Here is a 115343-nt window from a genome sequence, read left to right as displayed (position 1 = left end):
AGCAAAACGAGAATATATGATACCATCTTCAATTGTCCAAGCTGGTAATCTGGCTAGATTTAGGGTTTGTGTGCCAAAAGAGCGAACTGCTTGCAGCAGCACTTTGCGATCGCACAATCATAATCTAATAATATGCTCTTAGTTTTATCCTAGATGCTATTTATTAGATATGTTGTGATAAGCTTAAATTATAGAAAATCAATAATACTTTTGATATTTATAACTTTTAGCAATTTGCCTTTAGATTTTCTTAATAATTAATTGAGAATCTTTTCTATTTATCAACGAGGTTGCTATACTTTCAGCGATTTGCTATAATTTCAGAGAATTTCATAATTGGCTTACTATTGTCAATTTTAGATCTTTCAGAAGATGTTAGTCTCAAACCCTTTATTGACAGTAGTTTCAGAAATTAATTTCCCAGGCTAATACAAAACTTTACAAAAATTTTAGCCATAAATTTGCTCAGAAATGATCTAATTTGAGCGATAGTAAAAATTTACTATTGACAAATTGACAAATAAGTGATTAGTAACCTTTCAACGTTATTAATTTTAGTGATATGAAGTCAATATGAATCACTTTAACTTCGATATATGGTAGGGGTTTAGCACTACTCATTGGTGTCAACTTAGGTTACAGATGGCTTATTTGTTTGGCTTCCACACCCGCCAGGGAATAAATTCCCTGTCTCATAGCTCAAGTCCGTTAAAACGGACTAATGAATTTTCCTAGTATTTAGTCATCTTTTAGATGACTTTCGCTATTAGCAAGGAACTTGAGTTCCTTGCGGGATGAAGATTTTGCGTTAAGTTGACACCATTAAGCTTTTGCTTTACTCCTACCCACAGAATCAAATTATTAAGGCGTGTTGAGTATAGCATATTGCAATGACAATGACATTACGGTATTTGGTGAAAAAATCGCTATTTCTGGTAATAATTATAGCTAAACCCCGTCTAAGATGAAAACCATAGTTATTGAAAGTAGTGGGAGCATCTTGCTCCCTGCTGTTAAGTAGCGAGCAAGATGCTCGCATTACTTCAGGTTTCAAAATGGATGAGGTTTATAGCCATTAAGTAGAGATATTCCGCCGGAACGTCCTAACTACCCTGTCTGGTGCTATACAGCACTTCCTGATGTTATGAGGTACGGTTTTTTATCGCCAAACCCGTAGGGGCGCAGGGTCTGCGCCCTCCATTGCATTTCATTAGAGCGAGAATTGGGGGTTTTTGGCAAGGAAAGGTTAATATTTTTGATGATTTTGATCCGATTAGTAGGTCGCGGTTCGCTATCGCACTAACTTAATTGAGATTTTATATGTTCAGAAATTTGTCTTTTATGGATTTTTTGTAAAATATCTTTGCGTAGTTCGCATAAGCCGAACCATTCAAAAAAATCCATTTCATCTCCTAAATTTCCTGAGTTAAATTGTTCTAAAAATTGTTCAGAAGTGAGTTGATATTTTTTCTCAAATTTATCTATATCTAAGTTATAGATAGCGAGTTTTTGACGATAACGGGTTAAAATTAAATTTAAAAGTTGTCCAATAATTCTATCTAATTCTGTGTTGTCGCTACAGTTTTCACCCAACAGTTCTAATTTTTCTAATGTATTCATAATTATATATATGTTTTTAGTGAAGTTTTTCTTGATTATACAGTATTCGAGGCAATAAATACCATATATAGGTGCGGCTCTTTTAGGAAGACAAAATACTACATCCGCTTAATATTGAATTTTAAATGTTTATTGATGATTTCTGAATTTTGCTAAGTAGGTTGGCGTTAAAAATTGTCGTTATGACAAGGGAACAGGGAAGAGGTTTGGGGAGATTTTACTTTTCTTTACACAGTTTGGTTTTATAATTTTGACCTACTTATATTATTCATAATGGCTGTATGATAAGTTTAAATTATAGAAAATCAACAATACTTTTGATATTTATAACTTTTAGCAATTTGCCTTTAGATTTTCTTAATAATTAATTGAGAATCTTTTCTATTTATCAACGAGGTTGCTATACTTTCAGCGATTTGCTATAATTTCAGAGAATTTCATAATTGGCTTACTATTGTCAATTTTGGATCTTTCAGAAGATGTTAGTCTCAAACCCTTTATTGACAGTAGTTTCAGAAATTAATTTCCCAGGCTAATACAAAACTTTACAAAAATTTTAGCCATAAATTTGCTCAGAAATGATCTAATTTGAGCGATCGCAAAAATTTCCTATTGACAAATTGACAAAGAAGTGATACATAACTTGTCACCCGTTAAGGGGTAAAGCAAGAGCTTCATTGGTGTCAACTTAACGTAAAACATCTATCCCGCAAAGAACTCAAGTTATCTCATTCCCAGTCAGAGACTGGGAATGAATTCTAGAAGGCTCTGACTTCAATGATATTAGAGGCAGAGCCTCATTAACTGCATTCCTAGTCAGAGACTAGGAACGAGATGTGGTAGGGATTTGAGATTAAGTTGACACCATTAAGCTTTTGCTTTAAGTAGTGAGACAAAATTAATTACACAATGTCATTGCGTTAGCGCAGCGTGGCGTTAGCCATATGGAACGAAGTGAAATGAAGCAATCATAACCCTTGCGATTGCTTCCCTTCGCTCGCAATGACTGTAAATATTTTTGTCTAATTACTTAAAACATTTAATACAACAATCATGACTTTTCAAACACCCTCTAAGGTAGTATTCAGGAGGCATTCAATGTTGTTAAACTTAACTAATTCATAATTATTTAGTTTCCTTTCTTTCCTTACCAGATAATATATCGTGCATCTTAACGACTGCACCAATTACAGCTATTGCAGGTGCAAGAAATCCTTTTGTTTCCACTTGTTTGACAATTGTTCCTAACTCACCAATTAATTCTTCCTGTTCTGGCCGAGTTCCCCAGCGAATTAAGGCAATGGGTGTATCTAAACTCAATCCAGCTAGGGTAAATTGTTCAATAATGTAGGGTAAATTATGAATACCCATATAAATTACTATAGTTTCCGAACCGTGAGCTATCGCTTGCCAATTTACCTGGGGTTTATACTTACCAGCGGATTCATGTCCAGTTACAAAAGTGACAGAAGAACTATAAAGCCGATGGGTTAAAGGAATACCAGCATAGGCGGCAGCGGCGATTCCCGATGTAATTCCGGGGACAACTTCTACCTGGATACCTGCGGCTATTAATTCCGCCATTTCTTCCCCACCACGACCAAAGATAAAAGGATCACCACCTTTGAGGCGGACAACTATGGCATGATTTTCTGCTTTTTCAATGAGTAATTCGGTGGTGACTTCCTGTAACAGTGAATGTCTACCCATGCGTTTACCCGCGTTGATTTGTTCGGCTTGGGGGTTAATCATTTCCAGCACTTCTGGACTCACCAAAGCATCATAAATAACCACATCTGCACAAGCTAATAAACCTTTTCCTTTGAGAGTCATGAGTCCAGGATCTCCAGGACCTGCACCGACTAAATAGACTTTACCCAACAACTTTTTCCTCTTCTTTGATGAAATTCTCGATTAAATTCGCAAATTCTCGACTTGTTCCTAATGGTTGTGCGAGTTGAAAACTGACTGATGGAAATTGTAATTTTAGCGTTTCTACTGCCAGAGCGATCGCATCAGTTATCCCACCTGTAAATAAAAAATAGGGGAAAATCGCAATTCGTCCATAACCAGCAGCGATTAATTCTTGTACTCTGACTTCTAAACTGGGAGGGACAGACCAATAGGCTGTAACTGCGCCGACAGTAGCTGCTATACTTTCGACAGAGGTATGAGAACCAGCCCGTCGGCTACCATGAGCTAAAATAATGGATACATCTGCTTTAATCGTAGTCATTATCCCCGCGAAAAACTTTTCTAAACCAGGATAACTACCAATATAAGGACGCAATTCTATTATCATTCCTTCACTGATAGCCTGTTCTGCCAGGGCGATTTCTGCGGGAATATCAGTCATCACATGAAATCCCGGTAACAAAAATAGGGGAATAATTTGCAGCTTTTTACAGCCAAAAGCCTGAACAAGATGAGCAAAATCTTGAATTTGCAGATGTAAAGGTTGGATATTTGCCTCTAGGGTAGCAACTTCTACGAAATTTTCCCCTGGGGGTAATATCTCTCTTAACAGCCTAGCTAATTGCTGCATAGCCATATCTGGACGAGGATCACGACTCCCATGAGATACTAAAAGATAAGCGGTAATGTTGTTAAGTTGCATATTAGGTAAATCAAACAAAAGCCGCAGCGGGGACTGTAAAGATTAAATCACAATTCGCCCTATACTCTGACTTTGTTCAAAATTCATTCTTGTTATAGGAAGGATAAAAATCATGAATAAACTTCTTTTATATTTTGCATTAACAACAGGTACAGCGTTAACCCTCGGACTCACAGGAATCATTCCCTCTCAGGTGGCAAATTTAATGCCAATTGGCAGCAATCCTGCTTTAGCGCAAACAAATATTGATTTGAATGTTCTTAGAAGCAATGCTTTGTCTAAACATAACGTTTATCGAGCTATCCATCGTAGTCCCAATATGACAATTAGTAATTCTGCTAATAACACTGCTCAAACCTGGGCGCAATACTTAGCAGCCAATGGATTGCTTCAACACAGTGCAGCTAATCAGCGCAATAATGCTGGAGAAAACTTATATGTTTACTACACTACAGCCCCTTCGATAAGTTCAGACAGCCTGGCTAACACAGCAGTTCAGTCATGGTACGATGAAGTCAAAGCTTATAACTATAATAGTCCAGGTTTCTCTTCTGCTACCGGGCATTTTACCCAGGTTGTGCGGAAAAGTAGCACCCAGTTAGGTTGTGGTGCGGCAAGAGGCACTAAAACTATGAATGGGACTAAATTCAACGCTTTCTATGTGGTCTGTCATTATATACCCGCTGGTAACGTGCAAGGGCAGTTTCCCGCCAACGTTCTAAAACCGTAGGGAAAAAGTCATTTTTCTGTTTTCTATACTCAAAACGGTTGGGACATAAGTAGGTGAACACAATAAAACCAATCTATGTAAAGAAAAGTAAAATAGCCCAAACCCTCTTCACTCTTGCCTTTTGCATGAGTGCCTCTTGCCTTGCCATAACGACGATTTTCAATGCTAACCTACTTAGACTTTTGCAAAATTATGAAAAACTTAGTAGTTCGTCAAATTTATTTTGACGGGTAATGATCGGAAAAAACTTCTGTTCTTCCCTTCCCCCTGCCTCTCTTCTCCCCCTGCTTGTCTTCTATTGGCTTCCACACCCGCCAGGGAATGAATTCCCTGTCTGATAGCTCAAGTCCGTTAAAACGGACTAGTAAAGCAGTGCGAAAGTCAAAAGTCAAAACGAAGACAGTATAGGCTTTTGGACGATTGAGAATAGTTGGTTTATTTATGCCGTTGTGTACTAGTGTTTAGTCATCGAAAGACAACTTTTGCTATTAGCAGTTTTACGTTAAGTTGACACCTATGAAGCTCTTGCTTTACCCCTACGTTTAGAATCAAACAATCAAGCCGTTTTGAGTATAAATCTCTACTAATTCTTGATTCCTAACTTTTGATTATTTGCAATTTACCATTTTTAACTAGTTTAAATTTTGTCCCTCGCCATTCAATAGTATTACCAAAAAATCCACAACACCAAATTATAAATCTCACTATATCCGCAACAGGAATCAGCCAAAAGAATTTTTTAGTAACTGCGTCATTGAGAAGTTTTACTCCTATTACCCAAGCCATAATTAATCGCATTAGCAAAGTGATGGAGAAAACCAAGCAAGAAAAAATAGAACCACTGCTAGTTATTAATAATAGTAAACTAGAAACTGTGCCGAAAGTAAATATTAAGCCGATATAACCCCAGGGACGAGAAACACGAATACAACGCGCCCAACGAATTTGGCGATTGATAGAATCTAATAAACTACTATATCCTAATCCGTGTTCGACGATGTAGTTAGATAATACTACTTTGTCACCTGCTTGGGTTGGTAAATAGCCGAGTTGATAATCATCTGCTAAATAATCAGCTACGGCGGCAAAACCGCCAATTTTTGCTAATGTGGTTTTACGCATGACAATGGTTGAACCCAAAGCGAATTTTATTCCCTCTAATTGTTTGCTAACTAAAATACCCGGTTGAAAGTCTGTGGCTGTACAAATAGCTTCTAAAATCGTGGCTATTCCTTCGGCTGTAGAACGGTATAAACAGGTGACAACACCGACTTTTTGATCTTGTAGTGGTTGAATAACTGTTTGCAAATATTCTGAACTGACACGAATATCACTGTCAGAAATGAGGAAAATATCATGTTTGGCGGTGGTAACAGCATTAGCTAAGTTACTAATTTTCAAATTAGCACCGATAATATGATCTTTCACCACTAAACTAATATCTATTTCTGGAAATTGTTGAATTAGTTTCTCAACTACTTCTATACTAGGGTCTGTGGAACTGCGGACACTAAAAATAATTTGATATTGGGGATAATCTTGTTGACAAAATGAAGCTAGGTTGGCGTAAGTCCCCTTATCAACACCACACAGGGGTTTAAGGATAGTGACAGGGGGATGGAAATCGGGGTTTATGGGAGGAGAGTCCCGCAAAAAAGCGATTCCTACGGAGCGCTTCGCTATCGCTGTATAAACCCCATAGGTGTAAAATAAAACGGCTGATAAACAAAAAATTAACATCAGGAATAGGAAATCAGGGAGTAAAACAACTGACAACTGACAACTGACAATTGACATAATGAATCTAATTTACTTTCTTTTGCGTTCTTCTTGGACAATGGTAGCAATAGCCATTATTACAGGTTTTTTCAGTGGTGGTAGTAGCGCGGGATTAATTGCCCTCATTAGTAGTGCTGCGAGTAAAAGCAATGCTGCACCTCTGACAACTATAGCCTGGGGTTTCGTCGGTTTAGTCACCGTGGCCTTAATTACCGGCGTGATTTCCCAAATCATGTTAATTCGCTTATCTCAAAATGCCGTTTTGCAATTAAGAATGCAGTTAAGTCGGCAAATATTAGCATCGGAATTAAGTCATTTAGAACAATTAGGAAATCCTCGCTTATTAGCCACTTTAACAGAAGATGTCCAAGCCGTAGCAAATGCTGTCTATGTCATTCCATTTTTATGTATTGATATGTCCATGGCTTTAGGATGTTTACTATATATAACTTGGCTATCTTGGTTAGTATTTATCATGGTTGTGCTTTTAATGTTAGTAGCTATTGGTAGTTGTAAATGGTTATTAGATAGAGGAGAAAAATTATTAGCTTTAGCCCGTGAAGATCAAGATGCCTTATTTAATAACTTTAGCACTATTACAGCCGGAATCAAAGAACTTAAACTCCACTATCAACGCCGACAATTTTTCCTCAGCAATCGTCTAGAAGCCACAGCCAGCAGATTTAGAAATCACAATGTTCAAGGTTTAACTTTATTTGCGACAACTACCAGTTGGGGTAAATTAATATTTTTCTTTGCTATTGGTTTTGTCCTCTTTATTTTACCGCATTTATTCGCTATTGATGCCGAAACCTTATCCGGTTATATTCTCACATTTACTTATTTAATGTTGCCGATGGATAATATTTCCAATAATTTGCCCCTCATTAGTAAAGCCAGCGTTGCTTTACAAAAAATCGAATCTTTAGGTTTATCTTTAGCCAGTCGGGCAGAACTTGCCACTGCACCTCCTAATTCTCTCATAAATTGGCACAGTTTACAACTTCAAAATATTACGCATACTTATTACACAGACAAAGAAGATAATAGCTTTATTCTTGGTCCAATTAATCTTACCCTTTATCCTCAAGAACTAGTTTTTATTGTTGGTGGTAATGGTAGCGGTAAATCATCTTTAGCCAAATTAATTACAGGGTTATACATTCCTGAAAATGGCGAAATTATTTTAGATGAAAATTTGATTACAGAAAATAACCGTGAATGGTATCGTCAACATTTCTCTGTAGTATTTTCAGATTTTTATTTATTTGAAGAACTACTAGGATTAGAAAATAATAACTTAGATATTCAAGCCCAAAAATATTTAGAGAAATTGCAACTTGATCATAAAGTCAAAATCAAAAATGGACAACTTTCCACTACAGCCCTTTCTCAAGGACAAAGAAAACGCCTCGCATTACTAACAGCATATTTAGAAAATCGGCAAATTTATCTATTTGATGAATGGGCTGCTGATCAAGATCCCTTGTTCAAAGATATATTCTATACTCAATTACTGCCAGAATTGAAAGCCCAGGGAAAAACAATTTTAGTAATTAGTCATGATGATCATTATTTTCATTTAGCCGATAGAATTATTAAATTAAACTATGGTAAAATTGAATTTGATAAACTTCCATAAACTTAAAAAATCAAGACCTACGCAAAATATCTCTCAAACCCTCTTTCTCTGCGTCCTCTGTGCCTCTGCGGTTCGTTTTCCCTAATAAATTAAAATTGTGAGGAATTAATCATGACAGAAGCTAAAAACGTACTGGGTACAAAATTAGAAATTTGCTGCACTTCTCCCATGACTGGATTTTACCGTGACGGGTTTTGTACCACAGGTGGACAAGATACGGGAATGCACGTCGTTTGCGCTCAAGTCACAGAGGAATTTTTGCAATATACTAAATCCCAAGGCAATGATTTGAGTACACCTGCACCTTATTTTAGTTTTCCCGGTTTAAAACCCGGTGATTGTTGGTGTTTATGCGCTGCAAGGTGGCAAGAAGCCCTAGAAGATGGTGTAGCACCGACCGTGGTTTTAGAAGCCACTCATGCTAGGGCGTTAGAAGTTTGTAATTTAGCAGATTTGCAAAAACATCGGGTAATTCGTAATCAGGAAAATGGGTAATAATTATTAGCAAATATAGCAATAGTATATGAATTTTGAAAAAATCTGGGTAGCCAGTAGCCAGGGAATTTATTCCCTGTCTCAAAGCTGAAGTCGGTTAAAACCGACTGTTTTTAGAGTGCGTTTTAACGCACTTTAGCTATTAGCCCGGAAATTGATTTCCGGGCGGGTGTGGAAGCTGACAGATAAACCCAATAAACCGCCTGGGAATGAATTCCCAGTCTCATAGCTAAAGTCATCTAAAGATGACTAAAGAATAGAAAATTGTAAAATTGGGTAGGGGTTTAGCATTGCTAAACCCTTACAGCTATGATATCAAACTAATACCCTTATTTACCGCCCTTTACGATTTCACAGTTTTCTAAGAGTTTCTTTAATTCATTCTTGCTATTACTGGCAGATTTAAACCACACCACACTAGAAATTACACCAATACCGATGTTAAGACGGGTTTGTTCAATTTTGCCACTGTAAAATAAAATGATGCTTGCAAATGGTAAAATTGCTGATTTTATACTAAAAACTCAGATCAAGGTAGCTATGAATCAGAAAGTAGAAGAGAAAATTTCAGATTTAATCAAGTGGTCAAAACAGGCATTTTCTGATCCAATAGCTGAAGATGCAATGAATAATGCCAGGAAAGCAGGGGAGGCTTTGTGTAAAGCAATAATTCTTAATCATTATGGAGAAACTTTTGGTGAGGAAATTATCTTAGGAAAAAAGAAATATACAGGAACAGCAGAAACCAGAAAAAGTAAGGTAGATTTGAGTCAACTAATTACTATAGTTACTAAAGAAGAGGATTCACAATACATAACAATTGAACATCAAGGAAGCCGTCATAAAATTAAATCTAATCTTGAAGTAATCAGAACTCATAGTAATCTAGCTTCACATGATAGTAATGTTCCAGCAGATGAAATAAAAAGTTATGATTTAGCAGTTACAAAGCAAACTCTTAATAATTTAATTATTTGGTTTTTTAAAGATTATTTAAGTAGAGATATTCCTCCAGAATTAAAACCATTTATATCTTCATCCTTACCCATTATCCCCACAGAATTTAAAACTGTCATTGAGGATAAAACACAAATATTTTGCGGTCGTAAGTTTGTATTTGATGCTATTACTGCATTTATCCAAAATCACCAAAGCGGCTATTTTAGTATTCTTGGTGACGCGGGAATGGGTAAAAGTGCCATATCTGCAAAATATATAGTAGATAATCCCGGTACAATTTGCTTTTTTAATATTCGTACAGATGGTACAAACCGCCCTGATCAATTCCTTAAATCAATTTGTCAACAATTAGTAAATAGGTTTAACTTACAAAATGCAGAAAACGATAATTTATCTACTTTATTAACTAAAGTTAGTGAAAAATTAGCTGATTCTGTAAAATTAGTCATTGTTATTGATGCTTTAGATGAAGTTGATCAAGAAGATAATGGTAATTTGTTAAATTTACCGATGTATTTACCAGATAATATTTACCTGATACTTACCAGAAGACCTTACAATTCAGATGAGAAAAGATTAACACTTTCCCCAAATACTAAGTATGTAGAATTGGATTTAAGACAATATCAAGATAATAGTAAAGATGATATTAAAGCCTATATTTTAGAATTTATGGCTTTACCAAAATATCAAATAGGTTTAGACGACTGGATAGATAAACAAAATGGACTTAGTAAAGCGCAATTTGTTGATACTATTGCCGCTAAAAGTGAAAACAATTTCATGTATTTACGCCTTGTGTTAGAAGCTATTGCAGATGGATTTTATAAGGATGAAAAACTAGAAGAATTGCCTGAAGGTTTAGAGGGATATTATTATAGTCATTGGCGAATTATGGGAATGACTACTAGACCCTTACCCAAGGATAAAATTAAAATCATTTATGTGATGTGTGCTTTAAAAAGTCCTGTATCCCGTGAAATGATTGTCAAATATTCCCAGCAAGATAATCTCACAGTTCAGGAAGTTCTGAAAGATTGGACGCAATTTTTACAGGAACAAAAAACCTATCAACCGCCTCGTTATCGCTTTTATCATGAAAGTTTCCGCGATTTTTTACAACGTCAGGATATTGTGGAAGCTGCGGGGGTGAGTTTACCAGAAATTGGTGCGGAAGTTGCTAATAAGATGGATGAGGGATTAATACTATGAGTAACTTTCACAGTTTTTTTAATGAAAAGTCAGAGGAAGAAAAAGAACAGTTTTTACGTGAATATCTCCAATTACGATTCAATAATCAAGAATATGAGAAACTATGTAAATTATTGGCTAACTACTACTTTATTGAAGAGAAAATTAATCATCCTTTATTTGGAGTGCAATCACTAATTGAAGATTATGATTTATTAGATAATTCTGAAATCAGGAATAATTCAAATTATGCGGAAACTGTCAAAGCATTAAAATTAATTCAAAGGGCTTTATTTAGCTCAACACACATAATATTTAAATATCCAAAACAACTCAAGGGACAGTTATCAGCGCGACTAACATATTTTGATTTACCAGAAATTAAAAATTTATTAGCACAAATCGCCACAGATAAAAATACAGGTTTATATAGTTTAATAGGTAGCCTCACACCTCCTGGTGGTGGATTAATTCGCACTCTAGAAGGTCATAGTGAGTCGGTAAATGCGATCGCACTGACACCCGATGGTAAAACCGTCATTTCTGGTTCAGGTGACAACACTATCAAAATCTGGGATTTGGGAACAGGAAAAGAACAGTTCACCCTTACTGGTCATAGTGAGTCGGTAAATGCGATCGCACTGACACCCGATGGTAAAACCGTCATTTCTGGTTCAGGTGACAACACTATCAAAATCTGGGATTTGGGAACAGGAAAAGAACAGTTCACCCTTACTGGTCATAGTGAGTCGGTAAATGCGATCGCAGTCACACACGATGGTAAAACGGTGATTTCTGGTTCTGATGACAACACTATCAAAATCTGGGATTTGGGAACAGGAACAGAAAAGTTCACCCTTGAAGGTCATAGTGACTCGGTAGAAGCGATCGCAGTCACACCCGATGGACAAACGGTGATTTCTGGTTCTTGGGACAAGAGTATCAAAGTCTGGGATTTGGAAACAGGAACAGAAAAGTTCACTCTTGAAGTTCATAGTTGTTCCCCGGTAAGTGTGATCAGTACGATCACAGTCACCCCCGATGGCAAAACTTTTATTTCTGGTTCTTGGGACAGCACTATTAAAATCTGGGATTTGGGAACAGGAACAGAAAAATTCACCCTCAAAGGTCATAAGGTAGTAGAAGCGATCGCAGTCACACCCGATGGTAAAACGATGATTTCTGGTTCTTGGGACAACACTATTAAAATCTGGATTAAAATCTGGGATTTAGAAACAGGTACAGAAAAGTTGACCCTTGAAGGTTATGGTGATCGGGTAAAAGCAATCGCAGTCACACCCGATGGAAAAACTGTGATTTCTGGTTCAGGTTCTTGGGACAAGACTATTAAAATCTGGGATTTGGAAACAGGTACACAAAATTTTACCCTTCAAGGTCATAGTGATTGGGTAACAGCACTCGCACTCACACCCGATGGAAAAACTGTGATTTCTGCTTCGGGTGACAACACTATCAAAATTTGGGATTTGGTCACAGGAACAGAAAAGTTCACCCTCACAGGTCATAGTTCCTTAATAATTGGAATCGCACTCACACCCGATAGCAAAACCGTGATTTCTGGTTCATCTGACAACACTATCAAAATCTGGGATGTGGGAACAGGAACAGAAAAATTCACCCTTCAAGGTCATCGTTCCTATGTACGTGCGATCGCAGTCACACCCGATGGAAAAACCGTGATTTCTTGTTCATACATGACTATCCAAATCTGGGATTTGGGAACAGGAACAAAAAAGTTCATCCTCAAAGGTCATAGTGACTTGGTAAATGCGATCGTAGTAACACCCGATGGAAAAACTGTGATTTCTGGTTCTGATGACAACACTATCAAAATCTGGAATTTAGCAACCAGAAAGGAAATAGCAACTTTCACCGGAGAACGTTCTATAACTCACTGTGTAGTTGCTCACGATGGGGTGACAATAGTTGCGAGAGAAGAATCAGGAAGGTTACATTTTCTGCGTTTGCAAGGAAAGGTGACAGATGAATAGTTTATCTTTCTCTGCTTCAGCAAAGAGTGAAAATTTTGTTGGTCGTGATTTTGTCTTCACTGCTATTAATAATTTTCTCCACCGTTACCTCAAGGGTTATTTCACCATTGTGGGTGTTCCCGGTAGCGGTAAAAGTGCCATTCTTGCCCAATTTGTGCGCCAAAATCCCCATACTATTTATTACAATGTCCAAATTGCCGGTAAAAATCGAGTTGAGGCATTTTTTCCAGAGGTTTGTACACAGTTAAATTTATTGTTAGAGAATTTATCTAGCACCCCTCCCCAACCCTCCCCGCAAAGGATGACGGAGACAGGATTTATCAATGCACATGAGGGAAGTTGGTTATTTTCTACTTTATTGCAACAAGTCAGCGAGAATTTACCAGATCAGAAAATAATTATTGTCATTGATGGTTTGGATGGAATTGATATAAATAGTCAAGCTGTAGGAACAAATTTATTTTATCTACCGCGATATTTACCGGATCAAATTTATTTTATTTTCGCTCGTCGTCCTTATAAAAAGTCCCATAGTGGGTTGTTAATTGAAGCACCTTCACAGGTTTTAGATTTAGCAGATTATCCAGTGGAAAATCGGGAGGATATTCAAGCATATATTCGGAAGAAACGAACCGCAGAGACGCAGAGTTCGCAGAGAAATATAATTGAATTAATTAATGAAAATGAAGATAATTTTATGTATGTGCAGCAGGTTTTAAAAGCTATGGCTGATGGTTTTTATTCTGTCAATAATTTTGAGCAAATTCCCCTAGATTTAGAAACCTATTATCAACAACATTGGCAAAAGATGCAAGGTGATGGTTTATCTGATGTTGCGATGGATATTTTGCGGGTTTTAACTGCTGAAGAAACTCAACCAATGTCAACGGTAGCTATTAGTCAAATTATCAAGGCTGATGTTTTTGATGTGGCGGAAATTATGGAAACTTGGTTAGAATTTCTGCAAGAAATACACACAAATAAGGAAACTAAATATCAATTGTATCATCACAGTTTCCGGTTATATCTTCATGATTACAGCACTTTGCGTAACATTTAAATACAATAATTAAAGGAATAATTTGCAAAATCAAGATGAAACCTGTCTCAGTCGCGCAAAGTGTTGTATATCATTTTAGTTTTCCCGGTTTAAAACCCGGTGATTGTTGGTGTTTATGCGCTGCAAGATGGCAAGAAGCTTTAGAAGATGGTGTTGCACCGACCGTAGTTTTAGAAGCTACTCATGCTAGGGCTTTAGAGGCTTGTAATTTAGCAGATTTGCAAAAACATCGGGTAATTCGTAATGAGGAAAATGGTTAATAATTATTAGTAAATATAGCATTTGTAGGGTGTGTTAGGCAAAGCCGTAAGGCACACTAAACTTGATTAATGGTGTTGTACTCATTTGTAGATTTAAAAATTATTAACCTAGAAAGAATACCCACATCAAATAATGTTAAAATTGCTGATGCCAGGGCTATTTCACAGTCCGTTCGCTCATTTTTAACCCGCAAGATTTAATTAAGCCCTACAGGGCTTGTAATCCAGGCAATTCAATTGATTCAGGCATTTTCATCTCATATAGAGCTTTTGCCATTTTATGATTGATGCTATCCCTGTGCCTTAAATAATCACCTCTGGAAGCCTTCTGTGATGGTCATAAATTTTACCTATAATTAACGAATTACTTGAAAATCACCTGTTTCCTTTTGCATTAAGGCTTTAATTCCTCTTGTCTCTTCAAAATCAGCGAACGGACAGATTTCATTCTAGATTTAAGCAACGAATTTAGGTATTTCCAGCCATCGTGAGATAGAATCCCACCAAGCCCAAAATGGCGCATTCTCGTAAATACACAAAATGTCAGATTTTAGAATGAAATAGCCCTGATCGCTTAGGTTATCTAACTTTCTTGCTTATCTCCTCTATTTTTCGGTATTCCCCACCCGCTCTCTACGCCCACTCAAGTGCATACCGCTATAAGGTATTGTTAAGTAAGTTGTCAGTTGACAACCTACTTTTTACAGACTAAGATTATAGGTGTCTAGAATAATGGCAAATAAACAACATCCTAATAAAGAAATACAAGCTGCATTGGATTATGCGGTTACGAAAGGCTGGTCTGTAGAAGTAGGAGGTTCTCACGCTTGGGGTAAAATTTATTGCCCTTACAATGATTCTGAATGCAGATGTGGACAATTTTGTATCAATAGTATTTGGAGTACACCCAGAAATCCTACTAATCACGCAAAACTAATTCGGAAAGTAGTTGATAAGTGTATTCGTTTAGAGGAAAAACAACCGACTACTTCTAATGAAGGATAATGCAAAATGCAAGAATATGAATTCACTCTAAAATTCAAACTTCCCAACCCTGTTACTGATCCTGATATGTACATTGAAGTCCTTTATGAATCAGGCTGTGATGATGCAATTATTGGTATTGGTATGAAAGGTTTTATTGGACTTGATTTTATTCGTGAGGCATCATCTGCGTGTGAGGCGATATCCAGTGCAATAAAAGATGTAAGAAAAGCCATTCCACAAGCAGAACTTATAGAAGCTTCACCTGATTTTGTTGGTATAACGGATGTTGCAAAACTTATAGGATGTTCGAGACAAAATATCCAAAAATTACTATCAAAAAGTAATTCAAACCTTCCTTTAACTGTTTACGAAGGATCGCAATTGGTCTGGCATCTTTTTGAAATTCTTACTTGGTTGATTGAGTCTAAGGATTATAATATTGATCAATCTCTGTTAGAAATTGCTAAAACCACGAGGAATTTAAATTTTATCAAAGAGTCCAAAAAGTTAGATCATGAGATGCAAAAACAATTCCAAGAACTCGTTTTTTCTAACAATATGTAATATCTATGAAAATACTGACACCCGATGGAAAAACCGTGATTTCTGGTTCACTTGACAAGACTATCAAAATCTGGAATTTAGCAATAGGAAGAAAAAAGTTAACTCTACTATCAAAATCTGGGATTTGGGAACAGGAACAGAAAAGTTCACCCTTAAAGGTCATAGTAACTCGGTAAATGCGATCACCATTACCCTCGATGGCAAAAGATGCAAGGTGATGGTTTATCTGATGTTGCGATGGATATATTGCGGGTTTTAACTGCTGAAGAAACTCAACCGATGTCAACGGTAGCTATTAGTCAAATTATCAAAGCTGATGTTTTTGATGTGGCGGAAATTATGGAAACTTGGTTAGAATTTCTGCAAGAAATACACACAAATAAGGAAACTAAATATCAATTATATCATCACAGTTTTCGGTTATATCTTCATGATTACAGCACTTTGCGTAACATTTAAATACAGGAATTAGAGTAATAATTTGAAAAATCAAGATGAAACCTGTCTTGTAAAGGGGGGAAACAATAAAAATCCAGTTCCCTCCCCTTTACAAGGGGAGGGTTAGGGTGGGGTAAAAAATATTTGATACATCAACTATAACTTTTCAAACACCCTCTTAATAATTATTAGCAAATCTTGAAATAATTTGCTAATTAAAATCCATCATCCCCCCAAATTCTTCCATCATTCTTTCCAGTAGTTCTTCCATCATATCTTCCTGTACAGAACGGAGACTTTCTGGACCTGCGAGAAATTCTTTAATAGTGATCTTTTTATCTTTAAAGTCTTGAACAAAATCACGAATTTCCGCAACTATCTTAGTTTGAGATTGGATAGTTTCCAGCATTAATTCAATACAATCAATCCCTTGTTTAGCTGCTTTTTTGTAATCCGCAACCATTGATCCTTCCGGGGTATTTTTTGCTAACCGAAGTTCTTGTTTCAATTTCTCATATTGATTTTTGAGAATTTGATTGTGTTGTTCTATATTTTTACATCTGCGACTTAAATCATCTTCGCTATTATTATCAATTGTTTCTCCGACTTCATATTTACGTTCAATTTCCAAAAGTCGCGCTAAATCTCCATCTTGGTAAGCTTTATTAATTTCTTTCATTATTTCCGTGTGAGTCATTTGGGTTTCATTATCTTTAACCTTATCAGGGTGAAAGATTTCCGCTAACCGCAAAAAGGTCTGTCGGATTTTTCTAGATTCATCTGTTCTCGCTACTGTGGGAGATTCTGAATCTTGTTCTGCTTCCCAAAATTGACGACGACGTTGATGATTTTCTTGAGAATCATTATCTTCAAATAGTTCATCTAATTCTTCATCATCATCATCTTCTTCTTCAATAGGTTTATAACTAATAATTCCTCCCATTTGTAAACTTCTGTACAATGATTGGATATTTTTCTGGGTTTGTTTACCCATTTTTTTCGTAGTTAAAATTTCTGCAAATAAAGCATTAATTTCTGCATCTAATTCGGCCATTGTTTGCATATTTGGACTAACTCGATGAAATACCTCTGTCGCTAAAGAACGCATTTTTTCGACAAAGTTATTTAATTCTGTCCGCTTTTTCTTAATTTGCTTTAATAGAGATTGGTGTTCTTTCTCTAAACCCTGTAACTGGAGATGTAAGTCAGAAAGCGCGAGAGGAGTGACTGTAGTTGAGGATACTGTTTTTGTTTTGCGTGCCATAATAGTAGATGCAAGTAAAATCAGGGTATTTATCTGTGTTTATCCGCGTTTATCTGCGTTTAATTATTCTCGAAGATTCTACACAAATTCAATAAAAGTTAGAATGGACAACAACAGACGCTGCTAAACAACATTATATTTTATATATTAATATTTATACAAAATTGTTAATTAAATTAACTGATTATAATTACTTAATTTAAAATCTTTCACAGTCAATAATTGACGCACTTCCTGACTCAATAAAGCCGCTAATTCTACTTCACCACCGTTATTTGTCTCAGTATTTACTAAAGCCGGATGAGAATAAATTTCTACCAATTCAGATTCTATTTGTGGTATCAAACCTAGTAAATATTTTTCACTCATGTCACCAGTTTGTAACAATCCATAAACTCTATCAGCAAATTTAATATTATTAGCTTTTAATAAACCCTCTCCATAACGGCGTAATTGTCCAAAAACAATAGACCAAACTATTTTAGTGAGTAAATTACGGTTATCAATTTTGAGGTTTTTGCTTAATTCTTCTGAAGGTAGACGAATAAATTTAATCTGAAATTCTGCGGCAAATTCTGTTAAAATATTCAAAATAACAGGATGTACATGAAGGTGTAAATGTCCATCAACATGAGCCAGATTTAAACCAGAATCCCGAAATTTTTCTAATTGAGCAGATATTTCTAATCGCAATTCTGCACGGGTAGCTTGATTGAATTGATAACTTAATCCTGCTTGGGTGGGATTACTGGAAAAGTTACCTTGAGAGTCTACTAAATGGGGAATTTGCGAAGGTGGTAAAACTGATTTACCACAAACTAAAACTAGATGTAACCCAACTGCTAACTGAGGATGATCTTTTGCCAGTGCGATCGCCTCTTGTGCAGCATCACCACTTACCATTAAACTAGTGCTAGTTAAAACGCCTTCCTCATGGGCTTGAATAATCGCTGCATTCACACCCTGGGAAAACCCGAAATCATCAGCATTAATAATTAAATAAGACATTGGTATATAGATAATTAGGATTAAAAATGTCAGAATCAGGATAACCAGGATTAAAGGATTAACAGGATTAATTAAAAAATTCTCAGAAGATAATTAAATCAAATCCTCAACATCCTAAAATCTTGTAAATCCTGATTCTGACGATTTACCTAGCTAAAGCTTGAGTCCGACGGTCATTCAAATAACCAAAGAACTCTTTACCTTCTCGCAAACGACGCACTAACATTTGTCTATCAGCCAGCATTTCCCGCACAATCGGAATAATTGCTTTCGGACGGAAGTAAAACTTGCGATACATTTTTTCAACCGAATCTTCAATTTCCGCACTAGAAAGACTTGGATATTGCAAAGTTGAAGTTTGAATACCGGAAGTTGCGACTAAAGACTCATTCGCAAACCAACCTTTTTCTCTGGCTTGTTCATACAACTCTGTACCAGGATAAGGTGCAGCAATAGAAACTTGAATTGTATGGGGACTTAATTCACAAGCAAAGCGAATTGTTTCTTCTACAGTTTCCTTAGTTTCTATTGGCAACCCGATAATAAAAGTCCCATGGACAGTAATACCAAGTTTGTGGCAATTCTTCATGAATTCTCGCGCCACTTCTAGCTTAATACCTTTTTTGATATTATTGAGAACTTCTTGATTACCAGATTCAAAACCTACTAATAACAATCTTAAACCGTTATCTCGTAAAGTTTTGAGAGTATCATAATCTAAGTTTGCACGGGCATTGCAACTCCAAGTTAAATTGAGTCGCTTCATATGTTTGCTAATTGCGATCGCTCGATGTTTATCAATGGTAAAAGTATCATCATCAAACATATACTCCCGCACCTTATCTCCAAAGAGAACCTTAGCCTCTTCCATTTCTCTGCCTACGGCATCGGGGCTTTTATGACGGTATAAATGTCCACCAATAGTTTGTGGCCACAAGCAAAAAGTACATTTTGCTGGACAACCCCGCCCAGTATAAAAAGAAATGTAAGGATGTTGCAAATAGCCAATAAAATACTTGCTAATATCCAAATCACGAGCATAAACAGGCAACACACTGGGCATAGCATCCCAATCATGAATCAAAGGACGTTCCTCAGTTTGGTGGATATTTCCCAACTTATCCCGGTAACTCAAACCCTTGATTTCATCCCAAGGTTTTCCTTCTGCTAATTCCTTACAGGTATAATCAAACTCATTGCGACAAACAAAATCAATTACTGGATTTTCTCGCAAAGTTGCCTCTGGTAAAACCGCAACGTGCGCCCCCACAAAGCCAATTTGTACATTGGGGTTTTGAGCTTTGATTGTTTCTGCACACTTAACATCATTAGCCAACGATGGTGTACTGGTGTGCATAATTACCAATTCATAATCCTTGGCAATTTTCAACACATCATCCACAGTTTGCCCATGAGGAGGTGCATCAACTAACCTACTGCCAGGAACTAAAGCCGCTGGTTGTGCTAACCAAGTGGGATACCAAAAAGAAGTAATTTCTCGTTTTGCTTGATACCGCGCCCCCGCACCACCATCAAAACCATCAAAAGAAGGTGGACTCAAAAATAAAGTAGTTTTCATGAATATTTTTCTTGTCAGTTGTTAGTTGTTAGTTGTTAGTTGTTAGTTGTCAACTTAAGCCAACCAGGGAATGAATTCCCTGTCTAAAAGCTAAACTCGGTTAAAACCGACTACTTTGACATAAATAGGACAGTTTTTGATTTTGAGTTAACCAGAGTGCGTTTTAACGCACTTTAGCTTTTAGACCGGAACTTAAGTTCCGGGCGGATTTGTTCCCCATACCCTATTTCCTAACTAGCTTTAGCGTTCACACCCATGAGGTTTTCAATCAGGGAAACAACATCACTACGGCTGAGTTTTTCCTTACCACTAGCCAAAGCATCTAGAGTACCATGAGCTAAAGCCAGAGGAATTTGGCAAAATTGCAAAGCCGGTCCATTTGGCAAAGAGTTCGTATAGGCATCTGCTAGGATGAGATTGCGACGGGCATATTTTTGGAGATTATCATTATCCCAACCTGCTGGGTAAAAATTGACTCCACGAGTTAAATCCTCACCATTGTTTCGCAGAATATTTACTGCTTGCAAACCCCTACCAAATCCTATGGCTTGAGTGCGGTTGCTTTGAGTTCCATCATACCAATTCCATAAATCTGAGAGTAACAAGCCCACAGCACCAGCCACCCCAAAAGTATAACGGTCTAAATCCGCCTCTGTTTCTATTTGCCAATTTCTATCTGCCCAATAAGCCATTCTATCAGCCATTGCGGCTGTTGCATCCCAAATTCGCGGGGCAATGCTTTCAGGTGCTAATATTGACCATTCTCTAATGCGTAAACTGACTTCTTGTAAAGAATTTTCGTAACCTTTAAATCCTACAGAGAAAGCATCAAGGGGAAAACCATCTATTCCCGCTTGCAATGTTAGACTAATATTCTGCAACAGGCGTTTTTTAGTCCCATTATCCAAATTTGGATCATCTTCAATTTGGTCAATGGCACGCATACACAAGTATGCTGATGCCACTGCTTCTTGTAATCCTGATGGTAAAATACTAATTGGGATATAAAAAGTTCTACTAGTGTCTTTAAGGATTTGCAACGCATCTCCACGTAAATCCATTTTGTTCACTCCTGTCTTGATTTTCACACCACACCTAATTTCCGACTTTTCGATAATACTAGATTTAGTCTTTATTAAACCTTAAAAACCATAAACACTCTAGTATTCAATCTAGAAACACATAGTTAATCGTGTCATATTTAACACAATTTTCGAGCTTATCAGAAAAATGCCCAAAACCCTTAAAGGTGCGCCCCACTCAAGAGGACACACCTGTGCTACTTCTACGCCGTGCAGGCTATCAAATAAGGGACGTAGCCTAAAGCCAGGATTTATTTTGCACTGAGATTCTGTGTATATTGTATAATGAATGGTTATCGAAAACAAACAAAGTTTATTAACAAGATTAAATCAGTGCTAGTTCTAGAATACAAGGTTGGGCAATGCGTTGACTCATAAATCACGGTATAAATTCCGTACAAGAAACCAGAATTCAGCCATGCTGTTAAAGCACGGTTGGGATGAATGCTGGTCAGTTCAGGGGACAAGAAAAAAACCTTTAACTTTTTTCCTTGAATCCTTGTTCTTGATCATTGTCAAATAATTCTAATAAACCAAATATCCCCACAAAAAATGTATAAGCTGCATATTTGATTGATGCCTGATTGCGAGCAGGTGCATAATAAGCAGCAATTAAGGCTTCGAGAAAATGAGCCAACAGCACAATATGAGTGATAATTAAAGCTGGAGTTAAGATACTCAGTAGTTGACTGTTAGTGATTGATGTTTGGATATTCCATAATTCTAAGCCTACTGCACTGGTTGTGAGTGTGATGGATATAATTTTGAAGATGGGGAATAGTTTTTGTTTAATATCTTTTAAGTTCATGTTGTTTGATTTTTTTTTAGCCAAGAGTATTTTACATTTTATTGCATTAAATTATTCATTAATTCATCTATTCTTAAAAGTCCCTCAGTAATTTGTTGAACCCTATTTAATTCAGTTGCAGGATCTAGCATTTGACTAGTCATGTACGATGTAGCTGAAGAATGTGCAACAAGACCTCGTTTTTCTCCAAATGTATTCATGGTATTAAGCCAAGCAGTATTAGTATTTAAGTCATTACTATTTATTCCTATGGGTAATAGTAATGCTAAAATATTTTTTTCTTTTACTCCATGATTATTATCAATAACCTTCTTAAAGCTCTTGATAGCTGAATTTATTTTTTCAGTTATTTTCAATCGCTTGTCGTGATTATCTTGACTTACATTGTTGGGTTTGTTAAGTGTATCTGGTGGTTTATCCATAGTTAAATCAGAGAAACCAAGTAAACATATCAGAGTGCGAGAGGTTTTACCTGTACTATCCCAAGCTCCTTTAGCATCTAAAGCTATTTTCCAAGCTCTTTCTTCAAGATAATACTCAATTTCAGCATGAGCAAGAACTCTGTATGCAGCAGTTCTAGATAACTGACTCTCGGAATATGAACCTGTCGGGCTAATTTCAGGAATAAATTCGTCTTTTAGCCTGTTTAGCTGCGTTCTTAAAGTAATAAATTTATCAGATTCTGGCATATCTTATTAAGAACCTACCTCAAACCATTGAAAATAATCCGATTCCCATCTAGTTCAGGTAAATTAAAGTTTACTTCTAAAACTTTTTGTAGACTTTCACCCCACAACCTCAGACGATTGTAAATTTCAGGAATATTTTGTGTTCTGCGTTCAACAGCTTCTCTAAAATCACTGTTTGATGAACATAATTCCTGAAAAGCAACTTTAACTTTTTCTTGATGATCTTCAGCAGATTTCCTGATTATTTCATCTGAAAAGTAAAAAACCATCACATCTAAAATTGCTCGATTGAATTGGCTTTGATATTTATTATTTCTGCTCGACCATAAACGAGAGAAGTTTTTCTCTTCAAATATATTAATAGTTGTTTGTACTGCTTCTTCAAATTGATTAACTACATTTGTAATATCATTACATCTCTGATTATTAAGCCTTTCACAAGTCATGTCAAGAAATTCCTTAAGATTTCCCCGATAATCAGATAAAAAATAATGAAATCCTATATAACGTAATAGTAATTCAACATCACGCATCCGAGAATCAGGATTTGATGATTTAAATATCTTTCTCAGAGCCTTACTTTCAACTGATTGATCATCTAACCAATTGATAAAATCACCTGGATGTAATGCTTGTCTTAGCTCTTGAGGAGATAATGGAGTGCCTCCTATATTCAGCCGCAGAAAAATTTTATATAGTAAGTTTTCGTTAGGCCAATTCCTAATTAATACTGTACGAATAGTTTGGTTATCGAGAGCATTAAGTTCAGAACTCAAAAAGACATCATTTTTAAAATCTTCATATTTTTTGCCTATTAAATCACGTCTAAATTCTAGATTTCTTAAAGCAAAGGCATTGTTATTATTCGATATATTTTCATCACTTCCACCATAAAATTGCAGAATAGTTAACAATCGTTGTTTACCATCAAGAACAATAAATTTACCTTTTTCCTGACGATTAGCAGCTAATACTATTTGTGGAACTGGAAATCCAAGTACAAGTGATTCGATAAACCTACTTTTACGAGTGATATCCCAAGCGTCTCGTCTTTGAAATCTTGGATTTAGCTCTATATTACCCCGATCAAGTTGATTAAAGATTGTCTCTGTTGTCCAGTCACTACCAGAAACAACAATTTCTGGAATTTGCTTTAATTCAGGAATTAATCCACTCAGCGGCTCAAATTCAATTTCTTGATCTTCCTCTTCTTCAAATAAGATTACTTCTTCGTTAGGCATAGTTTTAGTCTGCATAAAGATTTGAATTTAAATATAATATATCATATTATTTCTTTAGATTCTAGATTTTATCAATTTTTACTTTAAGCTTTCAACGCTTCTTTCCCCCCAAATGCCAAATCAAAACCAAACCCCCCTCATAGATGCCTTAAAAGCCTGTACAAGCCGTTCTCATGCCCCATTTTACACCCCAGGACATAAACGCGGTGCGGGAATTTCGCCAATCTTAACCGATTTAATTGGTAAAGATATCTTTCGGGCTGACTTAACGGAATTAGCAGAGTTAGATAATTTATTCAAACCAGAAAGCGTAATTCTTGCAGCACAAGAACTAGCAGCGGAGGCTTTTGGGGCAGAGAAAACGTGGTTTTTAGTTAATGGTTCTACCTGCGGAATTGAAGCCGCAATTCTTGCTACTTGTAGAATGGGAGATAAAATTATTCTGCCTAGAAATATCCATTCTTCTGTTATTTCTGGATTGATTCTTTCGGGGGCAATTCCTATTTTTATAAATCCTGAATATGATGAAGATTTAGATATTGCATACAGCATTACACCAGAATCATTAAAAGCAGCATTAATACAACATCCAGATACCAAAGCAGTGCTGATAGTTTATCCTACTTATCATGGTGTTTGTGGAGATTTGCCAGCATTTATACACCTTACTCATCAATATAATATTCCCTTGATTGTGGACGAAGCACACGGCGCACATTTTCATTTTCACCCAGAATTACCCACGTCAGCTTTAAGCGCAGGTGCAGATTTAACTGTCCAATCAATTCATAAAACATTGGGAGCAATGACACAGGCATCAATGTTACATATTCAAGGTAAAAGAATTGATATTGATAGGGTTAATAAAGCCTTACAATTAGTGCAATCTACAAGTCCTAGTTTTATCCTTTTAGCTTCTCTCGATGCTGCACGTCAGCAAATGGCAATACATGGAAAAAAGCTCATGTCTCAAACTTTGGAATTAGGGAAAGCAGCCAGAACTCAAATTAATCAAATTCCTGGTTTATCTACTCCCCTTTCTCAAAAAGAAAAATCACCGGGATTTATAGATTTAGATAAAACTAGATTAACAGTTAATGTTAGTAAATTAGGATTTACTGGCTTTGCAGCCGAAGAAATTTTAGATGAGAAATTTAATGTAACTCCAGAATTTTCATCTTGGCAAAATATCACATTTATTATTAGCTTAGGAAATACAGAAACAGATATTCAAAATTTAATTAGATCTCTAAGTAATCTTACTCATGTTAATCCATTAAAAATTCAAAATTTATTGTGTAAACCCAAAAAAGATAACACAAGTAATATTATAGCTATTTCTCCCCGTGAGGCTTTTTTTGCTAATAGTGAAATCTTGCCTTTCGAGAAAGCTCAAAATCGGATTTGCGCGGAAATTATTTGCCCTTATCCTCCAGGAATTCCTGTATTAATGCCTGGAGAACTCATTACAGAATCAGCTTTAGAACATTTGCAAGAAATTCAAAAAATGGGTGGTTTTATCACTGGTTGTGCAGATGAAAGTTTGCAAACTTTAAAAGTTGTGAAAACATAAATCATTGAGTATAACTATCATAATCATAAGAATATTCTAGTGTTGAAATTATTCTAGCACTAAGATTTCGTGCTTATATAGAGTTAGCACTTTATATAAAAATTAAATAATTCCCGTGTTAGAAGCGTGCGTACTGATAACAATACTGTGTGGTTTTTTTGGCATCATCTTCAAAAAAAACTTGGTAATGAAAATTGTCTCAATGGATGTGATGAGTACGGGTGTGATTGCCTTTTATGTACTAATTGCATCACGAGAAGGATTATTTACTCCCATTATTTCCGAGGTAAAAAATATTGCTTATGCTGATCCTGTTCCCCAAGCAGTCATATTAACAGCGATAGTCATCGGTTTCTCGATACAGGCTTTGATGCTAGTTGGTGTGATGAAATTAGCACGGGATAATCCCACATTGGAAAGTAACGAGATTGAGAAAAATAATACACCATGAATACCATTACACTGGCTTGGATTGCTACCCCATTTTTTCTAGGGTTCATCATTTTTCTAGTCCCCAAACTTAACCGACATTTGACAATGTGGGGGACTATTGCTTCTGCTGCTTATGGGTTGCAGCTATTTATCGAACCATCACCCATCACCCTGAATTTACTGGATAGTTTCGGGATCACCTTAATAGCTGACCAGTTAAGCGGTTACTTTATTTTCACAAATGCCCTGGTAACGGCTGCTGTTGCCCTCTACTGCTGGCGCAGTGATAAAACGGCTTTTTTCTATGCCCAGATGATTATTGTGCATGGTAGCCTGAATGCTGCCTTTGTCTGTGCAGATTTCATTAGTTTATATGTGGCTTTAGAAGTAAGCGGTATTGCGGCTTTCTTATTGATTGCTTATTCTCGTAGCGATCGCTCAATTTGGGTAGGTTTACGGTATCTTTTTGTTAGTAATACTGCAATGTTGTTTTATCTGGTTGGTGCAGTGCTGGTTTATCAGACGCATCATTCCTTTAGTTTTACCAGTTTAAAGGGATCACCACCAGAAGCACTAGCATTAATTTTTCTGGGATTATTAATCAAAGCGGGGATTTTTGTCTCCGGGTTATGGCTACCTTTAACTCATTCTGAATCAGAAACACCAGTTTCCGCATTGATGTCAGGAATTGTCGTTAAAGCCAGTGTTTTACCTTTATTACGTTGTGCATTCGTTTCCGAAGAAATTGATACCATAGTCAGAATTTTTGCTGTGGGAACAGCTTTAATGGGTGTCTCCTATGCTGTCTTTGAAAAAGATACTAAGCGAATGTTGGCGTTTCACACAATTTCCCAATTAGGCTTTATTCTTGCTGCACCGGCTGTAGGTGGATTTTATGCCCTCACCCATGGATTAGTCAAGTCATCTTTATTTTTGATTGCGGGTTCTTTACCCAGTCGCAATTTTAAAGAACTGCAAAATAAACCCATTCATACTAATATTTGGATAGCCTTAGCGATCGCTAGTTTATCAATTTCTGGTTTACCTTTGTTGTCAGGTTTTGAGGCAAAAGTATTAACGACAAAAAATTTAGAATCTTGGCAATTTATACTGATGAATATTGCCGCAGTTGGTACAGCCATATCTTTTGCTAAATTTATTTTTCTCCCCCATGCAAAAGCAGAAGAAGAAGAACAGAAAACAAAATCCGGTTTTTGGATATCAGTAATCTTTTTAATTACTGGATTATTTGTGGCAAATATTGTCTATCTTCCAGCTTATGAAATCACCAATATCACAAAAGCACTTTTAACTATTGCTGCGGGCTGGTTAGGATATCATTTCATTTTCAAGAAATTATCCATATCTCTACCTCGTGTATTTGAAGAATTTGAGCATTTAGTTGGTGTCATGAGTTTAACTTTAATCCTATTATTTTGGATGGCTTTCCCATGATTGGACATCTCATATTAAGACTAACAATTTGGTTATTACTCACTGCTAATGTGAGTTTAACAAATATTATCATCGGTGTAATTATTGCCTTAATTTTACCACGTGGTAAGTCATCACCAGAAAAATTAAAATCTTGGGTAAAGGTAATAATTAAGATCCTTATTGCGATTCCGGTAGCTTTTATGGAGGCATTTGAAATTATCTTCCGTCCCCATAACCAAGAAGAAATTATCATGGAGAAAGTCAAACTAAACAGATCACCTTTATTGATTTTCCTCGATATATTTCTGATTACCTTTACCCCCAAAACCATAGTTTTGAAGTACCACGAAGAAGGATGGTATGAAGTTCACCAAATTAAACCCAGGAAAAAACAAGCATGAACCTAGAAATAGTCTTAATAGCAATGATTTTGGCTTTACTTATTCCCATTTATGAAGCTTGGAAAAGTGATGATACCTGGCAGAAAATGTTAGCTTTTGGTAGCATTTCCAGTAAAGTAGCCATCATGATTCTTGTAATTTCCGTTTTGCGAGATGATTGGATGATTGGTGTAGTTGCAGCGATTATTTTGACAGTAGGAAATGCCGGCTTAATGTTATTAGCACATATCCTCAGAAGATTAGGTGAAGTATGATTAACCTTCTTAGTTATACCTGCATAAGTATTGGCATAGTTTTTTGGTTTTGGGGAACTTCTCATTTAGTCAGCAACAGATCAGTATTATTCAAATTACATGGACTTTCTGTTGCGGATACTTTAGGTTCAATGATGATTATTGTCGGACTACTACTGAAAATACCCAGTGAATGGCCATTACTTATTCTTGGCATTATTTCCTTAGCAATTTGGAATACTATGCTGGGTTATGTATTAGCATACTGTTCAACAGAAGAGGAAAAACATGAATGATACTTATCTCTATTTAATCATTGCTTTATTACCCTTAACTGCGGGGATGTTAGTAACTCAAACTAATCCCTATCATGCCTTAGTAATTCGTGGGGTACTCGGTGCAGTTGCAGCAATGGTAGATGCAGTTTTAGGTGCAGCAGATGTGGCTTTAACAGAAGCATTAATGGGAACAATGCTATCAATTACTCTCTATGCGATCGCAGTTCGTTCATCCTTAGTATTACGTCTTGGTGTCATGGAAAATCAGTCAATAGAAAAAAATCAAGATGGCAATTTTCAACAACTTATGAGCGACTTTCGCCGCATTTTCAAGAAACATTATCTGCGTCTAGAACTCGTACCTTACACTACTAAAGAAAATTTACAACAGGCGTTAATAGAAAAAGAAATTCATGCTACCTGTGCGCCATTAGAAAAGTTTGTGGAAGCAGAAGAAACATACCAAACTGTGATTAGAGTGCAACGCATTTATAACATCATGAAAAGCGAACTTTCATCACCAAAGACAGGTTTAAGATATTTCAATGTTTTAGATTCAGGGGAGCAAAATTTATGAAATTAGTTTACATTTTAGCCGGAATAGCTTTATTTGTAAAAATGCTGATCATGCCTAATTCCGAACTAAATTTACCAGATATTTCCATTGTGGAAACAGTGGTTAAAGAAAGTGGTGTTCCCAATGCAGTATCAGGGATTATTTTCAGAAATCGGCTATATGATACAATCTTTGAAGTTATTGTTTTTACTATAGCCATTCTCGGAGCTAATTTTTTATTAGCTAATGAAAAACCATCTTGCAGCATCTATCAATTTAAAGATCAACCATCAATAATATTAGCTCGTCTAGGGGCGACAATTGCGGCATTAGTGGGCATTGAATTAGCAATTAGGGGGCATTTGAGTCCGGGGGGTGGTTTTGCGGCTGGAGTCGCTGGAGGGACAGCAATCGGACTGATAGCAATTACCTCATCATACCAATGGATGCAGGACATTTACCAACGTTGGCACGCGGCTATGTGGGAAAAGATTTCGGTGTTAGTCTTTATTGTTTTATCAGTGATAACTTTGTCGGGATTTGAGTTACCACACGGTGAGTTAGGAATGCTTTTTAGTGGCGGAATTTTGCCAATATTAAATATCTTAGTTGCTGTTAAAGTGGCATTAGGTTCTTGGGCTGTGATTTTGATTTTTATTCGTTATCGGGGTTTGTTATAAAAAGTGGGAGTTTAAAGAATTAGCGATCGCACTTAAGTAGGTGAACACAATAAAACCAAACTGTGTAAAGAAATGTAAAATCGCCTAAACCCTCTTCACTCTTGCCTTTTGCTTTGCCATAACGACAATTTTCAACGCCAACCTACTTAGGGACTTCCAAGAAATAAATTATCCTGATTAACGAACCACAGAGGCGCAGAGGACACAGAGGAATAAGGGTTTGAGAGATTTTTGCGTTAGGTGGTTGAGTATTTTTTTATTTGGAAGTCCCTTAGCTTGTGTTAACCTATCGCTTAACCTAATCTAGAAATCAATGCTAAAGTGCAATAATAGCTGGTACTTCTTCTTCAACTTCATAACCATTTGCTAATCTTTCTATCGCACCATCAATTAAATCTAAACCTTGTTGGACAGTTTCCATTAAACTTAACTTACCCCGTAAATCAGCCGCACCCATAAAGCCTTTTGCATACCAAGTCATGTGTTTACGAGCTTGACGGACTCCCCTATCTCCCTTGTATTCCCACAAAGCAAAAAGATGTTCTCTGGCACATTCTAAGCGTTGAATTGGGTTAGGTGGTGTTAATAATTCTCCAGTTTTTAAGAAATGATCAACCTCACCAACTAAAAAGGGATAACCTAAAGTTCCACGAGAACACATTACTCCATCTGCACCAGTTTGTTCTAAACATTTTACCGCAGCTTCCACAGAAAAAATATCCCCATTCCCAATTACAGGAATTGATAAAATATCCTTGACTTTAGCTATCCATTCCCACCGCGCATTACCATTATAACCTTGAGCGCGAGTGCGTCCATGCACAGTAATCATTTTTGCTCCCGCGTCTTCCATTCTTTTCGCAAAATCAAGAATAGTAATTTCCTGATCATTCCAACCAATGCGAGTTTTTACAGTTACAGGCACATCTACCGCTTTGACAACTTCCCGTACAATTGCTTCCGCAATTTCTGGTTGACGTAATAAAGAAGAACCGCCACCATTTTTAGTAATCTTATTCACAGGACATCCCATATTAATATCAACAGTATCTGCTCCTTCAGCAACTGCTTTTATGGCTGCTTCTGCTAAAAAATCGGGACGACAATCAAATAATTGAATACTAATTGGACGTTCGTTAGGATCTACTTCCATAATTATTGGTAATTGCTTAACATAATGTAAGCCTGTAGCATTTACCATTTCTGTATATAGCATAGATTCTGGGGCATAACGACGCACCAAACGCCGAAACACCAAGTCAGTCACCCCGGACAAAGGAGACTGTAAAACACGGCTTTTAACCTCAAATGAGCCGATTTTTAGGGGTGTGGAAAGTCTAGCTTGGAGTTCAGGTGAAAGGGAAATCATGGTGATAAATAAATATAATGGTTAATTGGGGAATCGAAGACTAACCAAGGGTAGTTAATTGCAGTGTGGGTTTTTAAACCAGTAAATCCTAATGGACATAAATAAGATGACTATAAAAAATACTGAACATAAAGACCGTCTTCTTGTCTCTTACCTCTTGTGTGGGGCTGGTTTTTTGGGAATAGGTGGTTTACATCGCTTATATAATGGTAAAACGGCTAAGTAGGTGAACACAATAAAACCAAACTGTGTAAAGAAATGTAAAATCGCCTAAACCCTCTTCACTCTTGCCTCTTGCCTTTTGCCTTGCCATAACGACAATTTTCAACGCCAACCTACTTACTGGTTTATTATGGTTCTTTACCTGTGGGTTCTTTTACTTGGGACAAATCTATGATTTATTAATCATACCTAATATGGTGGACGAATATGAGCAGAAATTGCTACTAAAAGCAGGTTTATCACCTTTAGGCGTATCCATGAATGAACGGATATTTATTTCCCAAGTTCACAAACCGGCGGAGAAACCAATGATTGTTAAACTAATAGAAGCCGCAGAAGCTAAGGGTGGTAGTTTAACTGTAACTCAAGGTGTTAAGGCTACAGGAATGAGTTTTGCAGAAGTCGAAGCTACACTCCAAGAAATGCTGAAATCAAATCATATCAGAATTGGTAATGACCCCATTTCTGGAGTCGTAACTTATTATTTTGATGAATTGTAATAATCAAAAATAGCATCTTTATTAATTACCTCAGTCACACTAAAAATCTGTTGTAGGGTGCGTCAGATATCAATAATCTGTTTCTTGGCAGGATTTATGCAAGTCTGACGCACCCTACCAATGTGCCAGTTGCGTAAGTCCTGTAGGATTGCAATGACTCATTTAGATTATGAATGAGTTACTTTGTTTTTTGTGACTTTGCTTCAGATAAATTCATATCACACAAGTCAATCAACTTACAAATATCACAACTAGGAGAACGGGCTTTACAGACAGCCCGACCATGATAAATTAATCTAATTGACCAATTCTCCCAATCTGGTTGGGGTAATAACTTCATTAAATCCTTTTCAATTCCCACAGGTTCAGTATTTTTTGTCAATCCCAAACGCTGACTTAAGCGCTTTACGTGAGTATCTACAGTTACTCCAGCATTAATACCATAAGCATGGGCTAAAACCACATTTGCAGTTTTCCGGGCTACTCCTGGAAGCTTTAATAAGTCTTCCATTTTGTTGGGAACAACAGAGTTAAAATCCTGAACAATCATTCGACAAGCGCCTTGAATATTCTTGGCTTTATTACGATAAAAACCTGTCGAACGTACCAATTCTTCTAACTCTGTTAAATCTGCATTTGCTAGACTTTCCGCGTCAGGAAATTTGCCAAATAATCCTGGCGTTACTTTGTTTACCCTTTCATCTGTACATTGAGCGGAAAGAATAGTTGCTACTAATAATTGTACAGGGGTGGCATAATCTAGGGAGCAAGTTGCGTCTGGATAAAGATGCTGGATACGGGAAAGAATTTCTAAAGCCCGTTGTTTTTCGGTTAATGATTTGCGAGTCACATCAGCAATTTTAAATTTAGAATTATTATTTTGGTGTAGTGTAGGGGTTTAGCAATGCTCATTGGTGTCAACTTAAGTTAGAAATGGCTTATCTGTTTGCTGCCACACCCGCCCTGAAATGAATTTCAGGGCTAATAGCCAAAGTTTACTAAAGTAAACTGAGGATTTAGACAATTCTTAGTCATCTTGAGATGACTTTTGCTATTAGACTGGGAATTCATTCCCAGGCGGGCTATGGGTTTTACTTAAGTTAGAAATGGCTTATCTGTTTGCTGCCACACCCGCCCTGAAATTCATTTCAGGGCTAATAGCCAAAGTTTACTAAAGTAAACTGAGGATTTAGACAATTCTTAGTCATCTTGAGATGACTTTTGCTATTAGACTGGGAATTCATTCCCAGGTGGGCTATGGGTTTTACGTTAAGTTGACACATATCAGCTTTTGCTTTAAGTAGGTGAACAGAAAAATTTAAAGGTATATAACGGTATGTAAAGTTGTCTCAATGCGAGATTCTGATTGGGTTTCAGCCATTTTACAAAACGCAATACCCCTCATTTTTATTTTGTTTACCTACTTACCCCTACAATTCCTATTGAGAATAGCTGGAGTTACAATTTTTGAAACAATTGTTGTACCCATTCTAGCTGGGATGTTAATTGGGTTGTTTCTTTGACAATTAGGAAAATACCTAATCCTAAAAGTAACACTAAGCCAGTTTGCATCACACCTTCTTGAATTTTGTTAGGTAAAGGCTTACCAAATAATCCTTCAATGAGTAAAAATGCTAATTGTCCACCATCTAAAGCGGGAAGAGGCAAAATATTAATAATTGCCAAGTTAATACTAATAATTGCCGCAAAAGAAAATAAATTGGTACTATCACTAGCTGCTAATTGTGCGCCAATTTGGACGATTTTCACGGGACCAGAAACTTGTCCCACCGTTTGCCCAAAATTAGTAATTAACTGCCCAAAACCTTGAAATGTTCCTACAACTAACTGTTGGAAGCGATTAGCAGCAACTTTGATAATCTCGACAATATCTTGAGGACGACGATAAATTGCTTTACCATTTGGACCCAATTCAATTCCTACCACACCTTTACCATCAGCACCTTGTTTGGGTGTTAGTTTCAGGTTGGTTTGTTGGGTTTCGTGTTGAATTTTCAGGTCAATTTCTTGATTAGGGTGGGTTTGGATTTCCTTGGTTAATAATGTGGTTGCATCTTTACCTAGTGGAATTTCTTGACCATTCACAGCTATAATAATGTCTCCTTCCCGAATCCCTGCTTGATAAGCGACGGATTGTTCGTTTACAGGTTTGACAAGTACACCTGCTTGATACTGAAATTCTTGGGGTATACCAACGATTCCCAGTTGTAAAGCCAACATTAAATACGCAAAGATTAAATTGGCGATTACACCAGCACTAATGACTATAGCACGGTCTAAAACTGGGCGGTTACGCAGCAAGTTCGGGTCATTGGGGGGAATTTCGCTATCTGGATCATCATCGGGAAAGCCGACAAAGCCACCCAAAGGGAAGGCACGGATAGTGTATTCTGTTTCTGATCCTTGGTACTTTAAAAGAATCGGACCAAAACCCAAGGAGAAGCGGTTAGCATAAATGCCTTGAGAACGGGCGGCTATGAAATGTCCCAACTCATGTACTAAGATCAAAATAGCCAAGACTGCGATCGCTGCTAAAACTGACATAGAGCAAATTAATCAAAATATTCGGATATATATTCTTATTGTAGTTTGGGAATGGGCAGACAGAACCCATTTCCTGTATTAGTTTTGTCTCAGTTGGGCTATCCTTGCCCAGATAATGCAGTTACGTTACTTTTTTGATATAATCATGGGCTGCAAATATGATATGGTGTGATCCACTTGAATGGAGTATAAAAATTAGGTCAAAAGCCATATATCACGGTACTCTTATGGTTAAACATAGCTAACTCACTCTACAATTTTATAGGCGGGTAAGTAGGTGAACACAATAAAACCAATCTGTGTAAAGAAAAGTAAAATCGCCCAAACCCTCTTCACTCTTGCCTCTTGCCTGTTGCCTTGCCATAACGACGATTTTCAATGCTAACCTACTTAAATTATGATTCAAGCTTTACCTCAAACTAAATTAGTCAGCTTTGAAGAGTTTACAGAGTGGTATCCAAATACAGGAGTCCGCTATGAATTACATGATGGAGTAATTGTAGAAATGACACCACCCGTAGGAGATCATGAAGAAATTGTTGGATTTTTAGCTACACAAATTACATTAGAGTTTAGTCGGCTAAAACTTCCTTATTTCATCCCCAAAACAGCTTTAATCAAATCAGCAAACAGCAAATCAGCATACTTACCAGACATAATACTGTTAAATCGGTCTAATCTTGTCAATGAACCTTTGTGGAAAAAACAGTCTACTATTAGTGAATCTGCGTCTGTTCCTCTTGTAGTGGAAATTGTCAGTACAAATTGGCGTGATGATTACCACAAAAAACTGGCTGATTATGAACAAATGGGGATTGTTGAATATTGGATTGTTGATTATGCTGCTTTAGGTGGTAGAGCATTTATTGGCAATCCCAAACAACCAACTATTTCTATTTATCACCTAATAGATGAAGAATATCAAGTTAGTCAGTTTAGAGATAATGACCTGATAATATCACCAAGTTGGCCAGAGTTAAATTTAACTGCTAATCAAATTTTTAAAGCCGGTGTTTAGATGACAATCACAAAAAAGCAATTACCCAATTTCTGGAAATTTCCCAAAAATCCTAGCCTCTCCCAGCGATTAATGCAGATTGGGTTGGGTATGACTCTATTTTTCATCTTTTTAGCCTTTTTTGCTCCTGTTTTTCAAGGTTGGGGGTGGTTGCAAAACCCGAAGGAATTTCTTGCTAACCCTATTCATGAAGCACCTTCGGCTAAACATTGGTTTGGCACAAGTCGTTTAGGTTATGATGTCTTTTCTCGCAGTGTGTTTGGTGTGCAAGCGGCATTGCAAGTTGTGACTTTAGCAACATCTTTGAGTATGATTATTGGTGTGCCGTTGGGAATGGTTAGCGGTTATTTGGGAGGAAAATTAGATAAAGCTCTACTGTTCTTTATGGATAGTATTTATACATTGCCAGGATTACTACTGTCGGTAACATTGGCTTTTGTCGTGGGGAGAGGTATCTTAAATGCAGCGATCGCCATTAGTATAGCCTACATTCCCCAATATTATCGCGTCGTTCGTAACCACACCGTTAGCGTCAAAACTGAAGTGTACATCGAAGCTGCACAAGCAATGGGGGCTTCTACCTGGGTTGTCTTATCTCGGTATCTATTTTTCAATGTTATTCAAAGCGTCCCCGTCCTCTTTACCCTCAACGCCGCAGATGCCATATTAGTCTTAGGCGGTTTAGGATTTTTAGGTTTAGGATTACCCGAAGAAGTACCGGAATGGGGATATGATTTAAAACAAGCTCTAGAAGCACTACCTACAGGCATTTGGTGGACTACCTTATTTCCTGGTTTAGCAATGACAACTTTAGTTGTAGGGTTATCACTACTTGGTGAGGGGTTAAATGAATTTGTCAATCCTCGTCTGAGAAGAGAAAATAGGCAATAGTCATTGGTCATTGGTCATTGGTCATTGGCAAAAAATAACTAAGGAACGCAAATTTAATAACCTGCAATTCTGATGTAACCTGGAATGGTGCGTTACGCTGTCGCTAACACACCCTACTTTTGCACCTTATTTAATTCACATTCCTAATGACAACTAACAACTAACAACTAACAACTGACAACCTGAGAGAGTTTTGTGAACGATAATATTACTTTAATTGCGGCTGCTACAGGTGGATTCATGATTTCTGTAGCTTTATCTGGTATTTTAAAAGGCGCACCCATCACAGATTGGCAACAAGCACACAAAACTTCATACCCAATTGCAAATGTGCAAGTTATGAAAAAGGGTAATGGGTAATTGGTAATGGGTAATTGGGAAAAATAACAACTGACCGCTGACAACCAACAACTGACAACTGACTAATGACTAATGACAAAACAAGTAATTGGAATTGACTTAGGGGGGACTGCGATTAAGTTGGGACGATTTACAGCAGATGGTAATTGTTTACAATCTTTATCTGTGGATACTCCCCAACCGGCAACACCAGAGGCTGTATTATCTACAATAGTAGATGCGATCGCCGAAATTGACCCCAATAATGAAAGTATCGCCATTGGTTTGGGTACTCCGGGTCCTGCTGATGCTACGGGACGCATTGCCAAAGTTGCCATTAATCTCGTAGGATGGCATGATGTCCCCTTAGCAGATTGGTTAGAAGCCAAAACGGGTAAACCAACAATTTTGGCAAATGACGCTAACTGTGCAGGTTTAGGAGAAGCTTGGTTAGGTGCAGGTCGAAATTTCCCCAATTTGATTTTACTAACTTTGGGAACTGGCGTTGGTGGGGCAATTATTCTTGATGGTAAATTGTTTGTCGGACATCAAGGTGCAGCAGCAGAATTAGGTTTAATTACCTTAAATCCTGATGGACCGATGTGTAATAGTGGCAATCAAGGTTCATTAGAACAACATACTTCCATATCTGCTATCCGTCGCCGCACAGGCAAAGAACCAGCAGAATTAGGCGCACTTGCCCAAACCGGAAATCCAGAAGCCTTGACTTTTTGGCAAGAATATGGTAAAGACTTAGGAATTGGATTAACGAGTTTATTATATGTGCTAACACCCCAAGCCATTATTATTGGTGGTGGTGTAAGTGCAAGTTTTGAGTTTTTCTTACCGTCATTAACAGCAGAAATCGAAAAACGAGTTTTACCAACTTCCCGCGCAGGTTTGCAAATTCTCCCCGCAGAATTAGGAAATACAGCGGGAATGGTAGGCGCTGCTAAATTAGCATTAACAATTAGACAAATATGCGTATCCTAAAACCTTTGTAGAGACGTTCCATGGAACGTCTCTACATTATTTCTCGGAGATGTCTATTAAATAATGGGACAGAGTTAATTATACAACTGAATTTTTCTGTTCCCTGTTCCCTGTTCCCTGTTCCCTGTTCCCTGTCCCCGTGGCGTAGCACCTGTCACCTATCCTATTAAGAAACTTGTACAGGCTTAGGTGTAGCAGTTGCAGAATGGGATTGAGAAATGGCAGCGGTCATAAATCCTTTGAATAAAGGATGAGGTGCATTAGGGCGAGATTGAAATTCAGGGTGAAATTGACAAGCGATAAAGAAGGGATGTTTGGGATATTCGACAATTTCCACTAATCTACCATCTGGAGATGTGCCACTCACTAAGTAACCAGAATCTAATAATTGACTGCGGTAAACATTGTTGAACTCGTAACGGTGACGGTGGCGTTCGTAAATGACTTCTTCTTGATAAAGTTGGAAAGCTAGAGTGTTGGGAAGTACCCGACAAGGATATAACCCTAAGCGCATTGTTCCGCCTAAATCTACCACATCCTGTTGTTCTGGTAACAGGTTAATAACTGGATTGTCCGTATATGGGTCAAATTCGGCACTATTGGCATTAGATAAGCCTTCGACATTTCTCGCCCATTCAATCACGGAACACTGCATTCCTAAGCATAAACCTAAAAAGGGAATTTGGCGATCGCGTGCGTATTTAATCGCGGCAATTTTCCCGTCTATCCCTCGACTACCAAAGCCGCCAGGAACGATGATACCATCAACACCTGAGAGATAGTTTTCCGGTGGTTCATTTTCCAAAACTTCCGAGTTTACCCACCGCAGACGCAAATCACCATGAGTTGCAATAGCCGCATGACGTAAAGACTCAACCACAGAAAGGTAGGCATCACCTAACCGCACATATTTACCAACAATGGCGATTTCGACGGTGTGTTGAGGATTATACATCCGGTCTACCATCGTTTCCCATTGTGTCATATTGGGTTGACGTTGTTCCATTTGCAGTAAGTTGAGAACTTGTTCGGCTAATCCTTCCCGTTCTAAAATTACTGGGACTTCATAGATACTACGGGCATCTGGACTGGTAATAACACATTCTACAGGGACATCACAAAACTCTGATAACTTTTGTTTCAAGCCTACAGGAATGGGGCGATCGCTCCGACATACTAGAATATCTGGTTGAATGCCAATGGATCTCAATTCTTTCACAGAATGTTGAGTAGGCTTGGTTTTCATCTCTCCCGCCGCAGCAATCCAAGGCAACAAAGTAACGTGCATATATAACACATTACGCTTTCCTACTTCCTTTCGCAATTGGCGAATTGCTTCTAAAAAAGGCAGTGATTCAATATCACCCACAGTCCCACCAATTTCCGTAATTACTGCGGAAGGATTAGTTTCTTTAGCAACTCTGAGAATTCTGTCTTTGATTTCATTGGTAATGTGAGGAATTACCTGAACAGTGCCGCCATTGTAGTCGCCTCGGCGTTCCTTGTTAATAACTGACTGATAAATCAAGCCAGTAGTAACACTGTTTAATCGAGACATAGAAGTATCAGTAAAGCGCTCGTAATGTCCCAAATCCAAATCTGTTTCTGCACCGTCTTGGGTGACAAAAACTTCCCCATGTTGAAAAGGACTCATTGTGCCTGGATCAACGTTAATATAGGGATCGAGTTTAAGAATCGAAACCGAATAATCCCGCGATTTAAGCAAACGTCCCAGACTTGCTGCTACAATGCCCTTACCAATACTGGAAACAACGCCCCCAGTTACAAAGATAAACTTAGTCATAGTATTTTCAATTTCTAGCAACTCTTAATAGATTTTGTTCCCGCAGGAGAATTTGTGTAAACAATGTTGGAGGCTTGTATGCAGGATGAATTTTACCCGATTGAATTCTCTTATTTGAGACCAATGTATTGCCACTTTTGCATTCATATTTGATTCCATCTTGGCTATTGTGCCACAGTCTCTATCCTCAAATCTTCTGTGTTTGTCCATGAAAAAACTCTTAGGGTTAGTATTATTTAATTTCTTAGTCACCTCCTCAGTTGCATTAGCACAAGAACCACTTTTAGTAGTTTTTCCCCCGACAAACTACCAAACCAGCACAGAAAAAATATTTTTTATCGGTACAGCCCCCCCCAAAGGTCAGGTTTTAATTAATGGTAAGCTGATTAACCGTAGCAAAGCTGGGCATTTTTCCCCTAGTTTTCCCTTGCAGTTAGGGGAAAATATATTTAAAGTCCGTTACCAAAATCAAGAACGAGAGATTAAGATCATCAGGGTGTCTACTCAACCTGAGTTACCCCAAGGTTTAGGCTTTGCTAAGGATTCCTTGACTCCTGCTGCTGATATTGCCAGATTACCAGGAGAATTAATTTGTTTTAGTGCAGTTGCACCACCTCAAGCTACTGTCTGGGTGAATCTGGTAAATCAAAATATTGCCCTTTTACCCCAACCTTCCCAGGCACAATTACCTCCAAATTCAAGTGTCTTGACGGGGTTAAATCAGCCTAATCTTTCTAGTCTTACCAAATACCAAGGTTGTACAACAGTCACAAATGCTGCTGATTTAGGAAAACCTCAATTTAATTTACAAATTAATGATCAAAGAATAACTCAAACTGGTTTAGGCAAAATCGAAATTCTGTCCCCGACACAGTTACCAGTTGCAGAAATTGCATCAGAATCAGGCGTTACTCGCACGGGATCTAGTACCGATTATTCACGACTTACACCATTGCCAAAGGGAACTATGGCGAGTGTTACGGGTAAGAACGGTGAATGGTTGCGCTTAGACTATGGGGCTTGGATTAATAGCAAGGAAACTAAAATTATATCAGGTGCGGTTGCACCACAGACGGTGATTCGGAGTGTGGGTTATCGGCAATTAGCTGAAGCGACGGAGATTCGTTTCCCTTTAGAAACTGCTGTGCCGGTGAGTGTGGAACAGGGAAATAATGCTTTCACTCTTACCCTTTACAATACCACTGCCCAAACAGACACAATTCGCCTAGATGATAATCGCCTGATTTCTCGCCTAGATTGGCAACAGGTAAGTCCCACACAGATCAAATATACTTTTAACCTCAAAAAGCTCCAACAGTGGGGCTATAAGCTGAGGTATGATAATACAACTTTGGTTTTAACTTTACGTCATCCACCCCATCTTGAAAATAGCAAACGTTCACCTTTATCTGGCATCAAAATTGTACTTGATCCGGGACATGGTGGTAAAGAATCTGGTGCTAGTGGTCCAACTGGGTATTTAGAAAAAGATGTGAATTTGATAATTTCTCAATTGCTGCGAGATGAGTTGGTGAAGCGCGGCGCTAAGGTGGTGATGACGCGGGATGATGATCGAGATGTGTCTTTGGGGGAACGTCAGGTAATTATTAATACAGAAGAACCTGCGATCGCTCTTTCCGTTCATCATAACTCTTTACCAGATAATGGTGATGCGGAAAAAACTAAAGGCTTTGGTACTTTTTGGTATCATCCTCAATCACACAGCCTCGCAGTATTTTTACAAAATTACGTAGTTAAAAAACTTGGTAAACCTGCCTATGGTGTGTTTTGGAATAATTTAGCCCTGACTCGTCCCCATGCTGCACCGGCGGTATTATTAGAGTTAGGTTTTATGAGTAGTCCTTATGAGTTTGAGGAAATAGTTAATCCCCAAGCACAGAAGAAAATGGCTAATATTTTAGCTGACGGGATAAGTGAATGGTTTAAAACGGTGAAAGAATAAGAATCAGATCCCCGACTTCTTAGAGAAGTCGGGGATCTAAATATCACTAAGTTTCAAAATGTCGTCGAAAACGGTTATCAATGTTATTAGTTTTTTGCTGATTACAAATTAAGCAGAGAGTTTGTAAATTACTAATATCGTTTCTTCCCCCACGAGATAAGGGGATAATATGATCAATACTGAGTTGAGTTTCTTGGGAGATTTTACCGCAGCTTTGACATTGATATTTGTCTCTTTGGAAAACGTAGGTTCTGACTTCTGGGGGTATAGGAATGCGTGGGGTTTTGTTCATGTTTTGGTTTCGCGCAAAGGCGCAGAGTCACAGAGGAAAGAAGATGAGGTTATGTAGCATCATTGATCATTCGTCGTAAGTCGTCAAGGTAGTTATTCACTCCCCCCCTCTAAAATTATCGAAACCCTTGATCTCTCGTTAAAGATAGGGGGGGGTGTGAACAGTTACTCGTCAAGGGGTGATTCTGGTTCTTTGATTTCTTCAATTTCTGGTTCATCAGGACAAAATTGGAGAGTAACTTTGATTCTAAGTTTTCCTTTTTGCCAATTTTTACCAGGTTGTAAAATGAAACAACAATATCACCTTGTTTATCATTTAAAATTTGAAACTTCTCTTTCATCTCTCCTCCTCTTTGCGCCTCTGCGTGAAAAAAAATGCAGCAAAACGTTACTCAAGAAAATCAATAAATTCTTGAATTTATGCAGCTTGATTAAATGTTGGTTGTGGCAGAGTTTCACCTGTTGCTTGATAAGCGATTACTAATGATTCTAAAGCCTCAATTCCATTATTAACTGCTTCTTGATAAGTGTCTCCATGTGTACGCCAAATTTGTCCAGGAAAGTCAGGAAACCCTACTAAAAAACAGTTATCTTCTTCTGACCATTGAATTATCATTTGATATTTAAGATTAATCATTATCTGTTTCACCTTCTATTTGTCAGAATCAGGATATCCAGGATTTGAGGATGTACAGGATGTAGTTTGATGTTTATATTTGGGGATTTCTTGATTTTATATTTTGTCTGAATCAGGATATCCAGGATTTGAGGATTTACAGGATGTAGTTTGGTGTTTGTATTTTTAGAATAAAATTTTCATTCTTTACTATCTTCACTAATCATACTAATAAATATATCATCAATTATTAATCTTAAAATAAATTAACTTTTTAGAAAATCCTGATTCTGACAATTAATAATCCTGTCAATCCTTAAATCCTGGATATCCTGATTCTGACAATTAAGTAAAATCGCATCCACACAAACAAATTCTATCTGTGTGGACTAATTTATTTATGATGTAGCTTCGTTTATCTTACGTCGTAAATCATCAAGAGGTGATTCAGGTTCTTTGATTTCTGTGTGTTCTTCTTCAACATAAAATTCAATGCTAAGTTTAAATCTCAATTTTCCTTTCTTCCAAGATTTATAACCTAAGTTTAGCATTTTAACCTCCATACCTTCCTTGAAGCATTCAGTATTATAATGTCTGTCTTGTAAATAATGAATTTTTTGTCTTCGTAATGCTTCCCATAAAGAACTTAAAAAGTTTGTATCACTCCCTATAAATTCAAATGCTTGTTTCAATTTATTAACTTTGTAAGTTAAATCATTACATTCAATCACATCATCATCATTGCATTCTATCAACTTAAAATTATCTTCCATCTCTTTCTTCCTTTGCGTTTTTACATGATAAAACTCTGATTTGGACAATTAATAAATTAATAATCCTGAAAATCCTTAAATCCTGGACATCCTGATTCAGACAATTAATTAAAATCGCATCTACACAAACAAAGTCCACCTGCGTAGACTAATTAATTTATGATGTAGCTTCATTTAGCTTACGTTCTATCTCCTGAAGGAGTGATTCTGGTTCTTTGATTTCTGGTTCGTCAGGACAAAATTCTAGAGAAACTTTCATTCTTAATTTTCCTTTTTGCCAATTTTTACTAGGTTTTAAAATCTGACAATCAACACCATTATTTATCCAATCATCAGGTTTTTTCACGGATGGTAAAACACGACTATTTATAGATTCTAGTTCATGATTTAAGTGCTTTAAACTACCCTTATCTAAGATTACTTTTGACAAAGCTAAATCTAATTGACTGGCTTTTAAAATATAACCATCAAAATCAATCACAACATCACTTTGTTCAGAACTTATAATTTCAAAATTATCTTTCATCTCTTTCTTCCTTTGCGTCTTTGCGCCTTTGCGTGAGAAAACTCCTATTAGGTGAACACAGAAAAACCTCGTATTCACCCAACACATTATACCTCTTCCTCCCCAATTATCGGCAGTAAATGTTCATACAACTGCATCGCTTGTAAACAGCCATTAATTCCCGCAACTGCTGTATTATACTCCTCAATTTTCCCCTCAACCTGACTCAACAAACGTTGATTATTAGCAATCTTTTCCTCAGATTCTTGTTGCAAATTCTTCTCTAAATAAGCCCGCGCATAAGTATATTGTTGTAATATCTCATCTGCTTGTTTTTCCACCATTGGTAACAACTGAATTTTAATACTTTGGTTGATGGTTTGACGGAAAGATTGACGAATACTGTAAGAAACTTTCGGTTCAAAATCTAACTTTAATAATTGTCTAATTGCAGGTTCAGCGTCAACTATACTTTCTGCGTCGTAACCTTGGGATGTTTGTTCTAATACTTGTCGAAATTGATAGATAGAAAATGTGCCTTCGTTATAAAATCTGGGACTTTCTCTGACAAAGCGATCGCAGTTCTGATTTACTCTCTCCTCCTTCTTGTTGAATAATTGCTGTACAACCTTGATGCAATAAATCAACTACATCTTGTTTATGGATATTCTCTACGGTATTAAATCCCAATTGCTGACATAAAAATACCGCTTGTTCTTGAATTTCTGCTTCACTCAAAAAGGTTAAAACAACTCTTTCTGAATCTACAGGTGCATATTCAATTTTACATTCTGTACCAGTCGCGTGTCCTTCTGCACTATATAATAATTCCCTCTCTAATAGGGCATTAATCAACATGGATTTACCCGCACTAAAAGCACCAGCAAACACAATTTCAAACTTGGGACAAACTGCTTTATCCAAAGAAATTTGCACAGATGTAATATCTTGAGAACGCAAAGCTGCTTCTTGCTGTAGAAGTTGGAGAATAGATTCAACTTGTGCTTGCAATTGCTGGCACTGGGGCATTAAACTGGACATAAAAAGTAGTAATCAAGGTGCATAAGTATTGTAATACTACTTATTGCCATTTAGCTACATTATCCCCAATGCACCACGAGTCACACCTAATTGGTTTTGTAGCTTCAATTCTCTCCACAGTTGCGAACCGATGATTTCTCCTTGGAGTAATTTCTGATAGCTATGTATGGTTTTTTCCACTTGTTCCGGTGTTTCGCTGACAAATTCAATCCGTAAGTGCTGTAAACCCAATGAAATCAGCCGTTGTACGTATTCTGCTCCGGTTTGTGCCGTTGCGTTATATACTGTATTTCTACATCCTGCGTCTGCTTTAAGAATGTGTTCACTACCTACTCTGTCTCTGATTGTAACCGCTTGTGTATCGCAAGGTCTACCACAATTGGTGTAATCTGTTCCTTCAGACAGAAAAGCGCAGAATACACAATGTTCCATGTGAAACATAGGGATATGTTGATGAATTGTGACTTCAAAATTTTGTGCTGGGTAATTGGTAATTAGATCTTCGAGTTGATTAATATTTAAGTCGTAAGATGCTGTTAATCGTTCTAAATTAAAGCCGTTTTTAAAGTAATCTGCGGTTAAAGGGTTAGCAATATTTAAGGAAAAGTCACCAACACATCTTTCATTCGCAAAATATTCTAATTGGTCATAATTTCTAATTAAATAACCATCAGCTTGGGAAGCAAGAACTTGTTTTAAAATCCAGGTTTCTCCAGGTTTGGTTATCCGGGGTGGTGCGACAAAAATACTAATTTCTTCCTGTTTTGATTCTCGGACTATTTTTACTGCTTCTTTATAATTGCGAGGATCTTCAAATTCACAATATATAGTTTTGATATCTGTTGTTAATACTGCTTTTAATTGTTCGATGTTTCTCACCAAAACAATCAGGGAAGGGGAAGCAGGAATTGGTGTAGATTTAGAACTAATTAAATCTTGCCATTTTCCGTGATGATTTAATTCCCAAAGTTTGGGTCTACTTCTTAATTCCTCTAATTTGCTAACTATTTCCCGACGCATTCGGTTTAACTCACTCACAGGTAACATAATATTACCGTTGAGATTATTTATAAAAGTATCTAAATGGAAAGGTGTATTTCCTAACCTGCCAAATTGTTCTTTTAATCTTTCTGTAGAGAGGGGTTTTGTATGTGCCTCAGCTATTAATATTTCTGATTCTACTTGCACTATATTCCAAGATTGATCACGGGATATAGCTATTAGTTTTTCGCCAATCTCTCCATGTACTTCGATATTAATCGGTCTGGTAAATTGGGGATGTTCCCCAGTATAACTTTGACGGATTTGTTTATCCAATTCTGGATCATTTGTCTTCCAAACTTTATCACCTATATGGATATTATGGAAATTTAAATCATTTCTGCCAAAAGTTAAGATGACATCCTGACCATTAGGAATAACTGCATATATTCGTCCCCCTTCTTCCTTCCTTTCTGGGTGTCCGCAATCAAAAACAATCCCATCTCCCGGTTTGACAGGTGCTTCTAGCTTTATTGTTATTTCGGCATTTCTAATTCGGGTAACTTCTCCCAAATAAACACCGCGTTTTTTGCCAAATCTCCCATGCACTAATTCTTGATTATTAATTCCCTCAAACCAACCTGTATATAGTCCGCGAGAAAATGCCATTTCTAACTTATATTGGTCTTTCTTTCGACTAGAAAACGTCTCTACATTTGTTTCTAATAGTTGATTTAAAGCTTGACGATAAACGCGAGTTACATTAGCAACATATTCCGGTGCTTTCAACCGTCCTTCAATTTTCAAAGAAGTCACTCCAGATTTTACTAACTCTGGTAAAACGTCTAAACCTGCTAAATCTTGAGGACTTAATAAATATTTGCGATCGCCTAAATTCACAACTTCCCCATCTGCAATTAAATCATAAGGCATTCTACAAGCTTGAGCGCATTCTCCCCGATTTGCAGAACGTCCTCCTAGTGATTCACTGGTTAAACATTGTCCAGAATATGCGACACACAAAGCACCGTGAACAAAAACCTCTAAAGGTAAGGAAGTATTTTTTTGAGATATTTGTTGTTGAATTTTATTAATTTCAGAAATCGAACATTCTCTTGCCAAAACTACCAATTGACAACCCAAAGATTTAGCAAATTCTACCCCCGCAGCACTGGTAATAGTCATTTGGGTCGAAGCATGAATCGGAAAGTCAGGGGAAAGATGACGAATCAACCGACAAATACCCACATCCTGCACGATGACAGCATCAACACCAGCAGAAATGATAGTTTTGAGGTATTGCTGTGCTTCCGTTAGTTCCTGGGGAAAAATCAAGGTATTCAGAGTGATATAACCTTTGACTCCCCGCAGGTGCAAAAATTCCATTAATTCGGGTAAATCTGCTTCCGTGAAATTCTCAGCCCGCATTCTCGCGTTAAACTTTTCTAAACCAAAATAAATCGCATCCGCACCATTTTCTACTGCGGCTTGAGCGCATTCCCAGTTACCCGCAGGTGCTAGGAGTTCGGGGATTTTGAGGGTAGGGGTGGAGATGCTTGTCATTTTGGTTAAGTCAAGGTTATGTCAGCTTATAGATTGTACCTAAATTGAGGGAAAGTTGCCTACAAACTAGAAGTTAGACCCACACGGAAAGTAAAACCAGGACTATATATCCGATTCACTCGTTCATATTGTTCACCGAGAAGATTTTCTAAGTAAAAAGTTAATCCCAAGTTTTTATTTACAGGAATCCGTCCACTCAAATCTAAATTAAAGAAAGACGGGGCAAAATCTGTACTTTTTTCTCCTGCTCCAGAATTATTAAAAACAGAACGACGAGTACCGCTATTATAAGTAGCATATAAATTACCTTGCCATCCATCCTTTTGATAACCAATTCCGGTTTGTAGTGAAGAATAGGGAATTAAGCCTAATTGTAACCCCTTTTCTGTGCCTGTTTTGATTTGAGCATCTGTATAAGTATAGTTGATAAAAGTTGACCATGCACTGGCAATTTTTAATTGCAATGCTGCTTCTAAACCATTGGTATCTACTAAACCAATATTTTGCCATTGATTATTAATAACTCCCAAACGATTATCTAAACTACTGCCAAAATAAGTAAATTGTCCTAAGAGATTTTTTGACAAAATTACATCTACTCCCGCAGTCCAAGTAGAACCTGTTTCTGGTTTTAAATCGGGGTTAGGATTCCAATTATGAACCGTATCAAAAACATATAATTGATCTAACCCTGGATTGCGCTGCGCCCCTGCCCAACTTCCACGCACTGCAATAGCTGGATTAACTGCATAACGTAACCCAACACTAGGATTAAAATAACTCCCAAATTGACTATCAAAGTTTTGTCTTACCCCTAAATCTGCTTGCAAAGCATCGCTAAGTTGCCAAATATTGACAGCAAATAAAGCTGTATTAAATGTACTTCTATCTTCCCTTTCATTTTTAGCAATTCTTTCTGGATCTGTACTCAAAACATCGCCAATTAAATCAGTATTTTTTAAATCTAATCCCCAACGTAATTGATTATTCGGGGTAATTTTCCATTCATGATCTATCCTAGCTTTTAATTGTTGTGTATCTAAAATTCCAGTTCTATAATATTCTCTACCGCTATTATTAACGGTTGGTCCATAGGTGCTAAAATAATCTCGGTTGTAACCAAATGTAGTTGTTAAATTGGAATTATCTCCCTTACCAAGTCGAGTTTTCCAAGATAACCCAAGATTCAAACCATCATGATCTAATCTGTCTTTTTGTAGTTGTAAGCCAGAATATCGAGAACCAAAATAAGTTAACCCCCGACGGCTACTGAGTGCAGTAACATCCAAATTCAAAGAGTTTTTAGGATCTAAATCTATTCCGACACTACCAAAATAAGTGCTGGTAGCTGTGTCTGCATTAGAAAAATATCCTTGAGCATCACGATTTGCAGCACCAACAGGAACGCGGTAACGATTATCTATAAAGAACCTTTCAAAGCTAAAATTGTATTTTACTTTACTCGTTGATCCACTATAAGTTACCTGTTGATTATTTAAGTTTAATGAACCAAATTCGGCACTAGCATTTAATTTTGGCTTGCCATAACCTTCTTTGGTAATGATATTGACAACTCCGCCAAAGGCTGAAGAACCATATAAAGAAGCAGCCGTACCGCTATATAATTCGACTCGTTCAATAGCCTCTATCGGAATACTATTTAAATCAGTTGCACCATGATATGTATTGATATTACTATTAATTGGTCTACCATTAATCAAAAATATAGATTGATTAATTGAAGCTCCTCGATAGTATGTACCTGTGTGAATATCTGCGCCATGTCCCACATCATTAATAGCAAAACCGGGCATTCTTTTTAAAACATCAGCAACACTAGTTGCACCCTGTTTTTGAATTTCCTCTTTTTCAATTACATAAGTGGGAGTAGATTCAGGGAGAACATCTTTTTCCCCAATGGTTTCTATGGAAATATCTGCATCGTCTGTAGGAGTTAAATCTGTTTCTGGGGCGGGTTCTGGCTTAACTTCGGTTACTGTTGGTTGTTGGGTTAATAATTGAGCATTTGTGGCGGTTAATTCAATTTCACTTAAATTAGGAATATCTAAATTGACTGCATTTTGATTATTTTCATTATCAGCAGCTACAGCAGGAAATGCTACCAGTAAACTTAGTAAATAAACTGGTAGGAAACAATTCTTAGTCATATTTTTGGACTCACACCCGGTAATAACAATCACTAATTTCCATTTTCCCTATAAATAGAAATTGTGTCAAAAGACAAGCTGTCATACTTATACTCATAAAGACTCAGATTTAAAAGGATGAAGTCCAAATTTATCTGCGTTTATCTGCGTCCATCTTCTTCCATCTGCGGTTAATTATTTCTTCTTGTACTTCAAAATATAGTGGTTATCGCTAGAATTCAATAAAATAGAGGGCGCAGACCCTGCGCCCCTACAGACTAAATTTCAGCTACGGCTCGTTCAATTAAACGTCGTGCTAAAGTCTGAGTTCCTGTGTGTTCATAGTAATTTGTAGACACATCTATAAATGCTGCTAGATAATCTAGCTTGTCATCAGCAATTTGTGTGAAAGATTGCAAATTACTAATTACTTTTTGTGGAGTTAGATTATGGCTGTTCACAAGTCCACTCATCCAACCGCTAACTGATTGAAAACTGTTACCGATAAAGTCGAGTTTACCAGAATCGCTATTGCCAGGAATAGTATTTTTGATGCTTTGGAAAGTCTGGTTTTGGTTTAAATCCTGGGGACTCATTCGACTAATCCCAGATAAGGCTTTGTTAATAAAATCTGGTCCAAGGGGTATTAAACCATCAACACAAACTAATGCCACCATGCGGATAAGTGACTCACCACCATACTCACCTAAAGAGCCGACAAAATCGCCGATACTATCTCCAGGAATGCCATTAATTTGACAAAAGGCGACGACTTCAGCTACTAATTTCAGGGTTAAGTCAATGGTTTGAGCTTTGTCTGGTTTGGGAGTCAGGGAGTTTAAAAAACCGAGCATGGGAATGTTTTCCCCAATTTTATTAGCCAAAGCTGCTGCACCCAAAGCCTTATCTGCACCGTCAACGGTTTGATAAAGCCAGAGGGCGGTTTGATATCCTTGGGATTTATCGTTAAATAAATAAATTGCTCTTTCGCCAATTTGTTGAATTAAGTCTTCGTCAGTCTCCCCGGTAACAGTTTTAATGGTATTCACAAAACCAACTGTATTTTCCCATTCTCCAGGAGCAACAAAATCTAAAGCGTTCAACATGGAAACAGTCAAATTACTGGTTGGTAGTTCGTCAACTAGCTGCTGAATTGGTTTACTCACAAAATTCTCCTTATGTATGTTTTGTATTAACGTCGGTTGTTAGTTAGGGAAGCGATTAAACTATTTCAACGTTGCTAAACCATCAAGATTAAATTTTCCTATCCAAGCTGCGCGATCGCTCGCAGTAAATGATGGACTTTTAGAAATCACCTTCACTTGGTACTTATTCACTAGCACAGAAGTTTGAGTATTACCAACTTTTACTGCGGGATAACCACCTATTTTTTCGGTGCTATTAGCAAATTTAGCCGCTGCCCCTGGTATGCTACTAGTATCAGAAATAGCGAGTTGGGCAACTACCTTACCACCCTTTTTCAAGTTTGCCTCAGAAAAGCCCTTTTTCTCTTGGGTGTAGACTCGATCATAGCCATCTCCGCCACTGGGGAAGAATTCATTTAATTTACTACCCTGAGTTGCATTTTTAACTACTGCCTGTCCACTTCTTTGCTTCGTACTTTCCTGTTGTACTTGATCAAAACGACTGGGTGCTTTTGTCGCGCAAGCTGTAGTCAGTAGTACAATTGATAGCAGTACAGCAGCTAAAACTCTCCGCCCACGATTTATCACCATTTTTGGCTTCTCCTTGATACTTGAGCTTGTGAGGCAATTATCAACTATTTTGTCACTTACAAACTAGAAAATTTACTTTTAAATAATGATTGGAGGTAGTGATCATCACAAAATATTTGGATATTTTTGTAGTACAAGACTACGCGAGACGTTGAGCTATCACTGCATAAAAAGGATCTCCACCTGCTACTCCCAACCACTGCAAGAAAATTGGTGCTGTTGAGGTCGAACAAATCACTTCCGGGGTCGTGAATCCAGGAACTGAGGTAAAATAGCCCTTGACCAATTCTACTCTAAAAGCTTCCGAACCATCTCGCCAGGCTTGAATTGCCTTTTGAAAAAACATCCGGTTAGAAAAACTAATAATTGCGATCCCACCGGGTTTAAGAATGCGGTGTATTTCCGAAAATATAGCCTCTGGGTATTGGATATATTGCACAGAAACACAGTTAATAACAGCATCAAAGTCTTGATCTGGAAAAGGTAACTGGAGATTTGTATTGAGATTTTGGACAAAATAATGATTTAATTGAGTATTTCGGGCTAGTTCTTCAGCATTTAGTCCATGTCCTTGTACATGAGCAAAATCTATCTCTGTAGGTAGATGCGATACCCAGCTACTCATTAAATCAAGAACACGCATATTTGCTCGAAGTCGCTGATAATATAAATCAGTTAATTGTTGAATAAAACCATTATCTACATGAGTGACAAAGCGAGGGTAATTATAGAATAACTGATCATCCGATTCATCTAACTTAATCCGTTGATTTGGTTGCAGTAGCATAAATGTCTTTTTTACCTGATCTAAAAATTTTGGCTAGTATTCTAATTGGTAAGTTAGTTTTGATAACTTCACTTATTTTACATGAAAAATACTATATTTTACAATTCATAAATGTTTTTTAAATCACCACGAATCATCAATATTATCCAATTAATTCGGCTATTTTGGCAATTCCCATATTGCAAGTTATTAATTTGGCTACTTCCTTTATTGTTATTTACTTCTGGGGAAACCAGTCTCATGGCTCATGATGAAACACTTTATGCTTTGAGAGCCAGACAAATGTTGGAAACAGGTGATTGGGTATCACCTTGGGGTCATCCTCATCATAAGACCCCTGGTTTTTATTGGTTAATTGCTATTTTTTATCAAATATTTGGCGTTAGTGATACAACCGCGAGAATACCGACAATGATTGCGGGAATTTTGAGCATATTTGTTATTTATAAAGTGGGAGAAATTCTTTTATCTCAAAAATTAGCATTTTGGGGAATTATTATTCTCAGCGTAGAATTTTTGTGGATACAATATTGTCGGTTATCAACACCAGATTTACCAACTATATTATTAGTATTTATAGGAATTTTCTTTTTATTAAAATCTGATATAAATCCTCAAGAACGATATTTATATGGTTTTATCACCGGGGTGAGTTTTGGCTTAGGTTTTTTGATAAGAAGTTTAATGATTTTTCTGCCAATGATGGCATTATTACCTTATTTAATCATAGATCATCGTCGTCATCGTCATTTAACTAACCCCATGTTGTATTTAGGGTTTTTGGTCGGTTTAATTCCTACCTTAATTTGGCTTTATTTTAGCTGGTTACGTTATGGTAGCGATAGTATTGCAGCTTTATTGGGATTTGTTATAGAACTAGGTAGTCATGAACAACATAGAAATGGCATTTTATTTTATGTATGGAATCTAGCTTTAAAATCTTTTCCTTGGTTCTTTTTTAGTTTATTAGGAATAACATTAGTAATTCGGTATTCAATTTCTAAATATCCATTAATATTAATCGGGTTTCCCGTTATCTTATTTACTGAATTGAGTATATTTTCCACTCGTTTATCTCATTATAGTCTTTGCATTTATCCATTTATTGCTTTTTTATCTGCGGTGGGTTTAGATTGGTTAGGAAAAATTTACCAAAAAGGATTTGATGATCAATATTCATCTCATGAGATGATTTATTTACCAAGAAATATCAGTTGTGCTTGGGGAATATTAGGCATAATTTTAGTTTTAGCCGGAATAAGTATTTTAGTTTGGGGTGAGGTAAATATTCACAAATATGCAATTCTGATGATATGTTCTGGTTTTGGTAGCTTAATTGTGCCGTTAATCTGGATAGGTAAGTTTTATTATCACCGTAAGTTTTTAACTTCTCATTATTGGCTAGGTAGCTTATTAATTAGTTGTTGGTTATCTGTAGCTACAGCAGGTAATTTAGGTTTGTTAGGTGATTTCAACCCAGATTTTAGAGTATTTTACAAACAAGAAACAATTAATAAAGTTTTGCATAATCATCCGATTAACTTTGTTAAAGGTAAAGGATTTAATGATAAAGAATCTCTGCTAATTTACTTCTATACACCTCAATATGGGAAGAATGTAGATTTAGTTTCCCAGTTACCTATTTTGAGTTATGCTTGGATTTACCAACCGAGTTTTGTTGAGTTACCAATACATTATCGGGTTATTGGTAGTTTTAAAGATTATCAATTAATTCAGGTTGTATCTAAAAAAATTCTGATATAGGAGTAATATTTTATTTTTGATAACTAGTAGTCTGTCAAATAAATTTTGACGGATAAAGAAGAAATGAACCACGTTCGCGGAGCGTGCCGTAGGCATTAGGACGCAAAGAGCGCGAAGAAAGAAGGAAGAAGAAAAATTTATTTACCCGTCAATTAGTTCTTGACAGACGACTAAGGTATGTTAGCTACAGCGTAACTCACCATGATATTAAAATTTCTCAAATATCATTCATGATTTCTATTTTTATATGTGAAAATTCCTGATAAATATTAAAAGTATAATTTAGGTTTATGTTAAAATACGGGAATATTCTCGATTATTGTAATTTCACCATGAAAAAATTAATTCCCGCAATTGCTGTCATTCTTAGCTATGTATCTTTGATAGGTTGTGATAACGCACCCAAGGTTGCAGTTCAAGAAAATTCGAGTAATAGTGTTACTGAAAGTCCAACGGAAACTTCTCCAGTAGCAGTCAGTGAAAAAGAAGATAAACAAGCATCAGAAACACAAAGAAATAAAGATAATAAAGAACATAAGAGAAAATTTTTTCGTAATAATCTAGATAAAAATACTAAAACGGGTACAAGTATAAAACCCAAGGAGGGAACGGTTACAAAATTAGTCAATGGTGATTTAATGTGTTACGTCACTTTAGTAGATAAAAAAGGAATTGAACACAATGTTGGGGCGACTTTTGAAATGTGTGCTGATGAAAAAAAGGTGTTAAATAAAAAAGTTAATGCCGTTTATGAAATCCAATCAGTGAGTGATTGTCAAAGTGCAGAACCTTGTGGTAAAACTCGCAAGGAATCCATTATTACAAAAATGGAAGTTGTAAATGCAGGTGTAGAGGAAAAATCACCAAGCAGTAATTCCCAAAGTGGTAAATCACAAACTTTAAGTAATGATAAATGGACAATTACTTTGAGTAATACTGATTCTTGGAATGGAGTTAATGGTACGGGAGATGTCAGTTATCAAGGATGTGATACTAATGGTAAATGTCTCCAGTTAACAGGTGGTAAAGTCTCCTGTCGAGATGGTAAATGTGTTACAGGTTGGAAAAATGGGGATTATGTCTACATTTTAGAACAACCTATAACTGAAGATGGAAATTCTACCTCCACTTTAATAGTGAGAAAAGATAATACTGAAATTTTAAACTCTCCGGGCTTAAAAGTTGTCTCTGGTAATTAGGGAACAAAAATTTGGCGTTGCTGATTAAGGGTATGAATTTTAGTCTCACGCCAAGGCGCAATCACGCACTGAGGTTTGAGTTTTAAAGGTTCAATTTGGGAATTTCATACCTCGATATGGCTACGCCACGCAGGCTATCAGCAACGCCAAAAATTTAAGCAAATCTGGTCAACTACGGGGGGTTTGTCCCTACTCTGGTGTGAAATTTTGATCAAGAAAATTCAGAGCATGATTGCGAAGTTCAAAATATTCTGTGGAGTTACGCATGGCTATTCTATCTCTGGGATGTTCAAAAGGAACTTTTAAAATTTCTCCTATTTTTGCCGATGGTCCATTCGTCATCAAAATAATTCGGTCTGACATATAAATTGCTTCGTCAACATCATGGGTAATCATCATGACTGCTTGACGATGATGTTCCCAAATATCTAATACTTGACGTTGTAATTTACCACGAGTTAAGGCATCCAAAGCCCCAAAAGGTTCATCCATTAATAACATTTTGGGACGAATTGCTAAAGCCCTAGCAATACCAACCCTTTGTTTCATTCCTCCAGAAATTTCATCAGGGTATTTATCTGCGGCTGGGGTTAAGTTTACCATTGCTAAATGTTCATTGACAATGCTAATTTTTTCGGCACGGTTGGCATTTTTCAAAACTTCATCTACTGCTAAACGGATATTTTCGCGGACAGTTAACCAAGGTAATAATGAATAATTTTGAAATACCATCATTCTATCGGCTCCTGGTTTACGAATCTCTTTTCCATCTAAGCGAACTGAACCAGATGTAGCTTTTTCAAAACCACCAATTATTTTTAATAATGTGGATTTACCACAACCAGAATGACCAATTACAGAAATATATTCATCTTCCTTAATAGTCAAATTAACATGATCTAAAACTGTGAATTTTCCTTTGTCCTGGGTTGGATAGGATTTAACTAAATTTTCGATTTCTAAAAATCCGTTACGGGGCAAAGTTTCTGTAATATTATGTTGGGATGAAGTTATATATTCCATAATTAATTACCTATTTTTTAGGATAAAAAAAACTGAGAAGGAGCGTTAGCACGGATATCAAAACTATGAAGATATCCTACAGGATTACTAGGATCAAATCCTTTTTTATCTATAAATGCTTCAGGAGGTTCAACTTTATAATCATCTTTGGGACATTCAATTCCCATTTCTGCGGCTATCTCTCGATATAAATCGGTTCTCCAACCTTTTGCGGCTACTTCTTCAGCATTTTTAGGAATTTCTTTGATTTGTCCCCACCGTGCTGCTTGAGTCATTAACCAAAGACTGCGAGAACGCCATAAAAATGTAGAATGTTCCCCTTTTTCGAGGGGAATACTGTTAGGAAGATCATAAAAAATTGTGGTGTCATCTGCTTTGATAGTGCGGTCTTTGCCATCAAAACCACCATAATTATAATTGCCAATAATTCCCGGTCCAGTAAATTTAGTAATAGGCACACCCGGCTTTTTAGGTTTCGCACCAGTAAATGATCTTTCTGTCAGTAATTCGGCTATTTCTTGACGATTTTCGGGTTTGCTACAATATTGACAAGCTTCAATCATTGCCTTTACCAAAGAACGGTAAGTTTTAGGATAATTAACAATAAAAGATTCCATTACACCCAGGAGTCTATCTGGATGTCCGTGCCAAATTTCCTTACCTTGAGCGAATGTAAAACCAATACCTTCATTACCTGTAATTGCTCTAGTATTCCAAGGTTCGGCGACCATGTAAGCTTGCATTGCCCCAATTCTCATGTTTGTTACCATTTGCGGTGGTGGAACAATTATGACCCGAAATTCTTTAAGAGGATCAACACCCGCAGCAGCAGAAAGATAGCGAGCAAAGTATTCATAAATGGCAGAACTGAGGACTACAGCCCAGATTTTCTTTTCTGGGGGTTGTTTGTCAAAATAGCCGCGAAAGTCCTTCCCAAAGGCTTCTAAAGCCCCATCACCGTATTTTTGTTGATATTCATACCAGGGACGAATGCCATAGTCCCACATATCCCGATTCATGGTCATGGCGTTACCATGTCGGTGGATGGTCATTGCTGCACATAAGGGGGCATGACGCGCACCTTCTGCACCTATTCTAGCGTTGGTAACAGCACCGGAGACGACGGGGGAAGCGTCGAGACGACCGAAAATTAAGCCGTCGCGGGAGGTAGCCCAACTGGCTTCGCGGTTGAGTGTAACATTTAAACCATATTTGCGGAAAAATCCTTTTTTCCAAGCGATCGCAAATGGCGCACAATCATTAACAGGAACATAACCCACAGTAATGTCCGGTTTTTCTAAATCTTGGGATTTGACTACTGGTATCACCGCTAAAGCTTCTTCTGTTAGTCCCTTCGCAGATTTATCTCCCGAAACAGCACAGGATGATAATATTATTCCCGCAGTTGTCGCCCCCATTCCTGCAATAAAATCTCTGCGAGTTAAATGATTTTCAGTCATAGTAATTGATAATTATATTTGAAAAATTCTTTTCATCCTCTCTGCGCCTCTGCGTGAGATAAAATCATCAACTTCCTGGACGGTGAGTAACTAACTCTTGAAGTTTGCCCACACCGTAATCTAAAATCAACCCAGTTAAGCCAATTATAAACACTGCTAAAAATACAGAACTCAGATTTAAACGACTCCATTCATCCCAAACAAAAAAGCCAATTCCTATTCCACCTGTCAACATTTCTACAGCCACAATTACCAACCAAGCAATACCTAAACTAATTCGCAAACCTGTAAAAATATAAGGCAAACTAGCAGGTAGAATAATTTTAGTAATCTGTCGCCAACGGGGCATTTCTAGGACTTGTGCTACATCTAAATAGTCTTTTGGTACACTAGAAACTCCTAATGCTGTATTAATAATAGTTGGCCAGAGGGAAGTAATGAAAATCACAAAAATAGCGGAAGGATCTGCTAAATTAAACAGAGATAAAGAAATTGGCAACCAGGCTAAGGGTGATACAGGTTTGAAAATCTGAATAATGGGATTAAAAGCCAGCATTGCGGGTCTTGAAATTCCAATCAAAAAACCCAAGGGAATTGCTACTAATGCCCCTAAACCAAATCCTAATATTACCCGCCGTAAACTGGCTAATAATAACCAACCAATTCCTAAATCACCTGGACCTCTCTCATAGAATGGATGTAAGATATAGTCCCAATTGGCAATTAAAGCTTCCGGTGGTGTGGGCATTAATTCATGGTTAGCTAGTGCTACTACCCACCACAATAAAATAATTCCTAAACAGCCGAGTGCGGGAAATACGAAAGTATCTTGAAAAATTACTGGTTTGGTTTTTCTCCAAATAGCTTTTCCAGCAACTGCGACAATGGCAGCTAAATTTAGTTGCAATATCATTTATTTCACCTCAGCAGAGTTAAGCTTGGTTATGGAAACATTAACTAGTACCAACCTTGGACACTGATAAGATCAGAAATAATTAAAATTCTGTCTCTTCAGTCTCCTCTCAATGCCTACGAAGTTAGCTGACGGGCTAAGGTTGAGAGATACCTTTTTTTGCTTGATTTTAGATTTGATTTGAGTTTTAAATCTTAAATTCCTAAATTAGTCAAGACAAAAATACGCCCCACAATTTGGTTCCTCCGTTCCAGCACTATTAAATTAAATGTACTGGATTAAGCTGACTTACTCAATTCTGAATCATGATAGAACATTAACATTTATATTCAGTAATAACATCAGTATTCGTCATGAATAATAGTTTCCGGCGATTATAAATCGCTACTACACAGGCTAAGTCCACCTGCGTGAACTAATGAAAAATCAAGGGTTTGAAACCCATGTATCCCTTAGAGGATGTTTTAAAAGTGGTATCCCGTAATTTTCATCATATTGTTACCCCCCTTAAGTAGGTTGGCGTTGAAAATTGTCGTCATAGCAAGGCAAGAGGCAAGAGTAAAGAAGTTTTCAGGGATTTTACGTTTCTTTACACAGTTTGGTTTTATTGAAACAAGAAAATCCAGTTCCCTCCCCTTTATAAGGGGAGGGTTAGGGAGGGGTAAAACATTTGATACAGCAATCATGACTTTTCAAACACCCTCTCACGGGACAGCAGGAATAGATGAGTTCTGTCTGTGTAGCTGCGAATTATATTCGCCAATACAAGCAGAAAATCAACAATTATCAAGTTAATAACCATTTTCTACAAGTTATCTAACGCATTTTCAGCAGCAGCTTTTTCTGCATCTTTTTTATTGCGTCCTTGTCCTTTTCCCCGCCATATTTCTTTCCCATTCACTACTTCAAAGACATCAGATTCAAATATTGGTGTATGAGATTGTCCACCTATTTGTCTTGTAACATATTTGGGTGGAGTTGTGTTACCACTACTTTGTACCCACTCCTGAAGGCGGTTTTTTGAGTCTACATTAGAGCGAGATACAACAATATTCTCAGGTACAGAGGCAAAAAGTTTTTCTACAATAGGGCGAAGTAATGCAATATTGCAATTTTTATCTCGATAATAAGCACCAATAACTGCTTCAAAGGTACTACTTAATAAGTTAGGATTATTATATCCTCCATCAAGAATTGCACCTTGTCCTAAACGGATTCTCAAGTCTAAACCTACTTCAATCGCAAATTTTGCTAATTGTTTTTCATCTACTAATGCAGAACGACGACGAGTTAATTCATCTTCTCCTTTTTCTGGATGAAGTTCATAGAGATATTCACCGCTTAAAAAATTGAGAATAGCATCACCAAGAAACTCTAGGCGCTCGTTATGTTCTTCTCCTGGGTGTTCGTTGACATAAGAACGGTGAGTTAGTGCTTGATTAAGTAATGTTTTATCTTGGAAAATTAAAATATCGTGCATTTTATGTTCCTCTTATTAAGTTTCTCTAAATTGCAGTTGATTAATTTCAGATTCCAGATTTCTCAAACAAGTTGGGGATCTAACAAACTCATATATATTGCGATTAGAGACTTCCAAATAAAAGAATATCCTCAAATTTCTTGTGGTGCAATCCGAAAATAATAATAAGTAGTGAGACAGAATTAATTACACAATGTCATTGCGTAAGCGTAGCGTGGCGTTAGCCATATGGAACGAAGTGAAATGAAGCAATTCCAAGGGTTGTGATTGCTTCCCTTCCCTCGCAAACCCACAAGAGGAACGCGGTAGCGTTGGAGGCTTCGCGTCTTCAGACCGAAGGGGAAAACGCACACAGGCGAATTAATTGCCTTCAATATTCGTGATACAATTAAATTGTCACTAAAGACGTAAAAAGCTACCGGGGGACTCTCGGAAAGTTACGCTTGTCAGATATGATTTCGCCCGTCAGGGCAAACGAAATCAGGGCAAGAACCCAAATATTTAAGGCAATGCCTGAAACTGGGATAACTGAGGGATATAGACTGAAACTCTCTAGAGAATCTCCGCGTCTTTAGACCGGAGAGTGTCAAAGTAAAAGGTCTACTTAATCCAAGCTGGATGGGACAATAAAGAAGACATGGTTCGCACCCCGCGCAGTTGGTTAGAGAGCGGTAGATGACCTCTAGGGGCGCTTAAATCCCATGTGAACCCGTTGGGATATCTTGTCCAGTTATTACCATTCTTCCAGTTGATTTTTGGCCATAAGTTGACCCAATTTTTACTTAAACCTAACCAAATTTCGCGCTGGACAGAGAAGCCAAATTTACCTTCTGAGTGAACTACCCAGAGTTGATTGATAGTGCGTAAGTCTTGAATTGGTAAACCTTCTACCTCGGTAAAGTATAGCCATTTTCTTTGTACTGCTTGGGGACTTGCCGCTTCACACATTTTTTGAATTGTCAAGAGATCAGCCGCTTGAAAATCTTGATTGGCAAGTAACTTTTGCAAAGAATTGTAACTGATCCCACAGTCCGATTTTAGGGGTACAATTCCTTCAGGAAAGTTAGTTTGTAGAAATTCTTGATCTGTCGGTGCATTAGTATTATAGATGACTTGGTAGACTTTACCATCAATCCAAGTTGCTGGGGTATCACGACGTTTCAGCAAAAATTCCTTCAACACATCTAACCCATCATTACCCAAGTCAGCTAACTGCGGGATGATTTGTTGTTGGACTTTTTCGGACCCAGCGATTAACTTTTGGCGGAGGGAGTCGAGATCATTTGTAGTGCCTGATACAATCATTGGGTCTGTCATGCCGTTACTCGTGTTAGCGTGAGCGTGAATAAACTATCTATTGCTATCGGTTATTCTACAAAATGAAGGACGAATAGCGAAGTGAATTTGCAAAGTCTTTGAGTGTGTGTCTGAAAAAATTACTCCCAGTGGACTGTGCAAATCCTAACTAACAATACTTTATCAGGTAAGGGGTCATAGAATCCAGGGGTTACTGTAATGATCTTAGGGCGCAAGACCTGGATCTTAGGGCGCAAGACCTGGATCTTAGGGCGCAAGACCTGGATCTTAGGGCGCAGGCCCTGCGCCCCTACGAACTTGTGAATTTCTTCTATTTGGAATGTGTGAATTATGTACGAAAAGATTACTCCTCCCACTATCGGCGCGAAAATTACCTTCAAAAATGGTGAACCGGTTGTTCCTGAAAATCCAATTATTCCTTTTATTCGCGGTGATGGTACGGGTATAGATATTTGGCCAGCGACGGAAAAGGTGCTGGATGCGGCGATCGCTAAGGCATACAAGGGCAAAAGAAAAATTAGCTGGTTTAGGGTTTATGCTGGTGATGAAGCCTGTGATCTCTATGGTACATACCAGTATTTGCCCCAGGATACATTGACGGCGATTAAAGAATATGGCATAGCTATTAAGGGTCCTTTGACTACTCCTGTCGGTGGGGGGATTCGGTCTTTAAATGTGGCATTACGCCAAATCTTTGATCTTTATACTTGCGTGCGTCCTTGTCGTTATTACGCTGGAACTCCTTCTCCCCACAAAACTCCTGAAAAACTGGATGTGATTGTTTATCGGGAAAATACGGAAGATATTTATTTGGGGATTGAGTGGAAGCAAGGTAGTGAAATCGGCGATCGCCTGATAAAATTCTTGAATGAGGAATTGATACCTGCTACCCCAGAACATGGTAAAAAGCAAATTCCCCTGGACGCTGGTATCGGCATCAAACCCATCAGCAAAACCGGTTCTCAGCGTTTGGTGAGACGTGCCATTAAACACGCTTTGTTATTGCCCAAAAATAAGCAACAAGTCACCTTGGTGCATAAAGGCAATATCATGAAATACACAGAAGGCGCTTTCCGGGATTGGGGTTATGAATTAGCAACCAGCGAATTTCGTCAAGAGTGCGTGACAGAACGGGAATCTTGGATTTTGGGTAATAAGGAAAAAAACCCCAATATTTCCTTAGAAGAAAATGCCCATGAAATTGATCCTGGTTTTGATTCCCTGACTCCAGAGAAAAAAGCCCAAATTGTCAAGGAAGTTGAAACCGTTCTCAATACAATTTGGGACAGTCACGGAAACGGTAAATGGAAAGAGAAAATCATGGTCAATGATCGCATTGCTGATAGTATCTTTCAACAAATCCAAACTCGACCAGATGAGTATTCTATTCTGGCGACAATGAACCTGAACGGTGATTATTTATCCGATGCTGCTGCTGCTATTGTTGGCGGTTTAGGTATGGGTCCAGGGGCAAATATTGGCGACTCCTGCGCGATTTTTGAAGCTACTCATGGGACAGCACCAAAGCACGCGGGCTTAGACAGAATTAACCCCGGTTCGGTGATTCTTTCCGGTGTGATGATGCTGGAATATATGGGTTGGCAAGAAGCCGCAGATTTAATTAAAAAAGGATTGGGTGATGCGATCGTCAATGGTCAAGTTACTTATGACTTAGCGCGGTTAATGGAACCACCTGTACAACCATTAAAGTGTTCTGAATTTGCAGACGCAATCATCAAACATTTCGGTTAATTTCTACTATTCTCAAATTAAGATCCCCGACTTCTTTAAGAAGTCGGGGATCTAAGCATCACATAATTGAAATGATTGCTGTATCAAATGTTTTACCCCTCCCTAACCCTCCCCTTATAAAGGGGAGGGTTAGGGAGTGTCAATCACCTCCTGTATTTTTGCTGCCCGCTCTTAAACGGGCTAAACTATCAATAGCATCACCTAAAGCTGTAGTAAGACTTTTTCGAGTTTGAGCGTGATTTTCTTGCTCAAGTTTCAAAGCTTGTAATAGACAATCACGTTCCTGTATGACTTCTAACAATTGAGTTTGTAACTCTTCTATAGAATTAAACTGGGAAATTTCTTGCTGAATAGCTGTAGTCATATCAGTTCCTGTTTCCCCATTAACAACCGAAAATTTTTGGACTTCAGCCTTTATAGACACCATAGCTTCTTGGTGCATTTTTGCGTCTACACGCCGTTGTTCTGCTTCGGTATTATAAAGTTGTCGCCATTTTTGCGAACTTTCCCAAGCTTCATCTCGTTCCCGCTGAAATTTCGTCATCTGTTGTGTGAGAGACTGAATTTCGGTTAACCATTTTTGTGTGAGATCTTGAGTCATAGAAGTTTTTTGTAGTAGAGATAGGTTTAACCTTTTTGATAGAACCAATAGAGTAGTAGACTAGAAAAAAATTATCAATGTTGATTGTCACCGAATAACTCAATCTAAGTAGGTTGGCGTTGAAAATTGTCGTTATGGCAAGGCAAAAGGCAAGAGGCAAGAGGCAAGAGTGAAGAGGGTTTAGGCGATTTTACATTTCTTTACACAGTTTGGTTTTATTGTGTTCACCTACTTAGTCAGAGCTTAAATATGTTGAGAGATAAATTTGCAAACAACTTGGGAATTAGTCAAGCTCGTAAAAAACAAGTATACCTGGATATATGTAGGGTTTGCTGATAGCGTAGCGCGGCGTAAGCCATAAAAGTTATCTGTGAGGGTAGGGGAACTCTTAACTGGGTACAGGGAACAGTTTCAGCCTGGATAGTCTCAATTTCCCATAAGTAGGTTGGCGTTGAAAATTGTCGTTATGGCAAGGCAAAAGGCAAGAGGCAAGAGGCAAGAGTGAAGAAGTTTTCAGCGATTTTACGTTTCTTTACACAGTTTGGTTTTATTGTGTCCACCTACTTATCCGATCAGGAAAAATGCAACTGTTTTGAGACACCATTAGCTAAAAACTTGCACTTTTTTATGATCAAAATATGCAAAATCCTTATTGGTAAATGGTTCTAGCTTTATTCAGCCAGCCCTAAATATGAAAAAATTTGAGTTAAGAAAATGAGATAATAAGAAAGTTGATCACTCAGTCAGTGGAAATAATTAATAATGCCTAATTCTTCTGAACCATTTGTAATTACACCTGATGGTTATGCACCTCGATTAAAGCGTCTACGTCAATTTAGTGGACTATTAGATAATATAATTACTATTCCCGGAACACAAATAGGAGTCGGGTTAGATCCAATTATTGGATTACTACCCATAGGTGGTGATGCTTTAGGATTAATATTTTCATTTTATATTATCATGGAAGCCGCACAATTAGGCGTACCCGTAGCCACATTAGGACGGATGGTAATGAATGTAATTGTAGATTCCTTAGTTGGGGCTATTCCCATGTTAGGAGATTTGTTTGATTTTGCTTGGAGAGCGAATAATTACAATATCATTTTATTGGAAGCAGCTTTAAAATCTCCGCATCAAAATCAAAAAGCAGATAATTCATTTATCCTCATTTTTAGTATTGGCTTATTTCTACTGGCTATTGTTTTAATATCCATACCCGTGATATTAATAAGAATATTATGGCAAATTTTTACTGGTAGTTAAATGACTTATCTATAAAATCATGAAAGATTGGTGGCAAGATAATTTTCCTCAAGGGCGGCAAAATCTGATTATTAATGATTCTCAAGGTTATCCAATTCAAATAGCCTATGGTGAAAAAGGTAACGGGAGACCGCTGATTTTATTACATGGTTTAGGCAGTTGGAGTTATAATTGGCGGCATAGTATTGAACCATTATCTCGATATTTTCGAGTAATTTGTTGTGATTTTAAATGTTTTGGTTTTTCAGAAAAGCCCGTATCTCGTCGAGAAGAAACAGGACATCAAATTATTGAATTAAAACGCATTATTCAAGCTTTATGTGATGAACCACCGATAATTGTCGCCGAATCTATAGGGGCATTAATTTCTCTGGGATTAGCTGGTAAAAGTCCTGATTTAATCGGACGGTTAGTAGTAATTAACGCTCCTATTTTTACAGAAACTTTACCTCATTGGTCTATGGGTTTACTGGCACAAACACCAATAGAAATTATCCATGCAATTGATGATTTACGTCTTGCATATTGGTTTGCACCTTTAGTCAGAGAAGTGATGGGAGCAGAAAGACGCAAGGTATTATATAATCCTTCATTATTAACAGAAGAAGATATTTATTGGATTACTTACCCATTCATTGAAATTCCGGGGACTTTGGTAAAAGTGGCTGAAGAGTTACAAATTGCTGCTCAAGAAATTGAGAATTTGCGAAAAAATCAGCCAAGTATGCTGAAAAATATTCAAAATAATCTCAAAAATATTGAATGTCCAACTTTGGTTTTATGGGGTGATCAAGATAGTTGGTTTCCTGTTAGTCATGGAGAAAAATTACATCAACATTTGCCTAATTCTCGCTTACAAATTTTGCAAAACTGTTATCATGATGCGTCAACTGGTTCTGCTGATGTGGTGAATGCAGCAATTTTAGAGTTTTTAAAAGAGACCGATTTCTGTTGAATTTTGAAAATTGACTAATGATAGAAATTCAGGCAATTTTCCGTACCTGCCTCGTACCTGCGCTAAAACCCTCTAAGATACAAGGTTGTTATAAATAAAAAGAGAGTGGGAGAAGGCATACCAAAAGCCTAAAATCTCCCACTCTACATTTACTGCTGTAGCGTTTGGGAACATATATAAATACTGCCAGTTATTTAGGGGGGTTGATTTAACAACGACAGTATTGATATGCGGTTAATATTCCCTTTGCAGCAAATGTCAAATCTGATTATTGTGATTATTTTTGATTCAATTAATGGTCAATCAAGTGTTTATAAATCATTGTTATTTACGCTGAAAAATGTGAGCATAAATTAAGGGATTGTCTGAAATAATCAATATTTAGTAAACGTTAATAACCACAGAATTGAGGTTGTTTATCTTGCATCAATGTAACTTAGGTAATTAAAACTTGGTTGCCAAGTTGGCATTTTCTTGAAAGTCTTGTATTGCTAGGTTTTCAGAGAAATCGTGAATCTTGTCTGTCTTTGACAAATTCTGTATTGGCATGAAGGGGATAGATTTTTTCTGGAGGCGAAATTATGAGCAAATTTTTACTATTAGTGGGTTTATAACGCTTTCGGGAGGGCATTTTTTGACTATTGCGATGGCGTTGACTAGTTCTTGTGCTTTCTTTGGAATTTTGTAATAGGTAGAAAATTACCAACGAACCGCTGGAACAGCAGAAGATGACGGCAATGATCAACCATAGAGGTAGGGGATTACTAGTATCGGAAAATGTAGAAATGGTTGATTGTACGGGGATATATGGAGTTTCTGCCTGTTTTACCTGTGGCACATAGCCAATATAAATTAGTTGATTATAGGCAATAATTACAAATCCTATCGGAATTATTAACAAACTCAAGAACCAGATTCCAGGGTATTTTTTCAGTAGATTTACTAGAATTCTTCCAGTGTTTCGCTTTTCTTTTAACTCTTGTTCATTATCCATCACATTAATCACATAAATCATATAGGAATCCGGTTTGATTCCTGAATTTTCCGTTGAGTTAGGGAACAGGGAACAGGGAACAGGGAACAGGGAAGAAGGATTTCAGTATGTACCGAGTTCTGTTCAAAAATCAAATAGGAGTCCTATATTTATGACAATAGGAAAAAGAAATATTTTCCCCTTTTAACTAATCCGCTATCTCCTATCCCTAATCCCCTTAATTAATGGGAGAATGCCTGGCGATCGCTAGTTGAATTAACTGATGTACTAATTGGGCAAAGGGTATACCCGTATTAGCCCAGAGTTGGGGATACATACTTGTGGAGGTAAACCCTGGGAAAGTGTTAATTTCGTTAATAAAAAGTTCTCCGGTAGCTTCTACATAGAAAAAGTCTACTCTGGATAAACCAGCGGCATCAACAGCCGCAAAGGCTTGTAAAGCCATGTCTTGAATTTGCTGTGCTACTGTATCTGGTAAATTTGCGGGAATGAATAAATCGGCTTTCCCAGGGGTATATTTGGTTTCGTAATCGTAAAAATCACTATTAAAGGTAATTTCACCAACAACGGAGGCTTTGGGGTTTTCGTTACCTAAAACGGCACATTCGACTTCTCTGGCTACAACTCCAGCTTCGACAATAATTCGCCTATCATGGGTGGCGGCATTATCTAAAGCTGTTTCTAATTCTTGACGCGATCGCACTTTGGCAATTCCCACCGACGAACCTAGATTAGCAGGTTTGACAAAGCAGGGATAGCCCAATGTGGCTTCAATTTCATCACACAGCTTGGGAAATACACAAGCATTTGACCAAACTTGCTCTCTGCTGACAGCAATATATTTTACTTGAGGTAATCCCGCTTGGGCAAAAGCCATTTTCATGGCAATTTTATCCATTCCTATGGCTGAACCCAAGACTCCAGAACCCACAAAGGGAACTTGCATCAAAGTTAGTAAACCTTGAATTGTACCATCTTCGCCATTAGGACCATGAAGCACGGGAAACCAAAGATCAACTTCTTGAGTTTCTGGAGGAAATTGCCATAAATTAGGGGTTATGGAGGGGATTTCATGGGGAACACCAGATGTTAAAACCTGTTGTGCAGTAACTCCTGCTTGCCAACTGCCATTCTTTTGAATGTAGAAAGGTAAAACTTCGTATTCTTTAGCATTTTCTTCTAAAGTGAGGGCATGGGCGATCGCCCCGGCTGAAATTATTGAAACCTCATGTTCTCCAGAACGTCCACCAAACAGTAAACCCACCCGTAACTTAGTCATTTTCTTCTATATCTCCACAGATTCGCAATTTCTATTATCACCAAAAAAAGGGAACAGGTCATATCAAATCCGGTTAAATTCACATAGTAAGTAACTGAACAAAAATATTGACAGTCATTGCGAGGGAAGGGAAGCAATCACAACCCTTGGAATTGCTTCATTTCACTTCGTTCCATATGGCTAACGCCACGCAAGGCTTACGCAATGACATTGTGTAATTAATTTTGTCTCACTACTTAAAGCTGTGGTTAGTTTGCGTGGACATATTTTCTATTTTCATACTTCAATTTACCAATATCGGGGTTTCTGGTTTTTTGGCGATCGCTCTCAGCAAGTATAATAAAGTAGATGAGGTCATCTCAAAATATTTTGATGTTCCTTTACCTGAAGATATTTTGAATAGTTTCGCCGATAGATGAAACTATTACAAAACCTCTTCGCGCCTCTGCGTCTGGAGTGTGAACTTAGTCCTGAATTAACCCTTCCAACATCACTTGTAAATCCTGCGTCAACTCACTTACACCCTTTCGCAAAGCTTGTTTATTCCCTTGACAATTTTCCCATCTTGTATTCACATTAATCGGTTCACCAACAAAAATCATAGCTTGTTTCCAACCTAAACGCGGTCTTCCTGGTAAAGTAGAATTCTGAATGCGAGACAACATATCAAACATTAATAAAAGCGTTTCTGCAAATCTTTCTGGTGTGGGTTTTTCGAGAATATAATCAGCAGTAACCGCCACAAAACTTTCAGCAATTCTCATATGCTGCATTTTTAAATCGGCTTCTTCAGCTACCCAATCAGCTAGACCCCGTTTAAAAGGTGGTAAACTTGGAATATCGGCAATATCGTCTCGATAAATATAATTCCAACCAGCATCCTCTAAACGGCGACATCTATCAATAAAATTACCTTGAGGCTGGATATTAAAATACTTTTCCGTAATTTTCAAAGCAGTGTCCATCAAACGGTGTAATCTAGTAGTTAACAATTCATTTATAGGAACTTCTGAACTGATAATTTCTGGAAAATCCTGATGATAGAAACGGCGATAAAATTCCTCCATTTCCGAAATTAGATATTCAGCTAAACGTAAAACCCGCTGATATAAAATTCCTTCCCGTTCCTTTCCATTTGTACTAAGTTCCGTCCCAGGTAAACCGCTATCAGCTTCCAATTTAGATAAAAGCCAATCTATTTTTTGCCAAGGGGGATTAACATAACTATATTTAATGCCAATAGGAATAATAAAAACCTGTTCTTCGCGGTTAGCCTTTTTTAAATCTTCCACACACCAAAAACCCAATTGCGCCACACCCGGTTCTAAAGGACTGACTATACTACTATGTCCATTTGTACCACCTTCAGGAGCGATCGCAATCGGCATTTCGGCATTAGCAAATAATTCCCTGGCCATTTGGATAGCGTTTCTGTCTACGCGCTTACCCCTACGAATTGGTACACCACCAAGTCTAGAAAATAACCATCCCAACCACTTTCCTGCCCATAAAGTCATTCCTCGTTCATACATAAAATGACTGTGAACAGGGTATTTGAGACTAATACCTTTTTCCCTGGCTGCCTGGGGGACAATCCGTGATAGTAGGTATAACATAGATAGAGGATCTTCCACCTCTGGGTGACGGAAAGCAATTAAAAATCGGACTTTACCTGCTTGAAATTCGTGGTATAATTTAGCTAAAACTTCGGCGTTTTTAGCTTCAATATTGACAATACCCGCAGGTAGCCAAGGTCTAGTTCTCACCCGCAAAATCAAAGGCAAAAACCAAGACACGACTTTAACAACGAAGGGATTATGACGTTGAGGAATAAATTTTAGGGGAGGTTGGGTAGAATGAATAGACTTAGGCAAATTGTTCTCCTGTAGTGTGGCGAAAAAAGCTAAAATTGAGCGATAGCGTTCGCGGTAGCGTCTCGAAGAGATAGCGAGACCTAGGAAGCGCTGCTAATTTAATTATCATAATCATAATGAACACACCCGCAGACCAGCGAAGATTTGCCCCCGCAACCCAGCGCAACCGCGAACCGATTCTAGAATTGCTTTTACAAATATTGCCTCAACATGGGACTATTTTAGAAATAGCCAGTGGCACAGGTGAACACGCTACATTTTTCTCCTATCACCTTGCACCTCGACAATGGCTACCTTCAGACCCTAACCCAGAACTGCGTGCTAGTATTAGCGCCTGGACTGAATTTTTCCCCTGTAAAGCCATGCAGCCACCCCTAGATTTAGATGCAAGTTCACCAATTTGGCCTGTGGAAAAAGAGATAATACCACAACCACCTATTTCTGCCATTGTCAATATTAACATGATTCATATTTCCCCTTGGTCATCCTGTTTAGGACTAATGGCAGGGGCTGGACGGATTCTGCCACCTGGTGGTATACTCTACTTATATGGTCCCTATAAACAAAATGGCGAACATACCGCACCCAGTAACGCTGATTTTGATGAGTCTTTACAAGCACAGAATCCAGACTGGGGAGTGCGTAACCTAGAAGATGTAGTTAAAGCTGCTGAAGCCCAAAATCTGATATTGCACCAAACTTACCCCATGCCAGCAAATAACCTTTCCTTAGTATTTAAACATAATTAGGGTTTGCTGGATTGAAATGCGGCTTTTATTCTTTGCGCCTTTGCGCCTTTGCGTGAGACGTATTTCGTAAATCAATGGAGGTTAGCGGACTCGAACCGCTGACATCCTGCTTGCAAAGCAGGCGCTCTACCAACTGAGCTAAACCCCCAAGTGTGTTTTTTATGTAAAAAGGGTTGATTTTACATAACTAAGTCATCATAAACTATTATTATTAATTTGCCAAGACCATGAACCAAGAAAATCAGACAGTTGTTGCTGCACTATATAAATTCGTGAATCTCCCTGATTGTAGAGAACTACAAGTAGCCTTATTATCCCTTTGTCAGTCACAAGGAATCAAAGGAACTATCTTACTAGCACAGGAAGGAATTAACGGCACAATTGCCGGTTCTCGTCAGCAAATTGACACAGTTCTAGCCTTTCTTCGCAATGATTCACGGTTTGCAGATTTAGAACATAAAGAATCCTACACAGAAATTCCCCCATTTGAGCGGTTAAAAATCCGCTTAAAGCCAGAAATTGTCACTTTAGGCTTACCAGAAGTAAACCCAGCGGAAAAAGTAGGAACTTATGTCAAACCCGAAGACTGGAATGATTTAATTTCTAACCCAGAAGTCACAGTCATTGATACCCGCAATGATTATGAAGTCACCATTGGGACTTTCAAAGGAGCAGAAAATCCGCAAACTCAGATATTTCGAGATTTTCCCGAATATGTACAAAAACATCTTGACCCCAAAAAACATAAAAAAGTAGCCATGTTTTGTACTGGAGGAATTCGTTGTGAAAAAGCCTCATCTTATTTACTTTCTCAAGGTTTTGAAGAAATTTATCACCTCAAAGGAGGCATTCTCAAATATCTAGAAGAAGTTCCCCAAACAGAAAGTTTATGGGAAGGAGAATGTTTTATTTTTGATGAAAGAATCACAGTTAGTCATAACTTAGAAACAGGAAATCAAGAATTATGCTTTGCTTGTGGATATCCCGTTTCCGAAAAAGATAAAACCTCCCCAGAATATGAAAAAAGTATTTCCTGTCCCCACTGTTTCCATACCTTAACACCCGAAAAAAGAAAACGACTACAGCAAAAATGGAAACATTACCAAACTAAATAAAACGTAAACCCACAAACTTGCCATAGGCGTAAATCTCTTCATTCTCCACCTCTGTGACCTCTGTGCCTCTGTGGTTAGTTAAAAAACCCTATTTACAACTCACATAGAATTGCTATAGAAAAAACCCTAATATCCAAAAGTGATCATTACAATATATTAATACAGAAACCTTTGGAGAACGATTTGTGGTAGCTAATCCCCCGCGCACTCAACCTCACACTAGTCAAAAATTAGGCAACTTTGCACAAAGACACATTGCACCAAAACCCGATGATGTTCAGCAAATGCTAGATTTATTAGGTCTTTCCAGCCTTGATGATCTGATTGATAAAACAGTACCACAGGCAATCCGGTTTCATCAAACCCTTAATCTACCAGCAGCGCAAAGCGAATACGCAGCACTGGCAAAATTAAAGCAAATAGCCGATAAAAATCAAGTTTATCGCTCATTTATCGGTATGGGATATTATGACTGTATTACCCCTACCGTCATTCAACGCAACATCTTAGAAAATCCCGGTTGGTATACAGCATACACCCCTTATCAGCCAGAAATTGCCCAAGGACGTTTGGAAGCGTTGTTAAATTTCCAAACCATGATTATTGACTTAACGGGTTTAGAAATTGCTAACGCTTCTTTGCTTGACGAAGGGACAGCAGCCGCAGAAGCCATGAGTATGAGTTATGGTGTGTGCAAAAATAAATCCCATAACTATTTTGTGTCTAGTGAATGTCATCCTCAAACCATTGATGTATTGCAAACACGCGCCAAACCTTTAGGCATAAACATCATTATCGGTGATCATCAAACTTTCGATTTTTCCGAAACTATCTTTGGTGCAGTTCTGCAATATCCCGCAACCGACGGGACAATTTACGACTACCGCAATTTTATCACAAAGTCCCATGCTCAGGGTGCATTGGTGACAATAGCCGCAGATCCTTTAAGTTTAACATTACTCACACCCCCCGGTGAATTAGGGGCTGATATTGCTGTAGGTAGTACCCAACGCTTCGGTATTCCCTTGGGATTTGGGGGACCACACGCTGCTTATTTTGCCACGAAGGAAGAGTATAAACGGCTCGTTCCAGGGCGTATTGTCGGGGTATCAAAAGATATTCATGGTAAACCTGCATACCGTTTAGCTTTGCAAACCCGCGAACAACACATCCGCAGAGATAAGGCCACCAGTAATATTTGCACGGCACAGGTTTTATTGGCAGTGATGGCGAGTATGTATGCAGTGTATCATGGACCAGATGGACTGAGAGCGATCGCCCAAAATATCCATGAACTAACTGCAACTTTAGCCGCAGGTTTGCAAAAGTTAGGTTATAAAATCAGTTCAGAAAACTTCTTTGATACCTTGCGGGTAGAATTAGGAAATACCAAATTAGAAGCAATTCTCGACGCTGCGAATGAGAGAAATATCAACTTGAGAATTTTTGATAATTCAACCGTAGGTATTTCCTTAGATGAAACTACCACAGAAGCAGATTTAATTGACCTTTGGCAAGTTTTCGCATTGAAAGATCAATTACCTTTTACCGTTGAAGAATTACCAATTTCTCATTCTCAATTATCACGTCAAAGTAAATATCTCACCCACCCAGTTTTTAACCGTTATCATTCTGAAACTGAGTTATTACGTTATTTGCATCAACTAGAAAGCAAGGATTTATCATTAACCACCTCAATGATTCCCTTGGGTTCTTGTACCATGAAGTTAAACGCAACTTCAGAAATGATTCCGGTAACATGGGCGGAATTTGGTAAAATCCATCCTTTTGCGCCAATTTCCCAAACTAGAGGTTATCAAATCCTGTTCCAACAACTAGAAGCATGGTTAGGAGAAATTACAGGTTTTGCCGGAATTTCCTTACAACCAAATGCAGGTTCTCAAGGTGAATATGCGGGACTTTTGGTAATTCATGAATATCATCAAAGTCGCGGAGAAGGACACAGAAACGTTTGTTTGATTCCGCAATCTGCACATGGAACAAATCCCGCGAGTGCGGTAATGTGTGGAATGAAAGTTGTGGGAGTTGCTTGTGATGATCATGGTAATATTGATGTTGAAGATTTAAAAGCCAAAGCTGAAAAACATAGTCATGAATTATCAGCTTTAATGGTGACATATCCATCAACTCATGGGGTATTTGAAGAAGCAATTCAAGAAATTTGTGCGGTAATTCATAGTCACGGTGGACAAGTTTACATGGACGGCGCTAATATGAATGCCCAAGTGGGTATTTGTCGTCCTGGTGATTTTGGTGCAGATGTCTGTCATTTGAACTTACACAAAACTTTCTGTATTCCTCATGGTGGTGGTGGTCCCGGTATGGGTCCCATTGGTGTCGCTTCCCACCTTGTACCGTTTTTACCCGGACATTCTGTGGTGAGAATGGGTGGTGATTTGGGTGCGGTTTCTGCTGCACCTTGGGGTAGTGCAAGTATCTTAGTGATTTCTTGGATGTATATTATCATGATGGGTGCAGATGGGTTGACGGAAGCAACCAAAATTGCCATTTTGAATGCTAATTACATGGCTAAGAAATTAGAGTCTTATTATCCGGTTTTGTATCAGGGAAAAAATGGTTTGGTGGCACATGAATGTATTTTAGATTTGCGAAGTTTGAAGAAATCAGCGCAGATTGAAATTGATGATGTTGCGAAGCGGTTAATGGATTATGGTTTTCATGCACCTACTGTTTCTTGGCCTGTTGCTGGGACAATTATGGTTGAACCAACGGAAAGTGAATCTAAACAGGAATTAGATAGATTTTGTGATGCTTTGATTGCGATTCGTGAGGAAGTTGCGGCAATTGAATCTGGTAAAATGGACATTCACGATAATGTTTTGAAAAATGCCCCTCACACTGCGGAAAGTTTGATTATTGGTGAGTGGAATCATCCCTATTCCCGTGAACAAGCTGCTTATCCTGCACCTTGGAATAAGGAATATAAGTTCTGGCCAAGTGTGGGGAGAATAGATGCTGCTTTTGGGGATAGGAATTTTGTTTGTTCTTGTTTACCGATGGAGGCTTATAGTTAATTTGTAGTCTCTAAGATCCCCGACTTCTGATATCAATTTATCATTTATTGGTGGGGTTGAAAAAAGAAGTCGGGGATCTGAATTTTTGTAATTGATTTGATTTTGTTATGGAAATGGTGCGTTACGCTGGTGGTTATGCACCATACGGATTATTCTTTACCGCCTCCAAAAAGTTTGTAGATTCCATATCCAATAGCGCCAGCAGCAACTACAGGCGCAGCAGCAACTATAGCAGTACCAGCAATCGCACCTCCACCTACAACACCACCAATACCTGCAAGGGTACTCATAATTGCAGCACCAGAAGCACCAGCCACCACCGTTACAGCACCAGCGCCAGTTACACCAACCGCAGCGCCAATATTTGTAGCGGTTCTTGCTGCTGAACGAGCATTACATTCTTTCTCAGACAAACCAGATTCTTCTTTAAATAAAGTTGCGTTCAATATTTTTGCTCCAGCATAAGCCGGACCACCAGCCAATACAGCAGGTCCCGCGGCCATACCTCCACCTACTATACCACCAGCCGCAGCTAGACCTGAAGCGATTCCTGCTCCCGAAGTTGCAGCAACAGATAACCCCGTAGCAGCACTGACAGCAGCACTGACAGCAGCACCAGTTTCAGCAACAGCTTCAACAACCGTCTTTCCATTACTTAATCCAATGTCTGGATTACAACCAGCAAAAGCTGGACTAACAAAACTGTTTAAAATTATCACACAGGTGAGAATCACTGTCAAAAAAGAACGAACGATTTTGATATGTAGCATAGTCCTCAATCTATTGCAACAGAGTAATTATTCTATTATATTAATATTTAAGTGTATATTTTACAAGCAATATATTTACTGATTTTAACAAGAAGTTATAAACTACTTGTTAAGCAATAATACTGTAAAAGCATGGCTAAGGTACACCAAAACTCAGTTTTAGTGCGATAGCGAAGCAATTCGTAGGAATTGCTCATCTTCTAGCTTAGATTAAGGAACGCAACCCAACATAATGAAAATATCCGATTCATATTTTTTGTCTGAATCAGGATGTCCAGGATTTTAGGATTTACAGGATTGTGATTTGTAAGTTGTTGGTGGGATGCTGAAATTGTAATTGTCTGAATCAGGATTTCCAGGATTTTAGGATGTACAGGATTGTTATTGATGAATTGTCTGTGAAGATTTGAAGATTATAAAATACAGTTACAGTAATAGTCAAGAATTAACAGCGGATAATTTAACTGATAACTTATCTATCATTCCAAAATCTTTATATTTTATAGACAATCAAACAACTACATCCTGAAAATCCTCTAATCCTGGTTATCCTGATTCAGACAAAAAAATCTTCAAAATCCCCACGTCAAATAAACAACAACATCCTGAATATCCTGTAATCCTGGACATCCTGATTCAGACAAAAAAATCCTCAAAATCCCCACTGAAAATAAACAACAACATCCTGAAAATCCTAAAATCTGTACTTCCCATAGACAATCAAACAACCACATCCTGAAAATCCTTTAATTCTGGACATCCTGATTCAGACAAAAAAATCCTGAAAATCCCCACTTCAAATAAACAACCACATCCTGAAAATCCTCTAATCCTGGACATCCTGATTCAGACAAATTAACCCTAATATCTAGGATTAAAAACCTTCTTATATTCCAACTTCAACCCACCAAAATTAATCAATAATCCCACAGGAAAATTATAAGCAACCAAATAATTTTTCGCTTGCGCTAAATGAACATCTTCTAAAGAAATAACCGCTTTCAACTCCACCACAACCTGATTTTCAACTATAAAATCCGCCCTTCGTGTTCCTACTTCAACTCCCTCATAATAAATTACTTGTTCTACCTCTCTTCCAAAACCTAAACCTGATTTTTTGAGTTCAATTTCCATACATCTTTGATAAATAACCTCCTGAAAACCATTTCCCAAAGTTCGGTGTATTTTCATTGCACATCCATTTATTATGTATGTAATTTCGTCTAATTTTAGATTTTGGGTATTAGATGTGTTCATGGATTTACAGGATTGTGATTTGTAAGTTGTTGGTGGGATGCTGAAATTGTAATTGTCTGAATCAGGATGTACAGGATTTTAGGATGTACAGGATTGTTATTGATAAATTGTCTGTGAAGATTTGAAGATTATAAAATCCAGTTACAGTAATAGTCAAGAATTAACAGCGGATAATTTAACTGATAACTTATCTATCATCCCAAAATCTCTATATTTTATAGACAATCAAACAACTACATCCTGAAAATCCTCTAATCCTGGTTATCCTGATTCAGACAGATTGTTATTGATGAATTGTCTGTAAATATTGAAAAATGATAATTACAATCACAGCATATTATCTATCATCCAAAAATTTCCATTTTTCCTAAACAATAAAAAAATTACATCCTGTACATCCTCCAATCCTGGGTATCCTGATTCAGAGAATATCTCATCAAAAATGCGATATTATTCTTGTGCAAATTCATCAGGAACTTCACCAATAGTCTGCTGTGCTGCATGACGAATATGAAGAACACGAACTGTAGAAATTTCTTCTCCTTCTATAATTGTGAAAATAATCCTGTATGCGTTGCGTCCTTTACCATAAATTATCTGCCGAATTTCTTGACTAAAATAATCATTTTCTCTAGCTAAAGAACATCGTTTTGGCATTTGTGATAAAGATTCAATTAGTTGTAGTAAACCTGCATACCACTGACTTGCTTTTTCAGAAGAAGTTATTTGAGACATTTGTAAAAATGCTTTATCTGCCTCGGCTTCTGCTATACTAGAAATATCAATATAGTATTTCATACTTCACGGGGCAGGTTATATTTACGACGTTGTTCATTAGCAAAATCATCAAAAGACCGAAAGCGACCTGCTTCAAAATCATCTAATCCTTGCTGAATACCTTGAATAGCTACTTGTGAATCTTCTAATTCCCAATCTAGGATATTTTTCAATAATTCAGCCGCTACTAAACTGATATCTTTTCCTTGTTGGGTTGCTTTTTCACGTAGTCTTGCTTCTAGTTCTGGAGTCAGGGAAATAGCGATCGCCATAACTGTATATTTTGATGAAAGTTTATAAATATTATAACATCCTGTAAATCCTAAAATGCTGGAAATCCTAATTCAGACAAAAAAATCCTCAAAATCCCCACATCAAATAAACAACAACATCCTGAAAATCCTCTAATCCTGGAAATCCTGATTCAGACAAAAAAATCCTCAAAATCCCCACATCAAATAAACAACAACATCCTGAAAATCCCGTAATCCTGGAAATCCTGATTCAGACAAAAAAATCCTCAAAATCCCCACATCAAATAAACAACAACATCCTGAAAATCCTAAAATGCTGGAAATCCTGATTCAGACAAAAAAATCCTCAAAATCCCCACATCAAATAAACAACAACATCCTGAAAATCCCGTAATCCTGGAAATCCTGATTCAGACAAAAAAATCCTCAAAATCCCCACATCAAATAAACAACAACATCCTGAAAATCCCGTAATCCTGGAAATCCTGATTCAGACAAAAAAATCCTCAAAATCCCCACATCAAATAAACAACAACATCCTGAAAATCCCGTAATCCTGGGTATCCTGATATGGCTGGCGCCACGTTACGCTATCAGACATTGTTGATTTTCTTTCCATAAAAAACCCGCTACAGGCATCCTATAACGGGTAAAGTTATTAATTGCAGTTATGGTTAATCTTCAAATACAGAACTTATACCATCCATTCCAAAACAGCTTCATCTTTAGTATTAGTATTACGAGAAGGTGTTTCGCGCTCAAACTTCATGTGAATAGAACGGGTTTGTTCACCATCAGCCGCAACAGCTAAAATTGGGTAGTCAATTAAACCATCTTGGAAAGACATTTGGAAGCGGAATGTACCATCGGAATTAAGTTTAATGGGACGACCACCAATGGTTACAGTTGCATCAGGTTCGGTTGCACCGTAGACAATCAATTCAGCATCAGCAACTAACCAGAATTTGCGAGGACGCGCAGGAACAGCAGAAGCGGAGAAACCGGACATTCCCACACCGGACATAGTTAAACCAGATACGGTAGGAATAGCCCACATACCTACACCAGATGGGAAAACGTAGGAACTGAGAGCTTGTTCGGGAGCAGCAGAACCGGGGACGTGCTGCATAGAACCGAATATAGAACCTGCAACCCGTTGAGCTTCAGCGGATTCTGCTAGACCAAAGATTTGTTCGTAAATGGGATTTCCACCACCCGCAGCAGCAGTAGCAGTAGCAGTTGGTAATTTCTTGGATGGGGGAACTAGTTCGTAGAAGGTCTTACCACGTAGGTCTTCTTCAAAGTCTACGGTGATGAAGACATCTTCAATCCAGTCAGCAGGATAGACGGGGGGAATATGCACTCTCGCGGAACGCGCTAATACCAACCAACCACCATCAGCGGTGCGATAACCGACATCTATCACATAATCGCGATCGCTCACGGGAATTGGCAAATACCATTCTCTCGCTAGTTCATCAGCAGGGTATTCTTGAATACTGTGGGGACTTTGATAATCTAGATCAACATCAGTGACATCATAAATCCGCAAAGCTAGGGTTTGTCCACCTTGACGACGCAGTGCTTCTTTATGGTCGTTAGGAATATCCCAGTAAGTGTAAGCCCATTGAGGATCACGAGGTAACAGAACAATCCGACTGTCACCATAACCAGCTGGTAAATCTGCTAGTGCTTCATCAACATCAGCGAGAGAACCACCAGTCCGATCTTCTTGACCTAACTCAAATTTTGCTGCTTCCACGGTTTCTTGTGCCTCCAGATTAGGGGATGAACTGAGCGAGAATTTACTATGCTGAACGTCTTCAATTGATGCTAATAACTGCGATTTCCGCATTCTGCTATAACGAGATATACAATATTCACTGGCAACTTTGCGTAATTGCCGTAAGGTCATCTCTTCTAGCGGTGGGCGTTCCTTTGCCATTTATTTGGACTCCAGTAGTTTGAAAGGTAAATTATTGTTTCCGGGTTAAAAAAGTTTTGATGAAATATCATCTACCCAGATTTTTTTATTCCTGACTCCCGGTTTTGCCCCAGTTTTAAATTTGTTTACTGTTTGTTTTTTATTAAGATACCAACTCATCGAAATTCCTGGTTATGCCGTTGTTTTGCATTTATTGAGGATTGCAAAGAGTTGTTAAGTAAATATTAACCAGTAAAACTATCTAGGGATCAAGGGGTCTAAAGATAGGTTTTACTATATTTCACGTAGTTATCAGCCCTGCGGGGATCAATATGTCATGAAATCTTAATATAGCGATCTCAGTCAGGGCATTAGTGTCAAAGTTTCATAACATTAAGGGAAGAGTCAGGAGGTAGGGGCGCGGGCCCCGCGCCCAGTCAGGAGTCAGGATGAAGAAAGAAATTTTTCCCCTCTTGCCTCTTACCTCTTACCTCTTGCCTCCAACTTACAAAAAATTCTGAATCACTGACATTTTCTGAATCAGCCATTTGCCTTCTTTGCGAACCAAATCATAACGAACCCGCAAGTTTTCACTAGAAGACTTTTGCTGCTGACTATTTTGATAGAACTTGGTAACTTCTTGTACTTGAGCATCTACAGATACATAATCTTTGTCTGTACCCTTGTTAGAGACAGTGACTATTTCCACATTATGCTTGTACTGGCGATGGCGTTGATCTTCTTGTTCTTGCTGGGCTACTGACTGCCATTGGGATAAAACTGCACCTGTTAAAATTTCCTTTAAACCATCAATGTCATGATTTTGCCCCAAAGCTGAGGTTTTGGCAGATAACCAAGTTTCAATTACTTCCTTTGCTGTCTCCTTGGTCAGTTCTTCATTATTGGTGGCTTCAGGTTCGCTGTTGGGGTCAGGAATGTTGATGGGTGGTTGATTTAGTTGTATTGCTAACTGTTCTCCCTTTAATGATGGACTGGGAAAGAAGATATTTTTGACCAAGCCAAAAGTTGTTGATACTAATAACGAAAAAATTAATACTCCTCCCAATGAGAAAAAAACTAACCAAACTAAGCGTGTTTTTGGATCTAGACTACTGAGAAAATTAGCTTGAGACTGGATGAATCGCTGGGGAAGTGTATTAGCAGTGGGTTTGCGTCTTCTGCGTTTGGGAGGCTGCTGGTTTGTTACTGCCGTCGGATGATCATTAACTGGATGTGTTCTTCTGTTTGGGTTTGCTGCTGTTAAGGGTATTTGTGATATTTGATTTCCCTCATTTCCATCTGTTGATGGATGATTCCACCTCGGTATAGAACCCTGGGAAGATTCAGGTTGAGGTCGAGGATGGGTTTCTGGTAACTCAGGATTGACTGGTTGATGATGTTGTGGTGTTTGTGTGGTGTTATTATTATGGTGACGGGAATGATGAATATCTGGCTGGGGAAAGGATTGATGGTTAATTACTGCCCATTCATTGGTAATTTGGGCATCGTTGGGTAAAGATTCTAGATAAGCTTGTACTTGTCTATCGGCAAAGTAATCTTTTAAAGAGGCTTGCTGTTTTGCCAAATCTCGAAAGTGGGGAAATACTTCTTGCTGTAACCATTGTTCACTGTATAAGCATAGTCCGGGTAATAGGTCTGGTGAGTCTTGCGATTTTTCCCGAATAAAAGCTAAGGCTTCATATTCTTGACTTAGTTCTAAGACGCGGGTGGCTTCTTCCGTTTGTCCCATGAGTAAAGCACAAAGGGATTGTTCTAAATGCACGTCTTGGCGTTTGCCTAATTGCATTAATAGTTGCTTGGCTTGACGAATTAATGCTGGTTGGCGTTGGGCAAAACCTCTGGCGATTAAGGAATATACTGCTAAATATGTAGCCACGGCTGAGGGGCGTTTACTTTCTAATTCAAAGAGTTTATGCTGTTCTGAGACTGTTAAATAATGGCGAATTTGTTGGATAAATCGTAAAAAGTCATCTATGTTAAGTCCTGATTGATCGTTGCCCGTGCCATCAATGCCGCCACGATCTTCTAAGATACTTTGTAATAATTCTAATCCTTGCCGACGTTTGGGAATCTGTGTTTGTGGTAGTGCTAATAGTTCCAAGATGCGATAGGGACGCAGTTTGTAAAGATCAGCGGTCATTTCGGCGCGGACGCTGGGAAATAAGCCTTCCCGTGCTAATAACTCCTCACCAGTTTCTAAAGATATGGCGGCATTTTCATAGTGACCTTGCTGCCATTCCTCCCGTCCTAGTTCTAGGCAAGCTAGGGAGACGGTGAGGATAATGTCTGGTAGGTCTGGGTTTTCAGGAGTTTCTGCTTGGGTAGTACGATGACCTGTTTTGAGACTAATTGGACTAGGTTTATTAACTAGGTACGGGCGACCGAGTTTTAATACTAATTCATATTCTCCTAGTTCTTGGAGTATTAACAAAGAACCAATAAATCGCTCTGGGGTGATTTCGATGCTGAGACTTTGAGCATCTTGGTCTTTGGAGTTGGTATCTACTAGATTTTCCTGTGAACCTGTGTCAGCAGTTTTGCTAGGAGTATAAACGTGAGCCAGATAAAGCTGATCGTAGGCTTTGCGCTCATCGGTATTTAATAAAACCATATAAGCTTCTTCAATCAGCTTCTTGCGAGAAGATATAGATGTAGTCGAATATTCCCGTCGGGGCAATTGGACAATGCGATCGCTGTATGCCTGTCGCAATTGTTCCTCATTTGCCGCCAACGGTAATCCTAGAATTCGGTAATAATCGAGCGGAATTCGCACAGCTTACGTCCCCTGCACTGTGTTCTCGTAGCATCTCGTAAAAATTAACATAATTTACCTGGAGCGTTCCAGGCTTCTAAAACCGTCCCATAATCATAGCCTGATTAATACCGTGTTAACCTAGTACAATAAGTGTATATAGTAACAGATATCTTATTTTTTGCCGTTAATTTTTTTATATCTTCAGTTTAAGGTAACTGCATCAGGAGTTAGGAGTCAGGAGTCAGGAGTCAGGAATATATTAATTATTACCCATCACCCATTACCTATTACCTGATTTTTAAACAATCCATTCTGAAGCGCGTTCACCCAAATCAAGAGGTATGCTAACTGCTTTACCAAGACGAGGACGCTCTTTAGTTTCTAGAATAAAAGTTTGTACTTGTTGTATTCCGCCTAAAGCATTAAGATAATTGGCAATGCTGTCCAGATGATCTTGATAATCTATTTCGCTCATGGGGAAAGAAGCTTGTCCAAAGTATTTCCACATGATTTGCAGAAATATTTTGCCTTGGGTGCGGCGAAACTGGACATCATAAGGTTGTCCCCATTTATCAATCAACAGTTGGCGTAATTCCTTTCCGGTCATAGTAATTTTAGATTTTAGATTTTGGTAATTAGACAATTATTTCTCCCTGCCCTCTGCTCCCCTGCTCCCCTGCTCCCCTGCCTCTTCCCCTAAGCTTATCTAGATTTTACATTTAGTTATGATATTAAGTTCCGTGACTCCAGTATGATAGGGATATAAAGAAATGTAATGCTAACGGAAGAGATGCTCACTATGTCTTGCAACTAAGAATTATGGCATCGCTATGAGCGTTATGATTTCAATTCAGATGAGAGTGGCTCTTGTGCTGGTACTCTTGTCAAAATGATTAATAAATTACACAAACAGCGCGGAGATTATGGCTCAATTTTCAGAAATTACAGACGTTCCCGATATGGGTCGTCGTCAGTTTATGAACCTGCTCACTTTCGGGACTGTTACCGGGGTGGCGTTGGGTGCATTGTACCCTGTTATTAACTACTTTATCCCTCCTGCTAGTGGTGGTGCTGGTGGCGGTACTGTAGCCAAGAATGAACTAGGTAATGATGTTAGTGTTAGCAAGTTTCTGGATAGTCATAATGTAGGCGATCGCACTTTGGTGCAAGGACTCAAGGGAGATCCTACCTATATTGTGGTGGAAAGTAAAGAAGCGATCGCTGACTACGGGATTAATGCTATTTGTACCCATTTAGGTTGTGTTGTCCCTTGGAACGTGGCTGAGAATAAGTTTAAATGCCCTTGTCATGGTTCACAATATGACGCTACTGGTAAAGTAATTCGTGGTCCTGCACCAAAATCCTTAGCTCTAGCCCATGCCAACGTAGAAGACGACAAAATTCTACTCACACCTTGGACAGAAACCGATTTCCGCACCGGGGATGCCGCTTGGTGGGCTTAATGCATTAGTCTCCAGTCAACAATCTAGGGCTTTTTATCAACTCTTGACCAATGACTACTGACCAATGACAAATGACCAATAACCACTGACAAATGACTTTATAGAGATGAGAAATGCCCTTACACCTGCGAGGTTAACTCGCACTGCTAAAGCAATGGTTAATACATTGCTTATAGCGATCGCTACTGTTACCTTTTTATTCACTAGCGATATAGCCGTCCCACAAACTGCCGCTGCCTATCCCTTTTGGGCGCAACAAACCGCTCCTGCCACCCCCCGCGAAGCCACAGGGCGAATTGTTTGCGCTAACTGTCACCTAGCTGCTAAACCCACAGAAGTAGAAATTCCTCAATCTGTACTTCCTGACACTGTATTTAAAGCCGTTGTCAAAATCCCTTACGATACCACCGTGCAACAAGTTGGTGCTGATGGTTCTAAGGTTGGTTTAAATGTTGGTGCTGTATTAATGTTGCCCGAAGGCTTCAAGATTGCCCCAGAAGATCGCATTCCTGAAGAAATGAAAGCAGAAGTGGGTGATATGACATTCACCCCTTACAACGACACCACAGATAATGTTGTCATTGTTGGTCCATTACCCGGTGAAGAATATCAAGAAATCGTCTTCCCGATTCTTTCTCCTAACCCCGCCACAGACAAAAATATCCACTTTGGCAAATACTCTGTTCATGTAGGCGGTAATCGCGGACGTGGACAAGTTTACCCCACAGGTGAGAAGAGCAATAATAACTTATTCAACGCTTCTGCTGCCGGTACAATTAGCAAAATTGCTCAAACAGAAGATGAAGACGGTAACGTTAAGAATCTAATTAGCATCACAACCGCAACTGGTGATGTTGTTACCGATACAGTTCCCGTTGGACCTGAATTAATTGTGACTCAAGGACAAGCCGTTGCCATTGGTGATGCTTTAACCAACAACCCCAATGTTGGTGGTTTTGGTCAAAGAGATGCAGAAATTGTTTTGCAAGACTCTTCTAGAGTTACATGGTTAGTTGCCTTTATCTGTTTAGTGATGATGGCACAAATCATGCTAGTTCTCAAGAAGAAACAAGTAGAAAAAGTCCAAGCTGCGGAAATGAATTTCTAAATCATAACTATGATTGGTGTGATTTATTTGATTTAGATACTTCATAAATCGGAAAAATCACTGTTGAGAATGATTACAAATTCTTTGCTAGATCATCGGTTATTTGACAGGCTTTTTGCCTGTCTTTTTTCTTATCATGGGCAATAAACTGATCAAAGTTCTCAAATCCAATGTTTATTTGCTATAGTCCTCCTAGATAGACCTAAAAACGCAACAGAAATTTTGAAAAAGCTAGAAGAAATTGAGCTTAATCTGGAACATCAAGCAAAAGTTAATAAATGGCTCAATTTTTATCTAAAGAAAATCATTGGAATAATAGATAATAGATACCAATACCTCTAAGCTTCCTGATAATAATTCGCCAACCTCCCAACCTAAAATCCCTCAATAATAAAAGTTAATTAATCTTAATTTCTAACAGTAACTAACTAAATCATCCACTATGTTATCCGTTAAAGATGCAGAAACGATTATTTTCAATCATGTTCAACCTTTAAATCAAGAACATGATCTTGAAGTTGTTGATTTATTGACAGCATTTCACCGAATTTTAGCAACTCCTGTAATTAGTTCTTTAGATTTTCCCCATTGGGATAATTCCGCAATGGATGGTTTTGCAGTGCGTTATGAAGATGTGCAAAATTCCACTTCTGAAAATCCGACAATTTTAGAAGTTGTCGAAGAGATTCCCGCAGGATATCAACCTCAAAATACTATTCAACCAGGACAAGCAGCAAGGATTTTCACTGGTGCAATAATCCCAAAAGGTGCGGATACTGTAGTTATGCAGGAAAAAACTAATTTAGAGAAAAACTGGGTTTCTATTTTTTCTGCACCGCAACCGCAGGAATTTGTTAGACACCAAGGAGACTTTTACCAAGCAGGAAAAGAACTTTTACCAGCAGGAATTCCCCTCAATGCAGCGGAAATTGCGATTTTAGCGGCTGCACAATTGGCAGAAATCAGTGTTTTCCGTCGTCTGCGAGTGGCAATTTTTTCAAGTGGTGACGAATTAGTAACACCAGAACAAACCCTAAAACCTGGACAGATAGTAGATTCTAACCAATATGCTTTAGTTGCTTTGGTGAGAGAATTGGGTGCAGAAGTGTTAATGTTAGGAATTGTTAAAGATAATCAAACTGCTTTAACAGAAACTATAAATTACGCCATTAATCATGCGGATATAGTTCTTTCTTCTGGTGGAGTTTCCGTAGGTGATTATGATTATATTGATAATATATTAGCATCTTTGGGGGCAGAAATTCATTTTCGCGCCGTGCAAATGCGTCCAGGAAAACCTCTGACATTTGCCACATTTCCCAACTCCCTTTATTTTGGTTTACCAGGAAATCCCGTTTCGGCTTTAGTGACATTTTGGCGATTTGTAAAACCGACAATTAAAAAACTTTCAGGAATTAATCGAGGTTGGGAAAGTAAATTTATCAAAGTAAAATCCCATTGCGAATTAAAATCTAACGGAAAAATGGAAACTTATATTTGGGGTAATTTAAAATTAAATGATGGTATTTACGAATTTAAGCAAACAAGTGGTAACTTAAATTCAGGGAACTTAATTAACTTATCCCAAACTAATGCTTTAGCCATTTTACCAGTCGGAAAAACCCTAATTTCACCAGGAGAAGAAACCTTAGTTTTGCGAATAGGATAAAATAAAATGAACTCTCTGCGACTCTGCGCCTCTGCGTGCAAAAATAGATTACTTTCATAAGTCTAGCTATATTTTGTTGGGTTTCACTTCGTTCTACCCAACCTACAATTTTCTAGAATGAAATAAACCTGATTATTAAATTGTTTTGATTAAGCGGAAGCATAGGAGAATCTATATCTAAAAGCCAATTTTCATCAATCAATTCTAGATTTTCATTATAGATAAGAACTAACTCACCTATATTTTCCAGAAAATTCATAAGAGAAAATTTGAGTTTTAGAAAACGGTTATCTTGGGTAATACCCACAAAACTGCTGACTAATTTTGCTTCTATGGGGTGAGGTAAAGTAATTGATTCATAATATTTATCCTGTTCATCCCAATAACCATTTATTGTATAACAGCATTGTTCAAGATGTTTTTGAACAAGAGAATTAGTATCTAAATTTTCTAATATCTCAGTTAAATCTTGCCAGATTTGGTGATTTTTCAATTTAAGTGTAGTCATAATCTATTCTAGATTAATGTTGTCTTACAAAACCAGGAAAATGTAATATACCATAAAAAAATGTCCCAAAACTGACGCAAAAAACCTCTCTATTTTTTCTCTCTCTGTGTCCTCTGTGCCTCTGTGGTTCGTTTTAAAAAAAGAGTATTAGGCTTAACTAAACCGTATGGGATTTTAGCATCTTTAACGTTCACAAGAAACTAAAAAGAGTAATTCCAGAAAAACCAGAATTACCCTTTTTAGATATTTAAGAAAAAACTACGCAAAAGCTGCCATTTTCACATCGTTATTACCAAGGATTTGTTGTAATTCCTCAGCGTCAACGGTTTCTTTATCTATCAGCATTTGAGCAATTTCATCTAAAACCTTGCGGTTACTGACTAATACTTCTTTAGCTCGAATATAAGCAGTATCAACTAATTTCCGAACTTCTTCGTCAATAGCAGCAGCAGTTTCTTCCGAGAAATCGCGCTCAGACATAATATCTCGACCCAGGAACATATTTCCTTGTTGACGACCAAGGGCTACTGGACCCAAGCGATCGCTCATCCCAAACCGAGTTATCATTTGTTTAGCTACTCTAGCCACTTGCTGTAAATCATTAGAAGCACCAGTAGTCACTTCCTCTTCACCAAAAATGATTTCTTCAGCCAGACGACCACCTAAAGCCACAGCCATTTGATTTTCCAAATAAGCACGGCTATATAAGCCAGTGTCCATGCGGTCTTCACTAGGAGTAAACCAAGTTAAACCACCGGCTTGACCACGAGGAATAATGCTAATCTTTTGCACAGGGTCATAGTCAGGCATTAAAGCCCCAACTAAAGCGTGGCCTGCTTCATGGTATGCAACCAAAGTTTTGCGCTTTTCGCTCATTACCCGGTCTTTCTTTTCGGGTCCAGCTAATACACGGTCAATTGCATCATTAATTTCATCCATCGAAATTTCAGTTAAATTGCGACGGGCGGCTAAAATTGCGGCTTCATTCAACAGGTTAGATAAATCTGCACCGGTAAAACCAGGAGTCCGGCGGGCAATTTTATCCAAGTCTACATCTTTAGATAAAGTTTTACCACGGGCATGAACTCTGAGAATTTCACTTCTACCAGCGTAGTCGGGACGGTCAACCACAACTTGACGGTCAAAACGACCTGGACGTAATAAAGCAGCGTCTAATACATCAGGACGGTTGGTAGCAGCAATAATAATAATACCAGTGTTACCTTCAAAACCATCCATTTCCGTTAGTAACTGGTTGAGGGTTTGTTCCCGTTCGTCGTTACCACCACCTAAACCAGCGCCCCGTTGACGACCTACTGCGTCAATTTCATCAATAAAGACGATACAAGGAGCATTGGTTTTCGCTTGTTCAAATAAATCGCGGACACGGGAAGCACCCACACCAACGAACATTTCCACAAATTCAGAACCAGAAATTGAGAAGAAAGGAACACCTGCTTCGCCCGCTACAGCCCGCGCGAGGAGGGTTTTACCAGTACCAGGAGGACCGACTAAAAGTACACCTTTAGGAATTTTTGCACCAATAGCGGTAAAGCGATCGGCATTCTTTAAAAAGTCTACAACTTCATTTAATTCTAATTTGGCTTGGTCAATACCCGCAACGTCACCAAAGGTAACTTGAGTTTGGGGTTCCATTTGCACTCTGGCTTTAGATTTACCAAAGTTCATAGCTTGGCTACCTGGTCCACCTTGTGCGCGACGGAGGAGGAAAAATAAACCAACTAACAGCAATACAGGGAAGAATAAGCTGCTAAGAGCCTTAAACCAGAATCCTTCGTCTGCTTGAGGTAATACGGCAATATCAACACCTTTATTTGTCAGAGTATTGATTAAATCTGGGTCATTAACTAAGGTAACAATCTTTTTGTTAGGGTCATATTTAGGTGTCACCAAGGCTGTAGACCGGTCGGAACTTAAACTGACTCTCTCAACTCTGCCTTTTTCGACTTCTTGGATAAATTGGCTGTAGCGCCATGTTTCTCGGCTTTGAGGTTGTTTGTCAAACAATGCCGTTCCTAGTGCAATAACGACTATAAAAAGGAGCGCGTACAGCCCCGTATTTCGCCATTTTTTATTATTCACCGATGTTGATTCTCCTGTACTTGTTTGCTGCTTATACCTAGCTTCTCTAAGGAAGAGGACATTATGATAATTATGTTAACTTATCTTAATATATCTTAAAATAATCCTCCTGTCATAATAAAAATAATCTGTTCTACCCTACAGGTCTAAAAGATGAGGATAGTAGAAATTCTATTGTAACGATTCTTCGCAGTTGTCCGTTGTCAATCTTTTTCTGGTGGTCTAATACTAACTGTGCCGTCGGCATTTGTAACGACCTTTCCTCCCAGGGCTTCAATTTCCTGAATTGCTCGGTTGCGAGTTTTTTCATCTACATTATTGTTTAAAACCATTGCCCATGTAGCCACTCGTGCTGCTTTACTATCAGGATTTTTACTCAGAAACTTGGCAGTTTTTTGAGAAATAAACGCTACCTGCGTACCTTCTTCATCAGTATAAGTGCTTGCCCACTCTGCGGCTTTGAGAAAAGATTTTTTTGATGCCTGAGCATTACCTAAAAATAGTAACTCATCTGTGCCTTTATAGCGCCAGATATAGTATGACCTGGGGGGAATTTGTGGTGATAAAGATTTTAATCCTTTTTCCATTAAAGCTATAGTTCTATCTGGCATACCACCGTATAAAGAACTACTTATAGAAAGTCCTAAATAAGCTTCTAAAAAACGTGGATCACGGTCTAAAATAACTTCAAAATACTCTGGGCTGATACTGTATCCGGTTTTATCTCTGGCTTCATTATCACCGAAGAATTGCAAAAAATCAATATATACCCAATCGGCAATGAAATTTTTATAACTAAAACTGGGGATAGCCTCAAGTAAGTTTAAGCGAAAACTTTCTTTCTTGAGGTCTTTTTGGAGAGCTTCTACGGAAATAGCTTGTTTATTAATTAATAGTTTTTGCAGTTTTGGTATTTGCATTAAGCTAATACTGACAATACAAAAGCAAGCAACTAATGGCGTGGTAATAGCTTCACGAGATAAAAACATAGTGGGGGAGTGGGGGGAGTGGGGGAGTGGGGGGAGTGGGGGGAGTGGGGGAGAAATTTCTTTCTTCTGAACTCCTGATAGCGTTCACGTGGTGTGCCGAAGGCATAGCGTGGCGTTAGCCATACTCCTGAATGGGCGCAGGCGGGCGCAGGCCCTGCGCCCCTACCTCCTGAACTCCTGTATTATTGTTGCAGCAATTTCCAACATTGTTGAGCTATTGACCAATCTTCTTGAGTTTCTATGACTAAGATTCGTACTGTGGAATCAGATGTGGCAATATCAATATCAATAGGTTGTTGCTGATTTTTCGCCAAGTCAATTTTCAGTCCTAAAAATCCCCAAGCTTCACAAGCAGCTTGACGGATTGCTGGGGAGTTTTCGCCGACTCCAGCGGTAAAGACTAAAACATCTAAACCTGCTAAACTAGCCAGCATTGCCCCGATACCAGCCCGGAGGCTATGTACGTATATATCCCAAGCTAGTTGAGCGCGTTGATTACCTTGGTCTTTTGCAGCTATCACTTCCCTTAAATCACTAGATATTCCAGAAATACCTTTTAATCCTGAAGCTTTATTTAACACATTATCTAGTTCGTGACTAGAGTAATTATACTGTTGCAATAAGTAAATCAAAATCCCTGGATCTATTGAACCACTGCGGCTACCCATCATTAAACCATCTAGAGGAGTAAATCCCATTGTTGTGTCAATACTGCAACCATTTTTGATGGCGGCTAAAGAACAACCATTACCTAAATGACAGGTAATTATTCGCAGAGATTGTAAATCTTGACCAAGAATTTCCGCTGCTCGATTGGCACAATACTGGTGACTGATGCCATGAAAGCCATAACGACGGATACCCTGTTCAACTAAATGATAGGGGATGGGATAGATAGCTGCGGCATCGGGTAAAGTGCGGTGAAATCCAGTATCAAAAACTGCTACTTGGGGGATATTCCCTAGACTATTTTCAATGGTTTCAATACCAGCTAAAGCGGCTGGATTATGGGCTGGGGCTAGATTACATAAGTGAGCGATCGCCTGTTTAATTTTTTCCGTAATTATTACAGCCTCTTGGTAATCTTGACCACCATGTACTACTCGATGTCCTACCACATCTATGGCTGCTAAATCATCAATTACCTTGGTTTCGCCATTTGTAAGCGTAGATAACAAATGAGTAAATTGCACCTGTCGGGAATCATCAGCCAGAGTTGCTTGCAGTTTTGCACCTGTAGCGGTTTTAACTGTAATTTCTGCCTGATTTTGGTTTTCAGTCCAATTTATTTTTCCTTCCCAAAGAGGTTGGGGGGCTAAATTAGGAATCGGGGAGGTCATGTCGTACAGACAACTCTTTTGGCTGCTAGAACCGGCATTGAGGATGAGTATTTTCATAAATTAAAATTTACGCACTGTAACAATTTACTACAGTGATTTTATTGTTTGGGTAGCGTAAAACCAAACTTTGTAAAAATCCAGTGATACCATTCTTGATGAGTGGTAACGAAAGTTAAAGCTGATTCCAAATCTATATCTAAATCTTTGTTATGAATACTAATAATCAGATCATAAATCAAATCAAAGAGAATCCTATCTTCTTTATTAAACAACATAAAATTCCCATTAGCACTATTTTCTAGTTGTTTAATTCGTTCCTTACCAACTTTAGCAGTAATACCTGGTTGACGTTCATCTCTGATTAAATAAAATTGGCTTTGGGAATTATTAATAACTAATTCATTGAAATTACTAATCCGACTCGTAAAGGGAGTACCACTAATTTCTAAAAAAGCAATTACATGATACTGATTTCCCTTTTCAATAACAATATGTTCTGGTAATACCTTCTTACCTAAACGATATTGGCTTAATTTAAATGACTGGATATGAGTTAAAGCTTCAGCAATATTTTTCAATTTACCAACATCATCACCATCACTAATAATAGATGGATTATGATATTTTTGTTCTAACTCAATTCTATGTTCATTCAGATATTCAATTAGAGGATTTACGGGAATTGTAGTTTCACCAGATAAATAAGTTGCTAATTTATTCTGTAAGTTGCTTAAATCAACAGCATTAGGTGATTGTATCGCTTGAATTAGTTGACTTAAAACTTCCATTGATGTTTGTTGCTGTTGCTGTAAAAATTTTAATTGCTGTTCTATTTTTTCATTACCATCTAATTCCCGAATTGGTTTTCTTTCGTCTGGTAAAGAAATTCCATTAACTCTATGATCATAGTATTTAGCCGCCCGATTTAAAGCTGCCCGAATAGGTTTCTTCCCTAAAATATCATCTAAATCTTCAGGTAAAAATAACTGTTCTAAGGTAATATCTACAGTTTGTATTTTCACTTTGAGAATAGATTTAACTTCCGCTTCTGTTGGTTGACGTAAAGAAACCTGATATTGAGCTACTCTCCCAATAATAGATTGATCAAATATTGTTTGAAATTTTTCCCACCTATCAGGAAATAAATTCAAAATAATTAAACTATTGGGAACATGAGTGAAAATTTCTTTGATACCTTCCCCAAAATTTAACAAAATTTCTTGATTGTGTGGAAGTCCTAAACCTTCTAATTGATCAAAAATAATAATTAAAGGTTCATCCAAAATAGATAATTTACCTAAAACGGAAATAGCTTCTAACGAAAAAGCTTCCTTACTAATTTCTTCTCCCCAATTTGGTAAACCAACGGTTTCAGATTCTTCGTCAGTTAAAACATTTCCGGCTAACCAACGAGTGCTAATATTTCTATATTTATAATCTGTATAACTGCAATATTTAACCATGCCTTTAATGATAGATAAAGCAAAACTACCCGGAGCATAATTACTCATCCACCATTCATTAATAGTCTTTTCTATATATTGCCAATATTCTCGTTTTCGTTGTGTATTTTCTTTACTTAAAGCACTAATACTATTATCTTCTAAATCATATAAGGCTTTTAAAATATCTATATCTTTTTGTGTAACATCTCTATCATTAAGACTAACTATTTTCCGAAAAGTGTTAATAATTAAAGAGTATAATTGAGGTAAATTTCCGGCTTTCTCAACTAGAGATTCTAAAATTCTACTATAAATATGATAAAGTACAGATTGAGCATTATTAGGCTGCCGAACAAACAGTAATCTATTACTTGATAATCTCTCATTAGCCAGTCGCATCATTAAATGAGTTTTACCAGTACCTGGTTCTCCAATAACAACAACACCTTTACTCTGATGATTAGGATCTAATTTGATGTTATTTAAAGAAGTTTGTAAAATCTGAAATTCTCGATGATAAGTATCAGCATAATCTGGATGATGTTGAAAAGGAGTGTCAACTCGACTGCTAGTAAATGGATTAGGTTGTTTTTTGAGATGTTCTAACATAATTTTTCTATAAAGATGATAAGTAAATGTGGCATCATAACTAGCGGTATGTGCCATATTCGGCAGAAAATATTGATTATTAGCTCGCAGATTCAAGTATTTACTCAGATACTCTAAAGAATAACTTTCTAAATTTGGAAAACAGTCTTTAGCTAAAATCCAAGTACAATCAAATTCTAAATTATGCCAAGGTAAACCAACTTGTCGAAAACTATGCTTGAGGATATCAATATCATGTTCTGCATAGTGACAGATAATTTTTTTATCTTCAACAATAGTCAAAAAGTCTGTTAATAAGGTTTTGAGACTTTTGAGATTTAAAACATTTTGAAAACCATGAGAATTACCATCACAAAAACCTTCATAAATTACCACACCTTGACTATTAACAATAGCTAATTCAGTTAAATTTGGGTTGCCTTCAGTATCTAAAATAACAAAGTCCATATTTATCAGTAGATAATAGTAATACCTGTGCTAATTGTATCATAAATTACAAAGAACCGATTTCACCAAATATCAGTTCCCAAACCCCAAAAATAATCCGGGGAATGGGTAAAAGTTGATAATTATCAATTGTCAGTTATCAATTATCAACTCAGCTATTACCTACGTTTACCAGAACGACGTGGTGTAGGAGAACTAGAACCAGGCTTTTTATCCCCTGCGGCTGTGCGTGAAGAAGGCTGTCTAGGTGATTTTGAAGAAGCAGATTTAGGAGCAGAACGACGAGTCCGCTGATTTCCACCACCACCAGAAGGAGCTTTGCGTCCATTGGGAATTGGTTCAGCTTTAATTTCTGGGTTGACTCCAAAACCATCTACCACTTCTTTCGGTAAACGCTGCTCAATGAGTTTCTCAATATCCGCTAACAAATGATGTTCATCAACACATACAAGGGAAATCGCTTGACCTTCCGCACCAGCGCGTCCAGTCCGACCAATGCGATGCACATAATCCTCTGGGACATTGGGTAAATCGTAATTAATAACGTGAGGTAGTTCGCTAATATCAAGACCACGCGCAGCAATATCCGTTGCTACCAATACCTGCAAAGTCCCATCTTTAAACTTGGCTAAAGCATGAGTTCGCGCTCCCTGGCTCTTATTACCGTGAATAGCGAGCGCTTGAATGCGATCTTCACCCAACTGCTTCACCAACCGGTCAGCACCATGCTTGGTGCGGCTAAATACTAATACTTGATACCATTTGTTTTCTCGAATTAGATGAGAAAGTAATTGGCGTTTGCGATCGCGGTCTACATGATAAACTTTTTGTGATACCGTTGCCGCAGTCACATTTCGGCGTGCGACTTCAATCATAGTCGGGTTATTTAGTAACCCAACCGCAAGAGTTTTAACTTTATCAGAGAAAGTTGCAAAAAATAGCAGATTCTGCCGCTGTTTAGGCAAAAGTGAAAGAATACGCCGGATATCATTAATAAACCCCATGTCCAGCATTCGGTCTGCTTCATCCAGTACCAACACTTCCACACGGGACAAATTCACAGTCCCTTGTTGCACATGATCTAACAATCGTCCTGGAGTTGAAACCAAAATATCTACACGGGTTCTCAATTTCTGTTTTTGGGGACCAATACTCACTCCCCCAAACATCACCATTGAATTCAAATTCAAATATTTACCATAATCACGGACACTTTCTTGCACCTGTGCAGCGAGTTCACGAGTAGGAGTCAGAATTAAGGCGCGAATTGGCGGAAATCCATGAGAATTACTAGAAATGCCCTTATTTGCAGACAAACGATGTAACAATGGCAGAGTGAAACTGGCAGTTTTACCAGTACCCGTTTGCGCTCCAGCCATAATATCACCACCAGACAACACCACAGGAATAGCCTGTGTCTGGATTGGTGTAGGTTTATCATATCCCCGCTCAGTGACAGCACGGACAATTTCTGGGGACAAGCCGAGATTAGAAAAAGACATAGAACTCCAAGAATAACATCGGCCTGTCGCCAATCACGGCTTCAGTCTTAGGCGGACGAATGGTTTAAAATACACAAATGGGCAATAAGCACCAAGACTAGGGGCAAATCCCACAGCCTCTGATCATAGCAGAATTATGGTGAAATCTGAACCTCTAGGAATTATCCCTTGTGCTACTTGTACCAATATTAGTATAAATACGCTAAATATTCTTTGTACAATCAATATAATTCCTAAGAAAGCTAAACAAAAAATTAAACCGTTCATAATGTCAAATGTCTACCCCCCTTATCTTCTCATTCTTTTCCGGTTCAGGCTTCCTCGATTTAGGTTTTGAAACCACAGGCTATAACATCGCTTACGTTAACGAAATCTTCCCTCCATTCATGTCCGCATATCGCTATTCACGGGAAATTCTCAATCTCCCCCAACCTGAATATGGATATCATCAAGAAGAGGCCGCAGACGTAAGTAAATTAATAGTAGGAACACCAGCACAACGATTAAATGAATTAGTCAAAGATTCTCGTAAATCAAATAATGTAATTGGCTTTATTGGTGGTCCACCCTGTCCTGATTTTTCTATTGGTGGCAAAAACAAAGGACATTTAGGTGATAATGGTAAACTCTCATTTGCTTATGTTGAATTAATTTGTCAAAATCTACCCGATTTCTTTTTATTTGAAAATGTTAAAGGTTTGTGGAGAACTACAAAACACCGTTTATTTTTTGAAGAACTAAAAATTAAATTACAAAAATTCGGTTATATCTTAACAGAACGGTTAATTAATTCTATTGAATATGGTGTCCCTCAAGATAGAGATAGAATTATTTTAATAGGCTTTCAAGCTAAATTTCTCAAAGATATAAAAATCAAAGATGAATTTACTTTTCCTTGGGAAAACCATATTTTATATCCTCAAGAACAAATATTTACGTATCCTTGGAATAAATGCGAGCCATTTCAAGAGGATTCCATAATTCCTTGTCCTAAAAATATTCCTGAAAAACTCACTGTTGAATATTGGTTTAGAAAAAATCACGTTCTCAACCATCCTAATGCTCAACATCATTTTCAACCAAGAGCAGGTAAAACAAAATTTGCTACTATTGCTGAAGGAGATGATTCCAAAAAATCATTTAAACGTTTGCACAGGTGGCGTTATTCTCCCACAGCTTGCTATGGTAATAATGAGGTGCATTTACATCCTTATAAGATCAGACGCATTTCTGTAGCCGAAGCTTTAGCAATTCAATCTTTACCCGAAGATTTTTCCCTTCCAGAAAATATGTCACTTACGAATATGTTTAAAACCGTTGGTAATGGTGTTCCCTACTTAGCAGCAAAAGCCTTAGCACAAACTATTCTTGACTTTTTAAACACTGGTTCGCAAGAATAAGGGCGCAGGCCCTGCGCCCCTACTTTCTGACTTCTCTTGATATGTAGTTTAATATATAAGAAATACTTTAATTTTCATCAAGTTTAATCAACTTTACACCAAAAACAAAAACGATGGCAGCAGACTATCCAAATATTGATATTGCACCATTTATTGATCACTCTCTGCTATTACCAATTGCCACCCCAGAGCAGATTAGTCAATGGTGCGACGAAGCATATAGATATAACTTTGCAGCGGTATGTGTAAATCCCTGCTATGTCAAGCAAGTAGCAGAACTTCTCTATAAAAAAATCCTCAAGTTTGTACAGTCATTGGTTTTCCCAATGGTGCAAATACTTCAGCCGTAAAGTTATATGAAGCTAAAGAAGCAGTAGACAATGGTGCTACTGAGTTGGATGTAGTTATTAATTTAGGGTGGTTAAAAGCGGGAAAAACAGAGGAAGTTCACCGAGAAATTGCCACAATTTGTGAAGAAGCTGGACAACCTGTAAAGGTAATTTTAGAAACTAGCTTGCTGACGGATACAGAGAAACAAATCGCTGCGGAACTGGCTTTGGATGCTGGTGCTGCATTCTTAAAAACTAGTACAGGTTGGAATGGTGGCGCAACTGTAGCTGACGTGAAGCTTTTGAAAGAGATAGCAAAAGATCGTGTAGGCATCAAAGCATCAGGAGGTATTCGCACCCATAATGATGCTTTAGAGTTAATTATGGCTGGTGCGACTAGACTAGGTACATCTCGCGGAGTGGATTTACTTCGTCAACGCAATTACCCAGAAAAAGAAAAGAGTGAGTAGTCAGTCGTCCTTTGTTTAGCTGTTCTTTGTCAGTTGTCCTTTGTCTGTTGTTCTTCCTTTACTACTGACCACCGACTACTGACTACTGACCACTGACCACTGACCACTGACCACTGACCACTGACTAAAAATGAGTAAAACCTACAAAGCAACTGGTATTAATCTCAAGGCGCAAGCGCTGGGCGAATCTGATAAAATAGTTACAATTTTAACTCAAGAATTTGGTTTAATTCGGGCAGTTGCGACGGGAGTACGGAAACAAAACTCCAGCTTGGGGGGGAGAATGGGGATGTTTGTTATTAATGAATTACTCATTTCCCAAGGACGAAATCTCGATAGAATTACTCAAGCTGAAACTATCAAAACTTATCCGGGTTTATCTAAGGATTTGGGTAAATTAGCTGCTAGTCAATATTTAGCGGAAATAGTTCTGTGTCAAGCGTTAAGCGAACAACCGCAAACAGAAATTTATGAGTTATTTAATGAGCATCTTCAGCGGCTAGAGGATATACCAAAAATAGAAATAAACTGTGTAGTTGCCTATCTAGCTCAAGGTGTATTTCAACTTTTATCCTTAGCGGGACTAACACCACAAGTAGAGTCTTGTTGTTTAACTCAACGGCTTTTAACCCCAGACTGGACAAATCCCCATTGGCAAGTTGGATTTAGCATTCCTTCTGGTGGCATAATTTGTTTAGACGCTTGGAAAACCTTGCGAACAGAAATAGAGCAGGAGAAACGGGAAAATAGGGAAATGACACAAACAAGCCAGACAAATGTTTCCAATCCCCAATTCTGGTCTTCTAACCCTAGCTACGAAACGGTTTTTCACCAGCAGGAGTTACCAATTATTTCTCGTCGGTTGAATGGGAAACAACTGGTTATGCTTCAACATCTGTCGGAAACAGAGATAATACAAATAGATGTGGCCGACTATTCTGGATGGTTAGCTGTTGAGCAAATTTTACGCCAGTATGTTCAGTATCATTTAGGACAACCTATTCGCTCTGCCACTTTGATTGATTCCTATTTTGCCGCCAACCATGATGCAATCGTCTGATTTAAATAAAAAAAGCCGAACTCACTCACCTAGCGACGCTAAAAAAAAGCATAAAGCATCAGATCATAATGTTGCTTCTGCTCCTAAACTTAGTCATATTCATAGTCCAGAAATGTCACTAAAAGATGTTTCTGAAGATGGAAGTTGCCCATCAGAAATTCCATTAACTGATATTTCTCAAGGCTCAGAAATAAAATCTGATCCATTATTAAAAGGTGCGGAATTGAATGGTAAATTAACGACGGATTTAACGCCGGAAACATTGCCATTAATAGATGCCGATTCTGGGGGTACGGATTCTGCAAATAATCAACAGGCGGGGTTTTTACCTGTATTAAAAAACCCTAACTTTCTCGCTCTTTGGGCGGGTCAAGTTTTCTGTCAATTAGCCGATAAGGTTTATTTAGTATTGATGATTGCTTTGATTAATAGCCAGTTTCAAGCTAGTGATCAAAGTATTAGCGGTTGGGTTTCGGCTTTAATGATAGCGTTTACAATTCCTGCCGTATTATTTGGCTCTGTAGCTGGGGTATTTGTAGATCGTTGGTCAAAAAAAGTTGTTTTGGTAGCATCAAATATTTGGCGTGGTATTCTGGTTTTACTTATTCCTACCCTGTTATGGTTAACCCATGATTGGCAGCCTGTTGGCGTTTTGCCTGTGGGTTTTTTGATTATTTTAGGAGTAACTTTTTTGGTTTCTACCTTAACACAATTTTTTGCCCCGGCAGAACAATCGGCTATTCCTTTAATAGTCAAAGAACAGGATTTGCTTTCAGCTAATTCTCTCTACACAACGACAATGATGGCTTCGGTGATTGTGGGTTTTGCGGTAGGAGAACCAGTGTTGGCATTAGCAGACGGACTGTGGGGGCAATTAGGCGGTGGTGGGGGATTGGGTAAGGAAATTTTGGTGGGTGGTAGTTATGCGATCGCTGGGTTAATATTATTTCTACTCCAAACTAACGAAAAACCCCATCCCCCGGAAACAGAATTTCCCCATGTTTTGTCAGACTTGCGCGACGGGTTACGTTACCTCCAAGAAAATCATCGCATCCGCAATGCTTTATTACAACTAATTATCCTATTTTCTGTCTTTGCCGCCCTGACTGTGCTGGCAGTTCGTATGGCAGAAATTATTCCCAATCTGAAAGCCTCTCAATTCGGCTTTTTATTAGCATCTGCTGGTGTTGGTGTGGCTATTGGGGCGACAATTCTCGGACAATTTGGACAACGCTTTTCCTATAAACAACTGAGTTTTTGGGGTTGTCTAGGTATGACAGGATCTTTAATTGGTTTATCACTGTTCACCACTCAACTTTTACCCGTGCTGCTATTTATAGCTTTGGTGGGAATATTTGGGGCTTTGGTGGGTATCCCTATGCAAACTGCAATCCAAACCGAAACACCCCCAGCTATGCGAGGTAAGGTATTTGGACTGCAAAATAACGTGATTAATATTGCTCTTTCTCTCCCCTTGGCTTTAGCTGGTGTGGCGGAAACTTTTATCGGCTTAAAAGCAGTATTTTTTACCTTAGCTGCGATCGTCTTAGTTGGCGGTCTCTTTACTTGGTATAATTCTAGTGAGTCCTCAGATGGCAAATAGCCAGAAACTGCATCAAACTATTGGGTTTCGTGCTAAACTTAATCCAGCAAGATGCAAAATACTTGCTGGGAATCAACCAAATAATCAGCATATTAATTTGTAATCAAGTTAAAAACTTTATGAATTATTAGCATTATCAATAAAGCTATTGATTGTTTAACTGCCCAGATTATTTAGGTTTTAAAGTTAGAGATATCTGAGTTTTTGTGAATACCAAAAATTCGGCTATAACAACTTCATAATAAAAACAGTATATTTTACCCTCGTTTTTTTATAGATAACCGAAGAATGCGTATAGCTTGGATTGGAAAAAAAACACCCTTTTGCGGTAACGTCACCTACAGTCGAGAAATTACCAACGGATTACTAGACAGGGGACACGAGGTTAGTTTTCTGCACTTTGCTCAAGAAGAAGCGACAACTGACAATTGGCCTAATTTTCAAGAAGTTCCTTTACCATTTATCTACAAATCTCAGGTTTACACAATTCCCTCTTTCAAAGCAACTAAGGTTTTGAAAGATTCACTACGGGAAATTAAACCAGATATAGTCCACGCTTCTCTGACTCTATCAACTTTAGATTTTGTTTTACCAGAAATTTGCGAAGAGTTAAATTTGCCCCTCATTGCTACTTTCCACACTCCATTTGCAGGGAAGGGAGCAAAATTAATATCTAGTACCCAGCTTTTAGCTTATCAACTTTATGCTCCCTTTTTAGATCATTATGATCGGGTAATTATCTTTTCCCAAATTCAACGGGAATTACTCTCAGGTATGGGGGTTGGGGACAGCAAAATTGCTGTGATTCCTAATGGTGTAGATCCTGTTAAGTATTCTCCCGGTGTTTCTCATGTTAAAGCCGAATTCGGGGCTGAACGTTTGTTTGTTTATCAAGGGAGAATCGCCCAAGAGAAAAACGTTGAATCTCTCTTGCGGGCTTGGAAGCAATCAGATATGGGTGTTAATACCAAATTATTGATTGTGGGTGATGGTCCATTAAAGCCTTCTCTGGAGTCATTTTATGGTCGAGAACATGGCATCATCTGGTTAGGATTTATCGCCGATGAAAATCGCCGGATCGAAATTTTACGAGGGGCGGATGTATTTATTTTACCTTCTTTGGTAGAGGGATTATCCTTGTCTTTATTAGAGGCTATGTCCTGTGGTGTAGCTTGTTTAGCTACTGACGTGGGTGCAGACGGGGAAGTTTTAGAAAAGGGGGCTGGTGTAGCGATTAATACAAGCAGTGTGCGATCGCAGTTAAAGACCCTATTACCACTATGCCAAGATCATCCAGAGTTAACCACATTGTTGGGAGAAAAAGCCAGGAAGCGAGTATTAGAACGCTATACCTTAAATGATAATATCACCCAATTAGAAGAGCTTTATAGCCAAGTTCTCGCCCAGCGTCCTTTAACACTAAGCTGGGGTATTTAAACCTCCGTAGGGGCGGGGTTCCCCCGCCCTTTATCAGTCTTCCTTGTAAGGCGTTAAAATTATCACGTGATCATTGGTAAACTTATGTCGAATCCTACACTATCTAGGTATGGTTTCCAGTCAAAAGCATTAATATCTAAACTGGTAAGAAAATTATTGATGATTGGGTTTAAAGGAATGTAATTGGGTACAGGGTTTGTCCCGATAGCTGTAGTCGTACCACCTACTATAATTTTTTGTTGGTCAATAGATATGTCTGCGAATACAGGTATATCTGTGATGCGTATTTTAGACATTGTAAAAATATCCTTAACGTTGATTAGTCTCGCTAAATTCCACCGTTAATTTAAATATTAGACAAAGCAATAATATCCAGTCAATCCGATAAGCAACTAGAAGCAACACAGTTTTATATAGATTTAAGTAGGTTGGCGTTAAAAATTGTTGGCATTCTGTGGGTTTAGTCCTGTTTAGGCTACTGTATCACTGAATGGTTTCATGTAGGCGATCGCCTGTTTCCAAACCATAATTTGCTCATTATTACCATCAAAAACACAGATACAATTGTGATCCTGCCAAAATATGCGACCTGTAATCAAATCACCAGTCATTAATCTAAATTCGACGGTTAATTTTTCTTTAATACACTTCTGGACTTGACGAATGCTAGGTAGGGAAGTATCAAATTGATTGGTTGCCATATATTATACTGGTAATTGGTAATTGGTAATTGGTAACTGACGACTGACAACCGACAACTGACAACTGACAAATTTTTTAATAGTATGAATGAATCTTTAATAATTCATTTAGGGCAAAATGGCAATCGAATTTACTAAGTATCACGGACTCGGTAATGATTTTATTCTTATTGATAACCGTTCCTCATTGACACCAGTATTAACACCAGAGAAAGCTGTACAGTGGTGCGATCGCCATTTTGGGATCGGAGCAGATGGTGTTATTTTCGCACTTCCTGGACAGAATGGCACTGACTACACCATGCGAATTTTTAACTCCGATGGTTCAGAACCGGAAATGTGTGGGAACGGGATTCGCTGTTTAGCGGTATTTTTGACAGACCTAGAAGGCATTTCCCGGACAAAAGATAAATATCATATTCATACCTTAGCAGGTGTGATTGCCCCCCAACTCACTGATGATGGTCAAGTTAAAGTGGATATGGGTGAACCCCGGTTATTAGCAGAAGAAATTCCTACCACTTTATCACCTAGTGAGTTTCAAGTCATTAATCAACCCTTGGAAGTAGCCGGGAAAACTTGGGATGTTACCTGTGTCAGCATGGGAAATCCCCACTGTATCACCTTTGTGGAAGATGTTGCGGCGATTAATTTAGAAAGCATTGGTTCCCAATTTGAAAATCATCCCGTATTTCCTAAAAAAACCAACACCGAATTTATTGAAATAGTCAATCGTAACTATTTGAAAATGCGCGTTTGGGAAAGAGGTGCTGGAATTACCCTCGCTTGTGGAACAGGTGCTTGTGCGTCCTTGGTAGCGGGTGTATTGAACGATAAATGCGATCGCACCGCTACCATAGAATTACCCGGCGGCCCCCTAGAAATCGAGTGGTCAGAACTTGACAACCGGATTTACATGACAGGACCAGCCGAACGAGTATTTACAGGAAAATATTAAATAAATTCAGCCTGTTTTGAGTTCTAAGTTATGCAAGCGATTGTCTACAGAACTATTGTAGGCGATCTGCTTGCAGCAGTGCTAGTTCCCTCCGGGACGCTCCGCGTAGCAAGATCCCGTAGGGTACGCCATCGCACTGTGCTAATTGATTTGTTTTTGGTATAATTATGAGAGTTTGGACTAATTATCACAGTATTTCCAGCTAAATCTTAAAACCTTCTCATCTTATAATGAGAGTTATTTTAGTCAACAGATGATAAGATTACTCATTGACCAATTTAACACAGTATGTCACGAATCAGCAGAAAATTGATATTAATGCAGAAATTTCTAAATATATCAATAGTTTAATTGTTAAGGAGTATATCAACGAGTACAATAGAATTAGTGCATAAATAGTGAAATCGGCGGTTAGAAACCGCATCTACACAAACAAAACCTGCCTTCGCAGGTTAAAGACCTTAATTTAATCTTAATCCGCGCAGGCGGACTTTGTTTGTATAGCCGCGTTGGCGGAGCGTGGCGAAGCCATATTCTATTCGCCAGGGCTGTATAATTATTGATATTAGTTTCATCTGTGGAGTTAAATCTAATGACACAAGCTGCAATCACAAATTTAGAATTAATTCAACCTTTAGCTAATCATCAGGCTTTGACAGATGAGCAATTTATGTTATTGCAGGAAAATGATAATCTTTATGAATATGTGGACGGAGAGCTAATTATAGTGGCAAATTCAGGTGTAGAACATGGCTACTTAGCTCTAACTCTTGGATATTTTTTAACAGGTTTTGTGCGTGATCATAAACTCGGTATAACTTGTGATTCTAGCACTGCTTTTAAAATGAAAACTGGTAACAAAAGATCACCCGATCTGGCTTTTATTTCTAAGGAAAGGTTACAAGGTTTAAAACGATTACCCAAAGGTTTTTTTGATGGCGCTCCTGATTTAGCTGTAGAAATTATTTCTCCTAATAATACTTTTGAAGAAATTCATCATAAATTAGTAGAGTATTTTGAAAACGGAACTCGTTTAGCATGGGTAATTTTGCCAGATGAAGAATGTGTATTAGTTTATCGCAAACCTAAGCCATCACAGCTTTTGCAATTGGAAGATAGTCTTAATGGAGAAGATGTTATTCCTAATTTTAGTCTGCCTTTGATAGAGTTATTTCAAGAATTATCTTTTTAGATTAAGTAGGTGAACACAATAAAACCAATCTGTGTAAAGAAAAGTAAAATCGCCCAAACCCTCTTCACTCTTGCATGAGTGCCTCTTGCCTTGCCATAACGACAGATCACCACAACACTTTTTTTATCATACACTTTTAAAAGTTGACTTGTCTAATTATGGATACGCTAGACATTTCAAATTCTTAAAACAATCAAAAATATTATTAACTCAAATTGCTAGTTATCTAGTTAAGGCTGATACTTCGACTATGGCTACGCTACGCAAGCGATCGCCAATAGGTAATTAAGTAGGTTGGCGTTGAAAATTGTCGTTATGGCAAGGCAAAAGGCACTCATGCAAGAGTGAAGAGGGTTTAGGCGATTTTACATTTCTTTACACAGTTTGGTTTTATTGTGTTCACCTACTTAGTGATAAAATCCCTATTTTCATCCTGTACATCCTTTAATCCTGGACATCCTGATTCTGAGAAAAAATGCTTACCGTGACCTGTAGGGGTTTCCCCGCCCTTAATTATATTCCATCCCCACCACAAATACTATATCCTTGTCAATAAATGTTCTCCCACCCGCAAAGCATTAGCAATAATAGTTAATGAAGGATTTACCGCAGCACTAGAAGGAAAAAAGCTCCCATCAACAACATAAAGATTATCAACATCATGAGTCCGACAATTGATATCTAGAACCGAATTATTGGGATCTTCTCCAAAACGACAAGTACCACATTGATGAGTCACTTCTCTTAAACCCATTTTTTGAGGAATATGTAAAGTTCCAGGTGATTGAAATACAGAAATTGATTGTAAAACCTGAATCCATTGCTGAATTAATTTATTAAAAGCCCTTTGATTATTATGAGTATATTCCAGGAAAACCTGCCCATTTCTACTCAAAACCCTATTATTAAAATCTGGTAAATCCTCTGTGATTACTAACCAAGATAGGGAATGATTCGCTATAGCCTCAGCTATAAAATTAGGCATCAAAGGCGGACCATAAGCAAGTATTTTATCCTTATTTGCCCCACCCAGTAATTGCACACTCCCCATAGGATAAGCAAAATCTTGATTTCCCCAATAAAAATCAGTAAAAGCCAAAGTTTTCGGAAAAATTGTATTATTCAACTTGGTATTTAAAGTCATGACCACAGCAAAATTATGTGTCATGTAATTGCGTCCCACAAGATGAGAACTATTAGCTAATCCATTGGGGTGTTGCTCATTAGCAGATTTCAGTAACAGCAATGCCGAATTAACTGCACCACAAGCTAATACCACAATATCCCCAGAAAATATCTGCCGTTGATTTCCTATTTCTACTTCCACTCCAGTCACTTCTCGACCCGATGGGCTAGTATGTAAACATACTACCTTTGCTTCAGTTATTAATGTGATATTTGCATAAGTCATTGCTGGACGAACACAATTGATATCCGCATCAGCTTTACCATCAATTAAACACGGAAAACCATCACAAGTATGACAACGAATACAAGCACTTAAACTCCGATTTACCTCATTGAGTTTGATAGCCAGTGGTTGATAAAAAGGATGAAAACCTTGATATTTTAAAGAGTCATGGACTTCTTGAATATAAGGCTCATGACTCAATGGTGAAAAAGGATATTCTTGATTAATCTGCGGTTCAGTAGGGTCAAGACCTCGTTTACCATGTACATCATAAAGTTTTTCGGCTTCGTCATAGTAGGGAGCGAAATCTTGATATTTTAATGGCCATTCTGGAGAAATCCCATCTTCATGAATAACCTTTTCAAAATCTCGTTCACGCAATCTAAACAAAGTCCCACCATAAAATTTAGTATTACCACCCACATAATAATGTGTGAGAGGTTTGATAGCTTTCCCGTGTTTGTCATACCATAGTTCACTAGTCCGATAGCGTTCTTTCCGAGAAACTTCTTGAGTATCCCAATTAGCTTTTTCTTTAGGTAAAAAATTACCTTGTTCTAAAACTAAAATTTTCTTGCCACTGGATGCTAATTTGTAGGCTAAAGTTCCACCTCCAGCACCAGTACCAACGATGATAAAGTCGTAATGATTGACAGTCATTGTTTACAAAAAGAGGGAACAGGGAATAGGGAATAGGGAATAGGGAACAGGGAATAGGGAATAGGGAACAGGGAATAGATAAGAAACTAAAGTTTCAGAGTTTAAATCTCAGTCAAAAAAGGATGTTTTTTGAGATGCGTAGCACAAAAAAATAGTGTCATTATTTCAATCTCATGTTTCTAAACATGAGTTTTTTCTGTTCCCTATTGATTCCTGTTCCTTCTGAATATTTTTTGCTCTAGAACCGGAGGCAAATACAGCTATTCTAGTTCCACCTATTCAACTAGTTAAAATAGATGAATTATGTTGTTTAAAATTACAGCTTAGTTATTAATTTAGGCTGTATTAATTATTAAGTCTGTATTTTAAAGATCATCAACAAGGAGAGCGATCGCCCAGTCGGAACATTTTGTAGTAAAATTAGGGCTTTGCATAGAGGAAACAAAAAAAATGACCCGTGTGATCATCGTGCGTCATGGTCAAAGTACCTACAATATAGAAAAACGTATTCAAGGGCGTACTGATGCCTCATCTTTAACCGCCAAAGGTCAAAATGATGCCAGTCAAGCTGGTATTGCCCTCAGTAGTATTTCCTTTCAAGCTATTTATAGTAGTCCCCTCCAGCGAGCTAAATCCACAGCGGAAATTATCCGCAGTCAATTGGCTACACAATCTGCTGTCATTCAAATTGATGAACAGTTGGTAGAAGTTGATTTACCCTTATGGGTAGGAATGACTACAAGTGAAGTCCAAGAAAAGTTTACTGAAGATTACCGCACCTGGAAAAAACATCCCCACGAGTTTCGCATGGTTTTAGATGAACCTTCAGGAACTAAAGAACATTTCCCAGTTCTGGTTTTATACGCCCAAGCCAAGCAATTTTGGCAAGATATTCTCCCCCAACACCAAGGGGAAACTATCCTGATTGTGGGTCATAATGGCATCAATCGTGCCTTAATTAGCACCGCGTTGGGAATTTCCCCCAGTCGTTACCATTGTTTACAACAGTCTAACTGCGGTATTAGTATTTTGAATTTTGCCGGTGGTTTAGGCGAACCTGTGCAGTTAGAATCTATGAATCAAACCCAACATCTGGGTGAAACTTTCCCTTCTCTACGTCCTGGTCACAAAGGTGTAAGATTATTATTAGTCCGTCATGGGGAAACGGAATGGAATCGTCAAGGTAAATTTCAAGGACAAATTGATATTCCCCTCAATGATCATGGTAGAAACCAAGCCGCAAAAGCCGCAGAATTTCTCAAAGACGTAAATATTGATTTTGCAGTTAGCAGCACTATGTCCCGTCCCAAGGAAACAGCGGAAATTATCTTAAAATATCATGCCAGTTTAAACTTAGAACTATTTGCTGGTTTGAGAGAAATTAGTCACGGACTTTGGGAAGGCAAATTTGAATCAGAAATTGAGCAAGAATTTCCTGGAGAATTAGAAAGTTGGCGCACAATCCCCGCCAATGTGCAAATGCCACAAGGAGAAAATTTAACACAGGTAAAAGAACGCAGTGTTGCTGATTGGAATACTATAGTCGAAAATGCCCAATCGCAGCAATTACAACTAGGATTGGTCGTCGCCCATGATGCCACTAATAAAACCTTGTTGTGTCATATTCTCGGTTTATCTAACGAGAATTTCTGGAACTTCCGTCAAGGTAATGGGGCTGTGAGTGTCATTGATTATCCTCATGGGATTCAAGGTTATCCAGTTCTGCAAGCGATGAATATTACTGGCCATTTAAGTAATGGTGTTCTTGATAAAACTGCGGCTGGTGCATTGTAGTTGAGATAAGTTGTTAGGGTAATTGATGAATTGCCCTAATATCAAATAGAGTAGGAGATTAAGAATAATTGAACGCAGATAAACGCAGATAAACGCAGATAAGAAGGGATGAATTAATGGATTTAAACAAAAATTGTTACAATCTAATTCAGAAAGTGTCTAATCTCGGAGATAGATGGTACAAAATATGGTACAAACGATAGACTTATTAAACTAAACACGCTGATATTCTAAAATCATGAAAGCATCTGCTAAGTTCGACTTTGAAGACGAAAAGTTCAACGCCCCACCGTCCCAAGTGATTCCCTGGGGTTTAATGATCAATCCTCGGTATGGTACAGATGGTTTACAAAGCTATGGTTTAGCGATTAGCCGCGATAATGCTCAATCCGTTAGATTTCAGCCAGATGATAATTGGCAACAGGTGGAACATGAATTTAGTTCTGGAGAAGTAGAAACAATATTTATTACTACTACTCCTAGATTAGTGATAGTGCGTCGTGGTCCGTTGTCGGTACAAGATCGGGAAACCAAGATTAGATTAGGTACATACAAAGATTACAAAGAAGAGTTTTTAGCTGATAAACTTAAATTTAAAATTTATACTCGCCATTTGATTTTTTTAGTCGGTGAAGATAAAAAGTTTTTGCATCAATCACCTCTGCAATTAACTCTGAGTGGTTCACCCGGCGCTAGTTTTGGGAAAAATTACGCTGAATATCAACAAGGGCGAATTACTGGCGGTTTTGCTGGGGAATTGGAAAAAGCTTATGCTGGTTTTCAAAAGAAACCACTAACTCCTAAAGGTCCTTTATTCCATGCTCATGGGATTTTTTGCCCTATAATTGAACCTGAAGAAAGAGGAATAGAACCGAATATTGCTTTGGTGGCTTCAACTGTAGATTATAAACATCCCACGATTTCCACTTTAACAGATTATATGATTGCTTCAGACTCTCCTGAGTCGGAAATTATTTGTAAGGCTTTTGAAGAATACAAAGAATTTGGTAAGGAAGTAATTAAACCAGAGGCTTCTAAGGTAGAAACGTCTGGTGTTACCAATTCTTATGTATATGCGGATGACGATGAATTTAGTTATCCACCTTATTAGGGACTGGGGACTTGGGGAGAAACTTCTTTCTTCTGTCTTCTCTTACTCCTGACAAAGGGCGCAAGCCCTGCGCCCCTACTTACTGACTCCTATTCTTTTAATAGTAAATAGAATAGTGAACCGTTGCCGCCAGAAATACCAGCGCGATCGCCTGCTAATTGACCAGAACCCATGAAATAATCAACTCTTCCTGGTCCTTTAATTGCACTACCTGTGTCTTGATCTAAGACAAAACGGTTAACTAGACGAGATTCCAGTTTGCCACCATTAGTAGGATAAGGAAATGAATTGATAATTAGGGCTAATGCACCCGGTGGCATGAGAGACTTATCTGTAGCAATGGAACGTTCCGCGGTGACAGGGACAACAATACTACCTGTAGCAGGCGTACCGTTGGTTTCTGCAAAGAAAACAAACCTTTCCCAACGTGGTAAATAATTACTTAACTCCTTGGGATTTTGGCGAAAATAAGTAATTAACTTAGGCATGGTTAAACCACTCAGTGGCAGTTTCCCATCTTTTGCTAGTTCTTTACCGATAGAAGTCCAAGCATAATCAGTTCCTCCAGCATAACCAACAGATGTTCTTTGCCCATTAGTTAATTTAATTTGGGCAGAACCTTGGATCTGAACCATGTATGGATCTAGACGATTACTAAACCAGACAATTTCTAACCCTCGTAACTTGCTTTTATCCCCCAGCAACCCATTTTTGCCTTCCAAATCAATCCGTTTAGGATGGGGTTTTGTCCATTTCTGGAAATCTGGCGGCAGACTATAAAGAGGATACTTATATACAGCAGTTCTAACTCGGCTGGCAACATACACAGGCTCATAATAAGCTGTAAACTTAACAGTTCCCTTGCCATCGTTGCCTACAGACTGGTAAAAGACAAACTCTCGCCGCACAGCAGCTTGTAGTTCAGCCGCCGACTGAGAACTCACAACCAATTGCCGAAAGCGTAGCAAACTCCGCTGCACCCGATTAAGGGTAATTTCCTTAATTGGGTAATTTTGATAGGCTGTAACAGCTTTATTAGTTGCCAAATAGCGCAAACTGTTATCTATGGAGGTCAGCAATGCTTGTTTATCACCCTGTTTACCCCAAAGTTGTTCATCTAAACCTAAGCAATTCTGGGGGGTACAAACAGTTTCTAAATTAATAGGTTCGAGGGCTGGTACTACTACAGGTGGTATTTCCGGGGTCACTGGTATCGTGACTGGCTGCGAATTAGGAGCTTGAGCTACAACTGAGGAAAGTGGATTTATAAAGGCAATTCCCAGACTTAAGGCAAGCAAAGTAAGGTTTTTTCTCATGTTTATCTTTCAATACTAGAATTAAAAACAGGTTCTACCCGAATTCCTGCAATCTTGGACGGACGCACCACTAGATATTCGCCTTGAATATTCTTAATCGGTACGTTAATAAACTCATTTGAATCCTGCTTTGGAGTTAATACGCCGCTATACCATTTTTGAAATTCTGGAAAGGTAGAAAAACGCACTTCTTCCCTATGTCCATTGTCTAACAGCAAAAAGACAGCATATTCGTTAGGAGTTCTAGGCATAAATTTACACTACTAAAAATACATCTTCTCCATTGTTAACCACGTCGCACCATAATGAAAAGAATTATCTAGTGGCCTGTCAATTTTGTTTTTGTGTTTAATCGGTTCTCAAATCAAAGATTCCCAAAATTGGATACAGACAATTTTAAGCTTGACAGACCACTAGTCTCTTATAAGGTAAATCAACGGCTTTACCACCCAAAACCATTGCACTGACAAGGGGACATTCAGGAACACCTAATAAACGAGCTTGCGATCGCCCAATTTTCTTACGAACTTGTCACCATCCCCAAGGAATTGCCGTAAACAGCAAACCCAAAATATAACTAAGACAGATAATTATTCCACTCGTCTGCATCATAAATCAAAATAAATGCCAAAGCACCAAGCCTAGGAATCCGGTTTGATTCCTGATAGCGGAGCGCGGCGTTAGCCATATTTTTCTACTTAGGAAGGCAAGAGGCAAAAGGCAAAAGGCAAGAGGCAAGACGATTCCAGAATATTAAGGTGTACCGAGTTTTGTTCAAAAATCAAATAGGAGTCCTATGTATATCAAAGGTATTGAAAAAAATCTGAATAAAAATCCGATTGCTTAAGGGAACACCAAAAAATAAATTACCCAATTTTGTGGGATGGGCATCCTGCCCGTCCTTGATGATTAGCGGGCAAGATGCCCGCACCACAAGAGATTTTTGGGTATTTTTTTAATTGGAAGTCCCTAAGATTAATCTTCTAAAGTATTCATCAAAAGTGGAAAACCTAACTTTTCCCTTTGCTCAACATATAAATGAGCCACCTTCCTCGCCAAATGCCGAATCCTAGTAATGTAACGAGTCCGTTCCGTCACAGAAATTACCCCTCTAGCATCAAGCAAATTAAAAGCATGAGAACACTTAATCACATAATCCAAACTAGGTAAAACCAATCCTCGTTCCGTTAATTGTGTAGCCTCTTGCTCATATAAACCAAACAGCGTCAGCAACATCTCAGGATTCGACGCTTCAAAATTATAAGTACACTGTTCAATCTCACCCTGAAGATGAACATCACCATAAGTAATGTTATCAGTCCACTGAATCTTAGTAATTGCCTCCACTTGCTGAAGGTACATCACCAATCGCTCCAAACCATAAGTGATCTCAATAGACACAGGACGGCAATCAATACCACCACATTGCTGGAAATATGTAAATTGAGTAATTTCCATCCCATCTAACCACACTTCCCAGCCAGTACCCCAAGCCCCCACCGTCGCATCTTCCCAATTATCCTCCACAAACCGAATATCGTGGTCTTCAGGACAAATCCCTAACGCCCGTAAAGAATCCAGATAAATTTCCTGAATATCATCCGGTGACGGCTTAATCAAGACTTGATATTGATAATAATGCTGAAACCGATTCGGATTTTCGCCGTAACGTCCATCAGTCGGACGACGACAAGGTTCAACATAAGCCACAGACCAAGGTTCAGGTCCCAAAGCCCTCAAAAAAGTATGGGGATTCTTAGTACCCGCGCCCTTCTCCATATCATAGGGCTGGGCAATCAAGCACCCATGCTGTTCCCAAAACTGATGCAATATCGCTATTACTGACTGAAAATTCACTATCTACTCTTCCTTGAGTCAACAATGCCTAACCTATTGTGGACTAAACCCAGCATTATGAGCAGTTTTCAGGCAAACAAAAAACAAACCGAAAAAAAGTTTGCCAAAGTAGTTGACAAACCAGAGTAGATTCGATATATTAAATAAGTGCCGAACAGAGCAGCCAAAAAGAGGCAACACTGAACAGCACACCGAACCTTGAAAATATTATAGTTTGAAAGCCAGAATACAACAAGTACCCTGCGTCAGAGAAAGAAAATAACCTGACCGTGGTTGTAAAAACGGTTAAGAAAGAGCTTTATAACAGACGAACCAAAATGGAGAGTTTGATCCTGGCTCAGGATGAACGCTGGCGGTATGCTTAACACATGCAAGTCGAACGGTCTTTTCGGAGATAGTGGCGGACGGGTGAGTAACGCGTAAGAATCTACCTTCAGGTTGGGGACAACCACTGGAAACGGTGGCTAATACCCAATGTGCCGAGAGGTGAAAGGCTTGCTGCCTGAAGAAGAGCTTGCGTCTGATTAGCTAGTTGGTGGGGTAAGAGCCTACCAAGGCGACGATCAGTAGCTGGTCTGAGAGGATGATCAGCCACACTGGGACTGAGACACGGCCCAGACTCCTACGGGAGGCAGCAGTGGGGAATTTTCCGCAATGGGCGAAAGCCTGACGGAGCAATACCGCGTGAGGGAGGAAGGCTCTTGGGTTGTAAACCTCTTTTCTCAGGGAAGAACAGAATGACGGTACCTGAGGAATAAGCATCGGCTAACTCCGTGCCAGCAGCCGCGGTAATACGGAGGATGCAAGCGTTATCCGGAATGATTGGGCGTAAAGGGTCCGCAGGTGGCATTGTAAGTCTGCTGTTAAAGAGTTTGGCTCAACCAAATAAAAGCAGTGGAAACTACAAAGCTAGAGTGTGGTCGGGGCAGAGGGAATTCCTGGTGTAGCGGTGAAATGCGTAGATATCAGGAAGAACACCGGTGGCGAAGGCGCTCTGCTAGGCCAAGACTGACACTGAGGGACGAAAGCTAGGGGAGCGAATGGGATTAGATACCCCAGTAGTCCTAGCCGTAAACGATGGATACTAGGCGTAGCTCGTATCGACCCGAGCTGTGCCGTAGCTAACGCGTTAAGTATCCCGCCTGGGGAGTACGCAGGCAACTGTGAAACTCAAAGGAATTGACGGGGGCCCGCACAAGCGGTGGAGTATGTGGTTTAATTCGATGCAACGCGAAGAACCTTACCAAGGCTTGACATGTCACGAATTCTGTTGAAAGATGGAAGTGCCTTCGGGAGCGTGAACACAGGTGGTGCATGGCTGTCGTCAGCTCGTGTCGTGAGATGTTGGGTTAAGTCCCGCAACGAGCGCAACCCTCGTTTTTAGTTGCCAGCATTAAGTTGGGCACTCTAGAGAGACTGCCGGTGACAAACCGGAGGAAGGTGGGGATGACGTCAAGTCAGCATGCCCCTTACGTCTTGGGCTACACACGTACTACAATGCTACGGACAAAGGGCAGCTACACAGCGATGTGATGCGAATCTCATAAACCGTAGCTCAGTTCAGATCGAAGGCTGCAACTCGCCTTCGTGAAGGAGGAATCGCTAGTAATTGCAGGTCAGCATACTGCAGTGAATTCGTTCCCGGGCCTTGTACACACCGCCCGTCACACCATGGAAGTTGGTCACGCCCGAAGTCGTTACCCCAACCGCAAGGAGGGGGATGCCTAAGGTAGGACTGATGACTGGGGTGAAGTCGTAACAAGGTAGCCGTACCGGAAGGTGTGGCTGGATCACCTCCTTTTAGGGAGACCTAATCCATTTAGAAATTGAAAGCAATGCAAATTGTGAATAGAAACTAAATTGGTCTAACCTAGGTCGGTCGCAGACTTGAAGTAAAGCTTTCAAACTATGGTTTGGTTCGATAAGGGCTATTAGCTCAGGTGGTTAGAGCGCACCCCTGATAAGGGTGAGGTCCCTGGTTCGAGTCCAGGATGGCCCACCTGAAGGAAGTCAAAAATCAAAAGTCAAAAGTCAAAATTAAATATTTTTGAAGCATGACTAGAAATTTTGAGTTCTTTTTGGGGGTTTAGCTCAGTTGGTAGAGCGCCTGCTTTGCAAGCAGGATGTCAGCGGTTCGAGTCCGCTAACCTCCACATTTGGAAAAAGAACAGCAACTGAAACTATTGATAATAGTTTTTGACTGCTGGGTTAAATTCCAGCCAGAACCTTGAAAACTGCATAAGAGAAAGAGAAAAAGCAGGCAGACACAGACATTGAGATGGATGTGAAAGCAAACAAGCAGAAAATGTGGTCAAGCTAATAAGGGCTAATGGTGGATACCTAGGCACACAGAGGCGAAGAAGGACGTGGTTACCGACGAAATGTTCCGGGGAGTTGGAAGCAAACTAAGAGCCGGAAATATCCGAATGGGGCAACCCTATGTACTACCTGTTGAATATATAGACAGGAAAGAGCCAACCCAGCGAACTGAAACATCTTAGTAGCTGGAGGAAGAGAAATCAAACTAGAGATTCCCTAAGTAGTGGTGAGCGAAAGGGGAAGAGCCTAAACCAAGGGATTTATCCT

Annotated in this window: 98 protein-coding genes, 3 tRNA genes, 2 rRNA genes, 4 pseudogenes and 1 riboswitch (1 of these 108 only partly in view); of the genes and pseudogenes, 52 read left to right on the top strand and 55 right to left on the bottom strand. The window is 38.3% G+C overall.

Annotated elements, in window-relative coordinates; all coding sequences use genetic code 11:
- Positions 1–16 precede the first annotated feature (16 nt).
- Positions 17–142, top strand: a complete 126-nt coding sequence (locus tag AA650_RS29120; RefSeq protein WP_255540003.1) for a hypothetical protein — start codon at positions 17–19, stop codon at positions 140–142.
- A gap of 1157 nt (positions 143–1299) precedes the next feature.
- Here the strand turns inward: AA650_RS29120 and AA650_RS13665 are convergent.
- The 3 genes from AA650_RS13665 to AA650_RS13655 all read right to left on the bottom strand — a co-directional run bounded on the left by AA650_RS13665 (position 1300) and on the right by AA650_RS13655 (position 4237).
- Positions 1300–1620: a hypothetical protein gene (locus AA650_RS13665; protein ID WP_053539433.1), complete on the bottom strand. Its 321-nt coding sequence runs from the start codon at positions 1618–1620 to the stop codon at positions 1300–1302.
- Positions 1621–2745: 1125 nt separating this feature from the next.
- Positions 2746–3501, bottom strand: a complete 756-nt coding sequence (gene cobA, locus AA650_RS13660; protein WP_199924249.1) for a uroporphyrinogen-III C-methyltransferase — start codon at positions 3499–3501, stop codon at positions 2746–2748.
- A complete protein-coding gene (locus tag AA650_RS13655) occupies positions 3494–4237 on the bottom strand; it encodes a sirohydrochlorin chelatase (RefSeq protein ID WP_053539431.1) in 744 nt (247 codons plus the stop codon). Before AA650_RS13655 ends, cobA begins: the two co-directional genes overlap by 8 nt.
- Before the next feature lie 112 nt (positions 4238–4349).
- Between AA650_RS13655 and AA650_RS13650 the strand changes: the two genes are divergently transcribed.
- Complete coding sequence (locus tag AA650_RS13650; protein ID WP_053539430.1) at positions 4350–4967, top strand: CAP family protein; 618 nt, start codon at positions 4350–4352, stop codon at positions 4965–4967.
- A 597-nt stretch (positions 4968–5564) separates the two neighbouring features.
- Here the strand turns inward: AA650_RS13650 and hpnI are convergent.
- Positions 5565–6764, bottom strand: a complete 1200-nt coding sequence (gene hpnI, locus AA650_RS13645) for a bacteriohopanetetrol glucosamine biosynthesis glycosyltransferase HpnI (RefSeq protein WP_053539429.1) — start codon at positions 6762–6764, stop codon at positions 5565–5567.
- 1 nt (position 6765) lies between these two features.
- Between hpnI and AA650_RS13640 the strand changes: the two genes are divergently transcribed.
- The 10 genes and pseudogenes from AA650_RS13640 (at position 6766) to AA650_RS13600 (ending at position 16376) form a co-directional block, all read left to right on the top strand.
- Positions 6766–8388, top strand: coding sequence for a cyclic peptide export ABC transporter (locus AA650_RS13640; protein ID WP_053539428.1), 1623 nt, complete (start codon positions 6766–6768; stop codon positions 8386–8388).
- A 111-nt stretch (positions 8389–8499) separates the two neighbouring features.
- A complete protein-coding gene (locus tag AA650_RS13635; RefSeq protein ID WP_053539427.1) occupies positions 8500–8883 on the top strand; it encodes a DUF2237 family protein in 384 nt (127 codons plus the stop codon).
- Positions 8884–9363: 480 nt separating this feature from the next.
- On the top strand, positions 9364–11055 hold the full coding sequence (locus AA650_RS13630; RefSeq protein ID WP_199924248.1) for a hypothetical protein: 1692 nt from the start codon (positions 9364–9366) through the stop codon (positions 11053–11055).
- A complete protein-coding gene (locus AA650_RS13625) occupies positions 11052–13046 on the top strand; it encodes a WD40 repeat domain-containing protein (protein WP_053539426.1) in 1995 nt (664 codons plus the stop codon). Before AA650_RS13630 ends, AA650_RS13625 begins: the two co-directional genes overlap by 4 nt.
- Positions 13039–14106 (top strand): ATP-binding protein, encoded by a 1068-nt coding sequence (locus AA650_RS13620; protein ID WP_053539425.1) that lies wholly within the window; start codon positions 13039–13041, stop codon positions 14104–14106. Before AA650_RS13625 ends, AA650_RS13620 begins: the two co-directional genes overlap by 8 nt.
- Positions 14107–14180: 74 nt before the next feature.
- Positions 14181–14366 (top strand): annotated as a pseudogene (locus AA650_RS13615) (DUF2237 family protein); the annotation flags it as partial.
- A gap of 732 nt (positions 14367–15098) precedes the next feature.
- Positions 15099–15371, top strand: coding sequence for a hypothetical protein (locus AA650_RS13610; RefSeq protein ID WP_053539424.1), 273 nt, complete (start codon positions 15099–15101; stop codon positions 15369–15371).
- A gap of 6 nt (positions 15372–15377) precedes the next feature.
- Complete coding sequence (locus tag AA650_RS13605) at positions 15378–15917, top strand: hypothetical protein (RefSeq protein ID WP_053539423.1); 540 nt, start codon at positions 15378–15380, stop codon at positions 15915–15917.
- 5 nt (positions 15918–15922) lie between these two features.
- On the top strand, positions 15923–16093 hold the full coding sequence (locus AA650_RS27935) for a hypothetical protein (protein ID WP_199924247.1): 171 nt from the start codon (positions 15923–15925) through the stop codon (positions 16091–16093).
- A gap of 31 nt (positions 16094–16124) precedes the next feature.
- Positions 16125–16376, top strand: a complete 252-nt coding sequence (locus tag AA650_RS13600; protein ID WP_053539422.1) for a hypothetical protein — start codon at positions 16125–16127, stop codon at positions 16374–16376.
- 190 nt (positions 16377–16566) lie between these two features.
- Here AA650_RS13600 and AA650_RS13595 read toward each other — a convergent pair whose 3' ends face one another.
- From AA650_RS13595 to AA650_RS13565, 7 genes are all read right to left on the bottom strand, one after another.
- A complete protein-coding gene (locus tag AA650_RS13595) occupies positions 16567–17619 on the bottom strand; it encodes a J domain-containing protein (RefSeq protein ID WP_053539421.1) in 1053 nt (350 codons plus the stop codon).
- Positions 17620–17790: 171 nt separating this feature from the next.
- Complete coding sequence (gene hpnK / locus AA650_RS13590) at positions 17791–18627, bottom strand: hopanoid biosynthesis-associated protein HpnK (protein WP_053539420.1); 837 nt, start codon at positions 18625–18627, stop codon at positions 17791–17793.
- 145 nt (positions 18628–18772) lie between these two features.
- Positions 18773–20206, bottom strand: a complete 1434-nt coding sequence (gene hpnJ, locus AA650_RS13585; RefSeq protein ID WP_039205337.1) for a hopanoid biosynthesis associated radical SAM protein HpnJ — start codon at positions 20204–20206, stop codon at positions 18773–18775.
- Between the two features lie 230 nt (positions 20207–20436).
- Entirely contained in the window at positions 20437–21267 is an 831-nt protein-coding gene (locus tag AA650_RS13580; protein WP_053539419.1) for a squalene/phytoene synthase family protein, read from the bottom strand.
- Positions 21268–21766: 499 nt separating this feature from the next.
- On the bottom strand, positions 21767–22096 hold the full coding sequence (locus AA650_RS13575; protein WP_053539418.1) for a hypothetical protein: 330 nt from the start codon (positions 22094–22096) through the stop codon (positions 21767–21769).
- A 38-nt stretch (positions 22097–22134) separates the two neighbouring features.
- On the bottom strand, positions 22135–22785 hold the full coding sequence (locus AA650_RS13570) for a HEPN domain-containing protein (RefSeq protein WP_039201260.1): 651 nt from the start codon (positions 22783–22785) through the stop codon (positions 22135–22137).
- Between the two features lie 14 nt (positions 22786–22799).
- Positions 22800–24041 (bottom strand): DUF262 domain-containing protein, encoded by a 1242-nt coding sequence (locus AA650_RS13565; RefSeq protein WP_039201261.1) that lies wholly within the window; start codon positions 24039–24041, stop codon positions 22800–22802.
- A 97-nt stretch (positions 24042–24138) separates the two neighbouring features.
- Between AA650_RS13565 and AA650_RS13560 the strand changes: the two genes are divergently transcribed.
- From AA650_RS13560 to AA650_RS13525, 8 genes are all read left to right on the top strand, one after another.
- Positions 24139–25599: an aminotransferase class I/II-fold pyridoxal phosphate-dependent enzyme gene (locus AA650_RS13560; RefSeq protein ID WP_053539417.1), complete on the top strand. Its 1461-nt coding sequence runs from the start codon at positions 24139–24141 to the stop codon at positions 25597–25599.
- Positions 25600–25714: 115 nt separating this feature from the next.
- Positions 25715–26050, top strand: coding sequence for a cation:proton antiporter subunit C (locus tag AA650_RS13555; RefSeq protein WP_039201263.1), 336 nt, complete (start codon positions 25715–25717; stop codon positions 26048–26050).
- Entirely contained in the window at positions 26047–27486 is a 1440-nt protein-coding gene (locus AA650_RS13550; RefSeq protein WP_053539416.1) for a cation:proton antiporter, read from the top strand. Before AA650_RS13555 ends, AA650_RS13550 begins: the two co-directional genes overlap by 4 nt.
- Positions 27483–27869 (top strand): Na+/H+ antiporter subunit E, encoded by a 387-nt coding sequence (locus tag AA650_RS13545; RefSeq protein ID WP_039201717.1) that lies wholly within the window; start codon positions 27483–27485, stop codon positions 27867–27869. Before AA650_RS13550 ends, AA650_RS13545 begins: the two co-directional genes overlap by 4 nt.
- Positions 27866–28123 (top strand): hypothetical protein, encoded by a 258-nt coding sequence (locus AA650_RS13540; protein WP_053539415.1) that lies wholly within the window; start codon positions 27866–27868, stop codon positions 28121–28123. Before AA650_RS13545 ends, AA650_RS13540 begins: the two co-directional genes overlap by 4 nt.
- On the top strand, positions 28120–28398 hold the full coding sequence (locus AA650_RS13535) for a monovalent cation/H(+) antiporter subunit G (protein ID WP_039201719.1): 279 nt from the start codon (positions 28120–28122) through the stop codon (positions 28396–28398). Before AA650_RS13540 ends, AA650_RS13535 begins: the two co-directional genes overlap by 4 nt.
- The gene (locus AA650_RS13530; protein ID WP_053539414.1) at positions 28391–28957 is read left to right on the top strand and encodes a DUF4040 domain-containing protein; all 567 of its coding nucleotides are present in this window, start codon (positions 28391–28393) and stop codon (positions 28955–28957) included. The genes AA650_RS13535 and AA650_RS13530 overlap by 8 nt, the downstream gene beginning before the upstream one ends.
- Positions 28954–29616: a Na(+)/H(+) antiporter subunit B gene (locus AA650_RS13525; RefSeq protein WP_053539413.1), complete on the top strand. Its 663-nt coding sequence runs from the start codon at positions 28954–28956 to the stop codon at positions 29614–29616. The genes AA650_RS13530 and AA650_RS13525 overlap by 4 nt, the downstream gene beginning before the upstream one ends.
- A 316-nt stretch (positions 29617–29932) precedes the next feature.
- On the opposite strand, the gene dusB is transcribed toward AA650_RS13525, so the two are convergent.
- The gene (gene dusB / locus AA650_RS13520) at positions 29933–30985 is read right to left on the bottom strand and encodes a tRNA dihydrouridine synthase DusB (protein WP_039201721.1); all 1053 of its coding nucleotides are present in this window, start codon (positions 30983–30985) and stop codon (positions 29933–29935) included.
- 106 nt (positions 30986–31091) lie between these two features.
- Here dusB and AA650_RS13515 point away from each other — a divergent pair.
- Positions 31092–31707: pseudogene (locus tag AA650_RS13515) on the top strand (hypothetical protein).
- Positions 31708–31885: 178 nt separating this feature from the next.
- Here AA650_RS13515 and nth read toward each other — a convergent pair.
- Complete coding sequence (nth, locus tag AA650_RS13510; RefSeq protein ID WP_190384683.1) at positions 31886–32557, bottom strand: endonuclease III; 672 nt, start codon at positions 32555–32557, stop codon at positions 31886–31888.
- Positions 32558–33165: 608 nt separating this feature from the next.
- The gene (gene rseP, locus AA650_RS13505) at positions 33166–34272 is read right to left on the bottom strand and encodes an RIP metalloprotease RseP (protein ID WP_053539411.1); all 1107 of its coding nucleotides are present in this window, start codon (positions 34270–34272) and stop codon (positions 33166–33168) included.
- A gap of 397 nt (positions 34273–34669) precedes the next feature.
- Here rseP and AA650_RS13500 point away from each other — a divergent pair, with 397 nt between their 5' ends.
- The 4 genes from AA650_RS13500 to AA650_RS13490 all read left to right on the top strand — a co-directional run bounded on the left by AA650_RS13500 (position 34670) and on the right by AA650_RS13490 (position 37513).
- Positions 34670–35290 carry a Uma2 family endonuclease gene (locus AA650_RS13500; RefSeq protein ID WP_053539410.1) on the top strand — a complete coding sequence of 207 codons (621 nt, stop codon included), beginning with the start codon at positions 34670–34672 and terminating at the stop codon, positions 35288–35290.
- On the top strand, positions 35291–36181 hold the full coding sequence (locus AA650_RS13495) for an ABC transporter permease (RefSeq protein ID WP_053539409.1): 891 nt from the start codon (positions 35291–35293) through the stop codon (positions 36179–36181).
- 195 nt (positions 36182–36376) lie between these two features.
- On the top strand, positions 36377–36541 hold the full coding sequence (locus AA650_RS27930; protein WP_168465168.1) for a hypothetical protein: 165 nt from the start codon (positions 36377–36379) through the stop codon (positions 36539–36541).
- Positions 36542–36613: 72 nt separating this feature from the next.
- Positions 36614–37513: an ROK family protein gene (locus AA650_RS13490; protein WP_053539408.1), complete on the top strand. Its 900-nt coding sequence runs from the start codon at positions 36614–36616 to the stop codon at positions 37511–37513.
- 166 nt (positions 37514–37679) lie between these two features.
- On the opposite strand, the gene AA650_RS13485 is transcribed toward AA650_RS13490, so the two are convergent.
- Positions 37680–39317, bottom strand: a complete 1638-nt coding sequence (locus tag AA650_RS13485) for a CTP synthase (RefSeq protein WP_053539407.1) — start codon at positions 39315–39317, stop codon at positions 37680–37682.
- Between the two features lie 208 nt (positions 39318–39525).
- Between AA650_RS13485 and AA650_RS13480 the strand changes: the two genes are divergently transcribed.
- Positions 39526–41280, top strand: coding sequence for an N-acetylmuramoyl-L-alanine amidase (locus AA650_RS13480; protein ID WP_053539406.1), 1755 nt, complete (start codon positions 39526–39528; stop codon positions 41278–41280).
- Positions 41281–41326: 46 nt separating this feature from the next.
- On the opposite strand, the gene AA650_RS13475 is transcribed toward AA650_RS13480, so the two are convergent.
- From AA650_RS13475 to AA650_RS13420, 11 genes and pseudogenes are all read right to left on the bottom strand, one after another.
- Positions 41327–41572, bottom strand: coding sequence for an HNH endonuclease (locus tag AA650_RS13475; RefSeq protein ID WP_053539405.1), 246 nt, complete (start codon positions 41570–41572; stop codon positions 41327–41329).
- Between the two features lie 164 nt (positions 41573–41736).
- Positions 41737–41859 (bottom strand): KGK domain-containing protein, encoded by a 123-nt coding sequence (locus AA650_RS26530; protein WP_081424369.1) that lies wholly within the window; start codon positions 41857–41859, stop codon positions 41737–41739.
- Positions 41860–41989: 130 nt separating this feature from the next.
- The gene (locus AA650_RS13465) at positions 41990–42208 is read right to left on the bottom strand and encodes a type II toxin-antitoxin system HicB family antitoxin (RefSeq protein WP_053539403.1); all 219 of its coding nucleotides are present in this window, start codon (positions 42206–42208) and stop codon (positions 41990–41992) included.
- 377 nt (positions 42209–42585) lie between these two features.
- On the bottom strand, positions 42586–42960 hold the full coding sequence (locus tag AA650_RS13460) for a KGK domain-containing protein (RefSeq protein WP_053539402.1): 375 nt from the start codon (positions 42958–42960) through the stop codon (positions 42586–42588).
- 157 nt (positions 42961–43117) lie between these two features.
- Positions 43118–43486 (bottom strand): KGK domain-containing protein, encoded by a 369-nt coding sequence (locus AA650_RS13455; protein WP_053539401.1) that lies wholly within the window; start codon positions 43484–43486, stop codon positions 43118–43120.
- 86 nt (positions 43487–43572) lie between these two features.
- A pseudogene (locus AA650_RS26525) lies at positions 43573–44506 on the bottom strand (dynamin family protein).
- Positions 44507–44560: 54 nt separating this feature from the next.
- The gene (locus tag AA650_RS13440) at positions 44561–47050 is read right to left on the bottom strand and encodes a U32 family peptidase (RefSeq protein WP_053539398.1); all 2490 of its coding nucleotides are present in this window, start codon (positions 47048–47050) and stop codon (positions 44561–44563) included.
- A gap of 59 nt (positions 47051–47109) precedes the next feature.
- On the bottom strand, positions 47110–49218 hold the full coding sequence (locus tag AA650_RS13435) for a TonB-dependent receptor plug domain-containing protein (RefSeq protein WP_053539397.1): 2109 nt from the start codon (positions 49216–49218) through the stop codon (positions 47110–47112).
- Positions 49219–49475: 257 nt separating this feature from the next.
- Positions 49476–50363, bottom strand: a complete 888-nt coding sequence (locus tag AA650_RS13430; RefSeq protein WP_053539396.1) for a hypothetical protein — start codon at positions 50361–50363, stop codon at positions 49476–49478.
- Positions 50364–50423: 60 nt separating this feature from the next.
- On the bottom strand, positions 50424–50933 hold the full coding sequence (locus AA650_RS13425) for a hypothetical protein (RefSeq protein WP_053539395.1): 510 nt from the start codon (positions 50931–50933) through the stop codon (positions 50424–50426).
- A 139-nt stretch (positions 50934–51072) separates the two neighbouring features.
- Complete coding sequence (locus AA650_RS13420) at positions 51073–51720, bottom strand: class I SAM-dependent methyltransferase (RefSeq protein WP_053539394.1); 648 nt, start codon at positions 51718–51720, stop codon at positions 51073–51075.
- Positions 51721–51831: 111 nt separating this feature from the next.
- Between AA650_RS13420 and AA650_RS13415 the strand changes: the two genes are divergently transcribed.
- Positions 51832–53484 (top strand): ArnT family glycosyltransferase, encoded by a 1653-nt coding sequence (locus AA650_RS13415; protein ID WP_053539393.1) that lies wholly within the window; start codon positions 51832–51834, stop codon positions 53482–53484.
- 332 nt (positions 53485–53816) lie between these two features.
- Positions 53817–54683, top strand: a complete 867-nt coding sequence (locus AA650_RS13410) for a hypothetical protein (RefSeq protein WP_053539392.1) — start codon at positions 53817–53819, stop codon at positions 54681–54683.
- 189 nt (positions 54684–54872) lie between these two features.
- Here the strand turns inward: AA650_RS13410 and AA650_RS13405 are convergent, their stop codons facing one another.
- The 5 genes from AA650_RS13405 to AA650_RS13380 all read right to left on the bottom strand — a co-directional run bounded on the left by AA650_RS13405 (position 54873) and on the right by AA650_RS13380 (position 60876).
- A complete protein-coding gene (locus AA650_RS13405) occupies positions 54873–55706 on the bottom strand; it encodes an ABC transporter ATP-binding protein (RefSeq protein WP_053539391.1) in 834 nt (277 codons plus the stop codon).
- A gap of 17 nt (positions 55707–55723) precedes the next feature.
- A complete protein-coding gene (locus AA650_RS13400; protein ID WP_053539390.1) occupies positions 55724–57166 on the bottom strand; it encodes an ABC transporter substrate-binding protein in 1443 nt (480 codons plus the stop codon).
- A 67-nt stretch (positions 57167–57233) separates the two neighbouring features.
- Positions 57234–58079, bottom strand: a complete 846-nt coding sequence (ntrB, locus tag AA650_RS13395; protein ID WP_053539389.1) for a nitrate ABC transporter permease — start codon at positions 58077–58079, stop codon at positions 57234–57236.
- A 98-nt stretch (positions 58080–58177) separates the two neighbouring features.
- Positions 58178–58374, bottom strand: a riboswitch (cyclic di-AMP (ydaO/yuaA leader).
- A 510-nt stretch (positions 58375–58884) separates the two neighbouring features.
- A complete protein-coding gene (gene rnc / locus AA650_RS13385) occupies positions 58885–59559 on the bottom strand; it encodes a ribonuclease III (RefSeq protein WP_053539388.1) in 675 nt (224 codons plus the stop codon).
- 600 nt (positions 59560–60159) lie between these two features.
- The gene (locus AA650_RS13380; protein WP_053539387.1) at positions 60160–60876 is read right to left on the bottom strand and encodes a GUN4 domain-containing protein; all 717 of its coding nucleotides are present in this window, start codon (positions 60874–60876) and stop codon (positions 60160–60162) included.
- Positions 60877–61206: 330 nt separating this feature from the next.
- Here AA650_RS13380 and AA650_RS13375 point away from each other — a divergent pair, with 330 nt between their 5' ends.
- Positions 61207–62628 carry an NADP-dependent isocitrate dehydrogenase gene (locus tag AA650_RS13375; RefSeq protein ID WP_027401596.1) on the top strand — a complete coding sequence of 474 codons (1422 nt, stop codon included), beginning with the start codon at positions 61207–61209 and terminating at the stop codon, positions 62626–62628.
- 139 nt (positions 62629–62767) lie between these two features.
- Here the strand turns inward: AA650_RS13375 and AA650_RS13370 are convergent, their stop codons facing one another.
- The gene (locus tag AA650_RS13370; RefSeq protein ID WP_039200761.1) at positions 62768–63229 is read right to left on the bottom strand and encodes a hypothetical protein; all 462 of its coding nucleotides are present in this window, start codon (positions 63227–63229) and stop codon (positions 62768–62770) included.
- A gap of 762 nt (positions 63230–63991) precedes the next feature.
- Here AA650_RS13370 and AA650_RS13365 point away from each other — a divergent pair.
- Both AA650_RS13365 and AA650_RS13360 read left to right on the top strand, forming a co-directional pair.
- Positions 63992–64495 carry a DUF4112 domain-containing protein gene (locus AA650_RS13365; RefSeq protein ID WP_039200762.1) on the top strand — a complete coding sequence of 168 codons (504 nt, stop codon included), beginning with the start codon at positions 63992–63994 and terminating at the stop codon, positions 64493–64495.
- A 19-nt stretch (positions 64496–64514) separates the two neighbouring features.
- Positions 64515–65450 (top strand): alpha/beta fold hydrolase, encoded by a 936-nt coding sequence (locus AA650_RS13360; protein ID WP_039200763.1) that lies wholly within the window; start codon positions 64515–64517, stop codon positions 65448–65450.
- A gap of 499 nt (positions 65451–65949) precedes the next feature.
- On the opposite strand, the gene AA650_RS13355 is transcribed toward AA650_RS13360, so the two are convergent.
- Both AA650_RS13355 and AA650_RS13350 read right to left on the bottom strand, forming a co-directional pair.
- Positions 65950–66465, bottom strand: a complete 516-nt coding sequence (locus tag AA650_RS13355; protein WP_053539386.1) for a hypothetical protein — start codon at positions 66463–66465, stop codon at positions 65950–65952.
- A 196-nt stretch (positions 66466–66661) separates the two neighbouring features.
- Positions 66662–67723, bottom strand: a complete 1062-nt coding sequence (locus AA650_RS13350; RefSeq protein ID WP_053539385.1) for a D-alanine--D-alanine ligase family protein — start codon at positions 67721–67723, stop codon at positions 66662–66664.
- Between the two features lie 257 nt (positions 67724–67980).
- Here AA650_RS13350 and AA650_RS27925 point away from each other — a divergent pair, with 257 nt between their 5' ends.
- Positions 67981–68142, top strand: coding sequence for a hypothetical protein (locus AA650_RS27925; protein ID WP_160170607.1), 162 nt, complete (start codon positions 67981–67983; stop codon positions 68140–68142).
- 45 nt (positions 68143–68187) lie between these two features.
- On the opposite strand, the gene AA650_RS13345 is transcribed toward AA650_RS27925, so the two are convergent.
- Positions 68188–69597 (bottom strand): lysophospholipid acyltransferase family protein, encoded by a 1410-nt coding sequence (locus AA650_RS13345; protein ID WP_053539384.1) that lies wholly within the window; start codon positions 69595–69597, stop codon positions 68188–68190.
- A 116-nt stretch (positions 69598–69713) separates the two neighbouring features.
- Between AA650_RS13345 and AA650_RS13340 the strand changes: the two genes are divergently transcribed.
- Entirely contained in the window at positions 69714–70346 is a 633-nt protein-coding gene (locus tag AA650_RS13340) for a DUF938 domain-containing protein (RefSeq protein ID WP_053539383.1), read from the top strand.
- Positions 70347–70421: 75 nt separating this feature from the next.
- Here the strand turns inward: AA650_RS13340 and AA650_RS13335 are convergent.
- Positions 70422–70494: transfer RNA gene (locus AA650_RS13335), tRNA-Ala, on the bottom strand.
- A gap of 79 nt (positions 70495–70573) precedes the next feature.
- Between AA650_RS13335 and trhO the strand changes: the two genes are divergently transcribed.
- Entirely contained in the window at positions 70574–71461 is an 888-nt protein-coding gene (trhO, locus tag AA650_RS13330; RefSeq protein ID WP_053539382.1) for an oxygen-dependent tRNA uridine(34) hydroxylase TrhO, read from the top strand.
- Between the two features lie 185 nt (positions 71462–71646).
- Entirely contained in the window at positions 71647–74517 is a 2871-nt protein-coding gene (gene gcvP / locus AA650_RS13325; protein ID WP_053539381.1) for an aminomethyl-transferring glycine dehydrogenase, read from the top strand.
- A gap of 149 nt (positions 74518–74666) precedes the next feature.
- Here the strand turns inward: gcvP and AA650_RS26520 are convergent, their stop codons facing one another.
- The 7 genes from AA650_RS26520 to AA650_RS13290 form a co-directional block, all read right to left on the bottom strand.
- Positions 74667–75287, bottom strand: a complete 621-nt coding sequence (locus AA650_RS26520; protein ID WP_199924246.1) for a hypothetical protein — start codon at positions 75285–75287, stop codon at positions 74667–74669.
- A gap of 861 nt (positions 75288–76148) precedes the next feature.
- Positions 76149–76544 (bottom strand): GxxExxY protein, encoded by a 396-nt coding sequence (locus AA650_RS13315; protein ID WP_053539380.1) that lies wholly within the window; start codon positions 76542–76544, stop codon positions 76149–76151.
- 450 nt (positions 76545–76994) lie between these two features.
- The gene (locus AA650_RS13310; protein WP_053539379.1) at positions 76995–77342 is read right to left on the bottom strand and encodes a type II toxin-antitoxin system RelE/ParE family toxin; all 348 of its coding nucleotides are present in this window, start codon (positions 77340–77342) and stop codon (positions 76995–76997) included.
- Positions 77339–77593: a hypothetical protein gene (locus AA650_RS13305; protein WP_053539378.1), complete on the bottom strand. Its 255-nt coding sequence runs from the start codon at positions 77591–77593 to the stop codon at positions 77339–77341. The genes AA650_RS13310 and AA650_RS13305 overlap by 4 nt, the downstream gene beginning before the upstream one ends.
- 676 nt (positions 77594–78269) lie before the next feature.
- A complete protein-coding gene (locus AA650_RS13300) occupies positions 78270–79520 on the bottom strand; it encodes a DUF4912 domain-containing protein (RefSeq protein WP_053539377.1) in 1251 nt (416 codons plus the stop codon).
- A 484-nt stretch (positions 79521–80004) separates the two neighbouring features.
- A complete protein-coding gene (locus AA650_RS13295) occupies positions 80005–82293 on the bottom strand; it encodes an IMS domain-containing protein (protein ID WP_053539376.1) in 2289 nt (762 codons plus the stop codon).
- A gap of 280 nt (positions 82294–82573) precedes the next feature.
- Positions 82574–82882: a DUF3067 family protein gene (locus AA650_RS13290; RefSeq protein ID WP_053539375.1), complete on the bottom strand. Its 309-nt coding sequence runs from the start codon at positions 82880–82882 to the stop codon at positions 82574–82576.
- 316 nt (positions 82883–83198) lie between these two features.
- Here AA650_RS13290 and petC point away from each other — a divergent pair, with 316 nt between their 5' ends.
- The 3 genes from petC to AA650_RS13275 all read left to right on the top strand — a co-directional run bounded on the left by petC (position 83199) and on the right by AA650_RS13275 (position 86515).
- On the top strand, positions 83199–83738 hold the full coding sequence (gene petC / locus AA650_RS13285; protein WP_027401612.1) for a cytochrome b6-f complex iron-sulfur subunit: 540 nt from the start codon (positions 83199–83201) through the stop codon (positions 83736–83738).
- Positions 83739–83844: 106 nt separating this feature from the next.
- Positions 83845–84846 carry a cytochrome f gene (petA, locus tag AA650_RS13280; RefSeq protein ID WP_053539374.1) on the top strand — a complete coding sequence of 334 codons (1002 nt, stop codon included), beginning with the start codon at positions 83845–83847 and terminating at the stop codon, positions 84844–84846.
- A 442-nt stretch (positions 84847–85288) separates the two neighbouring features.
- Positions 85289–86515 carry a molybdopterin molybdotransferase MoeA gene (locus tag AA650_RS13275; RefSeq protein WP_053539373.1) on the top strand — a complete coding sequence of 409 codons (1227 nt, stop codon included), beginning with the start codon at positions 85289–85291 and terminating at the stop codon, positions 86513–86515.
- Between the two features lie 112 nt (positions 86516–86627).
- On the opposite strand, the gene AA650_RS13270 is transcribed toward AA650_RS13275, so the two are convergent.
- The 6 genes from AA650_RS13270 to AA650_RS13245 form a co-directional block, all read right to left on the bottom strand.
- A complete protein-coding gene (locus AA650_RS13270; protein WP_039205159.1) occupies positions 86628–87023 on the bottom strand; it encodes a hypothetical protein in 396 nt (131 codons plus the stop codon).
- A 258-nt stretch (positions 87024–87281) separates the two neighbouring features.
- Positions 87282–89126 carry an ATP-dependent zinc metalloprotease FtsH3 gene (gene ftsH3, locus AA650_RS13265; protein WP_027401619.1) on the bottom strand — a complete coding sequence of 615 codons (1845 nt, stop codon included), beginning with the start codon at positions 89124–89126 and terminating at the stop codon, positions 87282–87284.
- A gap of 203 nt (positions 89127–89329) precedes the next feature.
- Positions 89330–90115, bottom strand: coding sequence for a hypothetical protein (locus AA650_RS13260; protein WP_053539372.1), 786 nt, complete (start codon positions 90113–90115; stop codon positions 89330–89332).
- A gap of 182 nt (positions 90116–90297) precedes the next feature.
- Positions 90298–91512, bottom strand: a complete 1215-nt coding sequence (locus AA650_RS13255) for an acetate kinase (RefSeq protein ID WP_053539371.1) — start codon at positions 91510–91512, stop codon at positions 90298–90300.
- A 41-nt stretch (positions 91513–91553) separates the two neighbouring features.
- Complete coding sequence (locus AA650_RS13250) at positions 91554–93956, bottom strand: exonuclease domain-containing protein (RefSeq protein WP_053539370.1); 2403 nt, start codon at positions 93954–93956, stop codon at positions 91554–91556.
- A 158-nt stretch (positions 93957–94114) separates the two neighbouring features.
- Positions 94115–95458, bottom strand: coding sequence for a DEAD/DEAH box helicase (locus tag AA650_RS13245; protein WP_053539369.1), 1344 nt, complete (start codon positions 95456–95458; stop codon positions 94115–94117).
- Positions 95459–95733: 275 nt separating this feature from the next.
- On the opposite strand from AA650_RS13245, the gene AA650_RS13240 reads away from it, so the two are divergent.
- From AA650_RS13240 to AA650_RS13220, 5 genes and pseudogenes are all read left to right on the top strand, one after another.
- Positions 95734–96858, top strand: coding sequence for a DNA cytosine methyltransferase (locus AA650_RS13240; protein ID WP_053539368.1), 1125 nt, complete (start codon positions 95734–95736; stop codon positions 96856–96858).
- Between the two features lie 113 nt (positions 96859–96971).
- A pseudogene (gene deoC, locus AA650_RS13235) lies at positions 96972–97657 on the top strand (deoxyribose-phosphate aldolase).
- 130 nt (positions 97658–97787) lie between these two features.
- Positions 97788–98717 (top strand): DNA repair protein RecO, encoded by a 930-nt coding sequence (recO, locus tag AA650_RS13230; RefSeq protein ID WP_053539367.1) that lies wholly within the window; start codon positions 97788–97790, stop codon positions 98715–98717.
- Positions 98704–100320 (top strand): MFS transporter, encoded by a 1617-nt coding sequence (locus tag AA650_RS13225; protein WP_442853964.1) that lies wholly within the window; start codon positions 98704–98706, stop codon positions 100318–100320. The genes recO and AA650_RS13225 overlap by 14 nt, the downstream gene beginning before the upstream one ends.
- A 288-nt stretch (positions 100321–100608) precedes the next feature.
- Positions 100609–101757, top strand: a complete 1149-nt coding sequence (locus AA650_RS13220; RefSeq protein ID WP_027401627.1) for a glycosyltransferase family 4 protein — start codon at positions 100609–100611, stop codon at positions 101755–101757.
- A gap of 62 nt (positions 101758–101819) precedes the next feature.
- On the opposite strand, the gene AA650_RS13215 is transcribed toward AA650_RS13220, so the two are convergent.
- Together AA650_RS13215 and AA650_RS13210 are read right to left on the bottom strand one after the other, a co-directional pair.
- The gene (locus AA650_RS13215) at positions 101820–102053 is read right to left on the bottom strand and encodes a hypothetical protein (RefSeq protein ID WP_053539365.1); all 234 of its coding nucleotides are present in this window, start codon (positions 102051–102053) and stop codon (positions 101820–101822) included.
- A 174-nt stretch (positions 102054–102227) separates the two neighbouring features.
- Positions 102228–102458, bottom strand: a complete 231-nt coding sequence (locus AA650_RS13210; protein WP_053539364.1) for an Hfq-related RNA-binding protein — start codon at positions 102456–102458, stop codon at positions 102228–102230.
- A gap of 118 nt (positions 102459–102576) precedes the next feature.
- On the opposite strand from AA650_RS13210, the gene dapF reads away from it, so the two are divergent.
- The 3 genes from dapF (at position 102577) to AA650_RS27920 (ending at position 104897) form a co-directional block, all read left to right on the top strand.
- Positions 102577–103416, top strand: coding sequence for a diaminopimelate epimerase (dapF, locus tag AA650_RS13205; protein ID WP_053539363.1), 840 nt, complete (start codon positions 102577–102579; stop codon positions 103414–103416).
- Positions 103417–104008: 592 nt separating this feature from the next.
- Positions 104009–104608 carry a Uma2 family endonuclease gene (locus AA650_RS13200; RefSeq protein WP_199924245.1) on the top strand — a complete coding sequence of 200 codons (600 nt, stop codon included), beginning with the start codon at positions 104009–104011 and terminating at the stop codon, positions 104606–104608.
- A gap of 148 nt (positions 104609–104756) precedes the next feature.
- Positions 104757–104897 carry a hypothetical protein gene (locus AA650_RS27920; RefSeq protein WP_160289959.1) on the top strand — a complete coding sequence of 47 codons (141 nt, stop codon included), beginning with the start codon at positions 104757–104759 and terminating at the stop codon, positions 104895–104897.
- Positions 104898–105146: 249 nt separating this feature from the next.
- Here the strand turns inward: AA650_RS27920 and AA650_RS13195 are convergent, their stop codons facing one another.
- Positions 105147–106679: a GMC oxidoreductase gene (locus tag AA650_RS13195; protein ID WP_053539362.1), complete on the bottom strand. Its 1533-nt coding sequence runs from the start codon at positions 106677–106679 to the stop codon at positions 105147–105149.
- Between the two features lie 450 nt (positions 106680–107129).
- On the opposite strand from AA650_RS13195, the gene AA650_RS13190 reads away from it, so the two are divergent.
- Positions 107130–108473, top strand: a complete 1344-nt coding sequence (locus AA650_RS13190) for a histidine phosphatase family protein (protein WP_053539361.1) — start codon at positions 107130–107132, stop codon at positions 108471–108473.
- Positions 108474–108711: 238 nt separating this feature from the next.
- Complete coding sequence (locus tag AA650_RS13185) at positions 108712–109584, top strand: DUF5895 domain-containing protein (protein WP_053539360.1); 873 nt, start codon at positions 108712–108714, stop codon at positions 109582–109584.
- Positions 109585–109673: 89 nt separating this feature from the next.
- Here the strand turns inward: AA650_RS13185 and mltA are convergent, their stop codons facing one another.
- From mltA to glyQ, 3 genes are all read right to left on the bottom strand, one after another.
- Entirely contained in the window at positions 109674–110900 is a 1227-nt protein-coding gene (mltA, locus tag AA650_RS13180; protein ID WP_053539359.1) for a murein transglycosylase A, read from the bottom strand.
- Between the two features lie 2 nt (positions 110901–110902).
- Complete coding sequence (locus AA650_RS13175; RefSeq protein WP_027401636.1) at positions 110903–111151, bottom strand: hypothetical protein; 249 nt, start codon at positions 111149–111151, stop codon at positions 110903–110905.
- A gap of 724 nt (positions 111152–111875) precedes the next feature.
- Positions 111876–112757 (bottom strand): glycine--tRNA ligase subunit alpha, encoded by an 882-nt coding sequence (gene glyQ, locus AA650_RS13170; protein ID WP_053539358.1) that lies wholly within the window; start codon positions 112755–112757, stop codon positions 111876–111878.
- A 314-nt stretch (positions 112758–113071) separates the two neighbouring features.
- On the opposite strand from glyQ, the gene AA650_RS13165 reads away from it, so the two are divergent.
- The 4 genes from AA650_RS13165 to AA650_RS13150 form a co-directional block, all read left to right on the top strand.
- Positions 113072–114558: ribosomal RNA gene (locus AA650_RS13165) — 16S ribosomal RNA — on the top strand.
- Between the two features lie 124 nt (positions 114559–114682).
- Positions 114683–114756: transfer RNA gene (locus AA650_RS13160), tRNA-Ile, on the top strand.
- Between the two features lie 81 nt (positions 114757–114837).
- A tRNA-Ala gene (locus AA650_RS13155) sits at positions 114838–114910 on the top strand.
- A gap of 156 nt (positions 114911–115066) precedes the next feature.
- A 23S ribosomal RNA gene (locus AA650_RS13150) occupies positions 115067–115343 on the top strand; it runs 2549 nt beyond the window's last position.
- Together the 16S and 23S rRNA genes with 2 tRNA genes alongside form the textbook arrangement of a ribosomal RNA operon.

It is taken from the genome of Anabaena sp. WA102 (genome assembly GCF_001277295.1).
Classification (GTDB): domain Bacteria; phylum Cyanobacteriota; class Cyanobacteriia; order Cyanobacteriales; family Nostocaceae; genus Dolichospermum; species Dolichospermum heterosporum.
The sequence above is the reverse complement of the archived record's forward strand: the minus strand, read 5'-3'. Positions and strand labels throughout refer to the sequence as shown.

Excerpts from the sequence above, each read along its gene's own strand:
- AA650_RS13580 (WP_053539419.1), bottom strand. The coding sequence starts at position 21,267 with ATGGATTTACGTGGAGATGCGTTGCAAATCCTTAAAGACACTAGTAGA.
- AA650_RS13435 (WP_053539397.1), bottom strand. The coding sequence starts at position 49,218 with ATGACTAAGAATTGTTTCCTACCAGTTTATTTACTAAGTTTACTGGTA.
- AA650_RS27935 (WP_199924247.1), top strand. The coding sequence starts at position 15,923 with ATGAAAATACTGACACCCGATGGAAAAACCGTGATTTCTGGTTCACTT.
- AA650_RS13565 (WP_039201261.1), bottom strand. The coding sequence starts at position 24,041 with ATGCAGACTAAAACTATGCCTAACGAAGAAGTAATCTTATTTGAAGAA.
- AA650_RS13480 (WP_053539406.1), top strand. The coding sequence starts at position 39,526 with ATGAAAAAACTCTTAGGGTTAGTATTATTTAATTTCTTAGTCACCTCC.
- AA650_RS13360 (WP_039200763.1), top strand. The coding sequence starts at position 64,515 with ATGAAAGATTGGTGGCAAGATAATTTTCCTCAAGGGCGGCAAAATCTG.
- hpnJ (WP_039205337.1), bottom strand. The coding sequence starts at position 20,206 with ATGAAAACTACTTTATTTTTGAGTCCACCTTCTTTTGATGGTTTTGAT.
- AA650_RS13370 (WP_039200761.1), bottom strand. The coding sequence starts at position 63,229 with ATGACTCAAGATCTCACACAAAAATGGTTAACCGAAATTCAGTCTCTC.
- hpnK (WP_053539420.1), bottom strand. The coding sequence starts at position 18,627 with ATGTCTTATTTAATTATTAATGCTGATGATTTCGGGTTTTCCCAGGGT.
- AA650_RS13215 (WP_053539365.1), bottom strand. The coding sequence starts at position 102,053 with ATGTCTAAAATACGCATCACAGATATACCTGTATTCGCAGACATATCT.
- AA650_RS13400 (WP_053539390.1), bottom strand. The coding sequence starts at position 57,166 with ATGACTGAAAATCATTTAACTCGCAGAGATTTTATTGCAGGAATGGGG.
- AA650_RS13270 (WP_039205159.1), bottom strand. The coding sequence starts at position 87,023 with ATGACTACACTTAAATTGAAAAATCACCAAATCTGGCAAGATTTAACT.
- AA650_RS13340 (WP_053539383.1), top strand. The coding sequence starts at position 69,714 with ATGAACACACCCGCAGACCAGCGAAGATTTGCCCCCGCAACCCAGCGC.
- AA650_RS13300 (WP_053539377.1), bottom strand. The coding sequence starts at position 79,520 with ATGGCAAAGGAACGCCCACCGCTAGAAGAGATGACCTTACGGCAATTA.
- AA650_RS13375 (WP_027401596.1), top strand. The coding sequence starts at position 61,207 with ATGTACGAAAAGATTACTCCTCCCACTATCGGCGCGAAAATTACCTTC.
- AA650_RS13305 (WP_053539378.1), bottom strand. The coding sequence starts at position 77,593 with ATGGCGATCGCTATTTCCCTGACTCCAGAACTAGAAGCAAGACTACGT.
- AA650_RS13425 (WP_053539395.1), bottom strand. The coding sequence starts at position 50,933 with ATGGTGATAAATCGTGGGCGGAGAGTTTTAGCTGCTGTACTGCTATCA.
- AA650_RS13410 (WP_053539392.1), top strand. The coding sequence starts at position 53,817 with ATGAAAAAATTAATTCCCGCAATTGCTGTCATTCTTAGCTATGTATCT.
- AA650_RS26520 (WP_199924246.1), bottom strand. The coding sequence starts at position 75,287 with ATGCTACATATCAAAATCGTTCGTTCTTTTTTGACAGTGATTCTCACC.
- AA650_RS13630 (WP_199924248.1), top strand. The coding sequence starts at position 9,364 with ATGATGCTTGCAAATGGTAAAATTGCTGATTTTATACTAAAAACTCAG.
- AA650_RS13610 (WP_053539424.1), top strand. The coding sequence starts at position 15,099 with ATGGCAAATAAACAACATCCTAATAAAGAAATACAAGCTGCATTGGAT.
- AA650_RS13440 (WP_053539398.1), bottom strand. The coding sequence starts at position 47,050 with ATGACAAGCATCTCCACCCCTACCCTCAAAATCCCCGAACTCCTAGCA.
- AA650_RS13310 (WP_053539379.1), bottom strand. The coding sequence starts at position 77,342 with ATGAAATACTATATTGATATTTCTAGTATAGCAGAAGCCGAGGCAGAT.
- hpnI (WP_053539429.1), bottom strand. The coding sequence starts at position 6,764 with ATGTCAATTGTCAGTTGTCAGTTGTCAGTTGTTTTACTCCCTGATTTC.
- AA650_RS13465 (WP_053539403.1), bottom strand. The coding sequence starts at position 42,208 with ATGATTAATCTTAAATATCAAATGATAATTCAATGGTCAGAAGAAGAT.
- AA650_RS13240 (WP_053539368.1), top strand. The coding sequence starts at position 95,734 with ATGTCTACCCCCCTTATCTTCTCATTCTTTTCCGGTTCAGGCTTCCTC.
- AA650_RS13200 (WP_199924245.1), top strand. The coding sequence starts at position 104,009 with ATGACACAAGCTGCAATCACAAATTTAGAATTAATTCAACCTTTAGCT.
- AA650_RS13650 (WP_053539430.1), top strand. The coding sequence starts at position 4,350 with ATGAATAAACTTCTTTTATATTTTGCATTAACAACAGGTACAGCGTTA.
- AA650_RS13655 (WP_053539431.1), bottom strand. The coding sequence starts at position 4,237 with ATGCAACTTAACAACATTACCGCTTATCTTTTAGTATCTCATGGGAGT.
- dapF (WP_053539363.1), top strand. The coding sequence starts at position 102,577 with ATGGCAATCGAATTTACTAAGTATCACGGACTCGGTAATGATTTTATT.
- AA650_RS13620 (WP_053539425.1), top strand. The coding sequence starts at position 13,039 with ATGAATAGTTTATCTTTCTCTGCTTCAGCAAAGAGTGAAAATTTTGTT.
- AA650_RS13195 (WP_053539362.1), bottom strand. The coding sequence starts at position 106,679 with ATGACTGTCAATCATTACGACTTTATCATCGTTGGTACTGGTGCTGGA.
- rseP (WP_053539411.1), bottom strand. The coding sequence starts at position 34,272 with ATGTCAGTTTTAGCAGCGATCGCAGTCTTGGCTATTTTGATCTTAGTA.
- AA650_RS13600 (WP_053539422.1), top strand. The coding sequence starts at position 16,125 with ATGCAAGGTGATGGTTTATCTGATGTTGCGATGGATATATTGCGGGTT.
- AA650_RS13460 (WP_053539402.1), bottom strand. The coding sequence starts at position 42,960 with ATGGAAGATAATTTTAAGTTGATAGAATGCAATGATGATGATGTGATT.
- AA650_RS13485 (WP_053539407.1), bottom strand. The coding sequence starts at position 39,317 with ATGACTAAGTTTATCTTTGTAACTGGGGGCGTTGTTTCCAGTATTGGT.
- AA650_RS13500 (WP_053539410.1), top strand. The coding sequence starts at position 34,670 with ATGATTCAAGCTTTACCTCAAACTAAATTAGTCAGCTTTGAAGAGTTT.
- AA650_RS13535 (WP_039201719.1), top strand. The coding sequence starts at position 28,120 with ATGATTAACCTTCTTAGTTATACCTGCATAAGTATTGGCATAGTTTTT.
- AA650_RS13575 (WP_053539418.1), bottom strand. The coding sequence starts at position 22,096 with ATGAACTTAAAAGATATTAAACAAAAACTATTCCCCATCTTCAAAATT.
- recO (WP_053539367.1), top strand. The coding sequence starts at position 97,788 with ATGAGTAAAACCTACAAAGCAACTGGTATTAATCTCAAGGCGCAAGCG.
- AA650_RS13560 (WP_053539417.1), top strand. The coding sequence starts at position 24,139 with ATGCCAAATCAAAACCAAACCCCCCTCATAGATGCCTTAAAAGCCTGT.
- rnc (WP_053539388.1), bottom strand. The coding sequence starts at position 59,559 with ATGCACGATATTTTAATTTTCCAAGATAAAACATTACTTAATCAAGCA.
- AA650_RS13355 (WP_053539386.1), bottom strand. The coding sequence starts at position 66,465 with ATGATTTATGTGATTAATGTGATGGATAATGAACAAGAGTTAAAAGAA.
- AA650_RS13210 (WP_053539364.1), bottom strand. The coding sequence starts at position 102,458 with ATGGCAACCAATCAATTTGATACTTCCCTACCTAGCATTCGTCAAGTC.
- AA650_RS13260 (WP_053539372.1), bottom strand. The coding sequence starts at position 90,115 with ATGTTTTTATCTCGTGAAGCTATTACCACGCCATTAGTTGCTTGCTTT.
- AA650_RS13625 (WP_053539426.1), top strand. The coding sequence starts at position 11,052 with ATGAGTAACTTTCACAGTTTTTTTAATGAAAAGTCAGAGGAAGAAAAA.
- AA650_RS13185 (WP_053539360.1), top strand. The coding sequence starts at position 108,712 with ATGAAAGCATCTGCTAAGTTCGACTTTGAAGACGAAAAGTTCAACGCC.
- AA650_RS13315 (WP_053539380.1), bottom strand. The coding sequence starts at position 76,544 with ATGAACACATCTAATACCCAAAATCTAAAATTAGACGAAATTACATAC.
- AA650_RS13665 (WP_053539433.1), bottom strand. The coding sequence starts at position 1,620 with ATGAATACATTAGAAAAATTAGAACTGTTGGGTGAAAACTGTAGCGAC.
- AA650_RS13545 (WP_039201717.1), top strand. The coding sequence starts at position 27,483 with ATGATTGGACATCTCATATTAAGACTAACAATTTGGTTATTACTCACT.
- AA650_RS13640 (WP_053539428.1), top strand. The coding sequence starts at position 6,766 with ATGAATCTAATTTACTTTCTTTTGCGTTCTTCTTGGACAATGGTAGCA.
- AA650_RS13365 (WP_039200762.1), top strand. The coding sequence starts at position 63,992 with ATGCCTAATTCTTCTGAACCATTTGTAATTACACCTGATGGTTATGCA.
- AA650_RS13495 (WP_053539409.1), top strand. The coding sequence starts at position 35,291 with ATGACAATCACAAAAAAGCAATTACCCAATTTCTGGAAATTTCCCAAA.
- AA650_RS13595 (WP_053539421.1), bottom strand. The coding sequence starts at position 17,619 with ATGGCACGCAAAACAAAAACAGTATCCTCAACTACAGTCACTCCTCTC.
- AA650_RS13190 (WP_053539361.1), top strand. The coding sequence starts at position 107,130 with ATGACCCGTGTGATCATCGTGCGTCATGGTCAAAGTACCTACAATATA.
- ntrB (WP_053539389.1), bottom strand. The coding sequence starts at position 58,079 with ATGATATTGCAACTAAATTTAGCTGCCATTGTCGCAGTTGCTGGAAAA.
- AA650_RS13250 (WP_053539370.1), bottom strand. The coding sequence starts at position 93,956 with ATGGACTTTGTTATTTTAGATACTGAAGGCAACCCAAATTTAACTGAA.
- AA650_RS13420 (WP_053539394.1), bottom strand. The coding sequence starts at position 51,720 with ATGCTACTGCAACCAAATCAACGGATTAAGTTAGATGAATCGGATGAT.
- AA650_RS13245 (WP_053539369.1), bottom strand. The coding sequence starts at position 95,458 with ATGTCTTTTTCTAATCTCGGCTTGTCCCCAGAAATTGTCCGTGCTGTC.
- AA650_RS13635 (WP_053539427.1), top strand. The coding sequence starts at position 8,500 with ATGACAGAAGCTAAAAACGTACTGGGTACAAAATTAGAAATTTGCTGC.
- AA650_RS13350 (WP_053539385.1), bottom strand. The coding sequence starts at position 67,723 with ATGACTAAGTTACGGGTGGGTTTACTGTTTGGTGGACGTTCTGGAGAA.
- AA650_RS13380 (WP_053539387.1), bottom strand. The coding sequence starts at position 60,876 with ATGACAGACCCAATGATTGTATCAGGCACTACAAATGATCTCGACTCC.
- dusB (WP_039201721.1), bottom strand. The coding sequence starts at position 30,985 with ATGATTTCCCTTTCACCTGAACTCCAAGCTAGACTTTCCACACCCCTA.
- AA650_RS13550 (WP_053539416.1), top strand. The coding sequence starts at position 26,047 with ATGAATACCATTACACTGGCTTGGATTGCTACCCCATTTTTTCTAGGG.
- AA650_RS13530 (WP_053539414.1), top strand. The coding sequence starts at position 28,391 with ATGAATGATACTTATCTCTATTTAATCATTGCTTTATTACCCTTAACT.
- petA (WP_053539374.1), top strand. The coding sequence starts at position 83,845 with ATGAGAAATGCCCTTACACCTGCGAGGTTAACTCGCACTGCTAAAGCA.
- AA650_RS13475 (WP_053539405.1), bottom strand. The coding sequence starts at position 41,572 with ATGAACAAAACCCCACGCATTCCTATACCCCCAGAAGTCAGAACCTAC.
- AA650_RS13540 (WP_053539415.1), top strand. The coding sequence starts at position 27,866 with ATGAACCTAGAAATAGTCTTAATAGCAATGATTTTGGCTTTACTTATT.
- AA650_RS13405 (WP_053539391.1), bottom strand. The coding sequence starts at position 55,706 with ATGGAATATATAACTTCATCCCAACATAATATTACAGAAACTTTGCCC.
- AA650_RS13220 (WP_027401627.1), top strand. The coding sequence starts at position 100,609 with ATGCGTATAGCTTGGATTGGAAAAAAAACACCCTTTTGCGGTAACGTC.
- AA650_RS13490 (WP_053539408.1), top strand. The coding sequence starts at position 36,614 with ATGACAAAACAAGTAATTGGAATTGACTTAGGGGGGACTGCGATTAAG.
- AA650_RS13290 (WP_053539375.1), bottom strand. The coding sequence starts at position 82,882 with ATGACCGGAAAGGAATTACGCCAACTGTTGATTGATAAATGGGGACAA.
- AA650_RS13175 (WP_027401636.1), bottom strand. The coding sequence starts at position 111,151 with ATGCCTAGAACTCCTAACGAATATGCTGTCTTTTTGCTGTTAGACAAT.
- AA650_RS13415 (WP_053539393.1), top strand. The coding sequence starts at position 51,832 with ATGTTTTTTAAATCACCACGAATCATCAATATTATCCAATTAATTCGG.
- mltA (WP_053539359.1), bottom strand. The coding sequence starts at position 110,900 with ATGAGAAAAAACCTTACTTTGCTTGCCTTAAGTCTGGGAATTGCCTTT.
- AA650_RS13605 (WP_053539423.1), top strand. The coding sequence starts at position 15,378 with ATGCAAGAATATGAATTCACTCTAAAATTCAAACTTCCCAACCCTGTT.
- AA650_RS13455 (WP_053539401.1), bottom strand. The coding sequence starts at position 43,486 with ATGAAAGATAATTTTGAAATTATAAGTTCTGAACAAAGTGATGTTGTG.
- AA650_RS13525 (WP_053539413.1), top strand. The coding sequence starts at position 28,954 with ATGAAATTAGTTTACATTTTAGCCGGAATAGCTTTATTTGTAAAAATG.
- AA650_RS13255 (WP_053539371.1), bottom strand. The coding sequence starts at position 91,512 with ATGAAAATACTCATCCTCAATGCCGGTTCTAGCAGCCAAAAGAGTTGT.
- trhO (WP_053539382.1), top strand. The coding sequence starts at position 70,574 with ATGAACCAAGAAAATCAGACAGTTGTTGCTGCACTATATAAATTCGTG.
- AA650_RS29120 (WP_255540003.1), top strand. The coding sequence starts at position 17 with ATGATACCATCTTCAATTGTCCAAGCTGGTAATCTGGCTAGATTTAGG.
- AA650_RS13570 (WP_039201260.1), bottom strand. The coding sequence starts at position 22,785 with ATGCCAGAATCTGATAAATTTATTACTTTAAGAACGCAGCTAAACAGG.
- petC (WP_027401612.1), top strand. The coding sequence starts at position 83,199 with ATGGCTCAATTTTCAGAAATTACAGACGTTCCCGATATGGGTCGTCGT.
- AA650_RS13225 (WP_442853964.1), top strand. The coding sequence starts at position 98,704 with ATGCAATCGTCTGATTTAAATAAAAAAAGCCGAACTCACTCACCTAGC.
- AA650_RS13275 (WP_053539373.1), top strand. The coding sequence starts at position 85,289 with ATGTTATCCGTTAAAGATGCAGAAACGATTATTTTCAATCATGTTCAA.